102 protein-coding genes, 2 tRNA genes and 1 riboswitch (1 of these 105 running past the window's edge) are annotated in these 115,343 nt (G+C 59.1%); of the genes, 56 read left to right on the top strand and 48 right to left on the bottom strand.

Going from position 1 to position 115,343, the window contains the following annotated elements; genetic code table 11:
• The 5 genes from HUV26_RS08280 to HUV26_RS08260 all read left to right on the top strand — a co-directional run.
• On the top strand, window positions 1-435 hold the final stretch of the coding sequence (locus HUV26_RS08280) for a vWA domain-containing protein (RefSeq protein WP_174409651.1). 849 nt of this gene lie to the left of the window's left edge; 435 of the gene's 1,284 nt are visible here — the last part of the coding sequence; its start codon lies beyond the left edge, outside the window; the stop codon is at window positions 433-435.
• A 13-nt stretch (window positions 436-448) separates the two neighbouring features.
• Entirely contained in the window at window positions 449-979 is a 531-nt protein-coding gene (locus HUV26_RS08275) for a TadE/TadG family type IV pilus assembly protein (protein ID WP_243451321.1), read from the top strand.
• Between the two features lie 42 nt (window positions 980-1,021).
• Window positions 1,022-3,628: a PAS domain S-box protein gene (locus HUV26_RS08270; RefSeq protein WP_243451320.1), complete on the top strand. Its 2,607-nt coding sequence runs from the start codon at window positions 1,022-1,024 to the stop codon at window positions 3,626-3,628.
• Window positions 3,629-3,699: 71 nt separating this feature from the next.
• Entirely contained in the window at window positions 3,700-3,873 is a 174-nt protein-coding gene (locus tag HUV26_RS08265) for a DUF8462 domain-containing protein (RefSeq protein WP_174409650.1), read from the top strand.
• Window positions 3,874-4,059: 186 nt separating this feature from the next.
• Window positions 4,060-6,339, top strand: coding sequence for a methyl-accepting chemotaxis protein (locus tag HUV26_RS08260; RefSeq protein ID WP_174409649.1), 2,280 nt, complete (start codon window positions 4,060-4,062; stop codon window positions 6,337-6,339).
• Between the two features lie 137 nt (window positions 6,340-6,476).
• Here the strand turns inward: HUV26_RS08260 and HUV26_RS08255 are convergent, their stop codons facing one another.
• From HUV26_RS08255 to HUV26_RS08240, 4 genes are all read right to left on the bottom strand, one after another.
• Window positions 6,477-7,430, bottom strand: coding sequence for an ABC transporter substrate-binding protein (locus tag HUV26_RS08255; RefSeq protein WP_174409648.1), 954 nt, complete (start codon window positions 7,428-7,430; stop codon window positions 6,477-6,479).
• A gap of 221 nt (window positions 7,431-7,651) precedes the next feature.
• Window positions 7,652-8,854, bottom strand: coding sequence for a lipid A deacylase LpxR family protein (locus HUV26_RS08250; protein ID WP_243451319.1), 1,203 nt, complete (start codon window positions 8,852-8,854; stop codon window positions 7,652-7,654).
• A 3-nt stretch (window positions 8,855-8,857) separates the two neighbouring features.
• Complete coding sequence (locus tag HUV26_RS08245; RefSeq protein ID WP_174409647.1) at window positions 8,858-9,586, bottom strand: TIGR04282 family arsenosugar biosynthesis glycosyltransferase; 729 nt, start codon at window positions 9,584-9,586, stop codon at window positions 8,858-8,860.
• 2 nt (window positions 9,587-9,588) lie between these two features.
• Window positions 9,589-10,335: a TIGR04283 family arsenosugar biosynthesis glycosyltransferase gene (locus HUV26_RS08240; protein ID WP_174409646.1), complete on the bottom strand. Its 747-nt coding sequence runs from the start codon at window positions 10,333-10,335 to the stop codon at window positions 9,589-9,591.
• Between the two features lie 299 nt (window positions 10,336-10,634).
• On the opposite strand from HUV26_RS08240, the gene HUV26_RS08235 reads away from it, so the two are divergent.
• Complete coding sequence (locus tag HUV26_RS08235; RefSeq protein WP_174409645.1) at window positions 10,635-13,064, top strand: Lon protease family protein; 2,430 nt, start codon at window positions 10,635-10,637, stop codon at window positions 13,062-13,064.
• Window positions 13,065-13,198: 134 nt separating this feature from the next.
• On the opposite strand, the gene HUV26_RS08230 is transcribed toward HUV26_RS08235, so the two are convergent.
• Window positions 13,199-17,008 (bottom strand): DUF748 domain-containing protein, encoded by a 3,810-nt coding sequence (locus HUV26_RS08230; protein WP_174409644.1) that lies wholly within the window; start codon window positions 17,006-17,008, stop codon window positions 13,199-13,201.
• A gap of 444 nt (window positions 17,009-17,452) precedes the next feature.
• Between HUV26_RS08230 and HUV26_RS08225 the strand changes: the two genes are divergently transcribed.
• Window positions 17,453-18,058: a hypothetical protein gene (locus HUV26_RS08225; RefSeq protein WP_174409643.1), complete on the top strand. Its 606-nt coding sequence runs from the start codon at window positions 17,453-17,455 to the stop codon at window positions 18,056-18,058.
• Between the two features lie 118 nt (window positions 18,059-18,176).
• Here HUV26_RS08225 and epsC read toward each other — a convergent pair whose 3' ends face one another.
• From epsC to HUV26_RS08195, 6 genes are all read right to left on the bottom strand, one after another.
• Window positions 18,177-19,133: a serine O-acetyltransferase EpsC gene (gene epsC / locus HUV26_RS08220; RefSeq protein ID WP_174409642.1), complete on the bottom strand. Its 957-nt coding sequence runs from the start codon at window positions 19,131-19,133 to the stop codon at window positions 18,177-18,179.
• A 45-nt stretch (window positions 19,134-19,178) separates the two neighbouring features.
• A complete protein-coding gene (gene cysK, locus HUV26_RS08215; RefSeq protein WP_174409641.1) occupies window positions 19,179-20,117 on the bottom strand; it encodes a cysteine synthase A in 939 nt (312 codons plus the stop codon).
• Between the two features lie 222 nt (window positions 20,118-20,339).
• Window positions 20,340-21,533 (bottom strand): cysteine desulfurase NifS, encoded by a 1,194-nt coding sequence (nifS, locus tag HUV26_RS08210; RefSeq protein ID WP_174409640.1) that lies wholly within the window; start codon window positions 21,531-21,533, stop codon window positions 20,340-20,342.
• A complete protein-coding gene (gene nifU, locus HUV26_RS08205) occupies window positions 21,530-22,375 on the bottom strand; it encodes a Fe-S cluster assembly protein NifU (protein ID WP_174409639.1) in 846 nt (281 codons plus the stop codon). Before nifU ends, nifS begins: the two co-directional genes overlap by 4 nt.
• A 268-nt stretch (window positions 22,376-22,643) precedes the next feature.
• Entirely contained in the window at window positions 22,644-23,636 is a 993-nt protein-coding gene (locus HUV26_RS08200; RefSeq protein ID WP_174409638.1) for an HD-GYP domain-containing protein, read from the bottom strand.
• Between the two features lie 49 nt (window positions 23,637-23,685).
• On the bottom strand, window positions 23,686-24,681 hold the full coding sequence (locus tag HUV26_RS08195) for an HD-GYP domain-containing protein (protein ID WP_243451318.1): 996 nt from the start codon (window positions 24,679-24,681) through the stop codon (window positions 23,686-23,688).
• 1,121 nt (window positions 24,682-25,802) lie between these two features.
• On the opposite strand from HUV26_RS08195, the gene HUV26_RS08190 reads away from it, so the two are divergent.
• The 4 genes from HUV26_RS08190 to HUV26_RS08175 all read left to right on the top strand — a co-directional run bounded on the left by HUV26_RS08190 (window position 25,803) and on the right by HUV26_RS08175 (window position 30,302).
• Window positions 25,803-27,392 carry a methyl-accepting chemotaxis protein gene (locus HUV26_RS08190; RefSeq protein ID WP_174409637.1) on the top strand — a complete coding sequence of 530 codons (1,590 nt, stop codon included), beginning with the start codon at window positions 25,803-25,805 and terminating at the stop codon, window positions 27,390-27,392.
• A gap of 244 nt (window positions 27,393-27,636) precedes the next feature.
• Window positions 27,637-28,473, top strand: coding sequence for an amino acid ABC transporter permease (locus HUV26_RS08185; RefSeq protein WP_174409636.1), 837 nt, complete (start codon window positions 27,637-27,639; stop codon window positions 28,471-28,473).
• Between the two features lie 42 nt (window positions 28,474-28,515).
• On the top strand, window positions 28,516-29,349 hold the full coding sequence (locus HUV26_RS08180) for a transporter substrate-binding domain-containing protein (RefSeq protein ID WP_174409635.1): 834 nt from the start codon (window positions 28,516-28,518) through the stop codon (window positions 29,347-29,349).
• Between the two features lie 65 nt (window positions 29,350-29,414).
• Window positions 29,415-30,302 (top strand): amino acid ABC transporter permease, encoded by an 888-nt coding sequence (locus tag HUV26_RS08175; RefSeq protein ID WP_174409634.1) that lies wholly within the window; start codon window positions 29,415-29,417, stop codon window positions 30,300-30,302.
• A 155-nt stretch (window positions 30,303-30,457) separates the two neighbouring features.
• Here the strand turns inward: HUV26_RS08175 and HUV26_RS08170 are convergent, their stop codons facing one another.
• The 3 genes from HUV26_RS08170 to HUV26_RS08160 form a co-directional block, all read right to left on the bottom strand.
• The gene (locus HUV26_RS08170; RefSeq protein ID WP_174409633.1) at window positions 30,458-30,847 is read right to left on the bottom strand and encodes an Hpt domain-containing protein; all 390 of its coding nucleotides are present in this window, start codon (window positions 30,845-30,847) and stop codon (window positions 30,458-30,460) included.
• Between the two features lie 14 nt (window positions 30,848-30,861).
• Complete coding sequence (locus HUV26_RS08165) at window positions 30,862-31,806, bottom strand: chemotaxis protein (RefSeq protein ID WP_174409632.1); 945 nt, start codon at window positions 31,804-31,806, stop codon at window positions 30,862-30,864.
• A 426-nt stretch (window positions 31,807-32,232) separates the two neighbouring features.
• Window positions 32,233-33,270, bottom strand: a complete 1,038-nt coding sequence (locus tag HUV26_RS08160) for a lytic murein transglycosylase (protein ID WP_174409631.1) — start codon at window positions 33,268-33,270, stop codon at window positions 32,233-32,235.
• A 621-nt stretch (window positions 33,271-33,891) separates the two neighbouring features.
• On the opposite strand from HUV26_RS08160, the gene HUV26_RS08155 reads away from it, so the two are divergent.
• On the top strand, window positions 33,892-35,409 hold the full coding sequence (locus HUV26_RS08155) for a YihY/virulence factor BrkB family protein (RefSeq protein WP_174409630.1): 1,518 nt from the start codon (window positions 33,892-33,894) through the stop codon (window positions 35,407-35,409).
• A 203-nt stretch (window positions 35,410-35,612) separates the two neighbouring features.
• Here HUV26_RS08155 and HUV26_RS08150 read toward each other — a convergent pair whose 3' ends face one another.
• The 7 genes from HUV26_RS08150 to HUV26_RS08120 form a co-directional block, all read right to left on the bottom strand.
• Window positions 35,613-36,074, bottom strand: a complete 462-nt coding sequence (locus HUV26_RS08150; RefSeq protein ID WP_174409629.1) for a DinB family protein — start codon at window positions 36,072-36,074, stop codon at window positions 35,613-35,615.
• A 145-nt stretch (window positions 36,075-36,219) separates the two neighbouring features.
• On the bottom strand, window positions 36,220-37,452 hold the full coding sequence (locus HUV26_RS08145) for a glycosyltransferase family 4 protein (protein ID WP_174409628.1): 1,233 nt from the start codon (window positions 37,450-37,452) through the stop codon (window positions 36,220-36,222).
• A gap of 91 nt (window positions 37,453-37,543) precedes the next feature.
• Window positions 37,544-38,452: a glycosyltransferase gene (locus tag HUV26_RS08140; RefSeq protein ID WP_174409627.1), complete on the bottom strand. Its 909-nt coding sequence runs from the start codon at window positions 38,450-38,452 to the stop codon at window positions 37,544-37,546.
• 135 nt (window positions 38,453-38,587) lie between these two features.
• Window positions 38,588-39,781, bottom strand: a complete 1,194-nt coding sequence (tyrS, locus tag HUV26_RS08135) for a tyrosine--tRNA ligase (protein ID WP_174409626.1) — start codon at window positions 39,779-39,781, stop codon at window positions 38,588-38,590.
• A 165-nt stretch (window positions 39,782-39,946) separates the two neighbouring features.
• A complete protein-coding gene (locus HUV26_RS08130) occupies window positions 39,947-40,720 on the bottom strand; it encodes a TIGR00282 family metallophosphoesterase (RefSeq protein WP_174409625.1) in 774 nt (257 codons plus the stop codon).
• Between the two features lie 14 nt (window positions 40,721-40,734).
• Window positions 40,735-42,003, bottom strand: a complete 1,269-nt coding sequence (locus tag HUV26_RS08125; protein ID WP_174409624.1) for a molybdopterin molybdotransferase MoeA — start codon at window positions 42,001-42,003, stop codon at window positions 40,735-40,737.
• Window positions 42,004-42,030: 27 nt separating this feature from the next.
• Window positions 42,031-42,204 carry a hypothetical protein gene (locus HUV26_RS08120; RefSeq protein WP_174409623.1) on the bottom strand — a complete coding sequence of 58 codons (174 nt, stop codon included), beginning with the start codon at window positions 42,202-42,204 and terminating at the stop codon, window positions 42,031-42,033.
• Between the two features lie 138 nt (window positions 42,205-42,342).
• Between HUV26_RS08120 and HUV26_RS08115 the strand changes: the two genes are divergently transcribed.
• The 6 genes from HUV26_RS08115 to HUV26_RS08090 all read left to right on the top strand — a co-directional run bounded on the left by HUV26_RS08115 (window position 42,343) and on the right by HUV26_RS08090 (window position 50,100).
• Window positions 42,343-43,725 (top strand): sigma-54-dependent transcriptional regulator, encoded by a 1,383-nt coding sequence (locus tag HUV26_RS08115; RefSeq protein ID WP_174409622.1) that lies wholly within the window; start codon window positions 42,343-42,345, stop codon window positions 43,723-43,725.
• Window positions 43,726-44,648: 923 nt separating this feature from the next.
• Window positions 44,649-46,118 carry an aminopeptidase P family protein gene (locus HUV26_RS08110; protein ID WP_174409621.1) on the top strand — a complete coding sequence of 490 codons (1,470 nt, stop codon included), beginning with the start codon at window positions 44,649-44,651 and terminating at the stop codon, window positions 46,116-46,118.
• Window positions 46,119-46,432: 314 nt separating this feature from the next.
• Window positions 46,433-46,972: a bacterioferritin gene (locus tag HUV26_RS08105; RefSeq protein WP_174409620.1), complete on the top strand. Its 540-nt coding sequence runs from the start codon at window positions 46,433-46,435 to the stop codon at window positions 46,970-46,972.
• 211 nt (window positions 46,973-47,183) lie between these two features.
• Window positions 47,184-47,987, top strand: coding sequence for a DUF4198 domain-containing protein (locus HUV26_RS08100; protein WP_174409619.1), 804 nt, complete (start codon window positions 47,184-47,186; stop codon window positions 47,985-47,987).
• A gap of 453 nt (window positions 47,988-48,440) precedes the next feature.
• Window positions 48,441-48,836: a response regulator gene (locus HUV26_RS08095; protein WP_174409618.1), complete on the top strand. Its 396-nt coding sequence runs from the start codon at window positions 48,441-48,443 to the stop codon at window positions 48,834-48,836.
• Between the two features lie 172 nt (window positions 48,837-49,008).
• Entirely contained in the window at window positions 49,009-50,100 is a 1,092-nt protein-coding gene (locus HUV26_RS08090) for a Tim44 domain-containing protein (protein ID WP_174409617.1), read from the top strand.
• Between the two features lie 235 nt (window positions 50,101-50,335).
• Here HUV26_RS08090 and HUV26_RS08085 read toward each other — a convergent pair whose 3' ends face one another.
• Complete coding sequence (locus HUV26_RS08085; RefSeq protein WP_174409616.1) at window positions 50,336-51,007, bottom strand: response regulator; 672 nt, start codon at window positions 51,005-51,007, stop codon at window positions 50,336-50,338.
• Between the two features lie 271 nt (window positions 51,008-51,278).
• Here HUV26_RS08085 and HUV26_RS08080 point away from each other — a divergent pair, with 271 nt between their 5' ends.
• The 3 genes from HUV26_RS08080 to HUV26_RS08070 all read left to right on the top strand — a co-directional run bounded on the left by HUV26_RS08080 (window position 51,279) and on the right by HUV26_RS08070 (window position 54,164).
• Window positions 51,279-51,548 carry a phage regulatory CII family protein gene (locus HUV26_RS08080; protein WP_174409615.1) on the top strand — a complete coding sequence of 90 codons (270 nt, stop codon included), beginning with the start codon at window positions 51,279-51,281 and terminating at the stop codon, window positions 51,546-51,548.
• Between the two features lie 193 nt (window positions 51,549-51,741).
• Window positions 51,742-52,764 (top strand): PP2C family protein-serine/threonine phosphatase, encoded by a 1,023-nt coding sequence (locus HUV26_RS08075; RefSeq protein WP_174409614.1) that lies wholly within the window; start codon window positions 51,742-51,744, stop codon window positions 52,762-52,764.
• A 281-nt stretch (window positions 52,765-53,045) separates the two neighbouring features.
• Window positions 53,046-54,164 (top strand): pseudouridine synthase family protein, encoded by a 1,119-nt coding sequence (locus HUV26_RS08070; protein WP_174409613.1) that lies wholly within the window; start codon window positions 53,046-53,048, stop codon window positions 54,162-54,164.
• 69 nt (window positions 54,165-54,233) lie between these two features.
• Here the strand turns inward: HUV26_RS08070 and HUV26_RS08065 are convergent, their stop codons facing one another.
• From HUV26_RS08065 to HUV26_RS08050, 4 genes are all read right to left on the bottom strand, one after another.
• Window positions 54,234-55,055, bottom strand: a complete 822-nt coding sequence (locus HUV26_RS08065) for an RNA methyltransferase (protein WP_174409612.1) — start codon at window positions 55,053-55,055, stop codon at window positions 54,234-54,236.
• 92 nt (window positions 55,056-55,147) lie between these two features.
• On the bottom strand, window positions 55,148-55,657 hold the full coding sequence (locus tag HUV26_RS08060; RefSeq protein WP_243451317.1) for a DUF456 domain-containing protein: 510 nt from the start codon (window positions 55,655-55,657) through the stop codon (window positions 55,148-55,150).
• 60 nt (window positions 55,658-55,717) lie between these two features.
• Window positions 55,718-57,013, bottom strand: coding sequence for a phenylacetate--CoA ligase family protein (locus HUV26_RS08055; RefSeq protein WP_174409611.1), 1,296 nt, complete (start codon window positions 57,011-57,013; stop codon window positions 55,718-55,720).
• 104 nt (window positions 57,014-57,117) lie between these two features.
• The gene (locus HUV26_RS08050) at window positions 57,118-58,161 is read right to left on the bottom strand and encodes a DUF1786 domain-containing protein (protein WP_174409610.1); all 1,044 of its coding nucleotides are present in this window, start codon (window positions 58,159-58,161) and stop codon (window positions 57,118-57,120) included.
• A gap of 243 nt (window positions 58,162-58,404) precedes the next feature.
• Between HUV26_RS08050 and HUV26_RS08045 the strand changes: the two genes are divergently transcribed.
• Window positions 58,405-58,491: transfer RNA gene (locus HUV26_RS08045), tRNA-Leu, on the top strand.
• Between the two features lie 184 nt (window positions 58,492-58,675).
• On the opposite strand, the gene HUV26_RS08040 is transcribed toward HUV26_RS08045, so the two are convergent.
• The 10 genes from HUV26_RS08040 to HUV26_RS07995 all read right to left on the bottom strand — a co-directional run bounded on the left by HUV26_RS08040 (window position 58,676) and on the right by HUV26_RS07995 (window position 70,224).
• Window positions 58,676-60,298: a DUF4139 domain-containing protein gene (locus HUV26_RS08040; RefSeq protein ID WP_174409609.1), complete on the bottom strand. Its 1,623-nt coding sequence runs from the start codon at window positions 60,296-60,298 to the stop codon at window positions 58,676-58,678.
• A 178-nt stretch (window positions 60,299-60,476) separates the two neighbouring features.
• Entirely contained in the window at window positions 60,477-60,833 is a 357-nt protein-coding gene (locus HUV26_RS08035; RefSeq protein ID WP_174409608.1) for a cupin domain-containing protein, read from the bottom strand.
• A gap of 58 nt (window positions 60,834-60,891) precedes the next feature.
• Complete coding sequence (locus tag HUV26_RS08030) at window positions 60,892-63,318, bottom strand: penicillin-binding protein 1A (protein WP_174409607.1); 2,427 nt, start codon at window positions 63,316-63,318, stop codon at window positions 60,892-60,894.
• 347 nt (window positions 63,319-63,665) lie between these two features.
• Window positions 63,666-64,220, bottom strand: a complete 555-nt coding sequence (locus HUV26_RS08025; RefSeq protein ID WP_243451316.1) for a zinc/iron-chelating domain-containing protein — start codon at window positions 64,218-64,220, stop codon at window positions 63,666-63,668.
• A 1-nt stretch (window position 64,221) separates the two neighbouring features.
• On the bottom strand, window positions 64,222-65,826 hold the full coding sequence (locus tag HUV26_RS08020; protein WP_243451315.1) for a glycosyltransferase family 39 protein: 1,605 nt from the start codon (window positions 65,824-65,826) through the stop codon (window positions 64,222-64,224).
• Between the two features lie 251 nt (window positions 65,827-66,077).
• Window positions 66,078-66,650, bottom strand: coding sequence for a TetR/AcrR family transcriptional regulator (locus tag HUV26_RS08015; RefSeq protein ID WP_174409606.1), 573 nt, complete (start codon window positions 66,648-66,650; stop codon window positions 66,078-66,080).
• 168 nt (window positions 66,651-66,818) lie between these two features.
• Entirely contained in the window at window positions 66,819-68,018 is a 1,200-nt protein-coding gene (buk, locus tag HUV26_RS08010; RefSeq protein WP_174409605.1) for a butyrate kinase, read from the bottom strand.
• Window positions 68,015-69,037, bottom strand: coding sequence for a bifunctional enoyl-CoA hydratase/phosphate acetyltransferase (locus HUV26_RS08005; RefSeq protein WP_174409604.1), 1,023 nt, complete (start codon window positions 69,035-69,037; stop codon window positions 68,015-68,017). The genes buk and HUV26_RS08005 overlap by 4 nt, the downstream gene beginning before the upstream one ends.
• A gap of 13 nt (window positions 69,038-69,050) precedes the next feature.
• On the bottom strand, window positions 69,051-69,530 hold the full coding sequence (gene ilvN, locus HUV26_RS08000) for an acetolactate synthase small subunit (RefSeq protein ID WP_174409603.1): 480 nt from the start codon (window positions 69,528-69,530) through the stop codon (window positions 69,051-69,053).
• 337 nt (window positions 69,531-69,867) lie between these two features.
• Entirely contained in the window at window positions 69,868-70,224 is a 357-nt protein-coding gene (locus HUV26_RS07995; protein WP_174409602.1) for a hypothetical protein, read from the bottom strand.
• A 218-nt stretch (window positions 70,225-70,442) separates the two neighbouring features.
• On the opposite strand from HUV26_RS07995, the gene glmS reads away from it, so the two are divergent.
• From glmS to HUV26_RS07970, 5 genes are all read left to right on the top strand, one after another.
• Window positions 70,443-72,266 carry a glutamine--fructose-6-phosphate transaminase (isomerizing) gene (glmS, locus tag HUV26_RS07990; protein ID WP_174409601.1) on the top strand — a complete coding sequence of 608 codons (1,824 nt, stop codon included), beginning with the start codon at window positions 70,443-70,445 and terminating at the stop codon, window positions 72,264-72,266.
• Window positions 72,267-72,329: 63 nt separating this feature from the next.
• On the top strand, window positions 72,330-72,641 hold the full coding sequence (ppnP, locus tag HUV26_RS07985) for a pyrimidine/purine nucleoside phosphorylase (protein WP_174409600.1): 312 nt from the start codon (window positions 72,330-72,332) through the stop codon (window positions 72,639-72,641).
• Window positions 72,642-72,861: 220 nt separating this feature from the next.
• Window positions 72,862-73,113 carry an AbrB/MazE/SpoVT family DNA-binding domain-containing protein gene (locus tag HUV26_RS07980; protein ID WP_174409599.1) on the top strand — a complete coding sequence of 84 codons (252 nt, stop codon included), beginning with the start codon at window positions 72,862-72,864 and terminating at the stop codon, window positions 73,111-73,113.
• Window positions 73,107-73,445, top strand: coding sequence for a type II toxin-antitoxin system PemK/MazF family toxin (locus HUV26_RS07975; protein WP_174409598.1), 339 nt, complete (start codon window positions 73,107-73,109; stop codon window positions 73,443-73,445). Before HUV26_RS07980 ends, HUV26_RS07975 begins: the two co-directional genes overlap by 7 nt.
• 333 nt (window positions 73,446-73,778) lie before the next feature.
• Window positions 73,779-75,137, top strand: coding sequence for an MATE family efflux transporter (locus HUV26_RS07970; protein ID WP_174409597.1), 1,359 nt, complete (start codon window positions 73,779-73,781; stop codon window positions 75,135-75,137).
• Window positions 75,138-75,274: 137 nt separating this feature from the next.
• Here HUV26_RS07970 and HUV26_RS07965 read toward each other — a convergent pair whose 3' ends face one another.
• The 4 genes from HUV26_RS07965 to HUV26_RS07950 form a co-directional block, all read right to left on the bottom strand.
• Entirely contained in the window at window positions 75,275-76,564 is a 1,290-nt protein-coding gene (locus tag HUV26_RS07965) for an O-acetylhomoserine aminocarboxypropyltransferase/cysteine synthase family protein (RefSeq protein WP_174409596.1), read from the bottom strand.
• The gene (metW, locus tag HUV26_RS07960; protein WP_308483154.1) at window positions 76,561-77,223 is read right to left on the bottom strand and encodes a methionine biosynthesis protein MetW; all 663 of its coding nucleotides are present in this window, start codon (window positions 77,221-77,223) and stop codon (window positions 76,561-76,563) included. Before metW ends, HUV26_RS07965 begins: the two co-directional genes overlap by 4 nt.
• Window positions 77,216-78,373, bottom strand: a complete 1,158-nt coding sequence (metX, locus tag HUV26_RS07955; RefSeq protein WP_174409595.1) for a homoserine O-acetyltransferase MetX — start codon at window positions 78,371-78,373, stop codon at window positions 77,216-77,218. Before metX ends, metW begins: the two co-directional genes overlap by 8 nt.
• 362 nt (window positions 78,374-78,735) lie before the next feature.
• Complete coding sequence (locus tag HUV26_RS07950) at window positions 78,736-78,975, bottom strand: hypothetical protein (protein WP_174409594.1); 240 nt, start codon at window positions 78,973-78,975, stop codon at window positions 78,736-78,738.
• Window positions 78,976-78,983: 8 nt separating this feature from the next.
• Window positions 78,984-79,104, bottom strand: a riboswitch (SAM riboswitch).
• 218 nt (window positions 79,105-79,322) lie between these two features.
• Here HUV26_RS07950 and HUV26_RS07945 point away from each other — a divergent pair.
• The 22 genes from HUV26_RS07945 (at window position 79,323) to HUV26_RS07840 (ending at window position 99,713) form a co-directional block, all read left to right on the top strand.
• Window positions 79,323-80,504 carry a pyridoxal phosphate-dependent aminotransferase gene (locus HUV26_RS07945; protein ID WP_174409593.1) on the top strand — a complete coding sequence of 394 codons (1,182 nt, stop codon included), beginning with the start codon at window positions 79,323-79,325 and terminating at the stop codon, window positions 80,502-80,504.
• Between the two features lie 125 nt (window positions 80,505-80,629).
• Window positions 80,630-80,893, top strand: coding sequence for a BrnT family toxin (locus HUV26_RS07940; protein ID WP_174409592.1), 264 nt, complete (start codon window positions 80,630-80,632; stop codon window positions 80,891-80,893).
• Window positions 80,880-81,113 carry a type II toxin-antitoxin system BrnA family antitoxin gene (gene brnA, locus HUV26_RS07935; protein WP_174409591.1) on the top strand — a complete coding sequence of 78 codons (234 nt, stop codon included), beginning with the start codon at window positions 80,880-80,882 and terminating at the stop codon, window positions 81,111-81,113. The genes HUV26_RS07940 and brnA overlap by 14 nt, the downstream gene beginning before the upstream one ends.
• A gap of 271 nt (window positions 81,114-81,384) precedes the next feature.
• Entirely contained in the window at window positions 81,385-82,974 is a 1,590-nt protein-coding gene (gene ffh / locus HUV26_RS07930; protein ID WP_174409590.1) for a signal recognition particle protein, read from the top strand.
• A gap of 98 nt (window positions 82,975-83,072) precedes the next feature.
• Window positions 83,073-83,309 carry a 30S ribosomal protein S16 gene (rpsP, locus tag HUV26_RS07925; protein WP_174409589.1) on the top strand — a complete coding sequence of 79 codons (237 nt, stop codon included), beginning with the start codon at window positions 83,073-83,075 and terminating at the stop codon, window positions 83,307-83,309.
• Between the two features lie 77 nt (window positions 83,310-83,386).
• The gene (locus HUV26_RS07920) at window positions 83,387-83,620 is read left to right on the top strand and encodes a KH domain-containing protein (protein WP_174409588.1); all 234 of its coding nucleotides are present in this window, start codon (window positions 83,387-83,389) and stop codon (window positions 83,618-83,620) included.
• Between the two features lie 15 nt (window positions 83,621-83,635).
• Entirely contained in the window at window positions 83,636-84,166 is a 531-nt protein-coding gene (rimM, locus tag HUV26_RS07915; RefSeq protein ID WP_174409587.1) for a ribosome maturation factor RimM, read from the top strand.
• A 10-nt stretch (window positions 84,167-84,176) separates the two neighbouring features.
• Entirely contained in the window at window positions 84,177-85,454 is a 1,278-nt protein-coding gene (gene trmD, locus HUV26_RS07910; protein ID WP_174409586.1) for a tRNA (guanosine(37)-N1)-methyltransferase TrmD, read from the top strand.
• 82 nt (window positions 85,455-85,536) lie between these two features.
• Window positions 85,537-85,884, top strand: a complete 348-nt coding sequence (gene rplS / locus HUV26_RS07905; protein ID WP_174409585.1) for a 50S ribosomal protein L19 — start codon at window positions 85,537-85,539, stop codon at window positions 85,882-85,884.
• A 200-nt stretch (window positions 85,885-86,084) separates the two neighbouring features.
• Entirely contained in the window at window positions 86,085-86,867 is a 783-nt protein-coding gene (rnhB, locus tag HUV26_RS07900) for a ribonuclease HII (RefSeq protein WP_174409584.1), read from the top strand.
• Between the two features lie 135 nt (window positions 86,868-87,002).
• A complete protein-coding gene (locus HUV26_RS07895; protein WP_174409583.1) occupies window positions 87,003-87,407 on the top strand; it encodes a YraN family protein in 405 nt (134 codons plus the stop codon).
• A complete protein-coding gene (gene rsmI, locus HUV26_RS07890) occupies window positions 87,349-88,179 on the top strand; it encodes a 16S rRNA (cytidine(1402)-2'-O)-methyltransferase (protein WP_174409582.1) in 831 nt (276 codons plus the stop codon). Before HUV26_RS07895 ends, rsmI begins: the two co-directional genes overlap by 59 nt.
• A 91-nt stretch (window positions 88,180-88,270) precedes the next feature.
• The gene (locus HUV26_RS07885) at window positions 88,271-89,047 is read left to right on the top strand and encodes a PTS system mannose/fructose/sorbose family transporter subunit IID (RefSeq protein WP_174409581.1); all 777 of its coding nucleotides are present in this window, start codon (window positions 88,271-88,273) and stop codon (window positions 89,045-89,047) included.
• Between the two features lie 17 nt (window positions 89,048-89,064).
• Window positions 89,065-89,373: an HPr family phosphocarrier protein gene (locus HUV26_RS07880; protein WP_174410241.1), complete on the top strand. Its 309-nt coding sequence runs from the start codon at window positions 89,065-89,067 to the stop codon at window positions 89,371-89,373.
• A complete protein-coding gene (gene ptsP, locus HUV26_RS07875; RefSeq protein ID WP_174409580.1) occupies window positions 89,374-91,149 on the top strand; it encodes a phosphoenolpyruvate--protein phosphotransferase in 1,776 nt (591 codons plus the stop codon). It abuts the gene before it with no gap.
• An 8-nt stretch (window positions 91,150-91,157) separates the two neighbouring features.
• Window positions 91,158-91,625: an SsrA-binding protein SmpB gene (gene smpB / locus HUV26_RS07870; protein ID WP_174409579.1), complete on the top strand. Its 468-nt coding sequence runs from the start codon at window positions 91,158-91,160 to the stop codon at window positions 91,623-91,625.
• A 21-nt stretch (window positions 91,626-91,646) separates the two neighbouring features.
• Entirely contained in the window at window positions 91,647-93,047 is a 1,401-nt protein-coding gene (locus HUV26_RS07865; protein ID WP_174409578.1) for an FAD-binding oxidoreductase, read from the top strand.
• Window positions 93,048-93,177: 130 nt separating this feature from the next.
• The gene (locus HUV26_RS07860) at window positions 93,178-93,948 is read left to right on the top strand and encodes a lipid-binding SYLF domain-containing protein (protein ID WP_174409577.1); all 771 of its coding nucleotides are present in this window, start codon (window positions 93,178-93,180) and stop codon (window positions 93,946-93,948) included.
• A 3-nt stretch (window positions 93,949-93,951) separates the two neighbouring features.
• On the top strand, window positions 93,952-95,136 hold the full coding sequence (locus HUV26_RS07855) for a (Fe-S)-binding protein (RefSeq protein WP_174409576.1): 1,185 nt from the start codon (window positions 93,952-93,954) through the stop codon (window positions 95,134-95,136).
• Window positions 95,137-95,384: 248 nt separating this feature from the next.
• On the top strand, window positions 95,385-97,916 hold the full coding sequence (secA, locus tag HUV26_RS07850; RefSeq protein ID WP_174409575.1) for a preprotein translocase subunit SecA: 2,532 nt from the start codon (window positions 95,385-95,387) through the stop codon (window positions 97,914-97,916).
• 365 nt (window positions 97,917-98,281) lie between these two features.
• Entirely contained in the window at window positions 98,282-99,460 is a 1,179-nt protein-coding gene (gene argJ, locus HUV26_RS07845; RefSeq protein ID WP_174409574.1) for a bifunctional glutamate N-acetyltransferase/amino-acid acetyltransferase ArgJ, read from the top strand.
• Window positions 99,461-99,619: 159 nt separating this feature from the next.
• Window positions 99,620-99,713: transfer RNA gene (locus HUV26_RS07840), tRNA-Ser, on the top strand.
• A 74-nt stretch (window positions 99,714-99,787) separates the two neighbouring features.
• Here HUV26_RS07840 and HUV26_RS07835 read toward each other — a convergent pair.
• Both HUV26_RS07835 and HUV26_RS07830 read right to left on the bottom strand, forming a co-directional pair.
• Window positions 99,788-100,858 carry a tyrosine-type recombinase/integrase gene (locus tag HUV26_RS07835; protein ID WP_174409573.1) on the bottom strand — a complete coding sequence of 357 codons (1,071 nt, stop codon included), beginning with the start codon at window positions 100,856-100,858 and terminating at the stop codon, window positions 99,788-99,790.
• Between the two features lie 205 nt (window positions 100,859-101,063).
• Window positions 101,064-101,888: a hypothetical protein gene (locus HUV26_RS07830; RefSeq protein ID WP_174409572.1), complete on the bottom strand. Its 825-nt coding sequence runs from the start codon at window positions 101,886-101,888 to the stop codon at window positions 101,064-101,066.
• 269 nt (window positions 101,889-102,157) lie between these two features.
• On the opposite strand from HUV26_RS07830, the gene HUV26_RS07825 reads away from it, so the two are divergent.
• Window positions 102,158-102,613, top strand: coding sequence for a hypothetical protein (locus HUV26_RS07825; protein ID WP_174409571.1), 456 nt, complete (start codon window positions 102,158-102,160; stop codon window positions 102,611-102,613).
• 278 nt (window positions 102,614-102,891) lie between these two features.
• Here the strand turns inward: HUV26_RS07825 and HUV26_RS07820 are convergent, their stop codons facing one another.
• On the bottom strand, window positions 102,892-105,546 hold the full coding sequence (locus HUV26_RS07820) for a TrlF family AAA-like ATPase (RefSeq protein ID WP_174409570.1): 2,655 nt from the start codon (window positions 105,544-105,546) through the stop codon (window positions 102,892-102,894).
• A gap of 24 nt (window positions 105,547-105,570) precedes the next feature.
• The gene (locus HUV26_RS16930) at window positions 105,571-105,903 is read right to left on the bottom strand and encodes an IS66 family transposase (protein ID WP_274602459.1); all 333 of its coding nucleotides are present in this window, start codon (window positions 105,901-105,903) and stop codon (window positions 105,571-105,573) included.
• A gap of 426 nt (window positions 105,904-106,329) precedes the next feature.
• Between HUV26_RS16930 and HUV26_RS07810 the strand changes: the two genes are divergently transcribed.
• Window positions 106,330-107,517, top strand: a complete 1,188-nt coding sequence (locus HUV26_RS07810) for a DNA adenine methylase (protein WP_174409568.1) — start codon at window positions 106,330-106,332, stop codon at window positions 107,515-107,517.
• Between the two features lie 6 nt (window positions 107,518-107,523).
• Here the strand turns inward: HUV26_RS07810 and HUV26_RS07805 are convergent, their stop codons facing one another.
• Complete coding sequence (locus tag HUV26_RS07805; RefSeq protein WP_174409567.1) at window positions 107,524-108,087, bottom strand: BglII/BstYI family type II restriction endonuclease; 564 nt, start codon at window positions 108,085-108,087, stop codon at window positions 107,524-107,526.
• A 374-nt stretch (window positions 108,088-108,461) separates the two neighbouring features.
• Between HUV26_RS07805 and HUV26_RS07800 the strand changes: the two genes are divergently transcribed.
• The 5 genes from HUV26_RS07800 to HUV26_RS07780 all read left to right on the top strand — a co-directional run bounded on the left by HUV26_RS07800 (window position 108,462) and on the right by HUV26_RS07780 (window position 112,899).
• Complete coding sequence (locus HUV26_RS07800) at window positions 108,462-109,079, top strand: tyrosine-type recombinase/integrase (RefSeq protein WP_174409566.1); 618 nt, start codon at window positions 108,462-108,464, stop codon at window positions 109,077-109,079.
• A 14-nt stretch (window positions 109,080-109,093) separates the two neighbouring features.
• Window positions 109,094-109,468, top strand: a complete 375-nt coding sequence (locus HUV26_RS07795; protein ID WP_243451313.1) for a DUF2958 domain-containing protein — start codon at window positions 109,094-109,096, stop codon at window positions 109,466-109,468.
• Complete coding sequence (locus HUV26_RS07790) at window positions 109,465-109,686, top strand: hypothetical protein (protein WP_174409565.1); 222 nt, start codon at window positions 109,465-109,467, stop codon at window positions 109,684-109,686. The genes HUV26_RS07795 and HUV26_RS07790 overlap by 4 nt, the downstream gene beginning before the upstream one ends.
• Window positions 109,683-110,204: a hypothetical protein gene (locus HUV26_RS07785; RefSeq protein ID WP_174409564.1), complete on the top strand. Its 522-nt coding sequence runs from the start codon at window positions 109,683-109,685 to the stop codon at window positions 110,202-110,204. Before HUV26_RS07790 ends, HUV26_RS07785 begins: the two co-directional genes overlap by 4 nt.
• A 622-nt stretch (window positions 110,205-110,826) precedes the next feature.
• Complete coding sequence (locus HUV26_RS07780) at window positions 110,827-112,899, top strand: hypothetical protein (RefSeq protein ID WP_174409563.1); 2,073 nt, start codon at window positions 110,827-110,829, stop codon at window positions 112,897-112,899.
• Window positions 112,900-113,394: 495 nt separating this feature from the next.
• Here the strand turns inward: HUV26_RS07780 and HUV26_RS07775 are convergent, their stop codons facing one another.
• The 3 genes from HUV26_RS07775 to HUV26_RS07765 all read right to left on the bottom strand — a co-directional run bounded on the left by HUV26_RS07775 (window position 113,395) and on the right by HUV26_RS07765 (window position 115,288).
• Window positions 113,395-114,138 (bottom strand): DNA-methyltransferase, encoded by a 744-nt coding sequence (locus tag HUV26_RS07775; protein ID WP_243451312.1) that lies wholly within the window; start codon window positions 114,136-114,138, stop codon window positions 113,395-113,397.
• Window positions 114,068-114,292, bottom strand: a complete 225-nt coding sequence (locus HUV26_RS07770) for a Com family DNA-binding transcriptional regulator (protein WP_174409562.1) — start codon at window positions 114,290-114,292, stop codon at window positions 114,068-114,070. The genes HUV26_RS07775 and HUV26_RS07770 overlap by 71 nt, the downstream gene beginning before the upstream one ends.
• Window positions 114,293-114,526: 234 nt before the next feature.
• Window positions 114,527-115,288: a hypothetical protein gene (locus HUV26_RS07765; protein ID WP_174409561.1), complete on the bottom strand. Its 762-nt coding sequence runs from the start codon at window positions 115,286-115,288 to the stop codon at window positions 114,527-114,529.
• Between the last annotated feature and the right edge of the window lie 55 nt (window positions 115,289-115,343).

Below are 115,343 nucleotides of genomic sequence, written 5' to 3'. Positions count from 1 at the left end.
CGGCACATGCTCACCCCGCAGGCTCCGTACACAGAATCCTCTGCCGATAAAGATATGCGCAAGATTATGATCGTCCTTACCGACGGCGATACCGAAGACGGCAAATGCGGCGGCAACTTTGCGCTCAACTACACGCCCAACAACTACTGGACCAACGCCTACTACGGCATGCTGGACATGAATTCCCACTGCGAAAACGGCGGCAAGCTCAACCAGTACATGCTGGATGAAGCCAAGCTTGCCAAGGAAGCGGGCATAGAAATCTTCTCCATCCGCTTCGGCGACTCGGACGCCGTGGACGTGGGTCTTATGAAGGCCATCGCCTCCTCCACTCCGGGGACGGAAGACCATTACTTCGACGCCCCCTCCGCCTATGATATCGACGGCGTGTTCAAGAAAATCGGTCGTCAGCTCGGCTGGCGGCTCATAAACTGACAGGAGGTGCCCCATGCAACCCGTTGCCTCCATGCACTCTTTGCGTCCCGCCGTATACCGGAGCCTGTCCGCCCTCTCCCGGCGGGTCCTGCGCCTGCTGCCCGGCACACGCGGCATAAGCACGGCGGAATTCGCCCTTGCCCTGCCCATTCTTCTGATGCTGGCCTTCGGGCTGGTTGAGGTGGGCTACATGTACTTTGCCTCTGCCACCATGGACAAGGCGGCACAGGCCGGTGCCCGCGTGGCCGTTACCGGTGCCGGGTACGATGACGGTTCGCGCGAAAACCTTATCGAAAACAAGGTGCTCGCCACCATAGACGCCTTCACGGGCAAGGGGGCCGTGGGGCTGGAAATCTCCAGCTTCCCGCAGAGCAACCCTTCCGCCATGAGCGGCGGCGCGGGCGGTCCGTGCGATATCGTGCAGGTTGCCGTGCAATACACCTACCCCCCGCTCACGCCCGTGGTGGGCACGCTCATCGGCCCGTCCATCACCGTGCGCGGGGTGGACAGAATGGTCAACGAACCGTGGAAGGTCTGCGAATAGCCCGTTTCATCCAGCTTGTTTCCCGGAGCGCGAGTTGCTACTATGACATTCGTACCTGATGCCCCTCTCCTGCCCGCACATAAACCGGGCATGCGTCGCACATCGGCCCCGGCGGCGGATTCTCCGCTGCGGAACACGCATGGCGGCTCCGCCATCTTCCCGCCTCCGGGCGGAGCGGAGGCAGCCCTGCGGCTTCTGCTGTCCACCCTGCCGGATACGGACGAACGGCTCCGCATCCCCAAGGAACGCCTTATGGGCACGCGCTTCAGCCTGCTGGTGGTATCCGATTCGGAAGACCTTGCCCGCGCCCTCTCCTCCACGCTGTCCACGGCGGGGTACGATCCGGCCTACACGCTGGTGGACAACCCCATGGACCTGAGCATGGTGCTGGCCGAGGAGCCGTGGGATATTGTTGCAGCGGCGGCAGACTGCCCCGGCCTGCCGTGGGAAGACATCCTCGCCCTTGCCCGCTCCGTACGCGAGACCATGCCCGTGGTTCTGCTGCTGCCCGATGCCGCGCCCGAACTGGCGCGCGAGGCCGTAGCCGCAGGCGTGGACGATGTGCTGGTGCAGGACGACTGGCGCACGTCCGCCGCCTTTGTGCGCATCCTGCGCGAAGGGGTGCGCCGTAAGGAACTGTCCCGCCTGTGGGACAGGCTGCGTGGCGAGGAACGCAAATACAGGGGCATGATAGACAACTCCGTGCTCGGCATCTTCCAGTGCCGCCCGTGGGGCGAGATCATCAGCGCAAACCCGTCTTTCGCCCGCATCTTCGGTTTTCAGGATACGGCTCAGATGCTCCGCCACTACACCCGCAACAGCACGCGGCTCGATATCGTTCCCGAGCACAGGGAACATATGCTCACGACCATACGCACCGCAGGGCTGGTTTCCGGTTTTGAAACCCAGGCCTTCCGCAAGGATGGCTCCACCTTCTGGGTATCCGTGAGCGCGCGTCCCATTCTGGGCGAATCAGGCGAGGTTGCCGCCATAGAAGGCACGGTGGAAGACATTTCAGAGCGCAAGGGCATGGAAGCCCGCATTATCCGCGCCAAGCAGGAATGGGAAAAAACCTTCGACAACGTGCCGGACATCATCGCCATTCTGGACGGCGACCTCAATCTGCGCAGGGCCAACAGGGCCCTTTCCGACAGGCTTGGAGTGCACCCGCGCGACATTATCGGCCGCCACTGTGCAGATGTGCTGGGCCTTCCCAGACTCTCCCTGCTTCCTGAACTGGCGGCACGCTCGGCCCTTACTGCTCTCAGCGAGCAGAACGCCGCCCCCGCAGACGCGGAAGCAGAACCCGCCACACACCGCCAGTCGGAAGAAATCAGCATTCCCGCCCTAAACGGCACCTTTCTTGTCAGCCTCTCCCCCTTTTCCATGGATGATAATGCCACCCCCGGCAGCCAGAACGCCGACAGCGTGCACGGCTCGGCAGGCGGCACGGGCATAGTTCTGGTCGCCCACGAGATAACCCGCAGAAAGCAGTTGGAAGCGCAACTGCGTCAAGCCCACAAGATGGAAGCCATAGGCACCCTTGCAGGCGGCATCGCGCACGACTTCAACAACATTCTGGGCGTCATGATGGGCTATACGGAAATGAGTCTGGACGAGGCGGAAAGGGATACGCGCCTCTACCGCAGGCTGGGCGAGGTGCTCACCGCAGGCAGGCGCGCCCGCGACCTCGTGCACCAGATTCTCACCTTCAGCCGTCAGGAAGAACTGGACCTGCAACCGCTGCAGTTGGCCTCCATCGTCAAGGAAACAGTCAAACTCATGCGCGCCTCGCTGCCGTCGAACATCCGCATCCGGCTTGAGGTCCGTGACGAATCCTCCACCATTCAGGCGAATGTGAGCCAGATGCAGCAGGTGCTCATGAACCTGTGCACCAACGCGGCACATGCCATGCGCGACAAGGGCGGCGCCATGCTTGTCCATCTGGACCGCCGCCGCGTGGCGGACCCGGCGGCAGAGGGCTTCAGCACTCTTGCTCCCGGCGAATACGTCATGCTTTCCGTCACCGACTCCGGCTACGGCATCCGCCCGGAAATTATGGAGAACATCTTCGACCCCTTCTTCACCACCAAAAAACCGGACGAAGGCACGGGTATGGGCCTCGCCCTTGTGCACGGCATCGTCCAGGCACATAACGGCGGCATAACCGTACGCAGCAAACCGGAAGAGGGAACCCGGTTCGACATCCTCTTCCCCGTGGCGCAGGAAACACCGCAGCGGCGCGTGCATCCCGCCCCGGCTGCCATGCAGGGCATGGGAAAAGCACTCATCGTGGATGACGAAGCCCCCCTCGCCGAGGTCATGGGCGAAATGGTGGAACGCATGGGATATGAAGCCGTGGTCTTTTCAGACAGCGGCAACGCGCTGCAGCACTTCCTCGCTCAGCCCCACGCCTTCCACCTGCTTATCACAGACCAGACCATGCCCGGCCTCACGGGTGGCGAACTTGCCCGCATCGTGCTCAAACATCGCCCGGACATGCAGGTCATCCTGTGCACAGGATTCAGCGAGCAGCTTTCGCCGGAAGAAGCCAAGTCCATGGGTATCCGCCAGTACCTGCTCAAGCCCGTGCTGCGCGATGACCTTCGGGCCGCACTGCACGCCCTGAACGGTGCCGCCGCCACGTAACCTGCCGGTTTTCTGTTGACAGCCCCTCGTCTTATTAGTATGTATTCCTAATAACAAACAAGGAGGCACCCATGGAAGACAGAGTTCTCAAAGCCATGAAAGAAGCGGCAAAGCCCGTCCGGCCCGGAGACATAGCCACCGTCCTCGGCGTGGACAGCAAGGAAATCTCCAAGGCTATAAAAACCCTGAAAGATTCAGGAAAAATACATTCTCCCAAGCGTTGCTTCTACGCCGTTTCGGAATAGCTTTTCCGCTCCCTGCCCATAAAGGCCCGCCTGCGCGGGCCTTTATTATTTCTCCGGCCAGAACTTTACCGACATCCTCCCTAAAGCTCTGTCCATTTTTCCCGAAAGTGCTACCATAGCCAATAAAAGCCCGCACAAACGGTAACCAGACCCGAACCAAGCTCGAATCAAGCCGGAGGAAAGCCCATGAAACGATCCGTCATCATCCAACTGCTCCTCTTCGTCGTTCTCGGCCTCATGTTTCAAGGCGGCTTCTTTTATTCCTACGTCTCCTACGACCTGATGCAGTTTTCCAAAAAGCAGGCCGAGCAGACCAGGACAAACGTGTATGACGAACAGCAGTACTCCCTGCGCGACATGGTGCAGATGGCATACAGCATCGTTGGTGAATACCATGCACGCTCGCAGGATACGGAAAACCTCAAGGCACTCAAAGCCAAAGAACTCCGTGTGGTCATCGACGGGCTGGAAAGCCAGATCCGCGCCTACCTTGCCGCCAACGACTACATGCCCCGCGAAATGCGCGAAGAGGGCGTGAAGGAACTGGTCCGGACCATGCGCTTTTCAAACGGCAACTACGTGTGGATAAACGACATGCACCCCACCATGGTCATGCACCCCATATTCCCGGACCTTGACGGACAAGATCTTACCAACAACGCAGACCCCACCGGCAAGCGGCTGTTCATGGAAATGGTCCGCGTCTGCAAAGAAAACGGCGAGGGCATGGTCGACTATATGTGGGCCAAACCGGGGGAAAAGGACCCCAAACTCAAGGTGTCCTTCGTGCGCCTCATTCCCGAACTGGGCTGGATAATCGGCACCGGCGAATGGATTGAAGACATCACCGCCACGCTCAAGGCGGAAGCACTGGACCAGATAGCCAATATCCGCCTTTCGGACGGCAACTACTTCTGGATAAACGACCTTACGCCCGTCATGGTCATGCACCCCATCGCGAAGGACCTGATAGGCAAAAACCTTGCGGACAACACAGATACCAAGGGCAAAAAGCTCTTTGCAGAAATGGCGCAGGTCGCGCGCACACAGGGCGAGGGCACCGTGGACTACCACTGGTCCAAGCCGGGTCAGCAGGGCGACTTCCCCAAGCTTTCCTACGTCAAGCTGTTCGAGCCGTGGGGCTGGGTCATCGGCATGGGCGTGTACATGGATGAAGTGGACGCAAGCATACTGCGCCAGCAGCAGGCATTTTCCGATTCCATCTTCGGCGTCATGAACCGCACCCTGCTCATCGGCAGCGGTATCTTCCTTGTGGTCATCACGGCTCTGGTGCTGTTTATCCGCAACACCCTGCGCAGCCCCATGAACAGGCTCGTGGATTATGCGGACTCCGTGGCGGGCGGAAAGCTGAACGCAACAATCGAAGGCAAATTCAAGGGAGAAATCCTTAAGCTCAAAGACAGCATCCGTTCCATGGTAGAAAGCCTCAAAGCCAAGATGGCCGAAGCGGAACAAAAGAGCCGCGAGGCGGCAGAAGAAGCCGACAGGGCGCGCAAGGCCACGGCAGAAGCGGAAGAAGCCCGTAAAAAGGCAGAAACCGCCAAGGCGGAAGGCATGCTTTCCGCCGCCGAGATACTGAACGAGATCGTTTACTCCATTTCCGCCGCATCGGAACAACTTTCCGCACAGGCTGTGGAGATAAACCAGAGTTCCGACACCCAGCGGGGCCGCATAGCGGAAACAGCCACCTCCATGGAAGAAATGAACGCCACCATCCTTGAAGTGGCAGGCAGCTCCAGCAGCGCGGCAGAAAACGCAGACACTGCCCGCCAGTTCGCGGAACAGGGAGCGGAAACAGCGGGCAAGTCCGTGGCCGCCATTGAAAACGTGCAGCGGCTCGCCATGGCCCTTAAGGAAAACATGAAGGCACTGGATCAGCGGGCAGAATCCATCGGCCAGATCATGACCGTTATCACCGACATAGCCGACCAGACCAACCTGCTGGCTCTGAACGCCGCCATAGAAGCCGCCCGGGCGGGCGAGGCGGGACGCGGATTTGCCGTGGTGGCGGACGAGGTGCGCAAACTGGCGGAAAAGACCATGACTGCCACCAAGGAAGTCGGTCAGGCCATTCACGCCATCCAGCAGGCGGCCAGCGAAAACAACCGCAGCGTGGATAACGCAGCCTCGGCCATTGACGAGGCCACAAGCCTTGTGGTTGCCTCCGGCAAGGCCCTTGAGGAAATAGTGCGGCTCTCGGAATCCTCCGCAGACCAGATACGCGGCATCGCCACCGCAGCGGAGCAGCAGTCCGCCGCCAGCGAGGAAATAACGCAGACGCTGGAAGAGGTGAACACCCTTTCCGGGCACATCGCGGAAGGTATCCAGCAAAGCACGCTGGCCCAAAGCGAGCTTGCCTCGCAGTCTGCACGCCTGAAAGACCTCATAGACACCATCAAGCGTGAAAACCAGATGGAAGCGGCGGCAAAGAGCGGCAAACGCTGAGCATGTAGCCGCCCCTCTCAAAGTGCTCCAAACAAAACGGGCCGCCCGGCATCTGCCGGACGGCCCGTTTAATTATTCTATAGTAAGATTGCCAGAGTTCGCCCCTTCCCGGAACCCCCTCCACCCATCGCTTTGCTCTATTCCACCACTATGGCGTCCGCCACCATGGCTTCGGGAATGACAAAGCCCTGCCGTAGTGCCTCGGAGCGGCTGAACATGAATACCCCGCTCTCTGCGGTAACGGGAATCTGCACAGACCGCTCCCCTGCAAGAAACCGCAGCGCCAGTTCCCCTGCGGCACGTCCCTGATGTTCCCCCACATGCACCAGCCCTGCGGCGGCCTTGCCGGCACCGATGCTAAAATCCCACAACCCCATGGCCGGCACGCGCAGCTCCCGCATAGTCTTCGCAAGCACGGCATCCCCGTCTGCAGAGTTGCCCCCGGCATCTTTCAACCGCTGGTACAACCCTATGAACACTACATCATACCCGTTTTCCGCCGCACCACGCACAGCGTGCATCCAGTCTTCCTCGGTGGAAGCCAGCACCATATCGGCCCGTATTCCGGCCAGTTCCATGCTGTGCCCACGGCGGAACACGTCCTCCGCTATCAGGCTGGACGTGACGCTTCCGTCAAACAAAAAAAGCACCCGCCGCACGGAAGTCGGCAGAATGCTCTTTGCAACATGCAGCGATTGCAGCAGCAGCGGGCGTTCCATTATTCCGGCCACATGGGCGTGCCCATACAGCCCGTACTCGCGGGGGTTGGCGTTCAGCCCCAGATAAACCAGTGGAATGCCTCGCGGCACAAGGGTGGGGGCAAGCAGGCGGTTGGCGTTGTCATCGCCCAGAACCACAAGATCGGGGGCGTATTCCTCTACCATCCGCAAGGCTTCTGCGGCCTTCTCCGCGAACAGCTCCGGGGGAATACGCTTGGTGTCCATCTCAAAGGTGCGCAGTTCCTTTTCCGGCCCAAGCACGGAAAAAAGGCCACGTAAGTATCCGGCATCCCAGCCGAAACACGAAGAATAACTTTGCACCACAAGCACCTTTTCCGCCCATGCCTGCGTGGCAGGGAAGAAAATCAGCAATATCGCGCAAAAAAACCTTACAAATTTACGCAACTCTCCCTCCCGGAAAGAGATGCGCCATCATATCCGAGTCGTACCAAATGGCAATATCCGCAGCGTTAGAAATATTCCCGATCCGATAGAGCCAGACATAACCAAAAATAATACGGCAGAATAACAGAGGATATGAAGATATAATCGGCAGAGGAATGAAAAAGAAGCGTCACGCCCGCCTGAAAAGCCTAAAAGGAGTAGGAAACCTGCACAGACCCGAAGTGCTGCCCGCGCTCCTGCCCCACAAACTCCTCAGACCTGTACACATGGGTATACGCAATGCGCCATCCGTTGATCAAAAAGGCAATGCCGCCGCTCAGGTCGCCCACAAAGGGATGCTTTTCCACATGGTGGCTGTGCCGGAAGGTGTTGCCGTCCAGAAAAATATTGCGCGCAACAGCGCGCCCGGCCCCGCCCAGAAAGACATAGGCCCCCCAGTCTTGGTTCACGCGCGGGTCGTCATCGTTGGTGGGTGCCCCCACTCCTGCTCCCGTGCGGATTAGCGATGTGCCGAAGTCGGTCGGCAGGTTCCAGCCGTAGCGCAGCTCCACGCCTGTGTTGGCCAGAGTCATCACGTTGCCTGCCGTCACCCCTGCATGGGGCAGCACGTCCCACTCCCAGCCCCGGCTCCGCAACTCGTCATTGAGCCTCCATGTGCGCTCCCATGTCACCATCACGCCCGGCTCGTTGTGCAGCTGGTTGTCCCAGCCCTTGGCGGTCTTTATCTTGCGCAGGCTGTGCACCTCGTTCTGCGCTGTCTCGCCCAGTGCCCACGGCCCCACCATGCCAAGGGTAAATTCCAGCGTATCCAGCCTGTTTCCCTTTTTGGCATGCAGTCCCACGGCTCCGTACAAGAATCCGGCATAGGGCCTGTCATCCTCTTGCAGTCCCCGTGCCTGCGTGTCCGTGGGGGTGAATATGGCCTGCCCCATGCTCAGGCTCACGTTGTACAGGGCGTCCTTATCCCCGGCAAACGGCAGCGACATGATCACATCGTCCAGCGCGTCCGGCAGGTTTCCGGTTTCCGCCCAGTTCACCAGATCCGGCGATATGGCGGTCACGCGCACCGCGTTGGTATAGTACTGGTCAGTCCCGCCAAAAAGGTCGTTCTCAAAGTAGACGATAAGCGTCCCTGTCTCACGCGCCGAGAGGTGCACCACCTTTTCTTCAGCATCCGGGGTCGGCACAGCTGTATCCGCCGTTTCCGTATCCGCCGTCTCTGTATCCGCAGGGTCCGCATCGGCAGTTCGGGTAGCCGCAGAAAACGCGCCTTCCTCCGCATGGCCTGGCAGCGACCATACGCTCAGCAACAGCAGGACAAACAGAGCGGAAAGGGCCATCCGGCCCCGGAAGCGACTCAGCGCGGCGCATGGGCATAACGCGGTGTGCATGGTTCAGCGTCCCGGCATCTTGGGCAGGTCTATGTCATACTGGCGGATCAACGCATCGCGTTCGCGCAGCAGGGCATACGTGCCCGACTTGCGGAAGGAGCTGTTGCGGTTGGTCCGGTACAGGATGTTCAGGTCCCATATGGTGTCCACATCGTTCCAGTCGGGCAGGCGCAGCACATCCAGCCTGCGCTGCCTGAGCCGCTCCATGGTGGGCCGGAACACGTCCGCCTCGCCCCATACTATGCCCTGAAACACCTCCGGGAAAAACGTCTCCCTCCGGAAGCCTATAAGATAGTAACCGCCGTCATACGCAGGACCGATGGCTGCATCCTTCCTGTCCAGATCAAGCAACGTCTTGTGCACCAGTTCCGGCGGAAAATCGGGGATATCGCTGCCCATAAGCACCACACGGGCATAGCCGTCTGCAAAGGCGGCTTCCATGGCATCGCTCATGCGCTCTCCCAAATTGCTGCCCCGCTGGGGATAGTAGGCACGCCCCTCCCCAAGCCACTGCGCAAAGCGCGCCCGCATCTCGCCATCATCCGTATCCGGCTGCGGCAGGTAGCACACCCGCAGGTCAGAGGGCAGTGCATCCAGCCCGCGCAGCATGTCCTCGACAAACAGTCCATAGAGCTGCGCTGCGGCCTCCGGCCCTATGGCTTCCCCAAGGCGGGTCTTAACCTTGCCCGGCTGCGGATACTTGACGAAAAAGAGTATACAGGTATCGGTCATCATTACCTCTTGCTTGCGAGATACCACCGGGAAAGCGTCCGCGCCGGAACCCCCAGCGCATAGAGCAGCCGCAGACACACGTTACGCAGCGAACAATACACCGCTCCTTCCGCCCGCCAGCGCCGCGCGGATGTACTCACGGATAACGGCAGCAGGGCAATGGCATCTCCCCTGTTGCGGATGCGGCGCATCATGTCCACATCTTCCATGAGCGGCAGGGCGGAATAGCCGCCCAGCAGCCTGAAATACGCCGCCCGGAAAAACTGGACCTGATCACCATAGGGCGTCCGCGTCCATCGGTTACGCAGGTTCGCGGCCACCTGAACGGCATACAGGAAACCGCTCGCTCCTTCAATGCCAAGCCGGAACGCTCCCGCACCACCTTTGCCGGTGGCTTCAAGCTGCTGCAGCCCCTGCCGTACGGCGGCAAAGGCCCCGTGCGGCAGCCGCGTGTCCGCATGCAGAAACAGCAGAATCCGGCCCGATGCCGCATGGGCTCCTGCGTTCATCTGCGCTGCCCGCCCCTGCGCAGCGCGCACCCGCACCACTTCACCGTCCCGCAGGGCAGCCAGCGTATCCGCCTGCGGCGCGCCGTCGCAGACAACTATCTCCAACCGTTCGCCACAGGCTGCTGCACGCACATGGGCCACAAGCCCGTTTATACCTTCCGCCTCGTGCCACACCGGAATAATCACGGAAAATTCCGGGGCTTCTTCACTGCCGGGGCAGCATCCTTGTGCCGCGCTCATCCTATCCCCTTTCCGGCTGCATATCCCGCAGCCACCGCATACTGGTGCAGCCGCAACTTGGCCCTTACCGCCCCCTCCCCGCGTACCGGAACACGTGGAACATGCGGAACATGGAAAACACGCGGAACAGGGGCACAGCGTATACCATACGCCCAAGTCCCACGCCTGACAAACGGACAATGCGCCCACTCCCGCCATTTCCGGTGCGCCCGCGGCATGCCCGCATACCCCGCGTGACAAGCGGATGCCAAAACGCTATGCTGCGGATTCGCCATCATCATTTCCCATGCAGGAGCATCATGAGTACCGTTCGTCCCCTTCCCGCACAAAAACTGCGCACCACGCTGGACCCTTCCCGCCTTCCCTACGAAGACAGCAAAAGCATTCCCCGCAAGCCGCTCCGTCGCACGCCACAGCCCAGAGCCTTGCAGGCGCTGGAACTGGCCCTTTCCATTCATAACAACGGCTACAACGTGTACCTTGCGGGCGGTGCCACCCTTGGCCGCAATTTTATGCTGCAGGAATTTCTTCGCCCCCGTGCCGAAAAGATGCCCACGCCCCCGGACCTCATCTACGTAAACAACTTCGAAGACCCGGACAGCCCCGACCTCATCTCGCTGCCCGCCGGTCAGGGACGCAGGCTGAAGACCGAACTAGCGCAGGCTGTCACCAAGGTACGCAAGGAACTGCCCGTGCGGTTTGAAAACGACGCCTACCTGAAAAAACGCAGCCATATCATGGACCGCTTTCAGGACGAGCGCGACAGACTGTTCAAGGAAATGGATGACGTAGCCGTGAGCGAAGGGTTCAACATGGACCTTGACGATTCCGGTGCCATGACACTCTATCCGCTCATCGAAGGAAAACGGCTCTCTGAAGAGGAGTTCGAGCGTCTGGATACCGACCTGCGGCAGAACCTGAAGACCAAGGGCGACAAGCTCCTGCAGGTCATGTCTGCGCTCATGCGCAAAATGTCCACTGCGGAACAGGCCCTGCGCACGGACGAACGCTCGCTGGACCAGGACCTTGCGCGCGAGGTGCTGCAAGACATCCTGACCCCCGTGACCGACAAATTTCTCACCGCCTGCGAAAGCGAAGACCTTGCCGCCTTCTTCACGGCCATGCAGAACGACATTCTGGAGAATATCGAACAGTTCGCCCAGCGGGAAGCGGCTCCCGCAGCCCCGGCGGGCACGCCGGAAAGCATTTTCGCCTCCCTGCCTTCGGAAGACATAACCGCCCGGTACGAGATAAACCTTTTCGTGGACCACTCGGAAACCACAGGCGCGCCCATCGTGGTGGACGACCACCCCACCGTGTCCAACCTGCTGGGCTGCATAGAGCGCGAATCGGAAATGGGCGCCCTGGTCACGGACTACACGCTGGTCAAATCCGGCTCCATCCATCAGGCCAACGGCGGCTTTCTGGTCATGCACATAGAGGACCTGCTTTCCCAAACCGGCGCGTGGGAAGGGCTTATGCGCGCCCTACGCTCCGGCATCGCCCGCATAGAAGACGCGGGCGACGGGCAGGATACCACCAAGGCCAAGGGCATAGAGCCGGAACCGCTCATGCTGGACCTCAAGGTCATTCTCATCGGACCGGAAGACATCCACGAACACCTGCTGCAGAATGACGACCGCTTCCACAAGCTCTTCAAGATCAAGGCGCACATGAGCGAATCCATGCCGCGCAACGCGGAAGGGGTGCGCATATACCTGAACCGTCTGGCGGGCATTATCGACGACTGCGACCTTCTGCCCTTCGACCGCACCGGCCTTGCCAGCATGGTGGACTACGGCTCACGCCTCATCGAGGACCAGAGAAAACTCTCCCTGCGGTTCCCGCAGATACGGGAACTCATGCTGGAAGCCTCGGCATTTGCGCGCATGAAAAAACGCCTCGTGGTAGACGCGGAAACCGTGCACGATGCGCTGGTGGCCCGCTACTACCGCAACAATCTGTATGAAGAGATGTTCATGGAGGATTATGACCGCCAGCTCATCAAGGTGCAGACTTCCGGCGTTGCCGTGGGCCGGGTGAACGGCCTTGCTGTCAGCTTCTACGGCGATTTCGAATTCGGCCTGCCACACCAGATATCCTGCACCGTGGGTGTGGGACACGGCGGCATCATCGACCTCGAACGCGAAGCGGAGTTGGGCGGCCCCATCCATACCAAGGCCATGATGATTCTGAAAAGCTACCTTCTGGGCATGTTCGCCCAGAACAAGCCGCTGGTCATGACCGGCTCGCTCTATTTCGAACAGAGCTACGCGGGCATTGAGGGCGATTCCGCCTCCGGTGCGGAGCTCGCCGCGCTGCTTTCGGCCCTGTCCGCCGTGCCGCTGCGCCAGTCACTGGCCTTCACCGGCGCGGTTTCGCAGACCGGCCAGATCATGGCCGTGGGCGGCGTGACCCGCAAGATTGAAGGATTCTACGATATCTGCAACCGCCGCGGGCTCACGGGAGATCAGGGCGTGCTCATGCCCGCCGACAACGTGGACCAGCTCATGCTCAAAAAGGAAGTGGTGGCGGCGGTAGAGGCCGGAACCTTCGCCATATACCCCATCAGCCACATCACGGAAGCCATGGAACTGCTCACCGGTGTCACCGCCGGAAAACAGCGCAAGGACGGCACCTTCACGCGCGGCTCCATCTTCGACAAGGTGGACAGGCGACTCTCCGAACTGGGCAAGCTGGCCGAACGGGCCTACAAGTCCAAACGGTAGTCCTGCCCCGCAGAACAGCACATCCCCCCTGCGCCCATCGGCACAGGGGGGGATTTTTTTCAAGCTTCTTGCAACAGACATATTCGTGGCTGGCGTATTCGTAACAGGCGTTTCCGCTGTGCAAACAACACTCCTCAGCGCACGGTCAGTTCCGCACGATGCGCCGGAACACCGGCCTTTTCCGGGGCCTTCCTGCTTCCACCGGCCAGAGAAACGCGCGGCGCAAGCTCCGGGTTCAGACGCAGAATGGCTTCCTGCACAGCCTTGGCGCGGGCCGATGCCAGTTCTTCCAGATCGGCCGGGCTCACGGTGGTGCGGGAGCGCAAAAACGCCTCCATTTCCTCCACCGTGGCATCCTTGAAGCCGAACATCCCTCTGGGACGCGGGTCGTTTTCCGTTTCCGGTGCGTCCTTGTAGGCCTGTGTCAGATATTCCACGTACTCTTCCGGCGCAATCTGCACATCCTCCACGGCTATGGCTGTCCGTTGACGGCGGGAAAGGTCGTCATGCCGCGCCGCCTGCACCGCCCGCAGCAACCCGAGTTCCACCATGCCGCGCGCATCCGCCTGCGGGTCTGCGTATCCAATAATCTCCAGCCGGATGGCAGGCTTCTTGATCAGAAAATCCGCCACCGTCTGCAAGTTGGTCAACTGCTCCTCGTTCAGTCGGGCAGAACCGGGGTCGAACACGGAATACTGCGCATCTCCCCCGCCGTCTCCGCCTACCCCGCCCACAATGTTACCCAACAGGGCAAAGGGCGATGTCACCGCCCTGAAGATCAGGTTGACAAACGCCTTGAAGATGATGCCTCCGGTCAGAAACTGCGGGTCGTCCAGCCTGCCGGAAATGGGCAGGTCAATCTCCACATTTCCAGCAGAATCCCCCAGCAGGGCAAGGCCCAGCCGCACCGGAATATTGGGCGCGCCCGGGCTTCTGTCCCTCTCTCCCAGCCGCATCTGTTGCAAAAATATCTTGTTATGTGCCTTGAGCACCCAATCCTGCGTCATAAAGCTCACGTCCGCATACAGCCGCCCCCGTTCAATGGGATACCCCAGACTGCGCAGGGCGTAGGGAGACAGAGACACAAGGTCTATGCCGTTCAATTTGAGCGCAAGGTCGGAATAGATGGGCACAACCAGCGGATTGGCCACCCCTTTGAGCGACAGGGGCTGATTGTCCAGCTTGGCCGTCAGGTCAAAGGCGGGGCGGGCATCATCCGCCAGCGAAAGCCCGTCCAGACGCACGTTCAGCTCGGTCATGGCAGATGTAAAGGGTGGCGCGAGCGTTCGGTCGGTGAAGCGCAGGGCACCGTTGTTCACGCGCACCCTGTCTATGCCTATGGAGCGGAACAGCGGTGTCAGTCCCGCCTGTCCACTCCCCTGTCCGGCCTCCTGCGCCTGCTCCGCAGCAGCCACCTGCCCGGCCTGAACTGCTGCTTCCGGTGCCTGCGTCTTCGTATCGTTGCCGGAGCCGCCCGCCTGTTCCGCGCCGCCGGAAATCCGCAGCAGACGCAGAATATTCAGCACTCCGTCCTTGTCCATGCGGGCATCCACCTGCAGCCCGTTCAGGGCCACCTCCTCAATGCGCATGCTCGATTCCGCACTGGATGCGGCATACTTCTGCACCTCCAGCGACGTAAAGCTCGCCACGTGGGAAGAATCGGCGGAGTCGCGCAGCAGCAGCCCGTTCACCCGCGCATTTCCCTTGGAGGCAAACTGCAGCGGAGCCTCGGCCCCCGCCTGCGAGACGCGGTTTTCCAAATCGGCGTTTATCACGCCCCCTGCCAGCATAACGTCCGTATACGCCCCCACGTAGGGGTCCAGAATGGCCAGAGGCAGGTTTTCATGCCGCACCCGCACCTGAATATCCATAGGCTGCGGACGCACGGTTCCGTCCACCCGCATCATGCCCCGGTTCCCCCGCTCTGCCGAACCGCCACCCACGGCAGCGGAAAAAGAAAGCGGAAGCGGCTGCCCCAGATCGGTGGAAACACCCTCCACGGCAAGCGTCAGGTTATTGAAGAAAATTCGGCCCGGAGAAGGCAGAGTGCGGTCCACAAAAGCCAGACGCCCCTCTTCCACGACAAACCTGTCCACCCGCGCCTGCCATGCGGCTGCATCCTCACCGCTCCCTGAACCGGCCCCTGAATCGGCCCCGTTTGCAGATTTGCCACCGCCCCCCGCCGCAGCAGCATCCTGCCCGGCAAACATCTCCACCAAATCCAGCCCGGCAGGGTACAGAACAACCCGCACTTCAGGCTTGCCCAGCAGCACCTGCTCCACAGAGGCAGTGCGCTCCCGCAGATTCATCTGCCCGCCCGTCACGGCAAGTCGCTCAAGCGACACGGAGGGCGACTTATTCTCCTCCTTACGCAGGGCAAGGTTCTCCAGCGTTGCCGAAGCCTTGGATATCCGCACGTCCGGGGTGCTACCCGATGCCTGATCAATTTTCTGGCCTGCAGCCGGATTAGACGTCTGTTTTGATGTGAGACCGGCGTCATACACAGCATGCAGCGCAACTCCCGCCACGCCGGAATCCACCTTCAGCGGCAGCAATCCGGCCCAGTAGGGACCGTACGCGGCAAGGTCCACGCCGGAAACCGCCACATCCACATCCGCCCGCACAGGGTCCAGCGAAACAGACCCCTTCACCGTCACCCGTTCCTTATCGCCAATGGCAAGGTCCAGCCCCGCCGCTGCGCCCTTTCGGGTGGTCAGGTTGGTTGCGGTAAGCACAACAGGCTGCACCCGCTTAGAAAATCCCCCCGGCACCGCACGGTCCTGCCACTCCACTCGTCCGGCACGCACAGCCACCCGCTTTATATCTGCCTGCAGGGAAGGACCGGCCGATTTCACATCTCCCGCAGTACCGGAAGGCAGATAGCCCGCCCAGTCCAGCGTTCCCGCCGCATCCCTGCCCGCACGCACCACCGGCGATTCCAGCCGCACTTCGCGGACAGAGAGCAGCCCCTCATACAGGGAGAACGACTCCACATCCACAGAGAACAGCGAGAAACCCAGCACGGGCTGCTCCTTGCCCTTGGCCGTCACCTGCACATCTGCAAGCTTGACCATGCCGGAAACATCCATCTGCGTGTGTTCCTCATCCGGACGGCTGAACCGCATGGTCACCGCCGCCGTACAGGTGCCGGAAACCAGACGCAGCGGCGTCTTTACCGGCACATATTCCCAGTAACGCGCAAGATCCAGCGCCTCGGTCTCAAAAACAAATTCCGTCACCAGCGTTCTGTCAAAGGGCTTCGTCCTTCCCACCGCCGCCACGGGCTGCCCGTTCACCAACGCCTTCAGCGAAGGCTCCACATACTCCTCCGCGTCACCGCGCAGGCTGGAAGTAAACGGCACGCTGAAATCCAGTTCAGAAACCACATGCGTCACCTTGCGCGGCATATCGCGGAAGGTGACCGTGCCGTTCTGCACAGCCAGATTGTTCACACGGAACGGAAAAACGCCGCCGCTCTCCCTGGTCGCGTTCCCTTCGTGCGGGTTCTCCGTCTCCTGCGCCGGCGCAATAAGATCGGAGAAAGAAAACTCGTTCTCCCCGAGAAACGCCACGTCCACCTGCGGATTCACCAGCCGCAGATGGCTGAGCACCGGTGCCAGCTTAAAAAGCGAAAGGGCGTGCAAACGCATGTCCAGAAGGTCAAACGCCACCATGACCCCTTCGCCTTCCTTCTGCGCCACGGCAAGGTCTTCCACCTGCACCCGGTAGGTCAGCGGATTCACGCGCACCGCCCCTATGGATGTTTCGCGGTGCAGATGCTCCGTCAGAGCCTGAGTAAGCACAGATCGCAGCACAGGTCCTGCTGCAAGAAAACCCGCCGCCACATACACAAGGAACAGCGCAGCGCAGACGATGATGACCATGCGCGAACGCCTGCCCAGCCGTGCGCGCACCCACTCCCTGCATTGGTGAAACGTAACCATGCCAATCCCCTTGTCTGCGCCTCCGGCCCCTGCAAGGTGCCGCGGCGGCGGTCAGAATTCTGTAAAGAGGCCGACTGCCCCGTACAGACAGGCCGACATCATCCATAACTCTACATCATTCCGGGGATTATTGCCAGTATGGATAGACCGCTCTTTGCCTTCTGCTGCCTGCCGTTGCCCGCCGTCGCGCATCGTTGCGCCCTGCTTCCGGCTACGTCTGTGGCCCAAGACCTGCGCCTGCACGTATCATCAGCCCGTTCTCTCTCCCGGAACCCCGATGGACAGTACGTTCCGGTGCTGAATCCGTCATGACCCAGCATGGCCCGGCATGACCCGGCAGAGCCTGACATGACCCCACATGACCTGACGAGGCCCGGCATGGCCCGGAACATGCATACACTTCCCATACAGGAAGACACACGCACTTTTTTCCCGGAGCCAGCCATGCATACCATCATCACCAAAACCACCGCCCCCATGCACGTGGCCATCCACCACGAAGGGCCCCCGGAGCACCTGCGCGCCACGCTGGGCTGCCTGCCCACGGCAGGATATCCGCACGCGCTGTCTGTGGCAGACTATTCCGGCAATACCGCATACGCCCTGCATCTGCACGAACTGCATACAGCGGGCACCATCCATAATTTGCAGACCGCAGATACCCCGGTGGCTCCCGCCGCCGCGCTCATGGACCTGCTTGCGGCGGTAGAGGCCCCCTACTCGCTCATCCTTCCTTCCGGCATCGCCTTTGCGGAGCCGGGCTGGCTGCGACAGATGCTGGGCGATCTGCTCGCCTGCAACGCTCCCGCCATGGCAGGAATTCCCGATTACGCAGGCCGCCTCACCTCCTCCCCGGTGCCCGATCCCGGCACGCTGCATGCCATGCTGTGCCATCCGGACCACGCCCTCCTGCTCACGCACGGCGCGCTGGAAAGGCTTGATGTGTACACCCGGCGCGGGCTGGACGTTCTCCTGCCCCAAGGCCACCCGCACAGTGCGGATATTGCCGCGCGGGAAGTACGCATGCAGCGTATGCGGAGCATGCTGTAAGGGCATAGCCGTTCCCGCATCAATAACTACGCGTAATCGCGCTGCTCTTCTTTGCCAAAAAACGTCCCCCGCCCTTATGCAGGACGGGGGACTTTTCCATGTTCAGTTTACGGCACGTTCAGCGTCTGCCGTTGGCCACCATCTTGTCGCTGCTCTCGGCAACGGAAGAGCGGGCCTGCGCCAGCTTGGACCCGGCAGGCACATCATGGGTCACCCACACGTTGCCGCCTATGATGGTACCCGTGCCTATGGTAATGCGTCCCAGCACCGTGGCTCCCGCGTACACAGTCACGTTGTCCTCCAGAATGGGATGGCGCGGCGTGCCCTTGACCAGCTTTCCGTCGCCGTCCTTGGGGAAAGAAAGCGCGCCCAGCGTCACCCCCTGATACAGTCGGCAGCCTCTGCCGATGATGCAGGTTTCGCCCACCACCACACCGGTTCCGTGGTCAATGAAAAACTCTTCGCCTATCTGCGCACCGGGATGAATGTCTATGCCGGTCTTGGAATGGGCCATCTCGCTTATAATGCGCGGAATGATGGGCACATCCAGCCGGTACAGCTCATGGGCGATACGGTGATGAATCATGGCTGTGATGGAAGGATAGCAGAAAATAGTCTCGCCGGGACTTTTGGCAGCCGGGTCCCCTTCAAAGGCGGCACGCACGTCCGTGGCAAGAACACGGCGGATTTCCGGCAGCCGTTGCAGAAACCGCATGGCAGTCTCGTGCGAATAGCGCTCGCACGAGGTGCAGTCGTTGGCAAATTCCGCGCAGATAAAGCATCCGCCCCGGCGTATCTGCTCGGAAAGCAGCCGGTAAATGGAGTCCAGATTGGCGGAAAGATGGTAACGCATGGACTGCAGCACCACCCGCGCAGGCCCGTAATATCCGGGGAACAGAGCCGCCTTCAGGCGCTCCACAACTTCCGCGAGAGCCTCCGTGGAGGGCATGGGCGCACCGTGCAGAGACTGATGATACACAGCCTCATACGATTCCGGGGCGCACAGTTCATCCACTACCGCTTCCAGTTGGGGCATACCCTGCAATTCTTCCGGTGTGAACTGACTCTTCTTCATATACCTGTCCTTAAATAACGTCTCTGCGCGCCGTCCCCAAAAGCACTACGCAGTCTGCTGGGCATCTGCGAACAGCGCAGTGGAAAGATACCTTTCCCCTGTGTCGCAGACGATGAACACAATGCGCTTGCCCTTGTTTTCCGGCCTCTTGGCAACCTCAATGGCCGCATGGGCTATGGCTCCGGAGGATATGCCGCACAAAATGCCCTCTTCGCGCAGCAGACGGCGTGCCATGCTCAATGCCTGCTCGTTGGTCACGCGAAATACCTCGTCAATGACGCTTCTGTCCAGAACCTCCGGCACAAAGCCCGCGCCGATACCCTGTATGGCGTGCGGTCCAGCCTCTCCGCCGGAAAGCACCGGCGAGGCGTCAGGCTCCACAGCAATGCAGCGCAGGGCCGGATTCAGCTCCTTGAGCCGCGCCCCTGCTCCCGTGATGGTGCCGCCGGTCCCCACGCCGGAGACAAAAATATCCACCGCCCCGTCCGTATCCTGCCAAATCTCTTCCGCCGTGGTCAGCCGGTGAATTTCCGGGTTGGCCCTGTTGCAGAACTGCTGGGGCATGAAGGCTCCGGGCGTTTCCGCCACAATGCGCTCCGCCTCGGCAATGGCTCCCCGCATTCCCTTGGCTGCCGGGGTAAGCACAAGCTGCGCCCCGAACCCGCGCAGCAGCGCCTTGCGCTCATTGCTCATGGATTCAGGCATGGTCAGCACCAGCCGATAGCCCCGCACAGCGCAGGCAAACGCCAGCCCAAGTCCCGTATTGCCGCTGGTGGGTTCCACAATGAGCGTATCCTTGTGTATGCGCCCCTCGCGCTCACCCGCCAGCACCATGTTGTACCCTATGCGGTCCTTCACGGAACTGCAGGGATTAAAGTACTCCAGCTTGCCCACAAGTTCCGCGCCGCACCCTTCAGAAACGCGGTTCAGCCGCACCAGCGGGGTCCGTCCAATAAGATCGAGCATGGATTGTGCTATCTTCACCGTTGGCTCCTTTTCCTGTGGCGGACCGTGGTCCGCGATGGGGTTGTGCGTGGCTGTTCGCGGTGCCTGACACGCTGCGGACGCTGTCCGGGCGTACTGTATGCACGATACGGCGCGGGCATGTGGCGCGATACCGGCCACCGTAAGCTCTTTCCATGAAGAAGAAAAGGGGCCGGACACCTCTGTCCGACCCCTTCAAAATCCTTGTTCAGGCGGGCCTGTTCAGCAGCCGCAGGCAGGCTTTTCGCCCTTGGGTTCCTGCCCCTCGCGGAAGGGCGACATATCGCGCAGCCGCTTGATGATGGGCGGCAGTTCCCGCAGCACCAGAGCAACATCTTCGTCCGTGTTAAAACGGCTCAGGCTGAAGCGTATGGAGCCGTGCGCGTACGTAAAGGGCACGCCCATGGCACGCAGCACGTGCGAAGGTTCAAGACTGCCCGATGTGCAGGCGGAACCGGAACTGGCGCATATGCCGTGGCCGTCCATGAGCAGCAGAATGGCCTCCCCTTCCACGTACTTAAAGGCAACGGATGTCGTGTTGGGCAACCTGTTCTCTGTGTCGCCGTTCACCATGGAATCAGGAATGGCGGCAAGCAGCCCTGCCTCCAGCCTGTCGCGCAGGGCCTTCACGCGGGTGCGCTCCTCAGCCATATTCATGGCCGCCAATTCACACGCCTTGCCCAGCGCCACAATGGAGGCGGTGTTTTCCGTCCCGGCGCGGCGACCGCGTTCCTGATGCCCCCCCCGCAGGAAGGGACGGAACGGCGTGCCCTTGCGCACGTACAGCGCGCCCACGCCCTTGGGGGCATGCAGCTTGTGGCCGGAAAGCGCCAGAAAATCCACGGGCAATTCCGCCACATTCACAGGCACCTTGCCCACAGCCTGCACAGCGTCGGTGTGCAGTTGCACGCCGCGTTCCTTCACTATCCGGGCAATCTCTTCCATGGGGAACAGCACGCCCGTTTCGTTGTTGGCATACATCACGGAAACCAGCGCCGTATCCTTGCGGATGGCCTCACGCAACTCGTCAAGGTCCAGCCGCCCCTTGGCGTCCACACCCAGATAGGTGGCCTCGTAGCCCCGCTTTTCAAGATGCTGCACCAGATTAAGCACGCCGGGATGCTCCACACGGGTGGTAATGATGTGCTTCTTCTCCTTCTGGGAATGCAGGGCGGACCAAATGGCGGTGTTGTCGCTTTCTGTGCCGCAGGCGGTAAAGAGAATTTCTTCAGGCTGTGCGCCTATGGCAGCCGCCACCTGTTCCCTTGCCTGCACGATATGCCGCCCCACCTGTCCGCCGAACCGGTGCATGCTGGAAGGGTTGCCGTACAGGTCCGTCAGGAAGGGCATCATGGCTTCCAGAACTTCCGGGTCCACCTGCGTGGTGGCGTTGTTGTCCAGATATACGGTTCTCATGCGCCTGCCTCCACCACGGTTATTTCCGGCTCCACATGCTCGCGCAAGGTGCGCTCCACAAAGCCCTTCAGCGTCAGCTGGCTGGAAGGACACCGCGTACACATGCCGCGCAGCGCCACGGTAACGGTGTGCCCGTCAATATCCACAAGCTCAATGTCGCCCCCGTCCTTCTGCAAACTGGGGCGCACTTCTTCCTCAAGGGTCTTCACTACCAGTTGCATACGCTGCACATTGGTAAGCGGCTTGGGCTTGGCTTCGGGCACCTCGCAGGCAGCCACCTTGCCAAGCGCCTGATCCACCAGCCGCTGAATGTCGGGAATGCAGTCGCCGCAGCCACCGCCCGCCTTGGTGAAGTGGGTCACTTCCTCCACCGTGGTCAGGTTGTTCTCGCGTATGGCGCGCAAAATCTGTTCGTCCGTCACGCCAAAACATTTGCAGACCAGTTCGCCCTCGTGCTCGTGCTGCTCCACCACCTCGCCGCGCCAGCCTTTGATGGCGGCTTCCAGTGCCTCCTGTCCCATAACGGAGCAGTGCATCTTTTCCTTGGGCAGTCCGCCCAGAAACGCGGCGATATCCTTGTTGGTTATCTTCTCCGCCTCGGCAACCGTCTTGCCGATAAGCATCTCCGTCAGCGCGGAGGATGAGGCGATGGCGCTTGCACAGCCGAAGGTCTGAAACTTCGCTTCCACAATGCGTTCGTGCTCGTCTATCTTAAGGAACAGCTTGAGCGCGTCTCCGCACGCAAGGCTGCCCACTTCTCCCACGGCATCCGCGTCTGCAATTTCCCCCACGTTTCTGGGGTTCAGAAAATGTTCACGGACCTTGTCGGTGTATTCCCACATATGGTGACCCTCCGGTAGTGCTTGTAAGGCCCGGCGATCATACGCCGCCGCGCCGCGCGTCCAACACGCCGGAAGAAACCTTTTCTCCGGCGTGTTGCGGCGCACCTTTGGCATATAACACCGCAGACCCCACGGGGGAAGGGGCATCGCTCGTTTTTTTGGACTAATCCGGTCCGGATTGGCGTAACTGCATGAAAAAGCCTTCTTCAAGGCGTAAAAAAAGGGCCCTTTCGGCCCGCATTCACTGTCCTGTTTCCGGTTTCAGCACTCAGACCATGCCCGCGCCGCTCAAAATACGCACAAACCGGGCAAAAACGTCCAAATCCAGCCCATGCCCCATTTCATCCCGCATGATGCGCAGCACCTGAAACGCGTTGCGCGCACGGGCATAGGGCCGTTCGGAGCACAGGGCATCGTAGATATCCGCAATGGTCACGGCGCGCACGGGCAGAGGAATCTCCTCGCCTTTCAGCCCGCAGGGGTAGCCCGTGCCGTCCATCTTTTCGTGATGAAAAAGCACGCAGTTCAGCGCATCCTGCGAAAGAGGCATAAGGGTGCATGCCCCCGCCCCGAGCACGGGATGCTCGTTCACCACGCCGCGCTCCTCCCACGAAAGCGGACCGGGCTTGTTGAGAATACTCTCGTCGATGAAGGTCTTGCCTATGTCGTGCAGCATGGCTCCGAGGCCGAACTGCACCAGATTGCGGTCATCAAACCCATAGGTCTGCAAAATGACCTGCGAGTAGATGAACACATGCAGGGAGTGCGAAAAGGTGTGGTAGTCGTGGGCGATAAGCGAAGCCATGGTGCGGATGGAGTTTTCCAGTGTCAGAAAACTCACGCCCTTGGTCACAAATTCGAACACCCGGTTAAACTGCTCGCGCCGTATGGTGGGGGGCAGCTTGTTGGCAAAGATATCCTCCACCACTTCGAGGGAGGCTTCGTAGAAAATCTGCGCCCGCGTCGGCAGCGGAATGTTTTCGTCACCAAGCACGCGGCCCAGATTGTCCACCACGTGCTGGCGGTATTCGGGCCTTTCATGCTCCCGCACAAACACGCACTGCACGCCGGAAGCCATAAGCACCCGCTGGTGCCGCTCGTCAAATTCCTCACCCGCGTGCGTATACAGCACATACTCCCGCCCCTGCTTCAGATACAGGCTGAAGGCTCCGCGCATCCCCCGCAGCAGCATGGCCGGCGGCACGGCAAAGAATTCGTCGTCGCGGGTTTCCCGCGGCTGTACAAATGCAGCCTGCGTCATACCTGCCTGCCTTGGGAGCCGAAGCCCGCACCTGTCTGCTGCGCCGATCTCACAGACCCACCAGCCTTGCGCCGGAAAGCATCATGATGAACCGTTTGAACACTTCCATGTCCAGATCCTGTGCCATGGTGGCCCGCATAAGCTCCAGCACCTCAAAGGGACGCCGGGCATCTGCATACGGACGGTCTGAGGTCAGGGCATCGTATATATCGGCAATGGTCACCACACGCACGGGCAGCGGAATCTCCTCCGCCATGAGTCCGGCGGGATACCCGCTGCCGTTCATCTTTTCATGATGGAAAAGGATGATGTTCATGGCCTCCTGCGCAAGAGGCATGCGTGTGCACGAGGCAAGCCCCAGAGTGGGATGCTTGCTGATGATACGCCGCTCGTCCGGGTCCAGCTTGCCCGGCTTGTTCAGAATCAGCCGGGGAATGCGGGTCTTGCCCACATCATGCAGCATGGCCCCTATGCCGCAGCGCACCAGCATTTCCTCGTCAAGTCCATAGGTCTGCAGCAGGGTGGTGGTATAAACGAACACGTTCACGCAGTGCGTATAGGTCTTGTAGTCGTGGGCAATGAACTCGCCCACGGCTTTGAGCGAGTTTTCAAGGCACAGAAACCGCACGGCCTGATTCACAAAGCTGTGGATGCGGTCGTACTGTTCCTCGCCGACCTTGCCGGGAAGGCGGGACTCAAAAACATCCTCCAGTGCCTCGGCGGAAACCTTGTAAAACAGTCCTGCCCGCTCGCGCAGAGGAATGGAATCATCCAGCAGGATGTGCCCCAGATTCTCTTCCACATAACGGGTATACGACTCCTTGTGCTTCTGCCGGACAAATACCTCGCGTACGCCGTTCTCGTAGAGCACCCGCTTGTGCCGCTCGGTAAATACCTCTTCAGCACCCGTGTACAGGACGTATTCGCTGCCTTGGCGCAGGTAGACACTGAAAGACCCCATGACGGAGGGAAAAATCATGAGCGGGGAAACACTGAAAAAGCCACCTTCTCCCGAAGGGGCTGACATTTCTGCCGTACTGGCCATGGAACTCCTTGCAGATGGCGTAGATACGAAAGCCCCCGGAGCGGGTTCACCTCCCGGGCGGGAACAAGATGTTCCCCGCGGCACGGTCTCTCTGCCCCGAGCTTCCGCCATATTGCTCCTTTTCGCCGGAAACACCCCGCCCGATGCAGGCAATGTTCCATACCGGCTCGCGCCGGGATGCAGCTTCTACGCCAAAGGTTCCAACCTCTAAACGCCCACCCCCCTGAAGAAAGCATCTCCCGCACCCCGAACCGGAAACACCGTGCTTTTTCAAGCAGTAGCGCGCTTTCAAGATATTGTCTAGATACTGCGCAAACCAACGTATCTCTCATACCTCTTCGTCCAAAAACGTCCGCGCTCCACCGTGCCCTGCAATTAGGCCGCGCACCTCTCCGCACCGCGTATTCCGTGCCTCCGGCGGCAATGGTCATGTCACGCACAAGACGCTGAAACGTCACGCGGCCTCAGGAAAGGACTGTCCATTTTTGTGGAAACAGAGTACTATTTCCAGTAAATCAGACATAATTTTGCAACAAACCGGTACCCGGTATGCATATTGTGAGAAATCGAAAGCAGGAGTCGTTCTCCTGCAAGGCAACCATCATGCAGCGTCCTCCGGCCCGTAGCTGCCAAACCGCTGCCAAACCGCTGCTAAGGACGGCTGCTTTCCCCCAATACCGCGGCAGTACGAGACGCGGCCCCGGAGAACGGACACCCTCTCCCGGTATCGCCTGCTTCCTATGGAATCCTATGGAGCCCTGCGGCCCCCTTCCGACCCTTTCAGAAGGACCGTGCGGCAGATAGCGGGAGTATGGCCCGCAACTTGCTTATGCGCGTGGGGAGTCCGCTCCGGCGTAAGAGAGGACACGGATCATGTAACGCGGCCTGCCATTCCATTTCTGCAGTCATGCAGCATTTGGACAATGCAACGCATTAAAAAAATACAGACCTGCCATCTTCGAAACTGCCCCTGGGGAGGACACAGTTCGCGGCAGTGCAGCAGGTAACCTTTTTTCAACAGCCTGTTAAGCAAATGGGCGTTCGGACGATAGAGAGATGAGACGATCATGGTTGAAGGGGTGTAGCGTACCAACCGTGTCGTAACGTATAAGGAGTTGCTCATGCTGAAAGGGGTTTCCGTAAAAGCTCTCATTTTCACGCTGGTGGGTGTTGTGCTGGCAATGGTCTTCGGGGGGTTCGGTTGGTTATGGCTTTCCGCAACGGGTGATGTGGTGGCTGTTTCCACGGTTTCCGTTGTGGCGGGTTGCGCTGTTGCCGCGCTGCTCTTCCTTATTCTTCCACTTTCCGTCCTGCTTGTGCAGCGGATAACCGGCCCGCTCAGGGAAATCCGGCAGGGCGTGGAACGCGTTCTGGACGGCGATTACACCGTCTGTTTCGCCTGCGGCGGCTCGGATGAACTTGCCGAAATGCGCCTCGCCCTTGAGTCGCTCATCACGCGCCTCAAGCACAACCTCGGCTTCGCGCAGGGCGTACTCAAAGGCATAGACACCCCCTTCGTGGTGGTGGATACCAAAGAAAAACTCACCTACACCAACGCTTCGCTTATCAAAATTCTCCAGCACGACGGCAAGCCGGAGGATTACTACGGGCAGAACGTGGCCCACTTCTTTTACGGCGATGCCTCGCGCCGCACCGTGCTGCGCGACAGTCTGGAAAATCATACCGTCACCGCGCGAGAAGTAGAATTTACAGGCCGCAAGGGCGGCAAACGCACTCTGTTCATACACGCCTCGCCGTTGTTCGACCTGAACGGCGAACTCATGGGCGCGCTGTGTATTTATCAGGATCTCACAGAGCTGCGCACCCGCGAGGCAGAAATTCTGGCCAAGAACGAAGCCATTTCGCGGGCAGCACAGGAATCTGAGGGCGTATCCACGGATGTGGCCCGCCTTGCGCAGGAAATCTCCGCGCAGGTGGAGCACACAAGCAACGAGGTGGACCGCCAGACAGAGCGCGCCATAGACACAGCCACCGCCATGGAAGAAATGAATGCCGCCGTGTACGAGGTGGCGCGCAATGCCTCCACCGCCGCAGAACAGGCCACCGAGGCGCGCAGCAAGGCGCAGGAAGGCTCGTCCGTTGTGGCAGAGGCCATGAACGCTATCGCGGAGGTGGCCCGCCAGTCCGAAGCGCTGCGCACAAGCATGGGTGAACTGGGCACCAGGGCCGAGGGCATCGGGCAGGTCATGAACGTCATCACCGACATTGCGGACCAGACCAACCTTCTTGCCCTGAACGCGGCCATAGAAGCCGCCCGCGCAGGCGAGGCGGGCCGGGGCTTTGCCGTGGTCGCAGACGAGGTGCGCAAGCTGGCGGAAAAAACCATGACCGCCACCAAGGAAGTGGGCAGCGCCATTCAGGCCATTCAGGAAGGTACGCGCCAGAACACGCAGAGCGTGGATTCCGCCGTCAAAGCCGTGGAGCGCTCCCGCTCGCTCTCTGCCGCCTCGGGCGAAGCCCTCAAGGCCATCGTCCATCTGGTGAACGACACCTCCGATCAGGTGCAGGCAATCGCCACCGCAGCCGAACAGCAGTCCGCCACCAGCGAGCACATCAATCAGGCCGTGGATGAGGTGAAGAACATCTCACAGCAGGCGGCTGCGGAACTGAACGCCGCCACCATGGGCATACGCGAACTGGCCAAACGTTCCGCGCAGCTCAGGGAAATCATCGAACGCATAGAAAACTGAGAAAAGCCGCTCATCCCGGTTTAATCCATCACAAGGGCGCTCCAGTGCGGAGCGCCCTTGCTCCGTTGGGCCATCTGCACGAAACCGTTCCCCCCTCCGCGCCCGTGCCCTCGCCACACAGGCAGACCCGGCAGGCCGCCGACCGACGTAACAAGACGCATCTCACTCCCGTCTTTCTTTGTATCCTGCGGGCATGACGGAATAACCGCTTGGCGAACACCGGCAAAAGCTGTACATCCTTCAAATGGCCTCATTTTCGCGTACACGGCTGCGCAGGGCGCTCGCCCTTGCCAGCGCGGAGCACCGTTCGCCGGCATGGGATGTTTTTCAGTATCTGCTGGTGATGGCGGGCCTCGTCTGGTGCATGGCCGCCGGGGCTGAAGGGCTGGGTTACGACTGGCAATGGTACCGGGTTCCCCGCTACCTGTTCACCATACGCGAAGGCACCCTGCACTGGGGGCCGCTCATGGCAGGCCTACTCGTCACGTTGCATATAACCGCCTGCGCCATGGGCCTTGCCCTGCTGTTCGGCCTTGCCGCCATGCTGCTGACCCGCTCCCCCTCCATGGTTGGCCGCGCCGTGGCCGTCACCTACATACACGGCATCCGCAACACGCCGCTGCTCATACAATTATACGTGCTCTATTTCGTCTTTTCCCCGGTGCTGGGCATGGGCGCGTTCGCATCGGCCGTGCTCGCCCTGTCGCTGTTCGAAGGGGCCTACATGGCAGAAATATTCCGTGCAGGCATGCAGAGCGTACCCAAAGGACAATGGGAAGCCTCGTACAGTCTGGGCATGACCACCGCAGCCACCTACCGGAAGGTCATCCTGCCGCAGGCCGTGCGCAACGTGCTGCCGCCCCTGACCGGACAATCCATCTCATTGGTGAAGGATTCCGCCCTTGTGGCCACCATTTCGATCTTCGACATGACCATGCAGGGGCAGGCCATCATCGCGGAAACCTTTCTCACCTTTGAAATATGGTTCACCATTGCCGCCATCTATCTGGCAATCAATCTTGGCCTGTCTTTTACGGCGCGGGCCATGGAAAAACGGCTCAAGCCATCAGAAGCGATCTGAAAATCCGCTCTCCGGAACGGCAAACCCCAAAGGAGTAGGCCCATGCCTCTTAGAATCGCCTCCACCCTGTTATTTGCGGCCCTGCTGCTGGCCTGCCTCCTGCTTCCGCAGGCCCACGCCAAAGACGCCACCCACGCACTGCGCGATGCCAGCGTCATTTCCAAGGTGCTGGAACGCGGAACCCTGCGCGTGGGATTCTCCACCTTCGTGCCATGGGCCATGACGGACAAAACCGGCGAATACATCGGTTTTGAGGTGGATGTCATGACCCAGCTGGCACAGGATCTCGGCGTACGCATGGAGTTCGTTCCCACAAGCTGGTCGGGCATCATCCCCGCCCTGCTGTCTGACAAGTTCGATGTCATCATCGGCGGCATGAGCGTGACCACAGAGCGCAACATGAAGGTCAACTTCACCATCCCCTACGACACCACGGGCATGGCGCTGGTGGCCAGCAAAACCACGGCTGCCGGATTCGATTCGCTGGATGACTTCAACAGCCAGGACGTGATCATCGTGGCGCGCATAGGCTCCACCCCTGCCACCGCCGCCAAGCAGTTCTTCCCCAAGGCCACGCTGCGCCTCTTCGACAAGGAGACCCAGTGCATGCAGGAACTGCTCTCGGGCCGCGTTCATGCATTTGTGGCCAGCGCACCTCTGCCCGCGCACAGTGCGGCAGAGCACCCAGACAAACTGTTCATGCCCGTGCAGGGCACCTTCACTTCCGAACCCGTGGCCTTTGCCGTGCGCAAGGGCGACCCGGACACCCTGAACGTGCTGGATAACTGGATACGCCAAAAGGAAGCACAGGGCTGGCTGGCTGAACGCAAGCACTACTGGTTCGAAACCGTGGAATGGGCTGCGCGCCTCAAGTAGATTCATAACAATTCCCATGCGACGGCCGGAGAAGCCGGCCGCCGCCTCCCTGCCGGAAACAGAGTATGCCGAAGAAACGCTGCACCTTCTGCGCGCTGGACGCCATCCTGCTCTGCGCCCTTGCCACCGCTCTGGGCCTTTTCCTGTGGCGGGTGCACCTGCGTTTCGATTACGCATGGAACTGGGCCGCCGTTCCGCAGTTTCTGCTGCGGCACGACCCGGAAACAGGCTGGATGCCCAACGTGCTCCTTCGCGGATTGTTCACCACCATCCGCCTGAGCATCTGGAGTACGGCCCTTGCCTTGCTGGTGGGGATTCTGGCGGGTCTGGCGGGAGCAAGCCACAGCCTGTTCCTGCGCCTGCTGGCGCGCACCTATGTGGAAACCATGCGCAATCTGCCGCCGCTGGTGCTGGTGTTCATCTTCTATTTTTTTATTTACGCACTGCTTGCCCCGCTCACGGGACTGGAAGCGGCACTGCGCAACGCCAGCCAATGGCCCCCGTGGCTGGTGACGTTGCTGACCTTTCTGTGCGACGAACCTGCACGGCTGCCCGGATTTATCTCCGGCGTGATAACGCTGGCGGTGTACGAGGGTGCTTATATTGCAGAAATTGTGCGCGGCGGTATTGCCAGCGTGGACAGGGGACAGTGGGAGGCGGCAAGCTCGCTCGGACTGGGGCGTTTCAGCCAACTTCGGCTGGTTATTCTCCCGCAGGCACTTAAGGTCATCATCCCTCCCTTGGCGGGCCAGTTCATCTCCACCATCAAGGATTCCGCAATTGTTTCAGTTATTTCCATACCTGAGCTTACCTTTCAGGGGCTGGAACTGATGGCGGCCACAAACCTGACCTTTGAGGTGTGGATAACCATCACCTGCCTCTACCTTGCCCTCACGCTGGGCTGCGCCGTGCTGGCCCGGCGGCTGGAACGCCGCCTGCGCTGGCGGTTCTGAGCCTCCGGAACCTTTTCTGTGCCGCCTGAACCGGGCATGCCCTGCGCGCAGTTACGCACGCACAAGGCCGTGGAAGATCTGGACGATTTTGGACGATTTTGGAAGAAAGCGGAAGAGTGAGGCAAAATGCAGAAAGATGCGGCCAGCCCGACCGCTTAGCGCACGTAGCGTTCCAACGCGGCGAGCCTGCGTTGCACGGTTGATGCATCGGCATGGGTGCGCCTCTCACCCAGCAGATCGTGCACACTGTCAAAGGCTTCCAGCAGCGCGGTAATGAGAGGTGCATCGGGCGTGAGCTCGCCGTTGCGCACGCGTTGGAGAATATTCTCGGCCCTGTGGGCGATCATCTCTATATCCTTGAATTTAAGAAGCCCGGCCCCGGCCTTTATGGAGTGCGCAGCCCGGAATATGGCGTGCACGCGCTCGCCGTCCACCGCCCCGGGGCTTCTCTCCAGATCCAGCAGGCCGGTCTCGATATCCTCAAGGCGCTCGCGGGTTTCCTCCTCAAACGCCTCCAGCACTTCTTTGTCGTCCTCGTACGGCATGCGTCGCTCCGGTATCAGGCCTGTGCTTCCAGCAGTTGCAGGGCGCGCTGCGCCATAGTGTCGAGGTCGGGTTTGGATATCTGGTCATCCGCCCCCACGGAATCCCCCTTATGGCGCAACTCGTTGGTAATGAGCGATGAATAGAGAATGACGGGCAGCCTGCCCAGCACGGCGTCTTCCTTGATATTCTTGGTCAGGGTGAAGCCGTCCATCAGGGGCATCTCTATGTCGGAAATGACAATATCCACGTAATCGGAAAGAGGACGGCCCTCCTGCTCCATGCGGTTGCGGAAGGCGCGCAGCTGATTCAGCGCCTCCTGCCCGTTATTGACGAGCAGGGGGTCAAAGTTCGCCGCCTCCAGATTCTTGCGCAGCATCAGGCGTATGGTGGCGGAATCGTCCGCCACAAGGGCACGGTAGGTCCGGTTTGCACGCGGTCCTTCCTGCACAGCCTTCTCGAAGGTGGTGGGGTCCAGATCCGCCAGCACGTTCTCGAGATCCACCAGCTGAACAAAGTGGTCGCCAAGGTCCACCATGCCCACAATGCAGTTGGTGCCTATCTTCGAAATATACCCGCTGGGCGGCTGCACCTGCTGCCAGCCCACGCGGTGAATCTCCGTGACGCCGGAAACCAGAAAGCCCGTCACAGCGTTGCTGAACTCCGTGACCATGATCACATCGTACTCTGACCGCACCATGTCCATGCGCAGCCAGCGGCTGAGATCCAGCACCGGCACCATCATGTTACGGATGTCTATCATGCCCATGAAACAGGGATTGGAGGCCGACTCCGGCGCATTGAACGCAGGCGCTTCAATAACCTGCATCACCTTGGCGACATTCACCCCGAAGTAACATGGAACGACCGAACCATCGGGTAGCCGCTCCTCTATATAGAGTTCCAGCACTTCCAGTTCGTTGGTCCCGCTTTCCAGCAGGATATTGTGTTCCGGACTCATATTCGGCACGCTCCTTGTCTTACCGCCCGCTTCCCACTTTCCCGATCATGCCGTCATGGTAGCCCCGCAGGAAAAACAGACAATGATAGTTTTCCGCAGGATACGTCAAGGTTGTCATTCTTCGTACACTGCCTATCACGCCCTGCCCGGTGGTATTCCGGCTGCATACGGGCAGCATTGGGGCAGCATTGAGGCAGCATGCGGGCAGTATATTTGGCCCGTATTTGACCAATCCCTTGGCAGAGTCCCTTGGCAGAATTTCGGCCGTATTCCGGCCGTATTCCGACCGCATTCCGGTCGCTGGTACACCGCCTAGGCGCAATACGCTCCGGTGCTGCCGCGTCAGGAACGCCCTGCCGTCCTGTCGTCCATACCGTCAGGAGCAGCAAGCTTCAGGGATGCCTGCATCATTTGGGATGCCTGCATTCAGGGATTAGCTGCCTTCTGGCGCAGCGCGTCCGCCACGGCAAGAATGCTGTTCGCGTAGATATTGCTGTTGTTGTACCGCTTCAGCACGCTGTGCTGCCCTGCCCTGTCCATGCCCTTTTTCCAGCCGTGGCTCTTAAGAAAATGGGCCAGGCTGTGCACCGCATCGTGCAGGTTGAACAGGTCCACCCTGCCGTCGCCGTCGCCATCCACGCCGTAATGCGGAATATTGGACGGCATGAACTGGCATATGCCTATGGCTCCGTACACGGAACCCGGCATGGAAACAGGGTCAACCTCATTGTCCGCAGCATGGGAGAGCAACGCCTTAAGCTCGGCGTATGCCCACCGGCTCTTCTGCCCCATGCGCACCTCCAGCCACTGGCTGCGGTCCGGGGTCATGGTCAGCCCCTCCATTTCCGGAGCCAGCAGGACAAGGGAGTCGGTGGCGGCAAGGCTGGCAAGATTGCGCAGTGCCATTTCCTTGCCCAGATACGTGCCCAGCCGGGTTTCCACCAGCAGCAGCCCCACGGCCACTTCTTTGGGCACGCCGAACCGGGCTTCGGCACCGCGCAGCAGCGCATCGTGCTCCTGCATGAAATCCCGCGCCCGCTGCAATGTGGCTTCTTCCAGCACCCATTCGTACACGGCAGGGGCGGGGGCAGGTTCACCCGGCGGCAGGGGCGGGGGCGGATAAAACTTGCGGCGGAACAGCGCGCGCATCTTATGCCCCATGGCATGGGGAGAATAGGCGTGCCCCATGCGATAGAACAGGTCGTTCAGGCTGCCCCTGTCAAAACCGTCCGCCACCAGACGATCCACCAGCGGCTGCCACGAAAGCATGGCCGCAAGCCGCCGGGCAACGCCGTCTGTGTCGTCTCCGCTGGCAGGGTCCGCCCCGCTTCCGGGTTCCGTGAACACAATGCCCGCCGTGCTGGTTCCCGCCACCAGAAACCGGGGTCCGGACTGAAGCCCGGACTGAGGCCCTTTGTCACTGCCGGAATGACCCTGCGGGGCGGATATGGAAGAGACCGGCATACGAACGGTCGCCGCATCCGCGCCCTCTTCTGCAAGCCGTGACGCCACGGCAGCGACAGTAGCAGCATCATCAGCCTGCCCTTCCACCGGGGCGGAACCCGCCTCCGGCAAAACCGCAAGGCATGTATGCGGCAACAGAACGGCCAGAAGAATCACCGGAAACAGAACTGGAAACAGTAGGGTACGCGGCACCGGACAAGCAACCGGACGCGTCACCGGACGTGTCACCGGACGTGTTATCAGGCGCATCAGGCGCATCAGGCGCATCAGGTTCGTCAGGCTCGGCAGGCGAAATATTACAGGCACCATATCCCGAAGCAGCATCCCCAGCTCGGCTGAACGCGCAGTCCCAAGCTCCGCCAGCGTCTCAGCGAACGTCTTTGCAATCGGCTTCACAAAAACGTTTGCAGCTCTCTCTGCCAGAAGCATCTCGCAGACCGCAGGGCAGTCGCCCGGACCGCACATGCCCGGAAGACTCTGTTGCCCGCAGCGGTTTGCATCTTTGTAGTTTTTTGACATAGTGGCATTCTATCCCGTTTTGACGGCAGGCGGCAAGAGCATCCTCGCCCTCCCGATACCCGCCGCCCGTGCCTGAAGGTCCAACGTACAAACGGAGCACGCATGTCCAACACGCTATTCAAGGAACGGGCCGGAGAAATAGTCCGGTTTGTCACACGCGATATCTGGCTGGAAGACCCCGGCAAGTATGACAGAAAGCGGCGCAGTCTCGCCGGGCTGCTCAAATGGCTGTATCTTGTGGTGCACGGCTTTGTGAAAGACCAGTGCCTGCTGCGGGCATCTGCCCTAACCTACACCACGGTGCTTTCCATTGTACCTTTTCTCGCCGTAGCGTTCTCCATTTCCAAGGGCATGGGCCTGCAAAACACGGAAGGCCTGCGCACCCTGCTGCTCAACATTGCTGCTGGCAACGAGCAGACCGTGGACCACATTCTCACCTACGTGAACAACACCAATGTGGGCACCCTGGGCTCCATAGGCATGGCCGCGCTGCTGCTCACGGTGGGGTCGGTCATGGCAACCATAGAGCGGGCCTTCAACGCCGTGTGGGGCGTGACCAAGGGCCGCAGCCTGTGGCGCAAGTTCACGGATTTCTTTTCCGTGGCCCTTATCTGCCCGCTCATTCTGGGGGTGGCCTTCAGCGTGAGCGTTTCCATGCAGAATGATGCCGTGCTGCAAAAGCTGCTTACCTACAGCACCTTCAACTTCGCCTATCTGTCGCTGCTCAAGCTTATTCCTTTTCTGATGGTGGCGGTCACGCTGCTCTTTCTGTACATCTTCATTCCCAACACCCGCGTGCGCCTGTCCGCCGCGCTGGTGGGCGCACTCATAGCCGCTGTTCTGTGGAAGTCCGTGGAAGGGCTGTATGTCACCTATCAGGTAGGCGCGGCCCGCTACAACGCCATATACGGCGGCTTTGCGCAGGTGCCGTTGTTTCTGGTCTGGGTATACATCTGCTGGGTCATTGTGCTTTTGGGGGTGGAGATAAGCTTTGCCCTGCAAAACGTGCGCACCTTTGAAAACGAGATACGGGCAGATACCGCCACCCGTGAAGAACGCGACAAGCTGGCCGCCCTTTCCATGCTGCTGCTCACCCGCAGTTTTGATGCGGGCAAAGGCGGTGTGGCGCTGGCAGCCCTGTCTGAGGCGTTGCGCGCCCCCGTACGGCTCATCCAGAACGTGATGGACATTATGCAGCAGGCAGGGCTGGCGGTGCAGACCTGTGAAGATTCCCCGGTGTATACGCTGGCCCGTCCGCCGGAATCGATACGCTTCACGGACATCATCTTTGCTCTGGCATCGCACCGCACCCAGCGGGGCAAGCAGCCCATGACGGCGCGTTTCGGCTTCATCAACCGCACGTTCCGCGCCCTCTACGCCGGAGCGGTGAACAGTGAAGCCAACATGACCCTGAGGGAGTATTGCGCCACGGTGGCGCCGCAGGGATTCGGCATTACAGACTCCGCCATGTCGTCAGCTGACGGACAGGGGGATGCGGATAGCGCGGCCCCCGGCCTTAGCGCATCGCAGGCGGCGGGTGGCGCGGCAGCCGGTGTGGTGGGCGGTGCGGCAGGAGCATCTGCCGTGGCTGACATGGTGGAAACTGTCACGTCCGGCTGAACAGAAGGGAGAAGAAAGAGGAAGGAGGCGGTGCAGGAGAGAGGATGCGGGACCGCACCGGAAAGCACCCCGGGCACGCAACACAGGCCAAGCCCGCCGCGTAAGCCACAGGCACCTACGGCCCATAGGCTTGCATCTGCCATGCCGGGCATCGGACCCGGTTCAGGAGTGTATGATCCCGTATGTCTGCCATGCCCGCAGGGTTATTCCTCCGGGCAAATCTCCCGCAGCCGCCGGGCGTAATGCTCCACATGCAGCATGAGGTGGTCGTAGTAATCCGCGACCAGAAACTCCAGAGTCAACGGGCCGGACTCCCTGTGCCACGCGTTGGTCCGGGCATGGTCCGGCGTGGTGGCTGCCAGATGCAGCAGCATGGCGTTATACGAGGCCCACAGCGCCTTCAGCAGACTGAAATCACATTCATCATATTGCTGTGCGGCAACCCACGGTTCGGCCTCATATCCGGGGAAACCGTGCAGATCGCCGAAACGCAGCCGCGCAAACCGCTGATGGTTGTTGGATGCGGAGTCGATGAGATGGCCTGCTATCTCGGCCAGAGTCCATGCGTCCGGGGCAATCCGCACATGGGCCGCCGCCTGCGGGGTTGCGTCCAGCAACGACTGCATGGCGTCCACGGCCTCGCGGGCTTTTTGCAGATCAATCATTCGTTCCTCCATCGGGCATGCCTGTGTTGTTCCGTTTTCCGGCAGCGGGGGCATGGGGAAAAACCATGTGCCCAGCCTGTACAGAAAGACCTGATGTCCGGAGAAATGACTGCCTGCACCGACAGCCTGCACCGGATCACATCCTTCACGGCTTGAGCAGGTCCATCTCATGCAGGATAGCCGCGTTGACCTTGTGCACGTCGAAACGCTCCTCTGCATACCGGCGCGACTCCCGGCCCATGCGTTCCATCAGCTCCGGCTGGCGGATGAAGCGCAGCATCGCTTCGGCAAGCGCGGGCACATTGCGCACGGGCACCATGAACCCGTTGTCTCCCGTGCGCACCGACACGGTATCCGGCTGTACGCCCGGCGCGGTGTTTGGCGCAGTGTTTAGCGCAGTATCCGGCTCAGTGTTTGGCACAGTGTCTGGCTTTCCAGCCACGTTGCGCAGCGTTTCGCGGCAGCCCGCCGCATCCGTTGTTACCACGGCGCGGCCCATGCTCATGGCTTCCAGCGTGGTACGGGGCACCCCTTCATGGTACGAAGGCAACACATAGGCCGCGCAGCCCGCAATGGCGGGGCGCACGTCTGCCATGGAACCGGGAATATCCATCCACGCCTTCCATGCCTGCACTTCTTCTGCGCTCACGCTGTCCACGCCGCTTTCAAACGGCCCGACCAGCCGGAACACTGCCTGCGGATGCCGCTCTCTGACCAGCCGCGCCGCCTGCGCGAATTCGGCAACACCTTTTTCGCGCAGCAGCCGGGCGATACACAGAAACACAGGGGCCTGCGCATGGTCCGGGGGCAGAGGAGCAGAGGCGTAATGGGCAAGATCAATGCCTGTGCCGTTCAGCAGGCAAGTGCGGCGGGCAGGGGAAATGATGCGCCATGAACGGAAAAAGCGCCGGTTGTCTTCATTAAGAAAAAAGACTGACCGGCATACGCTGAGCCCCGCCGCGTACAACACCCCCGCCACCACGGCCAGCAGGGTGCGCCGCATTCCGGTGCCGTTAAAGGCGTAGCCCAGCCCTTCTACCATGGCGTATATGCGGCGCACTCCGGCAATGCGGGCCGCAAGCGAGCCGTAGATAACGGGCTTGATCGTATAGGAGAGCATGACATCAGGCCCGATGCGGCGCACGGCACGCACCAGCCCGGCAAGGGCGGCAAGGTCGCGCAGCGGATTCAATCCCTTGCGGCTCAGGGGAACGGACACGGTTTCCACCCCCATGGCCCGCAGAGTCTGCACGGTGTGCGCATCCGGGTCCGGCGCGGCGGCAATGACGGTATGTCCCTCTGCCACCATGGCCCGCAGCAGGGGGCCGCGAAAATTCACCAGCGAAGGGGCATAGCTGCCCAGTACGAGTATGCGCATGGCCTCTGTTCTTCCGGTTCCACCCATTCTGCCGCCCTTGTGGCAGCCACTGCACCTGCACTGCACCTGCCCTTGCCTTGGCCCTTGGCCCTTAGCCCTTCAGCCTGCCCAGCACCTTGTCTGCCGCATAACGCAGTGCGGCGTACACCCGGCGGTTGAAAAGCACCCTGTGCGGCTGCGTGAGCAGGGTGCGGCCAAGCCCCTTCAACGCCTCACGCCTCTCGCCCAGCATATAGTGCATGTAGTGGTGGCGCAGCATGGCGAGCACGCGGGTATTGGCATCTACGCCGCGCATGTCGTAAATGCGCAGCGAAAGCGCAAGCCCGTCGCGCAGGCGCCGCTCCCGCCGTTCGGGGTTGCGGGTTTCCTGCCCCGGATGAATGCGCAGCTTCAGGAGCACGTCCGGCAGGTTTGCCAGCCGGTAGCGTTCTGCCAGCGCTATCCACAGGGCAAGGTCCTGCGCGTAGCTGATGGTGCCGTCGTACCCGCCCACCTGCCGCACGGCGGCAAGGCGGAACATGACGGAAGGATGCACCAGCGGATTGGTGACGGGCATAAAGCCCACAATATCTTCGTGTACAAGGGGGAAATCCGTTGCATGCAGCGGAGTTCCGGCCTGATCGATGAACCGCGCCTGCGCACCCACAAGGGCTATTTCCGGATGCGCTTCCAGAAACGCCACCTGCCGCGCAAACCGCTCAGGCAGGCACACATCGTCCGCATCCAGCCGGGCCACGTATTCCGACTCCGCCCGGGCGAGCCCCAGATTCAGCGCCCCGGTCTGGCCCATATCCTGCGGCAGAGCTACCAGCTCTATGCGCTCGTCCTTGAAGGAGGCGATGGTCTCCCGCGTTCCGTCCGTGGAGGCATTATCAATGATCAGAAAACGGAAGTCGCCATAGGTCTGGTCCAGCACCGACTGCACTGTCTCCCGTACGAACGGCTCACCGTTCCGTACAGACATGAGCACGGTGAGTGCGGGTTTTCTTGTCTCGTTCATAGGCCGTCGCTTCGTGACACTGCTCGTGATGTCGCTTTGTGACACCGCCGACAGGTCACTTCATAAAAAAAACATGCAAAACACCGTGCGGCAAACATGATAAAGGCCGCCCATGCGGCCTTATCCTGCTTCCCTCTACCGCACGATGACCTTGAGGAACCGTTTCTTGCCCAGCTTGACCACATAGTCCCCTGCGGCAAGCGGGGTATCTGCGTCGTCGCTTTTCTCGCCGTCCACGCTCAGCGCGCCCTGCTTGACCAGCCGGCGGGCCTCGCCGCGCGACTTGCTCAGTCCTGCGTCCGTCAGAAACACAGCGGGGGCGGACGATTCGCCCTGCGCGCAGGTGAAGGTTTCCATGTCGTCCGGCACGCCGCCCTTGGCAAACACGGCATTAAAGCCCTGCAGGGCCTCCTGCGCGCTCTCTTCACCATGGTACTGCCCCACGATATCTGCCGCCAGCTGTTCCTTGGCGGCCTTGGGGTGCAGGGTGCCTTCTTCCACGCCCTTCTTCAGCGCGGCAATCTCTTCAAGGCTTTTGCGCGAGACAAGCTCGTAGTAGCGCCACATCAGTTCATCGGAAACGGACATAACCTTGCCGAACATGTCGGCGGGCGCATCGGTAATGCCGATGTAGTTTCCGTAGGACTTGGACATCTTCTTCACGCCGTCCAGCCCTTCAAGGATGGGCATGGTCATGATGCACTGCGGCTCCTGCCCTTCCTGCGCCTGCAGATGGCGGCCCATGAGCAGGTTGAACTTCTGGTCGGTGCCGCCCAGCTCTATGTCTGCCTTAAGGGCGACAGAGTCGTACCCCTGCACGAGGGGATAGAGAAATTCGTGCACGGAAATGGGCGTATTGCTCCGGTAGCGCTTTTCGAAATCGTCGCGTTCCAGCATGCGCGCCACGGTGTAGCGCGAGGCAAGGCGGATGAAGTCTGCCGCGCCGAAGGCGTCCATCCATTCGGAGTTGAAGCGCACCTCGGTCTTTGCCGGGTCCAGAATCCGGAACACCTGTTCCTTGTAGGTCTCGGCATTGCGCAGCACGTCTTCGCGGGTCAGGGGCGGGCGGGTCTCGGACCGGCCGGAAGGGTCTCCGATCATGCCCGTAAAGTCACCGATGAGAAAAATGACCGTGTGCCCCAGTTCCTGAAAATGCCGGAGCTTGTGAATGGCGACACAGTGGCCCAGATGCAGGTCGGGCGCCGTGGGGTCGAAGCCCATCTTCACCCGCAGGGGTTTGCCGCGCTGCAGTTTCTTGCGCAGTTCCTCCGCATTGATGAGTTCAGCGCAGCCGCGCTGGATGATCTCTAGCTGCTTGTCGATGTCCATGCTTCTCTCGTTCGCTGTTAGGATATATGTGTAGGAGCGGTCTTGCAGAGAACGCCCGTTCTGTCAATCACGGCTGGCCGCCGCCCTGCGCATGGGCAGAAGAAAAACCTGCCATGCCCGCAGGATACGTTATGCCCACAGGATACGTTATGCTCACAGGATACGTTATTCCCGCACCAGCTCCACATGCGTGGCGCGCCCGGTGTGGGCATCTGCCTCCACCAGCACGCCGTTTACCCCGGCATTGCCCTTGGCAAGCGCGAAGCGGTGCGGCATGCGGGTGAGAAAACGACGGATGATTATGTCTTTGTCCATGCCAAGGCATGAATCTTCCACACCGCACATGCCGGCGTCTGTAAGGTAAGCCGTGCCGCCGGGCAGCAGTGCGGGGTCGGCTGTCTGCACGTGGGTATGCGTGCCCACCATGGCGGTGACCCTGCCGTCCAGATACCAGCCAAGCGCCTTCTTCTCGCTGGTGGCTTCTGCATGAAAATCGACAAACCGCAGCACCACGTCTTCCGGCAGGGTGGCAAGCAGCGCGTCTGCCGCGCGAAAAGGACAGTCCACCTCTTCCATGAAGGTACGCCCCTGCAGATTCAGCACAGCCACCCGCACGCCCGAAGAAAGGGTGTGCACCACCATGCCCCTGCCGGGAGCACCGGGCGGGAAATTGGCGGGACGGACAATGCGCTGTTCGCGCTCCAGTCCCGCGTAGATATCGCGGTGCTTCCAGATATGGTTGCCGGTGGTGATAACATCCACCCCCATGCCCAGAAGCTCCTGCATGACCTCTGCGGTCAGCCCCACGCCGCCTGAGGCGTTTTCGCCATTGGCAATGACCATGTCTGCGCCATGCCGTGCGCGCAATGCGGGCAGCCTGTGCCGCAGCGCCAGCCTGCCGGGCTTGCCCATTACATCACCGAAAAAAAGAATACGCATAGTACCTCGCCGCCTCAGAACAGGAGCACATCGACATCCGTTCCCTCATACACTCCTTCGCTGTGAGAGGGAATGCGGATGACGCCGTGGGACAGGATGAGGGTTTTCAGCAGGCCGGATTTGCCCTGCACAGGCTCGGCAACCGGCAGGCAGGCAGGATCTTTCTGCCCTGCGCCCTCTCCGGATGCGGCGCGCAGGTGCACGCGCACGTAATCTTCCCGCCCCGGCTTGGAGGCGATATTGCGCCCCAGCCTTGCCCTGCGCGCGGGCCACAGAGACTGGTCGAAGGCTGCTGTCTCTCCCGCCAGATACCGCAGGAAGGGCGCGCCCAGCACAAACATGACCACCTGCGCGGAAGCGACCTGCCCCGGCAGGCCCCACACGGCCTTGTTGCCCTGCCGCCCCAGTATGAGCGGTTTTCCGGGGCTTATGGCAACGCCGTGGTTCACGATCTTCAATCCTTCCAGCCGCTGCATGGCCGCGACGGTGAGGTCGCTGGTTCCCACGGAACTGCCGCCGGAGAGCAGCACCACGTCGTTCGCTTCCAGCGCGCCCCGCAGGGCGGCCTCCAGACTGTCCACATCATCCTCCACCAGTCCGTACAGGGTGGGCACGGCCCCGGCGCGCCGCACGCAGCAGCCAAGGGTAGTGGAGTTTACATCGCGCACCTGCCCCACGCGCGGCGTGTGCGACACGGGAACAAGTTCATCTCCTGTGGAAAGGATGCCCACGCGCGGACGGGCGTGCACCTGCACACGCTCCATGCCCAGTGCGGCGAGCAGGCCCGCCTCCTGCGGACGGATAAGGGTGCCCGCGGCAAGGGCCACCTTACCCAACGAGGCGTCTTCGCCCCGCAGCATCACGTTGTCATGCGGGGCCAGAGACTTGCGCATCTCTATCGTTCCCGCGCCCAGCGGCTCGGTATGCTCCACCATGATCACGGCATCTGCCCCTTCCGGCAGAATACCGCCGGTGACAATGGACGCGCACTCTCCCGGGCTGATGGAGAATCCGGCAGGGGTTTCTATGCGCACGGCACCCACGCTTTCAAGATACGCGGGGTTGCTCTCGGACGCGCCAAAAACATCGCGGGCGCGCAGGGCATAGCCGTCCATGCAGGACCGGTGCGCCAGCGGCAGGTCTTCCGGGGCGATGACATCTTCCGCCAGCACGCGCCCGTCTATGTCCGTTCCCTGCGCCGTTTCCACGGGCAGGGGAGAAAAGTCGCGCAGGCGATCGATAAACTCGGCCACGCTCAGCACATTGAAGAATCCGTTTTTCATGCCATACCGCTTTCGTCTGTTCCTGCTTTATCCGGTGGTCGCCGCCACCTCTCCAAGCCCGGCAGATTTGCCGCATCCGGGGCGCAGGTGCGTTATTTCCACGCGCAGCACGTGCCGCGTGATCTGTTCCTCAGTGTCAAATCGTCCGGCAACCTTGCTCAATCCGGCGGGAGAATGCAAGGCGCAACCCTTTGGCAGCATGGAAAAAGCGCCACGGACAGTGACGTTCGTTCTGGAGAATTGCCTGTTCTGTGCCGCGAGCCGCGCAGGGCAACGATTACAGCAGGCAAACCGCAGAGCGCATTGACAGGCAGCCGCAACAGCCCGTAGTCTTTGCCCATGCAGCCCAACAAGGACAATGCCGCACGGAGCGATGTGCTCGTGGTGGACAAGGACAAGGATTCCCTTGCGGGTCTGCCCGCCGTGCTGCGGGAGGCCGGCCTGCAGGTTACGCATGTGAAAAGCCACGATGAAACCCGCGCCACGCTCTCGCAGATGGACTTTTCTGTTGTGGTCGCCGCGCTGGAAGAACACCATGCGCAGAAACAGACCCTGCTCAAAGTCATAAAGAGCAACACGCCGGAAACCGAGGTGGTGCTTGTCTCGCGCAGCGCCACCGTGGACGCCGCCGTGCGCGCCATGCAGATGGGGGCCTTTCATTACCTGCCTTTGCCTGAGAATCCGGCGGACCTTGTCATTGTCATCCAGAAGGCACTGGAAAAGAGCCTGCTGCAACAGGAACTGCTGGAGCTGCGCCATGTTCTGCGCGGGCAGCAGGCCATGCCCATGCTCATAGGAAAGAGCACCAAGATGCAGGCGCTGAAGCGCGAGATTGCCCGCGTGGCTCCGCTGGACTGCACGGTGCTCATACAGGGCGAAACAGGCACCGGCAAGGAAATGGTCGCCAAGATGCTGCACCGGCTCAGCCTGCGGTCCGGCAAGCGTTTTCTGGCGGTAAACGCCGGGGCGTTTAACGCGGAGCTGCTGGCCAACGAACTGTTCGGGCATGAACAGGGGGCGTATACCGGAGCGCAGCGCACCAAGGCGGGCGTGTTTGAGGCCACCCATCAGGGCACGCTGCTGCTGGATGAAATAGGCGAAATGCCGCTGGGAATGCAGGTGCAGTTGCTGCGCGTGCTGCAGGAACGCACGGTGGTGCGCGTGGGCGGCACGGAGGAGATTCCTGTGGACGTAAGGCTGCTGGCGGCCACGCACCGTGACATTGAACGCGAGGTGGAACGGGGACGCTTCCGGCAGGACCTGTTTTACAGGCTTAACGTCTTTACCCTGCATCTGCCCGCCCTGCGCGAGCGGGTGGATGATATTCCCCTCTTCTGCCACTATTTTCTGGAAAAATTTGCCACGTCCTTCAAAAAAGACATCACGGGCATGGAAGACGAGGTGCTGGGCGCACTGATGGCACACCCCTTTCCCGGCAACGTCCGCGAACTGGAAAACCTGATCGAGCGCGCCGTGGTATTGTGCGACGGCCCCACCATTCAGTTGCGCCATCTGCCGCAGGAATTTCACAACGCCCCCGTTATGTCTCCCCATGCCGCCCAGACCGATGAAGGTCTGCTTCCGCTCGCGGAGGTGGAGCGCCGCCACATCCTTGCCGTGCTCACAAGCGTGCAGGACAACAAGGGGCAGGCAGCGCGGATTTTGGGCATAGACCGCGCCACCCTTTGGCGCAAGCTGCAACGCTACGGACTGGAAGCGTAGCCCCGCCTTTTGCGGGTGCAGCCCGTCCCGCTGTTTCCCCCCTTTCTGTCTCCCGCCTTCCCTGCCGTTTTCGTCTCTCTTCTGATGTTTTTTGCGTGACAAGAGACCTTCCTTGCCATCCTATTATATAAGCAGCCCAAAAAACGTTGCACAATGCAATGCGTTGCATTGTGCAACAAGCCGGGAAATCCAGCAATACTGCGGCTCGCAAATGATTTTCGTTATCATGCTGTTGCTTTTTGCAACACGCCGTATTGTCTACTTTTTTGATCAACATTTTTTCTCTTTATAAACAGCACGTTGCGTAGACATACTGTTTTGGCACGACTCTTGGATATACCCAAGCGCAACCAGACAGGACAAAGGTAGCACCTGACGGAATGTCCGAACCTCCTTGGGACAGTCCGTTGGTCACAGCAAGACGGCAACCTTGCTGCGACCCGACACCGAGAGGTGTCAGAGAACTCCTCCATACTCCTTCGTCGTGTCGGCCGGGAACTTTCAGCCAGTCTCCATACACGCTTGGCTATGAAAAAACCCCACACAGCACCACCCGTTCCCGGTTGCACACGCAAAAAGGCCGTATCTGATTACGATACGGCCTTTTTTAGTTGCGTGTAGGACCTTGCCGCCCAAAGCTTTTGGCCGACTGCCTGAAGGCGACAGCCTGCACAGACAGTGGACGCCTGACAAATTGCGCCAACAGATTGCGCAGACTAACTGCGCAGGCAAATTGCGCAGACAGATTGCACAGACAGATTGCACAGACAAATTCACCGACAGATTGCGCCGACAGAGTATGCTAAACGACGTATGCCAGACGGAGCATGCCAGACGGCTTACGGTCATTGCCATGCGTTGCGGCAACGCGCACTTCGTGCCATACTTCTGCGCGTTCACCATCCGCAACCGAGGAGCCGCCCATGTTTTCCGCCGAAACTTATGCCGCCCGCCGCAAAACCCTGCTTGAGCATCTTGCAGCCGCAGGGGCAACTGGCATCGTCTTTCTGCCCGGTAACGTACATTCTGCCCGCAACTATGAGGACAACACCTACCCCTTCCGGCAGGATTCAACCTTTCTCTATTATTTCGGGCACAACCATGCGGGGCTGAACGGAACACTGGATGTGGACTCCGGCGAATCCCGCCTGTGGGGAGATGACCCTTCCATGGAAGGCATCATCTGGTCCGGCCCGCTCCCCGGCCTTGCGGAACGCGCCGCGCGCTGCGGATGCGCCCCCGGCGGTTCCAACGATTCCCTTGTCTCCCTGCTGCATGCCGCAGGCCGCAAGGGGAGGACCATTCACCATCTGCCGCCCTACCGCATGGACAGCGTGCAGTGGCTTGCCCACTGCCTTGCCACCCGCGTGTGCGCCGGGCCTGATGCTTTGGAGCAGCATGCTTGCGGTGCAGAAGCGTTTGATTCCCTTACCCGCTCCATGCGCCAGCAGGCATCGCTGCCGCTCATCCGCGCCGTGGTGGCGCAACGCTCTGTAAAGAGCATTGAAGAGGTGGCGGAAATTGAAAAAGCGCTGGGCATATCCTACGCCATGTACACCAAGGCCATGGAACTGGCCCGGCCCGGACTGGGCGAACGGTGCATTGCGGCGGCCATGAACGCCACCGTGGCGCTGGCGGGCACGCACAACAGCTTTACCACCATCTGCACCATTCGCGGTGAAGTGCTGCACAACCACGATTACAGCCACACCATGCATCAGGGCGACCTGCTGCTCATAGACTCCGGCGCGGAATCCGACATGGGCTACGCCTCTGACATTACCCGCACCCTGCCCGTGGGGGGACTTTTTTCCGCACGGCAGAGGGATATCTACACGCTGGTGCTCAGGGCGCAGCAAAAGGCCATAGACATGGCCGCGCCGGGTGTGCCCTTTCTGCACTGCCATCTTGCGGCAGCCGCCTGCATTGCCGAGGGCTTACAGAGCATGGGCCTGCTGCGCGGCAGCGTGGACGACATTGTTTCCTGCGGAGCGCACGCCCTGTTCTTTCCGCACGGGTTGGGGCACATGCTGGGGCTGGATGTGCACGACATGGAGCATCTGGGCGAAGACCATGTGGGGTATGATGAAACAGTTTCCCGCTCCACGAAATTCGGGCTGCGCGGACTGCGCTTTGCCCGTGCGCCGTTGCCGGGGTTCACGCTCACCGTTGAGCCGGGCTGCTACTTCATTCCCGCCCTCATGGACAAGTGGAAGGCGGAAGGAATATGCAAAGATTTTATCAACTTTGATGCGCTGGAGCATTTCCGCGACTTCGGCGGCATACGCATTGAGGACGACATTCTCATCACCGATTCCGGTTGCCGGGTATTGGGCAGACCCATTCCCAAAACCCCGGAAGGGATCGAAGCGCGGATGCACGCCAGAGCGTAAACGCCGTTGTCCTCAGGCGCGGATGCACGCCGGAGCAGGAGCGCCGTTATCCAGTCGGTTGCGCATGTACGGCCTTTTTTCTCTGCACTTTGTGTGGTCATACCAATGCTTTTTCCGGCGAACCGTGCTATGCCTTTTTCACCTTTGCATAACCATTACTCCTGTGCGGGTGCGCGAGGGCTCTTGAGCAGCCTTCCCCCACGTGCCGCGCAGCCGCCTAAAGACAGGCGACAGGTGAGCATGTGAACAGGTGAGAAGAGGCGCACAGGCAAAAAAGCAAGCAGGTAAACAGGCAACCAAGCAAGGAGCAGACCATGTCCGACAAAGAAAGCCGCAGAAAAAACGTCATCGAAGTACTGAACAAGGCCCGCGCCATGGAGCTGCAGGCCATTCACCAGTACATGAACCAGCACTATAATCTGGACGACAAAGACTACGGCGAGCTGGCCGCCAAAATGAAACTTATTGCCATTGATGAGATGCGCCACGCGGAAGCCTTTGCCGAGCGTGTGAAGGAACTGGGCGGCGAACCCACCACAGAACCCGCCGCACGCCCCGAAAAGGGCCAGAAAGTGGAAGCCATGTTCCCCTTTGACGCGGAACTGGAAGACGACACCATAGACATATACAACCAGTTCCTGCTGGTCTGTCGGGAAAACGGCGACAGCGTGAGCATGAAGATATTCGAGCAGATCATCGAAGATGAGCAGGCGCACTTCAACTACTTTGACGCCATTGCCAACCACATTGAAGACCTGGGGGCAACCTACCTTGCCCGTATGGCAGGCACTTCTTCCGCCACGGGCCTGCAGCCGCAGGGCTTTGTCATTACCGGCAAGGGCGGAGGCGCATAGCCTCATCAGGCACACACCGTCTCTACCCACCGACGCCAAACGCAAACGCCGCCCCGCATCACGCGGGGCGGCGTTCTTTATTGTGCCACACCACGCACCACACGCCGCCAATCATGTTTTCTGCGTGACACCATTTTTAATTTCATGTAATTAGCGTTGTACATTTTTTGCGAATCTCACGTTCCTCATCCGCCTAACAAAAGGAGAAGCCATGTTTTCTGCCACCCGTGCCAATGCCCGAAAACTTCTGTCCGCATGCGTAGTTGCCGCCGCAATACTTGCCCTGCAAATTTCTGCTGCCAACGCCCACTTCGGCATGATCATTCCGGACGCCAATGTCGCCACGGAAGACGCAAAAAGCACCGCGCTTACCCTCTCTTTTTCGCACCCCTTCGAAATGAAGGGCATGGACCTTGAAAAACCCAAGGCGTTTTCCGTTATCGCGGACGGCAAGAGCACCGATCTGATGGGCACCCTCGCCCCTGCCACTGTCATGGACAGCAAGGCATGGAAGACGACCTATACGTTCGCCCGCCCCGGCGTATACACCTTTGCCATGGAACCGACCCCCTACTGGGAACCGGAAGAAGACTGCTTTATCATCCACTACACCAAGACCATGGTCGCCGCTTTTGGCGAAGAGTCCGGGTGGGATGAGCCTGCCGGTATTGCAACCGAAATAGTGCCCCTTACCCGCCCCTTCGGTAACTACGCCGGTAACAGCTTCACCGGACAGGTGCTGCTGAACGGCAAGCCCGTTCCCGGTGCTGAGGTGGAAGTGGAATTTTACAACAGAGACAACCAGTTCGCCGCACCTACCGACTACCACATCACGCAGGTGGTAAAGGCAGACGATAACGGCGTGTTCACCTTTGCCTGCCCCCTTGCCGGCTGGTGGGGCTTTGCCGCGCTGAACACGGCGGACTATCAGCTCAAGGCACCGGACGGAACCATGAAGGACGTGGAGCTTGGCGCGGTTCTCTGGCTCTATTTTGATGGATGGAAGAAACAGTAGGCTCATCCCCCTACCGAATCTGCCACACTTTCTGCGCGCCCCGCCATGTCAGCACCCGACATGGCGGGGCGTCTCGCATTCATTCTTCCCGCCTGTCCGGGCTTTTTCGCCCACCTTACAATCATTCTTCCCGCGCACCCATGGGAAATTTCCCCCGGAACCGATGAAGCACCGAAGACGCTATTGCATCCCGCAGCGCAACCGCACGCAAGGCTCTGGCACAGAAGGCACTGGCACAGGCAGCTCTTGCGCATAAGGCAGACTGCAGCAGCACGCCTTTAATTTCTCTGTGCAGCAGCGCAGGATAACGGAGCATTGCGCCAAGCTTACAATTATCATAGCCATGCCCCTACGCAATGGTGTGTGTTTACTGCAAGCTTGCGGAATTTGCTTGAAAAAATCCTCCGACATGGTAGGATTATGCAAACTATACCTTCCGGAGAGGAGCAACTCATGCGCTTTCTTATTGTTGAGGATGATTTCACCAGCAGAAAATTCATGCAGAGCATTCTTGCCCCTTACGGGGAATGCGACATCGCGGTAAACGGAAGGGAGGCCGTGGAGGCATTCGAGGCATCGCTTCTGGGAGCGGGCTACGACCTCATCTGTCTGGATATTATGATGCCGGAAATGGACGGGCAGGAAGCCCTTAAGCGTATACGTGAGATTGAAAGAAACCGTGGCGTGCGCTCCTCGGACGAGGTCAAGGTTGTTATGACCACCGCGCTGGACGACCCCAAGAGCGTGGTGGAGGCCTATTATAAGGGCGGGGCCACCTCGTATGTGCCCAAACCCATAGACAGGCAGTTGTTCATTCAGTTGCTCAAGAACCTGAACATTCTCAAATGACCACCGGGGGGGGTACTCCTCACGGCAACCGAGTGGAACCGGGCGGGACCGGGCGAAGCCGTGTGTAACCGGGCGGAACTGGGCGGAACTGGGCGGCAACTGCGGAAAAGGGCACACGCGTGTGGGCTGCCACGTGCAGTTACCCGTACACGGGCTTGACTCTGTGCCGCATATGCGTGCACAAAAGGACATGCAGTCTATAACCAGCCCTTTTCGTACCGGCTCTGGCCGCTGCCCGCTGTGCCTTGTGGCGGCGGGCATCATCGTACTATGCCTCGCCTCTGCCCAAGCCTTTGCCTATGATGTTCGCTCCGGTCACGTGGGCACGGAGGCAGGCGCACACTCGGCCGCAGAAAGTGCCGGCACGCCGGCGAGTATGGCGAGTATGGACGGCCGCTCAGACTCTGAAGGCGGCACGGCCCCCCGGCGCGGCCTTGTGGACGGTCTGCTCTCCGGCACGCTCATCGGCTCCCTGCTCACGGGTTCGCCGTTTACAGGCGTAGGGGTGGCAGATATTCTGCTCATCGTGCTGCTGTTTGTGCTGGGGCGTCGTTTTCTGCGCATACGCACCCTGCCGCGCGACAATGAACAGCCGCGGGCAAAGGGCAGGCCGGACAACGTTACCCCCTTTCCCCGCCAGTCGGAAGACAGCCCCCGCGACAGGCACACGCCCGTTTCGCCGGACATTCCTGAAGACGAGCCCAATCCGCACCTGCACGCCCGTGCGGCAGACATGTGGGCGCACCTGAAAGGGAACGATGAACAGGGGCGCACGCAGCAGGCCCCCAGAAAGCGGTCCGAAGGAATGCTGGACGCTCCCCCCGCGCAAAAGGAAGACCGCCCTCTCACCGCTCGCGATGCCTACCGCTCTCCATCAGAGGCTAACCTGCCGCCGGACTTTGACGCGGCTGACTTTCTTAAAGGGGCAAAAATGGTTTTTGCCCGCCTGCAGCATAGCTGGGATGCCCGTGACATGGACGATATCGCCCAGTTCACCACCCCGGAAGTGCACGAAGAAATCCGCATACAGGCGGAACAGGACCCGGCTCCTTCAAGCTCGGAACTGCTGCTGGTCAATGCGCGGCTTATGGAAGTGAAGCAGGACGAGAACGGTCTGCTGGCAACGGTCTTCTTCGATGTGCTGATGCGGGAAAACGTGGACGGAGCGAGCACGGAGCAGGTGCGGGAGATATGGCACTTCCTGAAAAGCGCAGAGTACGACGGCATGTGGCGTCTGGACGGCATTGAGCAGGTGTCATCCTAACTGGCCGTAATGCCCCCCGGATGCCCCCCAGATGCCCCCCGGAGCCGGGGCACAGCATGGCTTCAGCCCGCCACGCCTGCAACCTGACATGTCTGCATGCGGCATACCTTCATACGGCAAGCTTCTTGCGGCCAAAGGCATGGCCAATGCCGGGATTCTGATGCCGGAGCAAGGGTCCTGCGCAGACATGCGCAACGGCAGCCTGCGTTACGCAGGTGCCGTTTAAGACATTCCGCTATCCCACCGCGTGACGTTTAATCTCCATGCCGCGCTCAAGCGCAAGGGCGCGCAATTCCGCTGCGGAATGCAGCCCCAGCTTCTGCATGAGGTTGGAACGGTGCTTTTCCACGGTCTTTACGCTCACCACAAGCATATCCGCTATTTCGCGGTTCTTATATCCTTCAGAAATAAGCTGAAATATCTCCTGCTCCCGGGCGGTGAGCTGCGACCATTCGTTCACGGATTCCGACGAGGCTCCTCCGACCAGATAGCCGCGCACCACGTCTGCCGCAATGCCCGGAGAAAGGTAGGCTTTTCCCCCCAGCACACTTTGTATGGCCAGTGAAAATTCCTCATTGGTGGCGTCTTTGAGCATGTATCCGTCCGCCCCGGCGGAAAGGGCGGAATAGACATATTCGTTGGCACCATGCACGGTCAGCACCAGCACCCGAACATGGGGATTACGCCGTTTGATGGCCTTGGTCGCCTTTAATCCGTCCATGCGCGGCATGGACAGGTCCATGATGACCATGTCCGGCTTGCACCGCTCACAGATATCCACAGCCATCTGCCCGTCACTTGCCTCTCCCACCACCTGCACATTCGGCAACGACTGCAACAGGGATTTCAATCCTTCGCGCAGCAGGGTGTGGTCCTCGGCTATGACAATGGAATACTTTTCGGCCATCTGTTCCTTCCGCATGCGGCAGCTACAACACTGCGCCACTGCATTGCTTTTCCGGTTCCTCCGGGCAAATCCCGGTGGCTACATACTGTATGCAGAGTCCTGAAAAAACCCTACCACAGAAATACGGTGTGTCTCAATCCAAAAATACAGTCTGCCCCTGATTTACGATTCTGCCCCCTTTATGGTCTATTCTGGTCCAAGCTGGAAAGGCTCTCTTTCCGACCACAAGGGTGTGAAGAGTGCAACCTGTATCGTGAATGGAGGTGGAGACATGAGAGAAACCGTTACGCGCGTCACTCAGAACATGGTCCTTGGTGCCCGTCAGTCCAAATGGGTCGCTGAACAGATAGGCAAGCCCTACCCGACCATGATGCGGGAACTGAACCCTTATGATCAATCCGCCAAACTCGGTGCCGACACGCTGCTTGAAATAATGCGCGTGACCAAGGACATATCTGCCCTTGAGTTCATGGCGCGCGAGTTGGGCTACAACCTTACCCCTTCGGATTCCCGCAGGGCATCCGGCCGGGGGGATGATTAGCCGACCAGAGTGCGGGCGCACACCCCCTTTGCGCAGAAATGTTCGGCGCAACCCTGCCCTGCCGGAGCGTAGTGCCGCCCCGGAAGCGTGCCGCACGCTCCGGTGGCGGCATTGTTTCGCAGGGCTGGTTCCCTGCCGCGCAAGCCGCAGCCTCGGCGTTGCGCCTCCCGTCCGTCACCACAGGGGAACGCACATGAAGTCTTTATTGCAATCCCGCTCACCGGCACCGGGGCGCGCCCCGGGCAGCCAACAGGGCGAATCCACCCGCGCCGCGTCACCGCCCGATGCTTCAGGCGGCGCAGCAAGCGGAAGGCACGCACGCCATGCAACGCACAATGCAGGATGCGGATGCCCCGTTACGCCCGATGCACCACACGCGCCGCACCTGCTTTCCGCCGTTGCGGGGGAACGTACCGTGCCACCCTCGCTGCACGCCCAACGGTATGCGGAAGGGCTGGTACGCCTGCACCGGCTGGAGAGGCAGCGGGCAGATGACCTGGATTCCGGTGCCCGCATGCAGGAACGCTTCCTTACCTCCGCCCACGCGGTGGAAGCCATGCTCGGCCCGCACGGCTATGAGGCCGCCATTCTTCACCATACTCCGCACCCTGTCCGCAGCGACTTTCTGTGCTCCAGAACAGAAGAAGACGGCGCAGTCTCGCTGCTGCTGGCGGATACGGCAGGCCACGGCCTTTCTGCCGCCCTGCTTTCCATACGCATTGCCGCCCTTATGCAGACGGTGCCGTCTGTGGGCTCTCCCGGCGACTTCCTTGAACTTGTGCATGATGACATCAGCGGACTCACCTCTTCCGGCAGGTTTGTCACCGCCGCCTGTGCCGGGCTGCGGCAGGGCAGCGCAACCTTTGCCAACGCGGGGCTGCCCCTGCCCGTGCACATCCGGGACGGCGCCGTGCACGAGATAAACACTTCGGGCATTCCGCTGGGGCTGCCCCTCGGAGCAGGGCACTACCGGGAGGCAACAGTGGATATGGAACCGGGCGACAGGCTTGTTCTTTATACAGACGGCGTAACGGAGGCAGAAAACCCCGCCGGGGACAAACTGCCCCATGCCCTGTGGATGGACTGGATGCAACGGTTCGCAGCCGGGGATGTGCAGCACATGCTGCACCACGTTATGGATGCCCTGCGGCGGTTCATGGGCAGCACCCCCGCCCGCACCGACCTGTCCATTATCATTCTGGAACGCCGGTTCTGAAGGTGCTGGACGCTCTGCAACACTGCGCCTTCTTGATTGTCTGGGCAAAATAGCGCACATTCCCGACCGGGGATGTGCTGAAGCAATTCCCCTGCCCCGGCAGCACCCCGCAGGCGACAGCCTGCTTCCTTTTATCACCTGACGCACCGATCTTGCCGGACGTTCTGATCTTGATCTTACCGGACGCGCTGATCTTACCGGATGCGCTGCTCTTACCGGATGCGCTGCCCTTACCGAACGCGCTGATCTTACCGGACGGCCAAACACATTGGACCCACGCCATGCCCACCGACACGCCCCCCGACCATTGCCCCCCGCCGGACGCCCTTGCCAGCGCAACGGTTCCGCCGTCCATGCACGGGCAGCGGCTGGATGCCGCGCTAGTTCTCCTGCTGCCCCACACGGGCGTACGCCACAGGCGCAGGCTGTTTGAGACGCATACCGTGCTGGTGAACGGAAAACCCGGCTCCAAAGGAAGAACCGTGCAGGCAGGCGATGTGCTCTCGCTCTCTCCCCGGAAGGAGCAGATGCGCTGCGCCCCCTCTTCCTCTTTCACAGGCGGAGGGGACGAGAGGGACGGGCGAGACGTCCTTATGGCCGATTCGGTGCAGCAGAAGGTACGTATTGTGCGGGAACACGCGGGATATGCCGCCGTGTTCAAACCGGGCTGCATGCACAGTGCGCGCATTGCGGGCAGTGCCCCGGACGTGCCCGCAGCGTTCCAAGCCGCGCCGTCGCTTGAAGACCTGCTGCCGCAGCTTTTTCCTGACAAAGGCGCAGAGAACACCCCCATGCTGGTGAACCGTCTGGATTATCTCACATCCGGCATGGTGATCGTGGCCTTTGGCAACGAACGGCTGGAGACGTTCCGCCGCATGGAGAATGAGGGATTGGTGGAAAAACTCTATCTTGCGGTGGTGCACGGCACTGTTTCCGCCCCGTTGCACCTTGCACAGGGGCTGGATATGGCCCGCCGCAGGCAGACCCGCGTGCTGGAGCAGGAATCTGATGACCCGCTGCGCCATACCGGCGTGCTGCCCGTGCGCCCTGTTACGCCGCTCTCTCAGGTACAGCCGGAAGCAGCGTGCCCGCAGGACGGACGAGTGAACACGCCCGCCGACTGCACGCTGGTACTGGCTTCCATCCGCAAGGGCGCGCGGCATCAGATACGGGCACACCTTGCTCATGCGGGTTTTCCCATTGTGGGCGACCCGCTGTACGGCGTGCCCGCTCCGCAACCCGGCCATTGCACCCGGAACGGGACTGCGGACGGAGAACAGACCCCGTCCCACTCCTCCATCCTCTACCTGCACCATCACCACATAGAGTTCGGAGAATTCTGCGCCACCTGCCCGCCTCCCTGGGACGAATGGGCGGAGTGGGAGCCTGCGGAACGGTAAAAATGTCCGGCCTGTTTGCAACAGTTTCCGGCTACTGCCGCCTCCCCCTGACAGGCGCGGGCAAACGGCCTAATCCCCGCCCGCCTTGCCCGAAGGAGCACCGGCAGTGTTCTGCCTCTGGCCGTGTGCGGCGGAGTCTTTTTCCGTTACGGGCAAACCGGCCTTGTCCGCCAGCCAGCCTATCTGGCGGCACACGCCCATAAGCATGGCGAACTCGTGCCGCCGCAGGGCCATTTTCTGCAAAAAGCGGCGTACCGGCAGCATGAAGTAGTCCGGGTTGTCCTTGCGCAAAAAGTCTATGCGCATCAGCGTGTCGCGCAGGGTGCGGATTACGGTCTCCTGCTCGGCATGGGTACACAGGGGTGAAGGGGCACCGCTTGTACCGGGAACCAGAGGGGTGCGCACGCCATGCTTGAAGCATTCGTACAGCACAATGAGCACGGCCTGCGCCAGATTCAGGGAACTGGCCTCCGGATTCACGGGGATGGTCAGCAACTGCGTGCATATCTCCGTTTCCTCATTGGTCAGGCCCTTGTCTTCCGGGCCGAACACCACCGCCACGCGCGCGCCCTCTCCTATCTGTCCGGTGATGAGCGGAGCCGCCTTTTCCGGCGAAAGGATTTCGCGCCGCCAGCCGCCCGTGCGTGCCGTAGTGCCGTATACATGATGGAAACCGGAAAGCGCGGTGGCAAGGTCATCCTCCACACGGATGGAGCGGGCCAGTTCAGCCCCCTTGGGGGTTGCCAGCGCGAGGATTCTTTCATCGTCCCACCGCTCGGGGCGCACCACTACCAGTTCGCGCACTCCCATGTTCACGCAGGCGCGCACCGCCATGCCGATATTTTCCGGGAAACGGGGTTTTACCAGCACTACGGCAAGATCATTCAACATTGTCCCTACTGCCCTGTTGGATGTTGGAAGAGAAGAAGAGTAAAAAAGGCCCCGCAGGGCCGGAAAAACGCATCGGGTGCCACTGCCTGGATTCAGGCCCAGATATGTGATGCGCCGAGCACCAGCAGGCACACCCCTATGCCGAACTTGACCCCCATGCCCAGAAACTTGCCGAAGAACGCGCCCTTGGCAGACTGCACCGCCACATCAAAGGGCCTGCCCTGCGCAATCTCCACGATCAGGCAGCCGCCAAAGGCTCCGAGCAGTGCTCCGCCCAGCGCACCCAGCCCGAAAAAAAACGGCGCCCCCATGATTGCTCCGGCGATGGCTCCCACTATGCCGCCCACGTTCCCTTTGCCGGTACTTCCGTAGCGTTTGGCACCCAGCATCTGCACGCCGAACTCAAGCAGTTCACCCAGCAGCGCAAGCCCGCCCGCGATGATGAAGAAGGTGCTGTCCATGCCTGTAGCCTGCGCGGGATACATGAACCGCCACAGGGCCAATATGCCCAGCACCACCCAGTTTGCGGGCAGGGAAAAGAGGTGCAGACCCAAAGAAAGGGCCATCACCATGATGAATACGGACCCGATAAGCAGTTCCACACACGCCCCTGCATGGTTGTTGAAAAACAGTACGCACCGGCGGGTGCCTTACAAGCGGCATCAGGACTCGCGGCTGTCCACCACGCGCTGCGCCTTGCCTTCAGCCTTGGGCAGGCCGTTATTCTGCACAAGGTCCACGCGGGGCGTAATGAGCACCTCGTCACGCAGCTTGTTGGTGATGCGCTTCTGCAAGTCGCGCAGCACGCGCATGTCTTCCACGAAATGCTCTTCCTTTATCTCCACCTTCACGCGGATCTGATCCAGATAATTCTCGCGCTCCAGCACGATCTGATAATTCTCGCCCACTTCGGGGAAGCTCATGAGAATCTGCTCCACCTGCATGGGGTAGATGTTCACACCCTTGATGATAAGCATGTCGTCCGCACGGCCCAGAATGCGGTCTATACGGCGGTGGTGTCTGCCGCAGGCGCATTCGCCGGGGATGAACCGGGTAAGGTCCTTGGTGCGATAGCGCAGAATGGGCATTCCCTGACGGCACAGCGTGGTCATGACCAGTTCGCCCACCTCGCCCTCTGCCACAGGCTCCAGCGTGTCCGGGTCCACAATTTCCGCGATGAAGGCGTCTTCCCACACATGCATGCCTGCCTGCTGCACGCACTCAAAGGCCACGCCCGGCCCGTTCATCTCTGACAGGCCGTAAGAGTTGTACGCCTTTACGTCCAGCAGTTCCTCAATGCGCTTGCGGGTTTCCTCTGTGTGCGGTTCCGCGCCGATAAGGGCGATGCGCAGGGCCAGATTCTTCGCATCCTCGCCGCTGTCGCGGAGTGCCGCGCCGAAATAAAGCGCGTAGGAGGGAATGATGTGCGCCACCGTGGTGCGGAAGTCGCGCATTATCTTGAGCTGCCGGGTGGTGTTGCCCGGTCCTGCGGGAATGGTCAGGCACCCCAGCCGCTCCGCTCCGTAATGCAGGCCCAAGCCGCCCGTGAACAGGCCGTAGCCCGTGATATTCTGAAAAACATCCTCCCGCCGCACGCCCACCATGTGCATACAGCGGGCCATAAGGTCCGCCCACAGATTCAGGTCGTTCTGCGTGTAATGGATAACCGTGGGCGACCCGGTGGTGCCGCTGGAGGCATGCATGCGCACCATTTCGCATTGGGGCAGCGTGTTCAGCCCGTCGGGATACTGGGAGCGCAGGTCGTCTTTGGTGGTACAGGGAATACGCCGCACATCGTCCAGCGATTTCAGCGTTTCCGGCGCAATGCCTGCCTCCTTGAGGCGCTTTGCGTAAAAGGGCGAGCGCATGGCCTGTCCCACCACATTGCGCAGGCGCACCAACTGCGCGCGCTCAATCTCTTCACGACTCCAGAACTCTGCCCTGTCAAAACATTCCATGGAAAATCCTCTTGTTGCGCTATAAAGATGCAAAGAAAGAAAGTTTCTCCCGCGCGCCCCGCAATGTCAATCAATGCACAGCTACAGCCGATTACGGCCAGCCCTTATGAACGCTCTGCCCCGCCGCAGCCCTTGAGCAACCCGAAGCAGCCCGCCAGCATCATATCGCCGCCCGGAGCGATGAACTGTCCCTGCCCGCGCAGCATCTCGCGGCGGGGTCCGAGAATATAGGCAGGCCGGAACCCTTCTGCCTCTTCCGGCAGGGGCAGGTACATACAGCCATGCCCGCCGGATTCGCGCACCATGTCATCGGTGAGCCACCCCCGGCGGAATTCGGTGAGGTCTTCCGCGAGCTTCTCTGGCGAGAGCATGCCCGTATGGTGTTCATACACGCCCAGCACGCGCTCCTTGTACACCAAAAACGCCACCAGATGGCTGTTGCCCGCGTTCACCACCAGCACTCCTTCGCGATAGCTCCGGGCTACAATGTCCGGCATAAACAGCGCGCCGAGCAGCGCGGCAGCGGCAGAATCCGCCACTGGTCCGCCGCCTGTCGCTTTCTGGATGGCGGCAAGGCGCGTCATGGGTTCCGGAGCCACCTCGTAAACCAACGCGGCGGGATCGCCTTCGTACCTGGTGAGCAGGTCGCGCCACAACATGAACCGCCCCACCCGGTTGCCGCCGGAGAGGATATCCGGGTGGTAGCCGTGGTCCTGTGCCGCCGCGACCACCTGATCCGGATAGGCAAGCCCGCACATGCCCAGAAAGGCACTCCACCAGCCTGCGTCATAATCCGCCAGCGCAACGGGGGAATATCCGCCCGGGCACCTTTCCTCTATGGTGAATCCCCACCGGCGAACGGTATCGGGATTATCATGCAGCGCAAAAGCCGCCTCCGGGTGCACCGCCACCTGCAATCCCGCCTCCAGGTGCTTCTTCAGCGCGCCGAAAAAACCACCGCCCATGTTGCTGCCGTGCAGGTACACCGATGCCCCCTGCCGCGTCAGGGCTTCCACCCGTTGCGCCACCAGCCGCGCAGGGGCCGGCAGGACGAACTTGGGGCAGTTTTCCAGTTCCCTTCCGGGCGTGTAGTACAGAACATCCTGAGTGCCGCTGCCGATATCCAGCAGCAATATGGAACGGGGCATGGGGGTAATCCTCGTCATGGGCTGAAGCATGGTATGAAGCTCGCAAGGCTGATTCGCCATAGATTGTTTGTCGCGGAATTGTTACCGCGATCATGCCGTTTTGCAAAGCCCAAACAGCGTATGCACCACACACGGCCCTGTCGCAAAATGCCGCTTATCCAAAAAACTTCTTGCCAACGCCCCGCCCTTTTGCATATATATCGCCTCCGCGCTGACACGGAAAAAGTCAGCAGCATGGACCTTGCCGGGGTGGTGGAATTGGTAGACACGCTATCTTGAGGGGGTAGTGGGAGAAATCCCGTAAGGGTTCGAGTCCCTTCTTCGGCACCATGGAAAGATAAAAGGATTACAGCAACTGGCTGTAATCCTTTTTTTCGTTCCGCAGAGACAACAAAAGAGAACGACTGGTTCTTTTGAAATTGAAAGAAACGTCAACGTGCACAGAGACATGGACCACTTGTGCAGGAGATCCTTGAGTCAAAGCTCAACTCGTCCGCATGACGGGCGCAGGAGGCTAACGCCCCCTGCCGAAGTCCACATCCATATCCTTGGGGGCGGAAACCGTGACCGTGTGGGTGATGACCTGCTGCCCCCGCGGTGCCAGTTCCAGCTCCCATACGAAGGTGCGGTCCTCTGTTTTGCGCGGGGCAGGCTGCGAGGCCGTTTCCACACGGATATCCGTATGGCCGGGCTGCGGCTCCGGCTCCTCCACCACAAGGGCTACAGGGTGCGGGCGGTTGTTTTGCAGGGTGATATCCCAAGCCCATACCATGCTCTGCCTGCGGCCGATCACGCCCTTTTCGCCCCCCTGCTTGTCCAGCAGGCGCATGGTTGCCGTCACCAGCGGGTCTGCGCCGAAATACAGATCGGTCTCGCTGCCGGAAAGCCCGAATCCCCGCTTGCCCACCAGTGCCCCGTCCACAAGGAACATGGCCGTTCCGTGCGGCATTTCACGCGGTTCGGCAAGCGCCACCCGCGCCGTCAGATACGCCTTGTCATCGCTGGCGGGCCGCGCGGTATACACAAACGGCGTGGTCCACCATTCGGCCACCACAGGCAGCAGCATGCGCCTGCCCGCAGGCACCGTTCGCTCGCCCAGATCCCAGACGGCGTAGGTGCCCCGCTGCACCTGCACGGGGGCGGCATCCATTGCCTTCATCATGGGCGCGGCGCGCATGCCTGCACCTTCCATGGCGGCTTCTGCGCGGAGCAGCACCGGCTGCTGCTGCCCGATCAGCCACTCATGCAGATAGGGAGGATCCAAGGTGACAAAGCGTTCCATGGTGGCGAGGGCAATGCGGGCATTTTGCCAGTCCATGCCGGACGACTGCTCTATCTCCGCCTCAAAATTCATTGCCACCCTGCCCTCTCCGGGGCGGGCGTCGAAGCGGTACAAAGGCGTCCATCCGCTCCCGGCCAGCACGTAGCTATACCGCATGCCCACCGTTGCCGGAGCATCTGCAAGCACCGCCTGCACGGTCCATGTCTGCGCCTCGCCGCCTCTGGCACGCTCCAACTGCTCCTCAACACGCTTTACCGCCGCGTCCAGTTCCTGCTGCCTGCGACCGATGTCATACCGTGCGGCATGCAGGGAAGCCAGATGCCGCGCCATGGCCGCGTCCACCCTTTCCAGTTCCACCGCCGTCACTTCCGCCATGCCGGAATCTGACCACAGGGCAATACGCGCCTCGGTTGCCTGCAACTCACCCGTTACCAAGGCCCGTTCACGCGACAGGCGGTCCAGCTCGGCACGCAGGGCCACCACGGGCTCCTGCTCCTCTGCAGTTACCCGCTCCCAGCGAACGTCCGCAAGGGTGCCCTTATCCGGCACAAGACGCAGAGTTGCCGGGTCCGCCTGTGCGGGCAGGCTGATGACCACCCCCCGCTGTCCGTCAGAAAGGGGCCGCTGTTCCAGCGTCTGCACGCATTCCAGCAATGCCCTGTCGGGAAAGAGCGTGACGGCGGCAGGCGAAACAGGTGCAGAGCCGGATGTGCTGGCAACCGCATACGCAGGAAGCACCGCCGAGCACAGCACCGCCATAAGAGGCAACGCGCTCACAGCCGGGTATGATAGAAAAAAGGCGCGACCCGCTGCAACAGCACGACGGAACACGCGCAGGCATGAACTATGGAACATGGCAAACTCCTTGTATTCGGGAAAAAGAAACCGATTCCGCTCTGCAAAACCTTTCCGCCGCTGACCTGTGCAGCCTTACCGTTCAGACTCCTGCTCAGCCCCCGTTCAGGTTCACTGTTCAGGCTCCGCACCCGCAGGCAGACCGACGGATATATTCAGGGTTTGCAGAAAGAACGTATCACACAAGCTCGGTGTCGTCATGCGTATAGGCGGGAGAACAGCAGCACAGCACCACAAGAGGGGTATCGCCTGTGTTTATCAGGCAGTGCGGCACACCCGGTGCAATGCACACCGTGTCGCCTGCCGCAACCGGAAAGGTCCGGGGGCCCAGCGTCATCTCACCGTTGCCCGAGGTGAAGTGGTATATCTCCTCGGTGCGCCCGTGCACATGGGCAAGGGTGCGCCCCCCGGCGGGCACCTGCGCCTCTGCCAGCGATTGATGCGCATTGCCGTGCACTGCCGGGTGCATCAATTCCCGGATAACGGAACCGTCTTTGGTCACATAGGAAGGAACGGAAGCATAGCGCGTTTTCATGCCGCCTCGCAGAAAGCCCCCTGCGGTCCGTCGGACCGAGGGGGCTTGAAGGTTTGCATCAGAACATCTGTTTAAGCAGGTCTTCGCCGCTCTTTACGTCATCCTGCTCGCCCCGCCGGACGGGTTCGCCGGAAACAACAGAGGGCTGGCTGCCCTGCTTGAAGGGCAGAAAATAGGACTCCGAAGAGCCGGGACCGGCAATCTGCCCGGTTTTTCCGTCAATCTGCACCTGCACAATACCGGGCGGCACGGGAAAATCCATAGGCGGATACGTTTCTTCCACCGCCATGCGATAATCGCGCACAATGGGGGATGCGGCACGCGCGCCCGTTTCCCATTTACCCATGGGGGCCACCTGATCAAACCCCACGTAGGCGACCGTGACCAGATAAGGCGTAAAGCCCACAAACCATGCGTCCTGCTCATCGTTGGTGGTGCCGGTCTTGCCCGCTATGGGCCTGTTAAGCACCTTGAGCCGCTGCCCCGTTCCATCGCTGACCACCTCTTTCAGAATGCTGGACATGATGTAGGCGGTCTGCGGGCTCATGGCCTCATGCGGCTCGGACTGGAAGGTGGCTATGGAATCGCCCCATGCATCCTGAATGGACCTGATCATGCGGTGGTTTATCCATGTGCCGCCACGCGCGAACGACGTATAGGCTTCCGTCAGGTTGATGGGAGAAACAGCGGTTGCTCCCAGGCTTACCGAAAGGTTGTGAGGAAACGGCCCTTCCAGCCCCATGGCCTTGGCCCGCTCCGCAATGGCGGGAATGCCTATCTTCTGCGCCACGCGGATGGTGCACAGGTTGCGCGACTTGACCAGCGCGGTGCGGAACAGCGTGGGCCCGTAGAACACACCTTCAAAGTTCTCCGGACGCCATATCTGGGAAGTGGCGGCGTCCATGTACACGATGGGCGCATCCAGCAGCATGGAGGCGGCGGTGTAGCCGTTGTCCAGCGCAGTGGCATACACCACGGGCTTAAAGGCGGAACCGGGCTGCCGCTTGGCCTGCGTGGCGCGGTTGAACTGGCTGTCCGCAAAGGAATAGCCGCCCACAAGCGCCACCACATCGCCGTTTTCCGGCTCTATGGAAACCAGTGCGCCCTGCACCGCAGGGTACTGTTCCAGCGCCATGGGAAGAACATCCCCTTCTCCCAATGCCAGCGGGTTCCACCCGGACTTGGAGTCTTTGGGAACCGCCACGGATGCCCAGACCACATCACCCGCATTCAGCACCTGCCGCGCGTCCTTGATGGAGGGCACCTGATCGGTCGCCAGCTTCAGGTTATGCGGCCGGCACCAGCCCATGGTGGAAACCGGGATATATCCCTTGTAGCCGCCGATACGCACATTGGCCCCGGCAGCATCCACTGCGGTGACAAGCACTCTGTGCCACCGCCCGTCGGCCAGCGTTTCCGGTGCTACGCCGTTCTGTTCCAGATACGCCGCAAACTCTTCCTTGGGCACGGTGCGCAGCGGACCATCCCAGCCCCGTCTCTTGGAAGAATCCTCCAGCCCCTTGCGCAGAGCCTGCTCGGCGGCTGCCTGATGCTGCAGGTCCACGGCGGTATGAATATGCAGGCCGGATTCGTACACGGCATCCTCGCCGTAGCGGGGAAGGGTTATGCCCAGCTTCTGCATATTCTCTTCGCTGAGAAAATCGATGAGCCTGCGGCGCACTTCTTCAAGATACCATGAGCCCACGGTCCAGCTGGGATCATCCATGCTTTTGAACGCCAGTTCCTGCGCCAAAGCCTCGTCATGCTCCGCCTGCGTAATCCACTGCAGGCTCAGCATGCGTCCCAGCACATAGGTCTGCCGTGCCTTGGCAAATTCGAACTGGCGCAACGGGTTGTACTTGGAAGGCGACTGGGTAAGCCCCGCCATCATGGCGGATTCTGCAAGGGTTAACTCGCTGGAATGTTTTCCGAAGTACGTTCTCGCCGCAGCTTCCACGCCATACGCGCCCGCCCCCAGATATATCTGGTTCAGGTAGATGGTGAGGATCTCATCCTTGCTCAGGTAGCGTTCCAGCCGGTAGGCAAGGATGGCTTCCTTGATCTTGCGCTCGTACTTCTTTTCCGAGGTCAGCAGCAGTTGCTTGATGATCTGCTGCGTGATGGTGGAGCCGCCCTGCCGGATGCTTCCGGCCTGCATGTTGCGCACGAAGGCGCGGGCAATGGCCCGGAAGTCAATGCCGTCATGCCTGTAGAAGCTGTCGTCTTCTGCCGCCAGAAAACTCATGGGCAGGTAAGAGGCCATGTCGTTCAGAGAGACGAGAAACCGCTTTTCGCGGTAGAAATACCCCAGCACCGCGCCATCTCGCGCATATACGGTGGTCACCAGCGGGGGGCGGTAGTCCGCAATCTTGGTAAATCCGGGAAGGTCCTTGGAGGCCCACCAGTATATGCCGGAAAGTCCCAGCGCGCCCAAGGCAACGCACAGCATCATCATAATGATGCCATACAGGAAAAACTTCTTCATATTCCACTCTCTGCAGAGTAATCGTCTGTTTTCGCCCGCTGCACAATGCCGTTTTCGCGGGAATTTGTACCATCAATGCACACGCATAGCCCTTTACGGCTGCGGGAGCATGAGCATGTTCACGGCTTCGATGTTTCACGGCGGCGCAGGGGATACGCTTCCCACTGCCTGACCGGACATTTGCCGTGCAAGGTTCTATGCAGTCCTTTCGTTGCCCCTAGTAGTCCCTGAGCGCGAACAAGGCAACAGGAATCGAACACCTCTATCCGGCCACGTTTCCCGGCACGATGCTGTCGCGACCGGCACCGGGCGGACATAACGAAGCAGGGGGGATAGTGCCATTCGCCTTACTTTCCGCAATCTCCCTCGTCCGGTTCCAGCCCCCATGCCAGCAACAGCCTGCCGAAGATATGGCGCACTTCTTTTGCCGACACGCCGAGCAGGGCAAGAGATTCCGGCACGGTGGCGGTTTCCCGGCACACCAGACACCCCGATGCGGTGAACATGGTCAGCATTTCTCCGCGTACCCAGAAGGGAAACAGCAGGCAGAACCACGGGCGCACCTCGCGGGGCAGGCGGCACCCGGCTGAAGTAAGAAACACGCACTGCCCCCGTGCATCGGAAGCCAGCCGCAGATGGGTTCCCTGAGGCGGGAAGAGTTCCTCCACCCGCTTTTCCCGCAGGGGAAACAGACGGCGCATGGTATCCAGAAACGGACGGGTGTTGCGCTGCTCGGCAAATCCACCCTCTTCCCGGCAGTAGTCCACTATCCGCGACCATTCGGAGCGGGAGAGCGGAAAGCAGAACTCCTCGTTTCCCGGCTCCACATAACAGCAGGTGGGCCCCTGCGTGGCGCAGCGGGCGCAGACGTGGGGGTCGCCTCCGGTGTGCGGCTGGCTCACATCAATACACTCCGAAGCTCTGGCGCGGCCAGTGCCCGTTAAAATTACGCAGGGTCACTATGTAGAAGGTACGCCCCTTCCTGCCCCTGTGCGTTGTCTCATACCTGATATACGAGGATTCCTCAAACATCGCCGCAAGGCCGGGCGGCACGGGCGGATTCTCCTTGCCCACGTACACGGCGTCCCAGCCCACCTTGTCCTGCGGTCCGGGCCACAGGTCGTACTGACTCATGCGGCGGCCGAAATCCACGCAATACGTATATGGCTTCCCCGGCGCGTAATACGCCAGAGAGGCCGTTACATCGTAGGCACTGGAAAAAAAGAACACCTTGTCCGGGTCCGGCAGGCTGCGCTGCACCTCGCCCAGCTTGTTGCCCAGATCGTGCCAGCCCATGAGCCGCACCGCCGGGTTAAGCTTTTCCGGCAGAGGCAGATAGGTAAGACCATGCACCAGCAGAAAAACGGCCATGCCAAGCCCCACCCAGACCGGACGCCACGCAAACCGCCTGCCCCGCGCCGTAACCGCCGCACGCCGGACCATGAGCGTTCCCCTGTCTACCGCCATGGCGGCAAGGATAATTCCCGCCACATAGCTCATGGCCGACCAGTTGGGGTAGATGCGGGTATGGAAGCTCCAGACAATGAAAAACAGCCACAGCATCCAGAACCCGGCCGCCAGCAGCAGGCTGCGACGCACATGAGCCAGATCTTCGCGCACGGCCACAGGAGCCGAACCGCTCCGCCAGAAGGAAAGCGCGCGCCACGCCCCGGCCAGCATGAAGACAAACCACCACGGCGTGATAAGCCCCACCTGCGCCCCGAAATATTCCGGGAACCTGTCGAACCGGATAAGCGGCTTCGGTTTGGAAGAGGTTACCCCCGCCAGTGTTCCCACATGTTTGAAGCCCACCCAGTCATGCTGCATGTTCCAGATGAGAATGGGCACAAATCCTGCGGCGGCTCCCACAGCCATGGCCGTAAGCGCACGCAGGGCAAACCGCCGCGAGAGCATGCGGTGTCTGTACAGGCCCGCCATATACAGCACGGCCACGCCGAACATGGCCAGCATCATATATTTGGCCAGCAATCCCAGTGCCATGGAAACAGCCAGCAGCACATACGGCAGGGGCGCATCTTCACGCTCGCCCGCCCAGTAGAGCGAAAACAGCGCAACGGCCCAGCACAGCAGCAGGGGGCTGTCTGTGGTCATGAGTATGCCGGAAACCATGAACAGGGGCGTTGTGTTGGCGATAACCAGCGTCCAGAGCGCCACCGTGGGCATGCGCATGAGCCGCGCCACGCCGAAATAGAGCACCATCTGGGCAAGGCAGGAATGCAGCACCGCGCCGAAACGCACGCCGAGCCCTGTATCGCCGAACACGCCTGTCCACAGCTTGATAACCCACGCGATGAGCGGCCCCTTGGAGTAGTATGAAAGCTGCAACCTGCGGGTCCAGTCCCAGTACTGGGCCTCGTCCTGCACGAGGTCGAGCTGTTCGCTGGCCACAAACCACAGGCGCACGGCGGTGGTGAGAAATATGATGGCGGCGGCGACCAGTGCGGGTCTGCGCTGCCAGAGGGGAGCCTGTTGCAAAAAACACCTCACGGAGCATTTCCGGGGCCGGACCCCGATTTCTGAAACGAGTGCAGCTTAGCTTCTGCGCACGGCGGTGTCCAGAACGGCGGGATGCCGGAATATACCCCACGCAAACGCCGCGCCCCGTACAAAAACCCTCGCCCAAACAAAGCGCCCCCGCATGACAACGGGGGCGCAAAACAGTAACAAAAACGCCGGTACCATAGAATACTGACCGTGTGAACGGAAACAGGCATGTGCCCGCTCCACCCGGACATGCCCTAAAAACTCTTAATGGCCCGCTGACAGAACGCCACGGTATCCTTGGACATGTTTTCCACGCCCGGAGCGTCCGGGCCGAACAGCCTGCGGCGGTTCACGCCCACAAGCAGGGTGGCGATGACCAGCGCCGTTTCCGGCACGGGCACATCTTCACGCACGGTGCCGTCCTGAATGCCCCGCTTGAGGCAGGCCACCACTGTTTCCGCAAGGAAATCGTAAAAATCCTGCATAGCCCTGCGGGCGCTTTCTATGGTGGTATAGGTGTTGAGAAGCACCTTGAACTCGGTGTTCCGGCCATCCACAAATCCGCACAGATCAAGGATGAGCGTCTCTATGAGACAATATCCGGACTTCTGCCGTTCTCTTATCTGGCTCAGCAGATCTCTGTAATCTGCCATGAAATTCTCGACAATCACGTCGAAAATCTGCTGTTTGGACTTGTAATGCCTGTATATCGCCGCATCCGTCACCATGGACGTTTTGGCTATCTGCGCGATGGTGGTTCCCTTGAACCCGTTCTCCGCGAAAAGTTGCTTGGAATTCTCCAATATCAGGTCTTTGGATGATGCCATGGATGCCTCGTTGTGGTAAAAACGTTGCGGCACAGCCGGTTGCGCGCCTCGTAACGGGCAACGTCATACGGCAGGCGGATATGGTTGCATCCGCACGCCGGGCAGCGCCAGCAGCATAGTGCACCTTCGGGCCGCAAAATGCAAACGCGCAGGTGCATACACGCAACACTACAACAAATCCTGCCCTGTTCCCGTGTATTCGCGGGGCACTTCCTCACCCCGCAGCACGCGCAGGGCTCCCGCCGCAAGTGCCTGCATTTCTTCCACGTCCGGCAGCACCACAAAGGGCGCGACAAACCCCGCCCGCCTGCGCAGCCGTTCCACCAGCCGCACGCTGCGGGCCATGCCGCCTGTTATGACAACAGCGTCCACGCCGCCCTGTCCCCGGCTGTTCTCCACCCCGTCGAGCAGGGCAGGGGCAAGCGAGACCAGTTCCTTGGCAATGGCATAGGCCATGGCCTCAAAAACCTCTGCCGCTGCGGTATCTCCGGCTTCCATGCGCCGCTCCACCTCGCGCAGGTCGTTGGTGCCCAGATGCGCCCACAGCCCGCCCTCTTTGAGAATCACGCGCCGCAACGCCTCGAAGGTATAGGTGCCTTCGTGCACCAGTTGCAGCACACCCAGCGCGGTGAGCCTGCCTGTTCTTTCCGGTGAAAAAGGCCCGTCGCCGTCCAGCGCGTTCACCACATCGCAGATGCGCCCGTGCCGGTGCGCGGCAACGGATATGCCGCCGCCCATGTGGCAGACCAGAAACTTGCCCGCCTCATAGGCAATGCCCAGCCGCCGGGCAGCGGTGCGCGCCGCCGCGCGCTGCGAAAGCGCATGAAAGACGCTGCGTCGGGGCAGTTCCGGCAGGCCCGATATGCGGGCCACGGGGTCCAGTTCATCGGTGACCACCGGGTCCACGATTATGGCCTCCACCCCGTGGAGCAGAGCAAATTCCCTTGCCAGCGGAGCGCCCAGATTGCACGGGTGCTCGCCGTGCCGCGCGCAGGCAAGGTCGTCCAGCATGGGCTGCGTGACCCGCCACGCACCGCCGCGCATGGGGGCCAGCAGTCCGCCGCGTCCCACCACGGCGGCAAGGGGCGCAGTGCCGTAGCCATGCGATTCCAGCGCATCCACGATGGCGGCACGGCGCAGGGGCAGTTGCTCCGCCACGCTTTCGTACCGGCGCAGCGTTGCCTTGTCGTGCTCCACCGTATGCGAAAAAAGTTCGGTCTCCGCATCGTACAGGGCAACCTTGGTGGAGGTGGAACCGGGGTTTATGGCCAGAATGTGCAGGCCCTGATTGCGGACTTGCTGAGCGGCACCGGCCTGTTGCGCCCGTTCGCCTGCATGGGGGGGGATGCTCTGGTGGGCAGGTGTCATGTTTCTCTCCCGCCGGAAGCAGTCTGGTCAGAAGCTGTTTGGCCGGAAGCTATCTGGCCGGAAACAGTCTGGCCGGAATCATTCTGGCCGGCACACACGCTGTTTCCCGCAGCAGCGGCCATGAGCGTGGCAAGGGCTATGGAAAAGAACTTGGTCCTGTCCGTATCTCCGCGCGAAGGCAGCACAATGGGCACACGGCTGCCCGCCACGATGCCCGCCATGTCCACGTTCATCATGGAGGTGAGCGCCTTGTACAGAATGTTACCGCTCTCTATGTCCGGGGCGACCAGAATATCCGCCCGCCCCGCCACGGGGTTGTCCACGCCCTTGCATTCCACCGCACGGGCGGAAACGGCAAGGTCCAGCGCAAACGGCCCGGCCACCTGCGCATCTCCGAACTCGCCCTGCTCACCCATGCGCGCGACCATCTGGGCATCCAGCGTGGCGGGCATGGCGGGGTAAATGACTTTTTCCGTGGCCGCGAGCATGGCCACGCGGGGGGCGGAAATGCCCAGCGCCCGCGCCACCGCCAGCGCGTTGCGCACGATATCGGCCTTACGTTGCAGGTTGGGGGAAATGTTGATGCCCGCATCGGTCAGAATCATCAGCCTGTCCTGTCCGGGGGCGCCAAACACGCCCACGTGCGAAAGCACCCCTGCGGGCGGCACGCCGGTTTCCTTGTTCAGCACGCCGCGCAGCAGCACATCGGTGCTCACCTTGCCTTTCATGATGGCTCCGGCATCGCCCGCGCGGTACAGGCGTATGCACTGCTCCACCGCTGCGGCAGGCTCCGGGGCGTGGTGGAATTCGAAGGGGGCAAGGTCCGCGCCCAGCCGTTCCGACACACGCGCCGTCTGCTCCCTGTCGCCCACGAAAATGGGCTCTGCCAGTCCCCGTTCATGAGCGGCAAGGCAAGCCTGAATGACAAAGTCCTCGGCGCAGGAGGCCACCGCCAGCCGCGGGACACCGGGCATGCCCAGCACCCGCTCCACCAGCCCTTCCAGAGTTCGTATGGTCATGCGCGCTCCGCCGTCACTCATCGCCACGCTTCAGGGCAACCACGCCTGTGCGGCACAGGCTGCGTATGCCGTGGGGCCGGAGCATCTTGATAAGCCCGTCCACCTTGTCTTCGTCGCCGGTTATCTCCACGCTGATGGTTTCCTGCCCCATGCCTACCACGTTGGCGCGAAAAACCTCAAATATCTGCATGACCTGCGCCATGCTTTCCCGCGTGAATCCCACCTTGATGAGGGCCATCTCCCTGTCCACAAACTCCTTGCGAGACAGGTCATCCAGTTCCGCTATGGAATCCAGCGTCTTCAGCTCTTCCAGCACGGCTCCTATCTGGTCGTCATGGTTCTCTACCGTTATGACGAGGCGGGAGACGTCAAACTCTTCCGTCTCGGCACAGGAAATGGACTTGAAGTTCACCCGGTGCCTGCGGAAAACATCCGTTACTTCGGCAACAGCGCCGAAACGATTCTTCACCAGCGCGGAGATGGTATGTTTCATATGGTCTGCACTCCTTGATATGCTCCGCGCACTATAGCCTGCTCCGCCCCGCTCCACAACAGCCCCCGGTAATGTCACGCCTGTGCGCAGGGGCAGCGCAATAACAGCGGCCCGCGCACACGGCAGCGGGCTTACTGCCGTGCGGCGGACCGCAGGGTGTGACCGGGCTGCGCGCAGGGGCAGCCCGCAGTGCAAAATTTTCCGTCAGAACAGCAGGGCAACCATGCCGTTTCCGGCGCTGAACAACTCCGGTACCTCCAAACCTAAAAACACAGCGCATTCCGTGCCGTACCGCGCCCCCTGTTCAGGGAGACGCGCGGGCGTGCCGCGGGCAGCATCAGATATCAAAACAGCCCCGCTCATCCATGACCGGGCAGACAAGGTCCACCCCGGAGCGCAGGTGCAGGTCCATGAGTGTTCTGAGCGACTGGGGCGTGTGGCGCGAAAGGCGCGCGGTAAATGCCCTGAGCAGCGCGGGAGAGGCGCGCCCCTGCAAATACAGCCGCCGCAGCCACTTCCACCTGTCACGGTAAGGGTAACAGCGGCTCACGCCTGCCTTGGCAATGGCCCTGTCCATGGCCTCCACGGCAAGGTCTCCCTGCCGCAGCACCATAAAGTCGCGGCCCCACGCCGTGAGCCCCTGCCGTGTCTGTTCTGTCTGGTGTTCCGGGTATTCCGGCACTCGGTATCCCATAGCCCACCTCCCTCGTCAAAAGAGGCTCTTCCACCTACTACGAAATATGAGGATTCGCACAGGCAAAGGCAATGATTCTTTGCGCCGCAGCGCGGAATATCATGTGCGCTACAACCCGTGCCAGCCTCACGCCTTCTTGCGCAGCACGGGTAAAACAGCTAGACAGTTTCTTTAGCCTATACGCACGGTGCCCCTGCGGCACCTTAAGGAGCATACATATGTGTGGCATCATTGGTTATACCGGCCACAGGCCCGCTGTTCCGCTCATAATAGAAGGGCTGCGCAGCCTTGAATACCGCGGATACGACTCCGCAGGCGTGGCCTTTATCCAGCACAAGGACCTTGTCACGGTCCGGGCGGAAGGCAAGCTTGCCAATCTGGAAAACAAGCTGATGGGCATGAACGTTTCCATTGCCACCTCCGGCATGGGGCACACCCGCTGGGCCACCCATGGTATCCCCGTGGAACGCAACGCGCACCCGCACATGTGCAGCGATGGTTCGCTGGCCATCATCCATAACGGCATCATTGAAAATTACCAGCCGCTCAAGAACGAACTGAAGGCGCTGGGCTACACCTTCTGCTCGGAAACAGACACCGAGGTGCTTGCCAACCTTATTGCGGAAGGACGCAAGCAGACAGGCGCGCTGGACAAGGGTATAAGCTGGGCGCTCCAAAGGGTGGAAGGAGCGTATGCCGTGGTGGTTTACGCACTGGACATGCCCGGTGTTATATTTGGCGCGCGCCTTTCCAGCCCGTTTGTGCTGGGGGTGGGACAGGGTGAAAACTTTGTGGCCTCGGACATTCCCGCCTTTTTGCCCTACACCCGCGATGCCGTGTTCCTTGAAAACGGCGAAATGGCCCGCATAGAGGCCAACAGCTGGCAGGTGCTGGACGTAAAGACGCTGGAACCCATTGAAAAACAGGTGCACCACATCCAGTGGGACGTGCAGGCCGCCCAGAAAGGGGGCTACAAGCACTTTATGCTCAAGGAGATTTTTGAGCAGCCCCGCGTTATCACCGACTGCATGACGGGCCGCGTGGACTGGCAGCGCAAGGAAGTTTCGCTGCCGGAACTGGATGCCCTGCCCGTGCCGCGCCGCCTGCATATTGTGGCCTGCGGCACCAGCTACCATGCGGGCATGTGGGGCCGCCATCTGCTGGAAAACTGGGCGCAGATTCCCGTGAATGTGGAAATTGCCTCGGAGTTCCGCTACCGCAATCCCATTCTTGACCCGGATGACGTTATTCTTGTCATCAGCCAGTCCGGCGAAACGGCAGATACGCTTGCCGGGCTGCGCATTGCGCGCGAGCGCGGCATACGGGTTATAGGCCTGTGCAACGTGGTGGGGTCTTCTATCGCGCGGGAATCCGATACGGTTATTTACACGCAGGCCGGGCCGGAAATTTCTGTAGCCTCCACCAAGGCCATGTGCTCGCAGATGACCGTGCTCACCCTCATGGCACTGGCATGGGGCAAGCGCAAGGGATGCCTTGCGGACGACATTCTCCAGAACGCCGTGACGGGCCTTTCCAAACTTCCCGGCCAGTTGGAAATGGAACTGCCCCGCATGCGCTCTGAGGCGCAGAGCATTGCCCGCCAGTACTCCTCTGCCCGCAGCTTCTTCTTCCTTGGTCGCGGACAGTGCTACCCGCTGGCGCTGGAAGGCGCGCTGAAGCTCAAGGAAATCTCTTACATCCATGCGGAAGGCTATGCCTCCGGCGAGATGAAGCACGGCCCCATTGCGCTTATAGACCCGGCCTTCCCCACCTTTGCGCTGGCGCTGAGCGACGGCCTGTATTCCAAGGTTAAATCCAATCTGGAAGAGGTGCAGGCACGCTCGGGCAAGATCATTGCCCTTGCCAACCCCGGACACGACCTGAATGTGGACCACACATGGATTATCCCGGAAGCATGGGGCCCGCTCGGCTCCTTCCTTGCCCTGCCCGCCTTGCAGCTCTTCAGTTATGAGGCGGCGGATTATCTGGGCAAGGACGTGGACCAGCCCCGCAACCTTGCAAAGAGCGTTACCGTGGAATAGCTGTGCCGGTGCCTGCGGCAGCCCTTTGCAACCGAACGTGAAACCATGCCCGTGGGAGGCTCCATGTCTCAATTTGCCGATGTGACTGTTCTTAAACAGGCGAACGTTTATTTTGAAGGCAAGGTTACAAGCCGCAAGATAGTGTTCCCGGACGGTTCTTTCAAAACGCTGGGAATTATGCTGCCCGGCGAGTACGAGTTTGGCACTGATGCGGCTGAGGTGATGGAGATAATGCAGGGCACGCTCAAGGTGCTGCTGCCCGGAGCCGAATGGCGCACCGTAACGGCGGGCGAGAGCTTTGACGTTCCCGCCGGAATACGGTTCAAGCTGGTGGTGGAAACCCTTGTGGACTACTGCTGCTCGTACATCCGCTGACAGGCTGTTCATTACGGGCAGGAGGGAAGGCGGAAGACGCCGCCTGCCGGAGCGGATGTTGCCGGTACGGCATGGTGCGCGGAGCGGCTGCCGGATAGCGCGGGAAGAATGGGAACGTGTTCAGGGATGAGGGGACCTTCATCTGCTTGACACGACAGATTCGTGTATATACATAGTATATACACGCGCTACACCTATTCCATGACCTGAGAGGGAACCCATGCACACAACTACCAAGCTTGCCAAATGGGGTAACAGCCTTGGCATTCGCATTCCCAAGCACCTCGCGACCGAGATAGGACTGGATGAGGGCGCCCTTATTGAAGTCTTTTCCCGCGAGAATGAGCTTGTGGTGCGTCGCCGGTCTCCTGCGAAGCGGTATGACCTTGGGGAGCTGCTTACGCAGATCACGCCGGAGAATCAACACTCGGCTGTTGATTGGGGGCCGGAAACAGGAGGCGAGGTTTGGTAACGCCTCTGGAGAAAGGGTCGCTTATCTGGGTTAACTTTGACCTGCAAGCAGGACACGAACAGGCAGGGCATCGCCCCGCGCTGGTGATAAGCGAAGCAGCCTACTTAGCGGCAACAGGCTTGGCACTTGTTGTGCCGGTGACGAGCCACAAAAAAAACTACCCCTTTGAAGTAACGCTCCCTGCCGGGTGTGCTATTTCGGGGGTAATTCTTTCTGATCAGGTTAAATGCCTTGACCTTAAGGCACGAATGTTCAAGCTGGCGGGCAAAGCCCCGCAAGATGTTGTTGACGACGTGCTTGCCAAGCTTGCGGCCTTGGTCGGGTGGACGTAACAGGGGAGTGAGGGATTGGTGACAATGGGCCGAACATGAAAACGGGGTCCTAAGCGGCCCCTATTGTTTTTGCTTTTGAACGTTACGCCACCAACCGGCATCGGTATTCATACATACCTGCAGCCACTTGACATATATGGCTGACGATTATACGCGCTTACCTACCTGCCCGCTGCACACTGCTGCCGCACATGCAGACCTTCATCAGGCACGCAAGCCTGCCAGACAAAACCAGATCAAAGCAACCGCGTTACCGCGCGCACCTCATAAACTTCCGCCGCTTTGATCATACCTTCTGCGCACATGTTCGCAAAACATGCGCTGTACCTTACCATGAAAAGCACACTGGACGACAGACATCTGCTGGAACAAGGCCCTGTAAGCAGGCTCTTTTGTAAATACGCGCTGCCAAGCGTGGTTACTGTTGTATTCTTCGGCATTCAGAATATTGTTGATGGCGTAATTGTGGGCAACCATATAGGCCCGGACGCCATGGGCGGCATAAACATTATTCTGCCGCTCTTCAACATTATGCTGGTGGTTGCACTTGTTGTGGGCGTTGGCAGCCAGACCCTTGTGAGTCTGGGGCTGGGTGAGCAGAATATTGCACGTTCTCAGGATGCCATGACCACCGGGTTCTGGACGCTGGTTCTGGTGGGCCTGCTGACAACGCTGCTCCTGATACTGCTTGCCGAACCGCTCACACGGCTGATGGGCGCGGACGAGCGGCTGCTGCCCCACGCACTGGGCTATCTTTACGGACTGGCGCCTTTTACGCTTCCGCTGATTTTGTGCTTCTATTCCGACATCATGCTGAAGGCACTGGGCTACCCCAAGGTTTCCATGTCCATCATGTCTTCTGCGGTTGTGCTGAACATACTGCTGAGCCTTATTTTTGTGATCGGCCTTGGGTGGGGCACGATGGGTGCCAGCATTGCCACGGGCATTGCCTTCAGCACCGGGTTTTTGGTTTCCGGCAGAATCACCTTTAACCGGAAGCAGCGCCTCTCCATGCTGAAGGGACGCTTCCGCCTGCCGCTGTTGCGCAATGCGCTTTACAACGGCTCTTCCGAAGGCATGTCGGATTTTGCGGCTTCTGTGAGCATTCTCATCATCAACCTGACGGTGGTACGGATGCTGGGGGCGGATGGCGTGGCGGCATTCACCGCCATAAACTACATCAACTTTACCGGCGTGCTGCTGTTTCTGGGGATTTCTGACGGGCTGATTCCTGTGCTGAGCTTCAACCACGGCGCACGGAACCACGCGCGGGTGAGGCAAATTTTCCGCTTTGCCGCAAAGGTGAACACCTGCATCGGCGTCTGCGTGTTCATTGTGCTGCAACTCTTCGGCGATGCTGTGCTTCTTCTGTTCTTCGACAGCCGCGAGTCCAGCGCGTTCGGCATTGCGGAGGCAGGCCTTTTTATCTACGCCTTCGCGTTCCTGATGAACGGCCTTAATGTGCTTATCACCGCCTATTTCACAGCACTGGGAGATGCCAGAAGCTCGATTATTGCCGCAACGCTGCGCGGTCTGGTGTTTGTGCTGGCAGGGGTTGCGGTTCTTCCGAAATTCTTCGGCATCTCAGGCGTTTGGATGGCTATTCCGCTGGCAGAACTGCTGGCACTGGGCGTGGCATCATTCCTTGTGGTACGGGCAAACCGCACGCTGCTGAAGCCTGCTGACGACTGATAAAACTCTCCCTGCGGCGGTTAACGCCCCCCCACCACTGCCGCACGGCCTATGCGCGAGGCACAGAAAGACAACGGCCCCCGGCGCATACGCACCGGGGGCCGATTCTTTTCCTGAATATCCTGCTTCTGGAACGGCTATGGCTCCAGCGCCTGCGCCATGTCGGCCAGAATATCATCTATATGCTCAATGCCCACTGACAGGCGGATGAGGTCGGGGGTTATGCCGCCCGCGCGCTGCTGCTCCTCCGTAAGCTGCGAATGGGTGGTGGAGGCGGGATGGATGGCAAGGCTCTTGGCATCGCCCACATTGGCAAGGTGCGAGACCAGCTTCAGGCTGTCTATGAACCGCGCCCCTGCCTGCACGCCGCCACGGATGCCGAACACCACCATGCCCCCGTAGCCGCAGCCGTTTCCGGCAAACTGCTCGCGCGCCGCCGCATGGCCGGGGTCATCCTCCAGTCCCGGATACCGCACCCACGCCACCTGCGGATGCGCCTGTAAAAACTTTGCCACCCGCAGGGCATTGGCCCCGTGCCGTTCCATACGCAGGCTCAGCGTTTCCAGCCCCTGCAGGAACAGCCAGCTGTTGTCCGGGCTTATGCAGCCGCCCAGATTGCGCAGCGGCACAAGCCGCAGCCGCAGGGCAAACGCCACCGGGTTAAGCGGGCCGAGGTCGTGCGCATAGCGCAACCCGTGGTATGAGGTGTCCGGCTCATTGAACAGGCTGAACTTGGGGTCGGTCCAGTCAAAGGTGCCGCCGTCCACAACCACGCCGCCCAGCCCCGTGCCATGCCCGCCGATCCACTTGGTAAGAGAATGCACCACCACATGCGCCCCGTGTTCCAGCGGGCGGAACAGGCACGGCGGGGTGAAGGTGGAATCTACCACCAGCGGCAGATGAAACTCCTGCGCCACCTTTGCCACATCGCGTATGCGCACCACATCCAGCGCAGGGTTGCCGATAACCTCTGTGAACAGCATGCGCGTTTTGGGCGTTATCTGCCTGCGGATGGAATCGGGATCGCTGAAATCCGCAAAGCGGGTGACGATTCCCTGACGCGGCAGGATGGCATCGAACATGGTGTAGGTTCCGCCATACAGGTTGGAGGCGGAAACAATCTCGTCTCCGGCACGGCAGATATTCAGCACGGTGTAGTGTACGGCGGTGGTGCCCGATGCCAGCGCCACCGCTGCCGCCCCGCCTTCCAGCGCGGCGAGCCGCTGTTCCAGCGCGTCCTGCGTGGGGTTCATCAGGCGGGTGTAGATGTTGCCAAGCTCCTTAAGGGCAAAGAGATTGGCGGCATGTTCCGTATTGCGGAACAGGTAGGCCGCAGTGCGGTGCACGGGAATGGCCCGGGCGTTTGTGCTGTCTGCCGTGAACCCTGCGTGCAGGGCCTTGGTTTCGAAACGATGGCCGGTTGTCATGACTGTATGCTCCTGTCGTTTGCGGTGTGGTTATGCGGACGTTCTATCATGAACACCCCGTACGATGCCCGGATATTCGGCAGCAGCGTTACATGCCGGGGAAACAGGGTTCCGCAGGGCATGGTCACTGCCGCCTCGCGCATGATGCGGAAGGGGATCTCGCGCGCATAATGCCGGAAATCTTCCAGCGTCAGCACGCGGATATTGGGGGTATCGTGCCATTCAAAAGGCAGCTCTTTAGTCTTGGGAGCCCTGCCGCCGAACATGGCCTGCCACCGCACCCGCCAGTAGCCGAAGTTGGGAAAACTGACGATGCCGTGCCTGCCCACGCGCAGCAGGTGCTCCAGCATACGCGAGGGACGGTGCACCTGTTGCAGGGTCTGGCTTACGATCACATAATCAAAGGCGTTGTCCGGATAGTGGGGCAGTTCCTCGTTCACGTTGCCCTGCACCACGCTCAGCCCCTGTGCTATGCACCGCACGGCGGCTGCCTCATCCAGTTCTATGCCGCTGCCGCGCACCCCTTTTTCGCGCACAAGGTAGCCCAGCAGCGAACCGTCGCCGCAGCCCACGTCCAGCACGCGGCTGCCCGGATCTATCCACGAGGCGATGACCTGCTGGTCAAAGCGCAGTGCCGTGTTGCCGTTGTTTTCAGACATGGCGCAAAAATCCTCCCAGTATGTCGCTGAACCGCTCGTTGGGCAGCAGAAACGCATCATGCCCCCATTTTTCCGTTATCTCGCAGAAGCTCACTTCCGCACCCGCCCCTTGCAGGTGCGCCACCAGTTCCCGCGACTGATAGGTGGGATACAGCCAGTCAGACGTGAACGAGACCACCAGAAACCGCGTATGGGTGCGGGCAAAGGCCTGCGCGGCATAGCCCTGCGGGTTGTCCAGTTCCATATCGAAGTAGTCCGCCGCCTTGGTCACGTACAGGAAGCAGTTTGCATCAAACCGCTGCACGAACTTGCGCCCCTGATGGTGCAGGTAGCTCTCTACCTGAAAATCCGTCTCGAAGTTGAAGGAAAGCCGTTCCCTGTCCTGCAGGTTGCGTCCGAACTTCACATGCATGGACTCGTCTGAAAGATAGGTGATGTGCCCTATCATACGCGCCACGGCCAGTCCCAGATCGGGGGCCGCGCCGCCGTAGTAGTCGCCGTGCTTCCAGTTGGGGTCGGAGATCACGGACTGCCGCGCCACCTCATTGAAGGCGATGGCCTGCGCCGAATGCCGCGTGGTGGTGGCAATGGGTACGGCGGCCTCCACCATATGCGGATACCGTGCAGCCCATTCCAGCACCTGCATGCCGCCCAGCGAACCGCCCAGCACGGCACGCAGCCGGGGAATGCCGAGATGGCTGACCAGCGCATGCTGCGCCGCCACCATGTCTGATATGGTCACCACGGGAAAATCCAGCCCGTAGGATCTGCCCGTGGCGGGGTTCACGCTTGCGGGTCCCGTGGAACCGTAACAGCTGCCCAGAATGTTGGAGCAGATGACAAAGAACCGGTCCGTGTCCACGGGCTTGCCCAGCCCCACGTATTCATCCCACCAGCCGGGGCGGTCTGCACCTGTTCCCGCGCTGTCCGTTGTGTGGTTGGCCGCGTGGGAATCGCCTGTGAGGGCATGGCAGATGAGCACGGCGTTGTCCCGCGCGGGCGAAAGGGTGCCGAAGGTTTCATACGCCAGTTGCGCATGGTCCAGCACCGCGCCGCTGCGGAAGACCAGCGGTTCCGGCAGCACAAACAGCCTTGCGCCGTTGGCGGGCTCCGGCTGTGCGGGAATATCTGTATCTGTTTGTTGTATCATGATGTTCTCGTTATGCGGTTGTTCTTGTCCGCCTTGTGTATCCTTGGCTGGCCGTGGCTGCCGTGGCAGGCCGAGGTTGGTCATACGGCCATATATACGGCGTTTTGGCTGCCAGCATCTGGCCCAGGAGTATCGGTACCGGGAACCGGAGAAGACCGGATGCCGCCGGATAAAACCCGATACGCCGTGCCAGCCCGGTCTGGACCAATCAAGACCGGACAGGAATACGGACAGCCTACACCATTTCTCCCGGCATGGGGAGATATGGGCGTCATTCCGTAGAAGCGTATTTGTTTGCGCAGGGAGAGAGCAACGCGCCGGGGCTTCCGGCAGGAAGGGCGCGTTATGCGGGCACGGGGCCCTTAGGGCATTCGCCGCCCGAAGGGAGATTCTTCGCCACGTCCGCCACCTTCATGGCGGGAAGGCGCACTGCGGCGCGGCACGCGCACGGGAACAGGCTGGGCCTGCGGACGGGAGGCGGCAGCGGCTATTCCCAGCACGGCGGCAGCAAGGCCGAGCACGGCAGCCACCAGTGAAGAGGCCAGCACATGCGGCAGGGAAGCGTCTGCAAGGGGGAGAATTGAGGCTGTGAGAGGGGTCATGGCGTATTTCCTCATCGGTCCCGGAACCGGGCTGGCAGTAGCACCTTGGGCCGGCACCGCACATGCGGGCGGGCTGTCAGGTTGCTAGGCGGTCAACGAGCCAGGTCTCTCGCGCCTTCTTAATGATTTTCATTCTTGATAATCTATCCGTCCGTTCACGTCAAGCACGGGTATTGCCGTCATCGGGGCAATTACACCGCCTGAGGCGCACCGCATATCCTTGTGCGGAGCATCTGGACATTGCGCACGGCTTGCCCTATCCAAACATATACATAACGCATCCATGCGGCGTGCAACGGCCTGCACCGCCTCCCCAGCAACCAAGAAGACCGTTTCAGAGGTATTCCATGACGCTTCTTTCCCAGCAGATTTCCGGGTTCATCGAAAATTCCTCGTGGATCCGCAAAATGTTCGAAGCCGGCATCGCCATGAAAAAGCAGTACGGCGCAGACGCGGTGTGCGACTTCAGCCTTGGCAACCCGGACGTGCCCGCGCCTGCTCAGGTGGGCGACATACTGCATGAACTGGCGGATTCCGCGCAAGAGCCCTTCGCCTTCGGCTACATGCCCAACGGCGGGTTTCCGTGGGCGCGCCAGATAATCGCTGATCTGGTGGCAAAGGAACAGGGCGTGGACGTTTCCGCAGATGACTGCCTCATCTCCTGCGGTGCCGCCGGTGCCATGAATGCCTTTTTCCGCGCCGTGACCGAACCGGGTGACGAGGTGGTGGGCGTGGCTCCCTATTTTGTGGAGTACGGGTTCTATACCTCCAACCATCAGGTTTCGTTCAAGGCGGCCATGTCCAAGCCGGACACCTTTGAACTGGACGTGGACGCCATTGCTGCCGCCATGACGCCCAAGACCCGCGCGGTTATCATCAACTCGCCCAACAATCCCACGGGCACCGTATACGGCAGGCAGGAAATAGAAGCCCTTGCCGCCCTTCTGGACGCCAAGAGCCGCGAATACGGCCGCCCCGTTTTCCTTGTCTCCGACGAACCATACCGCTTTCTCGCCTTTGACGGCGTGGAGGTGCCGAGCGTTCTGCCGCTGTATGACTACGCCGTGGTGCTCTCTTCCTTTTCCAAAAACCTTTCGCTGGCGGGCGAACGGGTGGGCTATGTGTGCCTCTCTCCCCGTATGCCGGACCGGGGCAGGCTCATGGCGGGCCTTATGCTCACTAACCGCATCCTCGGCTTTGTAAACCCGCCGGTCATCGGCCAGCACCTGCTCAAAGCGGCACTGCACGCGCAGGTGGACGCGGGTATTTATGAAAAACGCCGCAATGTCATGGCCCGTGTGCTGCGCGATGCGGGATACGATTTCCTCATGCCCAAGGGGGCCTTCTACTTCTTCCCCAAGGCCCCCGGCGGCGACGATGTGGCCTTCTGCCAGCGCCTTATGGAAGAAAAGATTCTGGCCGTTCCCGGCAGCGGATTCGGCGGCCCCGGCCACTTCCGTCTTACCTTCTGCGTGGGCGAGGACGTGATAGAACGCGCGGCGGAAGGGTTCCGCAGGGCCCGGGGATAACCCGCCCGCTCCAAACGCCTTTTCTGCGGCTGCGTACCATCATGAGCAAAGCATGGTATGCAGCCGCATATTTTTTAGCGGTATATGCCCCTTGACTCTTTGCGCTGTTTATATACCATAATTATATGCTTTTTGAATACGACGAGCAGAAAAGCCGGATAAACGCGCACAAGCACGGCATCGATTTTGAAGCCGCGCAGGCGCTGTGGGATGACCCCGACCTGCTGGAAATCCCCGCCCACACCGATGACGAGCCGCGATGCCTTGTCATCGGCCGCATGGACGGGAAGCACTGGTCCGCCGTCATCACCAGACGGGGCAGGGCAACCCGCATCATTTCTGTTCGCCGTGCCCGGTTGCAGGAGGTAATGTGGTATGAAAGCGCATGAATTTGACAACGCCTTTGAAGAGGGCGCGGATATCTCCGCACACCTTGATCTGGACAGGGCAAGCCGCCCCAATCGTGAGATACGCAGGGTGAACGTGGATTTCCCCGCATGGATGGTGGAAGAACTGGATCGCGAGGCGCAGCGTCTGGGCATTACCCGGCAGGCAATCATCAAGGTTTGGATAGCCCGCCAGCTTGACGAACACCGGGCCTGCGGGTAGCGGTTCTGCGCGGCGCCCTTCTGCCGTGAGGACGCCCAGAACACCCCGCCCTTACCCCTGCTCCTGAGCACATTTGTGTCGGTTCGCGTCGCTCCGCTTTGGCACGTGCACCCGAAAACGCCTTGGCGCTGCAACCCGCCTGCCCGCTGCCGCGCGTGCATTTTCCCCCAACAACGCCTCCCTTTCCCCTTGACAAACAGAAACGGACCCTTGACTTTCACGCCGGACTCTATTACCGAACCTGCTCTTATGTCTTTTACGCGGAGCACTGATGTTTGAAACTCTCTCCGACAGACTGAACTCTGTCTTCAAGAAGTTCAGCGGTCAGAAGACCCTGAACGAGGAAAACGTGCAGGAGGGCCTGCGCGAGGTTCGCCTTGCCCTGCTGGAAGCGGACGTCAACTTCAAGGTGGTGAAGCAATTCACTGACCGTGTCCGCGAACGTTGTCTCGGTCAGGAAGTGCTCAAGGGTGTTAACCCCGCGCAGCAGGTCATCAAGATTGTCCATGACGAGCTTGTGGACCTTCTGGGCGGCGGCACCACGGGGCTGGACCTGCGCGGCAAGCAGCCCTATGTGATTATGATGGTGGGCCTGCAGGGCTCCGGTAAGACCACGTCTTCCGCCAAGCTTGCCAACTACCTGCGCAAGCAGAAGATGAAGCCCTACCTTGTGCCCGCAGACGTCTACCGCCCCGCCGCCATTGACCAGCTGCACACGCTGGCCAAACAGCTGGGCATTCCGGCCTTTGCCTCCACCACGCAGATGAACCCGGTGGACATAGCCACAGCCGCCTATGCAGATGCCCGCGAGCAGCAGTGCAACGTGGTGATACTGGATACAGCGGGCCGCCTGCATGTGGACGAACAGCTCATGAACGAGCTGGTGGCCATGAAATCTGCCCTTAACCCGCAGGAAATCCTGTTCGTGGCAGATGCCATGACTGGTCAGGACGCGGTGACAGTGGCGGAAGCCTTTAACGCCAAGCTCGGCCTCACGGGTGCCGTGCTGACCAAGATGGACGGCGATGCCCGCGGCGGCGCAGCCCTTTCCATCAAGACCGTTACCGGCACTTCAGTGAAGTTTGTCGGGATGGGCGAAAAAATTTCGGATCTTGAAGTCTTCCACCCGGACCGCATCGCCGGGCGTATCCTCGGCATGGGCGACGTGCTCACCCTTGTGGAAAAAGCGCAGGCTGAGGTCACGCAGGAAGAAGCCGAAGCCATGGCCCAAAAGATGCAAAAGGCCGAATTCGACTTCGACGACTTCCGAACCCAGATGCGCCGCATGCGCAAGCTAGGCTCTCTGGAAGGCATTCTCAAGCTTATCCCCGGCATGGGCAAGCTGCGCGACAAGCTCGGCGACCTGCACGTGCCGGATAAGGAAATGAACCGCATTGAGTCCATAATAAACTCGATGACGGATCAGGAACGACGCAATCCGGACCTCATCAACCCCAGCCGCAAGAAGCGCATCGCGGGCGGCTGTGGCATGCAGGTTCAGGACGTTGACAACCTCATCAAAAGCTTCGCGCAGATGCGCATGATGATGAAGCAGATGATGGGGGGCGGAAAGAAAGGCAAAAAAGGCAAAATGCCTGCCATGCCCAACATGCCCAATATTCCGGGCATGAGCGGCAAACCCGGTCTGCCCGGTGCCTCCGGCATGGGTGGAATGGGAGGCATGGGCGGCATGTCCAACCTTGATGCCCTGCAAGCCATGCAGGGAATGCCCGGTATGGGCTACCCCGGCATGGGCGCAGATTCTGCCGCCCCGGCAATGTCCAAGGACGATCTGAAGAAAAAACGCGATGCGCGCAAGAAAGAAAAAATGAAAAAGAAGCAGGGGCGCAAAAAGAAATAGCCCCGGCATGAACAACACCCGGAAAGCGCGAGCTTTCTTTCCGCTTGCGCTTTGCGGAGAAAACCATATTATTACATCATATAATGGGAGTAACCGAGATGGCCGTAAAACTCAGACTGACCCGTATGGGCAACAAGAAGCGTGCATTCTACCGTGTCGTGGCGATGAACAATCAGTCCCGTCGCGATGGACGTCCCCTTGAATACCTGGGCTTCTACAACCCCATGGTCGAGCCTGCCGAGATCAAGATTGACATGGACAAAATTCAGAAGTGGCTGGACGAAGGCGCGGAACCTACCGACACCGTTCGTGCCCTGCTCAAGCAAGCCAAGTAAGCCTTCTGTTCATGACAACCTGCCTGGGCAGCTCACCTGTTGCTGACATCCTGCTGAACAACGACTGGAGGTGAGCCGTGTTGAAGGATCTGGTTGAGTACATCGCGAAATCGCTTGTGGACAACCCCGACGCAGTCTCCGTGGCTGAGGTTGAGGGAGAGCAGACCTCTGTTCTTGAACTCAAGGTAGCCAAGGAAGACCTTGGCAAGGTTATCGGCAAGCAGGGGCGCACAGCCCGCGCGATGCGCACCATCCTCGGTGCCGCCTCCACCAAAGCCAAAAAGCGCTCTGTTCTGGAAATTCTGGAGTAGCGCTTTGCAGGGCGGATGACTGAAAGTCGACTTATACAGATTGGCCTGATTGTCAAACCACATGGTATACGGGGGGAAGTCTGCGTTGAATACTACGCAGACTCCCCTTTACTTCTCAAAGATGCCGTGTGGCTGCAGAAAGGAAAGGCAAAACCCGCCCGACACGGGGTGGTCTCTTCGCGCACCCATCAGGGGCGCGAACTGTTGTTGCTGGAAGGCTGCCGCGACCGGAACTGTGCGGAAGCCCTGCGCAACGTGCAGGTTCTCATACCTGAAGACACCCTGCCGGAACCGGACGACCACGAGGTGTATCTCTACCAGCTGGAAGGGCTGGCGGTGCGCCTTGCAGACGGAAACTTGCTGGGACACATAGAGGATTTCCAGTTTATTGCTGATTCCGAGGTGTGGGTTATCCGCACGCCGGAAGGCAAGGAAGTGCTCTTTCCCGCCACGGAAGAATTTGTGGCGGAAATAGATGTGGAAGGCGGCTTCGTCACCATTGCCCCGCCTGAAGGGCTGCTGGAACTTTACCTCGGCGGCGAGTAGCCGGTCACACATGCAATTCACCATTGTCTCGCTCTTTCCGGAGTTCTTCGACTCCGCCCTCTCCTGCGGGCTCATGGCAAAAGGCTGTGCTGCCGGACTTGTTTCCGTGGATTTTCGCAATCCCCGGCACTTTACCGCAGACCGGCACAGCACGGTGGATGACCGTCCCTACGGCGGCGGACCCGGCATGGTCATGATGCCGGAACCTCTGGCCCGCGCCCTGCGCAGCGTGGAGAGCCCCGGACGTATTCTGATGATGGCCCCCAAAGGGCGCCCCTTCACCCAGTCCTTTGCACGGGAACTGGCGCAGGAGAAGAATGTTACCATCATCTGCGGGCGGTACGAGGGCTTTGACGCACGGCTGGAAAGCCTCTTCCCCATAGAGCCTGTTTCTGTGGGCGACTACGTGCTTAACGGCGGGGAGACAGCAGCCCTGTGTGTCATGGAGGCGGCGGCCCGACTTGTTCCGGGGTTCATGGGACACGAGGATTCCGGCGAAGAGGAAAGCTTTTCCGCAGGTCTGCTGGAATACCCCCACTACACCCGCCCCGATGTTTTTGAGGGTCTGGAGGTGCCGGACGTGCTCAAATCCGGCGACCACGGGCGCGTGGCAGCATGGCGGCGCGAGAAGTCGCTCATCACCACCCTGCACAGCAGGCCTGATATTTTGCACGAAGCGGCTCTTAATTCCAATGACCTGGAAATATTGAAGAAAGAACGCCGCAGACGCATCGGAAAAAACCTCTTTTGCGCTCTTGTTCACTATCCTGTTGTAAACAAAGAGAAAAAATCTGTCGCTGTTTCTTTGACAAACCTCGATATCCACGATATAGGCCGCTGTTCATGCACCTATGGTCTGGGAGGGTACTACATTACCACTCCCATTGAAGACCAGCAGCGCATGCTGGCCGAGCTGCTGAACCACTGGGTAACCGGCCCGGGGACCGCAGCCAACCCCGACAGGGGCGAGGCCTTGCAGATTATTCGCGGAGTCCGTCTTATTGAGGACGCCGTGAAGGATATTTCGGAACGTACCGGGCAAAACCCGTTGCTGGTGGCGACGAGCGCCAGAGGGGCGGGCAACATGCATGTGGGCGATGTGCGCACCCTGCTGGCCGACCGCCCGGTGCTGCTCCTGTTCGGTACGGCCCACGGTCTCGCCCCGCAGGTTCTGGAGCAATGCGACGGAATACTGCGACCCGTGCGATACCTTGATGGCTATAACCACCTTTCCGTACGGACAGCGGCAGCCATCATCATTGATCGGATATTGGGCGATGCCTTGTAGGGAACCGCTCCGGAACAGAACAATCGAACGCAAACCCCACGGAACCCGTGTTGCGAAAAATCAGGCCAAAGGGGATTATACCATGAATGCTATTCAGAAGATTGAACGTGAACAGATGCGCATTGACCTGCCGAAGTTCAACTCCGGCGACACCATAAAGGTTCACCTGCGCATCATCGAAGGCGAGAAGGAACGCATCCAGATTTTCCAGGGTGCAGTTATCCGCATCAGCAACGGCACCACCGATGCCACCTTCACCGTACGCAAGACCTCCGACGGCGTGGGCGTTGAGCGCGTGTTCCCCATGCACTCCCCCTCCATCGAGCGTATTGAGGTAGTGCAGGAAGGCCGCGTACGCCGCAGCCGTCTCTACTACCTGCGCAACCTTAAGGGTAAGGCTGCCCGCATCAAGCCCAAGAACCGCTGGTAAGCAGCGTTCCGGCTGTTGTTCCGAGCTTAAACGAGCTTGCAAAAGGGGCTGGCGCGCTGCCAGCCCCTTTTTTGCGTGTCTGCACAGGCGCACTGCCATGTCGCTTGCGGCCTTGCCATTCCTGCGCAACACTGGCTACAATCGGCCCAGCCCGCATGCCCCCAAGACAAACCAACCGGAACGCTCACAAGCAGGCCCGCATGGCTCCGAGAAAACGCCCCACCGCCCTTTCCCTCTCTCTGCTGGAAGGTCATGACGATATTCCGTGGCAGGGCTGGCCCACTCCCTTTGCAGGCGTGGACGAGGCCGGACGCGGCTGCCTTGCCGGACCTGTTGTGGCCGGTGCGTGCATTCTGCCCCCCGACCACACCCTTGAGGGACTGACCGATTCCAAAAAGCTCACAGAGGCACGGCGCGAAGCCCTTTATCCCCTCATCCGGCAGCAGGCCTTGGCATGGGGTCTGGGCATTGCGTGGCCTGCCGAAATAGACCGGGTGAACATTCTGCAAGCCACGTTTCTCGCCATGCATCGCGCCATATGCGCCCTGCGCGTGCCTCCGGCCTTTCTGGCCGTGGACGGCAACCACGCCATTCCCGACCACCTTGCCTGCAGTTTTCGCTTCCGGGGGGATTCCGGCCAGCAGCAGACCGCGCAACTAGCTGTGCAAAAGGCCGTACCGCAGGCGGCAATTATTAAAGGCGACCTGCGCGTTCCGGCCATATCCGCCGCCTCCATAATTGCCAAAACCTTCCGCGACAGGCTCATGCACAGTCTGGACCGCCGCTACCCCGCATACGGCTTTGCCGGGCATAAAGGCTACGGCACACAGGACCACATTGCCACCATAGTGCAGCACGGCCCGTGCCGCATGCACCGGCTTACCTTTGCCAAGGTGCGCCCGGAACCCTCCGGTACGCAGATATCGCAAGGCATGCTGGCCGACTGCTGGCAGGCAGCATCGCCGCAGGCGGTTACGAAATGACGGGAAGCACGGCGCGATAATGGCCTGTCTTCGCTGCCTAGGGTCACGGATGGTGCCATATAAACAGGCCTTTCATTTTTTGCGACAATACGGCAACATGTTTACCCTTATGGGCTTTTTCAGGGCAACACCTCTATGACAGCGCGCCACCTTGTTACCGGCACGGACGGAGAAGACGCCGCTGCCCGCCATCTGGCCTCGCGCGGTTACCGCATTGTGCACCGCAACTGGAGGCACGGCAGGCTGGAGCTGGATATTATCTGCCGCAAAGAAGCCACCATCGTGTTTGTGGAAGTGAAAACCCGGTCACGCGGCGCGCTGCAAAGCCCCGCAGAGGCACTCACCCCGGCCAAGCGGCGCACCCTGGTCCTTGCGGCGCAGCATTTTCTTACCGCGTCCGGCCTGTGGAACAGCCCAAGCCGTTTTGATCTTGTCGCCGTTGTCCGCGATGGCGATGCATACCTTGTGGAGCATACAGAGAATGCCTTTGACCTCTCCGAGCCTGTGGGTGGTGGCAACACCGCTTGGCAACCCTGGTGATCTTTCTCCCCGCGCTTGCGAAGTGCTGCAGGCGGCGGATATTGTGCTGGCGGAAGATACTCGCCGCGCCGGCATTCTGTTCAAGCAGACCGGCGTTGCCGTGCGCAAGCTGGCCAGCTTTCACGACCATAACGAGGAAGCCAAGGCCCGGTCCTTTGTGGATGCCATGAAGGAAGGTACCGTTCTGGCGTTGGTTTCTGATGCGGGCATGCCCCTTTTTTCCGACCCCGGCTACCGGCTGGTGCGCCTTGCCCGGCAGGAAGGGCTGAGCGTTTCCGTAGTGCCCGGACCAAGTGCCCCGCTCACCGCGCTGGCTGCCAGCGGCATAGCCCCGCAGCCGTTCACTTTTCTGGGTTTTCCGCCCCGCAAACGCAACGATCAGGAACGGTTTTTCGCGGAATTTCGCACCGTGCGCACCACTCTGGTCTTTTTTGAACGCAAGAACCGTCTGGCAGAAACGCTTGCCGCCGCCCACGCCGTTCTGGGGCCGCGCGAATTGTGCGTGGCGCGGGAATTGACCAAGACCCACGAGGAGTTTATTCTTACGCGTTTGGAGAACCACGCGGATGTGCCGCAGGACTTGCTGGGTGAAATAACCGTGGTCATCGGCCCGCCGGAACAGGTAGAACGACCCGGAGAAGAAGACGTGCTCACCCTTGTGGAAGAGGAATCCGCCTCTGGCGGCAAGCCCCGCGACATAGCCCGCAGGGTGCGGGAACGGGCACCCGGCTGGAGCGTGGACGAAATTTACGGACTTATGCGGCGCGGATAACACGCCGCCGCGCCTGCCCGAATGCGCCGGAACAGCGCCTGCTCAGCTTAGACGGCACATGACAGCGCACACCTTACGAAACGGAAACGGCATGCCGAACGGACGCACACTGCTTCGCTGCTTCTTGCGCACCTACCTTGTAGGCTCGGCCTTCAACACACGGGGATTACAGAACGTGGGCATAGCCTACGCCATGGAGCCGGGACTGGCTGCCATCTACCCGGACATGAAGGCACGCCGCGAAGCACGCAGGCGCTACATCCGGCACTATAACACGCATCCGTTCTGGACGCCGCTGCTGGTGGGCACCTTCCTGTCGCTGGAAACCATGATCGCGCGGGGCAAGGCACCGGCCAGCATGCTGGGCACGCTCAAGGACACCACCACCTACACCCTCTCCGCCATAGGCGATTCTGTGTTCGGCGGCAGTTTTCTGGTCTTCTGGTCGCTTTCCACCATAAGCCTGCTCATGGCGGGCATGGACAAAGCGGCGTTTTTCTGGACTCTGTCGCTGTTCGTGCTGCTGCACGCCTTTAAGCTGTTTACCTTTATTGCAGGGGTGCGCGGGGGGCTGAAGGTGCTGAACATGCTCCGGAGATGGAATCTCATAAACTGGGGAGAACGCCTCAAGCTCGCCAACGCGGCGGTGCTTGTTCTGGTACTGTATCTTGCCTGGCCCGGCCAGCATCCGCAACACCTGTGGGGATTCACAGGCGAGGCGGTATGGGGGGCGGCCGGTTTCGGGCTGTGTTTCATGGGTTGGCTCATAGGACGGTTTCACCTGTCCAGAATTATACTACTCTTTCTCCTCTCACTTGTGGCAATAGCTTTGCCCATGCTGAAGGGAGTATCCGTTCCGGCATGGTAGCCGGGGCACAGAAAGGAATGCACACGGTGCAGCAGACCATTCAGGAACACGAAGACTGCCTTTTTGCCCGCATCTGCGTGAACAACGAGCTGGGGCTTCATGCCCGTCCGGCGGCGCGCATTGCGCAGGAGGCACAGAAATTCCGCTGCGAGTTGCGGCTGGAGGTAAAGGGGCAGGAGGTGGACGCCAAGTCCATACTGGATATCCTGTCCCTTGCCGCCGCGCGGGGCAGCGAAATTACGCTCAAAAGCCGGGGCAGCGATGCCCGCGCCGCCCTTGAGCACATGATGCAGGTCTTTTCCTGCGCATTGGATGAGGACGCATAAGTGGCACGCGATGTAGTTTACGGAATTGCTGTTTCCGCAGGCATATCCATCGGCAAGGCGTTTTTCATAAACCGCACCAGCCGCAGGCATATCCCGCGCGAGACCATTCCCGCCAGCAGGGCAGAGCAGGAGATAGACCGCCTTACCGCCGCCTCTGACATGGTGCGCGACGAATTTGAAGCCGCCCGCGCAAAGGTTCCCGTGGAACTGCGTGAGCACGGTGCCATTATAGACTCGCACCTTATGATCTGCCAGGACCCCAAGCTTATGCTTGCGGCTGCAACGCGCATCCGTGAGCGCCTTATCACGGCGGAATGGGCCCTTGAGCAGTCGGTGGAAACCATCGCCGCGGCCTTCAGCGCCATTGACGACCCTTACATCCGCGAGCGCATTCAGGACGTGCGCGTGGTGGCAGACCGCATCATGCAGCGCCTGCTCGGCGGCTACTCTTCCACCCGCGCCCTTGCCGAGCGCATGGTGCTTATGGCGCACGACCTGACCCCGGCGGACGCCATTGAGCTGGAACTGGACAAAATCATGTCCTTTGCCACCTCGGAGGGCGGCAAAACATCGCACACCGGCATCCTTGCCCGCTCCCTGCAAATTCCCGCCATTGTAGGCGTGGAGGGGCTGGAAGAAAGCGCGCGCGATGGCGAACTGGTTATCATAGACGCCCTGCGCGGCCGTATTCTCATAGACCCTTCGGAAGAGGAACTGGCCACCTATTCCGACCTTAAATACCAGTTTGAGAACTACCAGAAGTCCATCATCCGCCAGTGCAAACTCCCCGGCGAAACCGTGGACGGTTTCCGGCTGGAGATACAGGCCAACATAGAACTGGCGGAAGAACTCCAGAGCGTGCTGGACAACGGCGGCGAGGGTGTGGGGCTGTATCGCACGGAATACGCCTTTCTCAACCGCAAGCAGCCGCCCACGGAAGAAGACCTGTACCGGGAATACGCTACCCTTGCCGAGCGGCTCGCCCCGGCCAAGGTCACGCTGCGCACGTTGGATGTGGGCGCAGACAAGATGATGAATTCGCAGGAGAAACTGGATGAGCCCAACCCGGCCCTCGGGCTGCGCGGCATCCGCTACTGCCTGAAGCATCAGGACGTGTTCCGCATGCAGTTGCGCGCCATTCTGCGCGCCAGCGTGCACGGCAACGTGGCAGTCATGTTCCCCATGATTTCCGGACTCAAGGAAGTGCGCCAGGCGCGCTACCAGCTTAACCTTGTCCGGCAGGAGCTGGACGAGCAGGGCATTCCGTACAACCCCGATATGCCCGTGGGCATTATGATAGAGCTGCCCAGCGCCGTGATGATAGCGGAAACGCTGGCGCAGGAAGTGGATTTTTTCTCCATAGGCACCAACGACCTCATTCAGTACTCGCTGGGCATAGACCGCGCCAACAAGCATGTCTCCTACCTCTACCAGCCGCTGCACCCGGCCATAGTGCGGTCCATCAAATATGTGGTGGACGCCGCCCACCGGGGCGGCATAGAAGTGAGCGTGTGCGGCGAAGTGGCCTCAGACCCCTACTGCATCCCCATTCTCATGGGCATGCAGATAGACGGGGTTTCCATTGCGCCGCAGGCCATTCCCGGTATTAAACGCATCATCCGGCAGGTGAACATGGAAGAGTGCAAGCAACTGCTGCGCGATGTCCTCAGCCATGCCACCGTCTCCAAAATCAACCGCAAGGTGCGTCAGACCATTTTCAAGCGCTTCCCCGAAGAGCTTACCTTCTTCGCATCCCTGCTCGACCAGGACGACTAGCAAAGACCATGAGCAAGAAAGCAAAACAGAGCAGCGGCCATATTGCCCAGAACAAAAAGGCCCGCCGGTATTATGAATTTGTGGAAAATCTTGAAGCGGGCATAGAACTGCGCGGCACGGAAGTGAAATCCCTGCGCGCGGGGCTGGTATCCTTCCGCGACAGCTACGTGCAGTTCAAGAACGGCGAGGCGTGGCTCGTGGGCCTGCATATTGCCCCGTACGAGAATGCGGGCTACGCCCAGCACGACCCGGACCGCGACCGCAAACTGCTGCTGCACGCCCGCCAGATAGCCGCATGGGCGATAAAGGTGGAGCAGCGAGGGTTTTCCGTAATTCCCGTGGCACTCTATTTCAAGGACTCCCGCGTAAAGGTTGATATAGCCCTCGGACGCGGCAAGAAACTGCATGACCAGCGCGAGACCATCAAGGCACGCGACATCCAGCGCGATGTTGCCCGCCAGTTGGCCAGCCTGTAACCTCCGGCAGCCCGCAAGCACATGACGCACCCATCACTCCTTCCGCAGCACAGGCAGTTCCTCGCGGAGCTTTTTCCCGGCACCGACTGCCTGACAACGCCGGAGGAGATGCTGGTCTTTGAGTCAGACGCCAGCCGCCTTGCAGGCATACCCCTTGCGGTGGTGCGCCCCCGCAACGAGGAACAGATAACGGAACTGCTGCGCTGGGCCCACACGGAACGTATGCCGCTGTATCCCCGCGCACGCGCCACCAACGTGGTGGGCCTGTGCGTGCCGGACAGGCCGGGGGTGGTGGTTTCCACCCTGTGCATGAACCGTGTTCTGGAAATCCATGCCGACGACTTTGTGGCCGTGGTGCAGCCCGGCGTTGTGACGGGCGACCTGCAAAAACAGGTGGAGGCCCAAGGTCTGTTCTACCCGCCGGACCCGGCCAGCCTTGGCATATCCACCATAGGCGGCAATGTGGCCACCTGTGCGGGCGGTATGCGCGCCGTGAAATACGGCGTTACCCGCGAATGGGTTCTGGGCTGCCGCGTTGTGCTGCCCGGCGGCAAGGCCATCACCTGCGGCGGCAGAAACCACAAGAACGTGGTGGGGCTGGACCTCACCCGCCTTATGGTGGGCAGCGAAGGCACGCTGGGCATCATGACGGACATTACCCTCAAACTCATGCCCCTGCCGGAGGCAACGGCTTCGCTCATGGCGGGGTTTTCCTCCCTGGAGCAGGCCATGGCGGCGGTGCGCCGGGTGTTCCGGGCGGGCATACTGCCTGCGGCGCTGGAGTTCATGGGGCAGGAAGTGCTGGACTGCCTCGCGCAGCTGGGCACCGTGCCGTGGCCGCAGGACGGCACCGTGCAGGCGGTGCTTCTTTTCCGGCTGGACGGCAGCCGGGCTGCCCTTGCCGCAGACCTGCAACGCCTGCGCGCAGCACTGGACGACACCGCCCAGAACCGTCCGGCATGGCAGGAGCAGGGGCTTGGGGCACAAGAGGAAGAACCCCTGTGGGAAATCCGCCGCCTCATCAACCCTGCCTCGTTCCGCGTGGCCCCCAACAAAATTTCCGATGACGTTACCGTGCCGCGCGGCAGCCTGCTGCCCGCCCTGACGGGCATACGGGCCATTTCCGGGCACTGCGGCCTGACCATTCTCACCTTCGGGCACGTGGGAGACGGCAACATCCATGTGAACATCATGCACGATGCCGCACGCGGAGACGAAAAGCAGCGGGCCGGACAGGCCAAGCTGGCCGTCATGGAGCTTATCCTCTCGCTGGGCGGCACGCTTTCCGGTGAACACGGTATAGGCCTGACCAAGGCCCCCTACGTGCACCGGCAACTGGGCGAGGAGGAACGCCGCCTGATGCGCGACATCAAGTCCGCCTTCGACCCCCACGGCATCCTCAACCCCGGCAAGGCATTCTGAACGGCTGCCGCGCACGTTGCCGTGCCGGACAAAACACGCTATCGTGCAACAAATTTTGTCCGCAGCCATCATTACCGCAATTACGGCAGCATTCATTGCAGCCAGCCCAAAACATTCCCGGAGCACGCCCATGTCCCCCGCAGCACGCACCATACCCGCCGCACGAATCGCCGCCCTTCTCCCGACGGTACTGCTTTTGGCGGTTCTTCTTTTGGCGGTTCTGCTGAACGGCTGCGGACGCGGGCAGCATTCCGGCAAGGCATTCTCTGTGCCTTCTGCTGAACAGCAACTTGTGGAAGGTGCCGCAGATGCACTGGACCGGCTTGCCGCAGAACCAGGAGTGCCTCCTTTCACGCACCATCTTGCCTCCGCCAGAGGCATCATTATCTTTCCCGCCCTGTACAAGGGCAGCTACATCTTCGGATTGCAGGGCGGACACGGGGTCCTGCTGGCACGCACCGACGACGGCGGATGGTCTCCGCCCTCATTTGTGACTCTCACCGACCTGAGCTTCGGCTTTCAGGCAGGCGGGCAGGTAACCACCGCCGCCCTGCTGCTCATGGATGAAGACTATCTGGACAAGGCCCTGCGGGACAACCTTACCCTCAGCGCGGATATTTCCGCTGCCGCAGGTCCGGCGGGCCATTCGGCGCAGCTGGACTACGCCACCCATACGCGCGGTATCATTCATGTGGCCCACACGCAGGGGGTGGCTTTCAGCATGGCGCTGGAAAGCGGCGGCATACTCGTCAACCATGAACGCAACCGCAACTATTACGGCATGGGAACCACTCCTGCCGAAATACTTGCAGGCAGGGTGGATACCCCGGGAACGCAGGTTTTGCGAAGCCGGCTGAACCGCCACACGGAACACCCCGCGCAGAAAACGGATACGCAATAGACCATGAACCCATGCACCGCCAATCCGCCCGCACGGGAATGCATCCTGTGCGGGCGTTGCCTTTCGGTTTGTCCCGTGCTGCTCGGCACCGGACGCGAGGAACTGTCGCCCAAGGCGAAACAGCACATGCTCGGCACACTGGCCCGGTCGCCGGAACGCCTGAATGTGGTGGACTGCCGCGTGCTCGCGGACAAGTGCCTTTCCTGCGGGCGGTGCGCCGCCGCGTGCCCGCAGGGGCTTTCTGTGCCGGAAAAACTGGCGCAGCTTCGCGCAGCGCATCCCGGCTGGCAGCAGTGGATATGGAAGCAGTGGATTGAGCGCGGCGCCGCCCTGTGGCCCGCCCTTGCCACCTTTGGCAAAGTGGCGCCCAAGGATCTGGGACCGCAAACCTTTTCGCGCTTCATGGATTCCATCCGCGCCATGGCCCCTGCCAACGACATAGCCCCGTGGCTGCATGTGGACAGCTACGACAGGGGCGCGGGCGAAGGCAAAACCATACTGCTTTTTGCCGGGTGCACGGCACGCCGCATACAGAAGGCGTGGCATGCCAAGGCCCTGACCATACTCAAGAAACTGGGGTTTTCTGTCCTTTCGGAAAACGCCATGACCTGCTGCGGACTCTCGCTGGATCACGCGGGCATTCCCCACGCCGCGCACACTGCACGCCAGCGCAACGTGGATGCGTGGCGCAATGCGGGACGCCCGCGCATGACCACCTTCTGCGCCACCTGCCACCATGGGTTGACCGCCTATGCGCAGTGCACGGACATCAACTGGCAGGAAGGCGAAGCGCAAGCCTTCGCCGAATCGCTCGTTCCCCTTTCCACCCTGTGGGGCAACTCCGTATTCCGTACAGGCGAAAACGCCCCGGCACGGGTGCGCTACCACCAGCCCTGCCACTGGGGCGGCACAGACCCGGACAGGCACTGGCTTGCCCGCGTGCTGCAGGCACGTTTTTCCGCTCCCGGCGGCGTGCAGTGCTGCGGCATGGGCGGTATTCTGCAACTGGGCGACCAGCCCCTTTCGCGCACCGTGGCAGAACGCTGCTGGCAGGCACTGGCACCGGATGAGCAGACGCAGGTGGTTACCGGATGCAGCGGCTGCACCCTGCAACTGCGCAGTTCCCGGCCCGCTCTGGGCGCGTTGCCCGTGCCCGTGGGTCACTGGCTGGACTGCCTTGAACCCTAGCGGACAAAAGGGACGGGAGAGTTGGACACGGGGCACGGGCCACTGGCCTTTGTCGGCGTGCCTGAAAAACTGCCGGGGGTCACGCCTCTTGCCAATCGCCGTTGCGTAGTTAGTAGTTTTCCGGTACGAACAATCGGATTCGTCAGGCACCGCGAAGACGGTTTCGCCCCGCCGCAGACGACAGCTCAACCCATCCGTCCATCCCTCCGGCACCCCCGGAGCCAGCATACGCCTTTTCGGGAGATAGAATGCTCGGCCTCATCGTAAAAAAAGTCTTCGGCTCCAAAAACGAACGCTTCCTCAAGCAGCTCCGCCCTACCATCGCCGCCATAAACAGCCTTGAATCCGAACTGCTTCAGCAGCCGGACACCTATTTCCCCACCCGCATCGCGGAATTGCGGCAGGAAGTGGAAAACGGAGCCTCTCTGGACTCCGTGCTGCCGGAAACATTCGCCCTCGTGCGCGAGGCAGGACGCCGCGTCTTCAGCATGCGCCACTATGACGTGCAGCTTGTGGGCGGCTGCGTGCTGCACAAGGGCATGATTGCGGAAATGAAGACCGGGGAAGGTAAAACGCTTGTGGCAACCCTGCCCGTGGTGCTCAACGCACTTACCGGCAAGGGAGTGCATGTCATCACGGTGAACGACTACCTTGCCCAGCGTGACGCGGAATGGATGGGCAGGCTTTACGGATTTTTGGGCCTTACCACGGGCGTTATCGTACACGGGCTCACGGACGAGGAGCGCAAGGCTGCCTACGGTGCCGACATTACCTACGGCACCAACAACGAGTTCGGCTTCGACTACCTGCGCGACAACATGAAGTTCTACAAGGAACAGCTGGTACAGCGCGCGCCCAACTTTGCCATAGTGGACGAAGTGGACTCCATCCTCATCGACGAGGCGCGTACCCCGCTCATCATTTCCGGCGCATCGGAAGACTCCACCGCCCTCTATGCACAGGTGAACAACATCATCCCCTCGCTCAAGGCCGAACAGCACTTCACGCTGGATGAAAAGGCCCGTGCCGCCTCGCTCACCGACGAGGGGGTGGCCCGCTGCGAAGCCCTGCTCAAGCTGGACAACCTGTACGATCCGCAGAATATTTCCTACCAGCACCACATTCTGCAGGCGCTTAAGGCGCACCATATCTTCCGTAACGATGTGGACTACATCGTCAAGGACGGTCAGGTGGTTATCGTGGACGAGTTCACGGGACGCCTCATGCCGGGACGCCGCTTCTCTGACGGCCTTCATCAGGCACTGGAAGCCAAGGAAGGCGTGAAGGTGGAGTCGGAAAACCAGACGCTGGCCTCCATTACCTTCCAGAACTACTTCCGCATGTACGACAAGCTTTCGGGCATGACCGGCACCGCAGATACGGAAGCCGTGGAATTCGGGCAGATATACGGGCTGGAGGTCATCTCCATCCCCACCAACCAGCCCATGGTGCGCAAGGACTTTCCGGACAGCATCTACCGCACCCGCCCGGAAAAGTTCAACGCCATTGTGCAGGAGATAATAGAACTGCACAAGAAGGGCCAGCCCGTGCTGGTGGGCACCATCTCCATTGAGACCTCGGAACTCATCTCCGGCATGCTCAAAAAGGCCCGTGTTCCCCACAACGTGCTCAACGCCAAGCACCATGAACAGGAAGCGCAGATAGTGGCGGAAGCAGGCCAGAAGGGCCACGTTACCATTGCCACCAACATGGCCGGACGCGGTACGGACATTGTGCTGGGCGAAGGCGTGCGCGAACTGGGCGGTCTGCACATTCTGGGCACGGAACGCCACGAATCGCGGCGCATAGACAACCAGCTGCGCGGCCGCGCCGGACGCCAGGGCGACCCCGGCAGTTCCCGCTTCTTCCTCTCGCTGGAAGACGACCTGATGCGCCTGTTCGGGTCTGACCGTATTTCCGGCATTATGGAAAAGCTGGGCATGCAGGAAGGCGAACCCATCGTCAACAGCATGGTTTCCAAGGCCATAGAAAACGCGCAGAAGCGGGTGGAAGGACACAACTTTGAAATCCGCAAGACCCTGCTGGATTATGACAACGTTATGAACCAGCAGCGTGAGGTCATCTATTCCCTGCGCCGCGATTCCATGATGGAGCAGGATCTGGAACCCCTCGTACAGGAATTTCTGGACGACATCATTGACGACCTTTACACCGAGTGGGAAGCCAACAAGCACCCGGATTCCGAGTCGAAAAACGCCATGGCCGCCCAGCTTAACGAGCTGTTCAACCTTGCCGGGGTTATGGAAATGCCCCCGGTGCCGGACCGCGAAACCGTGCGCGGCGCAGTGGTTGCCAAGCTGGAAAAGCTTAAGACCGACGCACCGGAAATGTATGCCCACATCCTGCGCTACTTCCTGCTGGAAGAGCTGGACCGCTGCTGGAAGGAACACCTGCTGAACATGGACCACCTGCGCGACGGCATCGGGCTGCGTGGTTACGGTCAGCGCGACCCCAAGCAGGAGTACAAACGCGACGGATTTGCCCTTTTCCAGAGCATGCTCACCCGCATGCGCGAGAACATCTTCAAGGCGCTTACCCGCCTGCGTATCCAGCGGGCAGAGGAACGTGAGGAAGAGGAACGGCTGCGCGAAGAATTCCGCCACAAGGAAGCGCGCAAGAATGTTTCCTATTCCGGCTCCACCTCCAAGCAACCGGAAAAGGCTCTGCCCACCCGGCGTGAAGAACCTAAGGTGGGAAGGAACGATCCCTGCCCCTGCGGAAGCGGCAAGAAATACAAAAAGTGCTGTGGCGCGGCCTAGTTTTCGCCCAATTTTCGCCCGATTTCACCTGTTCTCGCCTGATTTCGCCTGATTTCGCCTGCCCCCATCCGGATATCAGCCTGCTGTCAGCCTGATGTAAGGATGGAATCAGGGTGGAAGAGGGCAGGTAGCTGCCTGACATACGGGAACTATCGGCAACGACTGGCTGCGACTGGCTGCATCAGGTAATATCAGGCAGTATCAGGCAATATCAGGCAGTGACTGGCACCAACAGGCAGCGACTGGCACGAACAGGCAGTATCAGCAAGTTTTCGACAAGTTTCAGGCATCTATTAGGCAAAGTTAGGCAAGTACTTGGCAGCCCCCTGACCGAACTGACAGAAGCACCCCATCCCGGAGCGTTAATGCACACCCCAAAAGGTTACCGTTTCGCCACCATTGAGGCGAACCTTAAATATTCGGGCCGCAGGGATCTTGCCCTGCTGGTGAGCGACCTGCCCGCAGCCGCAGCAGGCGTGTTCACCACAAACGTGTTTCAGGCCGCCCCCGTGGTGGTGGCCAAATCCATGCTGGAGGCGCGTCCCTTTGCCCGCGCCGTGCTCATCAACGCGGGCAATGCAAACGCCTGCACGGGTGAGCAGGGCATTGCCAACTGCCGCCACACGCTGGAGCTGGTGGGCGATGCCGCAGGGCTTATGCCGGAAGAGATTCTTCCCGCCTCCACAGGCGTTATAGGCATGCAGTTCAACATGGAGAAGTGGACCAGCGCAGCCGCCCCGCTTGCCGCCGCGCTGGGGAGCAACACGGCGGAAGACTTTGCCCGCACCATCATGACCACAGACGCCTTTCCCAAGCTGGTTTCCCGCACGGTGGAACTGGACGGCAAGCCCGTTTCGCTGCTTGCCGTGGCCAAGGGCGCGGGGATGATATGCCCCAACATGGCGACCATGCTTTCTGTGTTCATCACCGATGCGGCAGTGGACCCGGCTCTGTGGCAGGAGATGTTCCGCGCGGGGGTGGAAGAATCGTTCAACCGCGTTACCGTGGACGGCGACACCTCTACCAACGACACCGTATTCGGCCTTGCCAACGGAGCATCCGGCGTTACCGTTACCGGAGCCAACCGGGAACGGATGCAGCAGGCAGTTACAGCCGTTATGCGCGAGATTGCCTATATGCTGGTGCAGGATGGCGAAGGGGCCACCAAGGTTATCCACATTAACGTGACAGGGGCGGCCCATACGGCAGACGCAGAACGCGCCGCCCGCACCGTGGGGCATTCGCCGCTTGTTAAGACGGCCATGTACGGGCGTGATGCCAACTGGGGCCGCATAGTGGCCGCTCTGGGCCGCTCCGGTGCCGCCTTTCAGCCGGAAGACGTGGTGGTGACCATGTGCGGGGTGGAACTGTTCCGCAACGGGCAGCCCACGGATACGGATTTTGACACCCTGCTGGAACCGCTGCTCAAGGAACGGGATATTGTGCTGGATATTGAGCTTGGCCACGGCACGGGAAGCTACACCCTGCTGGCTTCTGACCTAACGCACGAGTATATCAACATCAACGCCGATTACCGGAGCTGATGCCGCACAGCGGCGGCTGCGGAAGAAGAGCGGGAAGCCGGCCACCGGAAACATCCGCCCCCCGCGCTGCCTTTTGAGGTTGACAGCCAGCACCGCGTCCGGTAAACACACTGTCTCGCATGTGTGGCCGCATGCGCCAGCCGCAAGGCTGAGGATTACGGTGAGGTGTCCGAGTCGGCCGAAGGAGCTCGCCTGCTAAGCGGGTATACGCCTTAAAAGCGTATCGAGGGTTCGAATCCCTCCCTCATCGCCATATTTCTTATAAAAGAAGGGGTTGCGTCAAACGATGCAACCCCTTCTTTTATGGTTTTCACCCATCTGTAAAAACTAGTCATACCGTCTGGTCATACTTTTTAGACGGGCTGGTGCCTGCGGCACAACTTCTTCATCTAATATTTCAGCAAGATGACTAATGCTCGATGACAAGCTTCGCAGGTAGATGTCAGTCGTGGTCGCCCGCTGATGACCAAGCAACAACTGAATATCCGTCAACGTCGCCTTGCCGCTATCCATCAAACGCTGTGACACATAATGACGCAGGCTATGGAACCCAAAGGGCTTTACGCCAACCTTTCGGCATAGCCGCTCCAGCATGTAGCGTAGCCGTGGTTGCAACTTGGTGAACTGACCTCCAGTCTCTGGATTGGTAAAGACAAATCGGCTCTGCCGATCACGCTCTTCCCAAAGCTGCTTGAATATGGGCAAACACTTCGGCGAAATGGGTAAAATGCGTGACTGCTTGGCACCTCCCTTACGCTTTCGGGTCCAAAGTGACAGCCTTTTGCGTTCTAAATTTACGTCTTCCCATGTGAGATTCATGATCTCCCCCAACCGTGCGCCGGTGGTTAGCAGAACATCAAGGAACTGCTGCTGCCACGGGGCCGCTGCCAAACGAACGGCAGCTACGTCCTCTGGCGGGGGGACATACTTAGCAACCTCCTCTTCCGGGTACATGGAAATATTCTTCCATGGATTATCTGGCTGTTCATCCTTGAACCAGTTCCAACACGCTTTCATGGTTCGCAGCCTCCTGTTTGCCGACTTGTTCCCCTTCTCCGCCTGCGTATGAGCAATGAACTTCTTTGCGAAGCTCACCGTAACCCCTTCGACAGCGATATCCCCACCAGTATAAGTCCCGAATTCAGTAAGATGGGCATACTTTTCGGCCACCGTTGTAGGCTGCATCCTCGCTTTGCAATCACACAAATACCTACGGGCAGCGTCGGAGTACATCAAACGCTTCGGAACTGGACATTGCGCTTTCAGCAGTTTCCTTTCCTGTACGATCCACTCCTCCCCTTCTCTTTTTGTTTTGACAACTTGGCTGTACTGCTTTCCTTTTAACTTGAAGTAGGCCTTGTAATTCCCGCCCTTCCCTTTGTATTCTCTGACTGCCATGATACACCTCGTTGTTATTTTTCTCTCTACAATACGCTATTACTTCATTCAAATCAAACCGAGCTGACTTTAGATTCCTATCTATCCAGCCATTTGGGGTGACAAAGTAATGCGGATACTCTCGCCAATTGTTTCTGACAGTGCCATTACTGAGCTTAAGATGCTCTGCCAGCTCGCTATACGTCAGGCACGAGGTGGACATAGCCTACCTCACATCTTGATATGACTGCTCAACGGCCAGAGCAATTGATTCTTCAATAATTTTTCTGGGAGTATATGCGAGAATTCCGGATGAGTTAAATACTCTTTTATGATAATTCATACTTTTGGAATTCTTTTTGTGATACACGATCAGCCTGTTCCTTACAAACTTCCACTGATCAACAGTCAGTACAACACCTTCTTTCTTAAGCAATGGCAGCTTTGCCCTATTGATTACACCAAAGGTACGGCATTTACCTGCATCACCTATCAGCTTTATCTCATTATTCCATTTCTCACGCTTTGTAATATAGCCAAAGTGCCTTGAAAAATCACATTTAACTATATGGACACTTTCAGAGCCCCAGCGGACCAACCTACCCCATAGCATGAACAGCGACTGATACAGCTCTCTTTTCCCAATCTTAGCCCTACACCTGCCCATCAAATGAAAATGATATCGCGCGGTGGGGGACCATTCCATTTTATACACGAACCAGCATGCCGGAAATTTCCGACGCACCCCGCGCGCGAAGTTGTCAAAAATCCGTTTAGCTTCGACCACGGATATCTCTGGCCATTCCGAACGATCAAATCCCAACGTTATGAACCAGTAGGGCTTCTCCGACAGAGCTGACAGCAACCTAATTAAAGCGACCTTCTGCCGACGAGCTCTTTTTGCCAGTCGTTCACTCTCAGTGATTTCCAGATCACCTTTCTTACTATTTTTCCCCTTCGCGCAGCCGTCCTCACGGCTCTTGCGAATCGCTACCTCACGCCAAGTGCAGCAATCACCATGAATCGTTACCTGCATGTACTTTTCAGTCATTGTCTTAACTCGCTACTTTGCCGAAGCTTCGTGACGTACACTTACTGTGGTGCACACTCGAACAAACGAGATCCCACTCCGGCGGTTCGCGGGTTAAAACGATTCCATTTTCGCCCACACGAAAAACTACATAATCACTCTTTAATTCAAGATGTTAAGACAACAAAGAACCACCTCCTCAAATTTTTTCTAGCTCGCACTTCACGCATTGTGTATCCATAGAAAACTCCATAGGAAAAACCTACCATCAATAAACCTTGGAAAAATCTATGTCAAAACCTATGAAAAAAGCTCCTGTCAGGGTCAAACGCAACTACGAGTTTTCGCAAAAGGCGATTGTCATATTGGATAAAATCAAGGCGATGCCCGACATCAAACTCAACGACTTCGTATCCGAGGCCGTCGTGCACTACGCGAAATACCTAGCTGAGAATGGCGGGATTGAGGGCATAGCAGCAGCCGAAGCGGAAGGCATGGAAAAACGACTGAGAAACCTCGAAAGACATGTCTACAGCATGCATTACGAGCACCTCAAAGACAGGATGGGAGAAAAAGGGGTCCAAGAAGCCCAAGGCTATCTCTTGAGCAAGGGACTGGTTGAAACTAGCAGCTTCGAGGGAGTGAGAAAGGAGATCAAGCGCAAACTGAGGGACAACTCACCGAGAACCCCTAGTGAATGCCGTGTGCTCATCCATATGGCATCAAAAAACGAGAAAAGCCGCTAACGGCTAGCGGCCCTCCTCACTGAAAAGGTGCATCCAACAAAGGCAAACGTCAGAAAGAAGTTTGAAAAGCCAGCCAATTACACTCCGGTACCAAACGCTATTGGGTCACTTGAAATAACTACCCCTGATAAAGGGACAAGAGGATGATTCCCCCATGAGCATCATTGCCCCTCTTCGCGTCACAGGCCCCTTCCTTGAATAACAGAAATGCATTCCGAGCTGTTCTTGTGAGCCCGAAAAGCAAGCCGCCTCGCAGCGCGAGGCGGTGAAGCAGGGCATCAGAACTCATACTTCTCTTTGCGCCGGATGAAGGCATCGCGGCCACCTTCCAGAATGCTGGCCACCTGATCTCGAATCACAGGAACGTCAATCGAGCCTTGTGCTTCCAGCCCGAGACACCCTTGGTTTTCAGCGGCCGTGAACACTCCAATCCACTCGGCATCCCCAAACACCGGGATGTTCGCGTTGTGTGTTGCGAACAAGAACTGCCGACTAGTTTTTGCCTCCCTCAACTCGGCGACGATCCGATCTGCAATGAAGGCGTTGTCTAGGTTGTCCTCCGGCTGATCCATCAGAAGGGGATCGACGTTCTCAAGCAGCAGCATGTGCAAGATTGCCGTGCACTGCTGGCCCGTGGAGAGCTTGTTGAGCGGACGGAATACCGGATCAGCTTGGCCGTGAGCGACGTTCAAAAAGATGTCCACACGATGCTCCAGCTCTAATGCCTCCAGCTCCATGAGTTGCGACGACTGGAGCTTGGTGAGTGCGTCGGCCACCATCTGTGTGAGACCCCAATCGAGTTGCACGTTGGCAGACCCTTTCTGAATCGACTGGGCCAGCGATAACGGGCTGATCGTCTCGGCGTCCTCAATGAACGCAAGCCGCTTTTCACCTACACCGTCCAGCTTACAACCAAGCAGGAACGTCAGCAATGGCGTGCGGTCAGCCTCCGGCACGATTTCCACCTTGAGCTTGCCTTCAAGCCGCCTGCTCAGCTTCTTCGCAGCCTTCTGCAACGCTTGTATGCGCTGCCCACGTAAATCGGATAACTCGGCCAACAAATTGCGCCGCTCCTGACGCAAAGTATCGCGCTGGGACTCATAGGTGGTCAATCGCGATTTCATCGGCTTGATACGCTCGCGCTCCCCCAGCAACTTCTGATAGGCAACGCCGACCTCCTGCCCGCTCTTTCCAGCAGTGGCGGGCAGCGTCCGCAGCGCCTTCTCCAACTCGGCCTCGTGCTCCTGAATCGCCTGCTGCCATGCCCCATGCTGGGTGGTGAACTGTCCTGCCTTGTCATCAAGCATGGCCTGCATGGCGGTCAGATGCTGGGAGAATCCCTGCTTGAGTCCATCCAGCGTAGAGCGCATAGCGAGCAACTGGGCAGCATCAGGTAACCCCTCAAGGGCCTCATCGTTGATGAAGTCGAGATCAGGCAAGCCATCACGCAGGTCTGAAAGCGCGTCGCGCAAGCTCTGCACGCCATCGGTCGCAGTCTTGGCAATTTCTCGCTCGCGCGCAAGCAATGAGGTCTTGGCCAGCTTCTCCTTGATCCCCAACTCATCAAAACCGCGAAGCTGTTCTTCCAGCTTGGGCAAGCGCCCAACCTGTACATTGAGATCGTCAAGGTCGTTCAGGGCCTTCGTGAGCTTCTGCTGGTTGTCCTTCAAGCGCTTATGCACGTCGGCGCTCTTCGCCTCGTACTCCCCGTATTGAGGAAGAAAGCGATCCAGCAACTGAACCCGGCTGGTTTCATCTTGGGCCAGCTCGTAAATCTCGTTCTGCCCGTAGATATCGATACCCGGCAGCAAGTCGCGCGGGAGCAGGGTAGAGACATTGCCATCCATGTCACGCATCATCGGCGGTTCGCCATGACGGCGCGAGATGGTGTACTGCTTGCCGTTCTGGGCAGAGGACACCACTGTCAGCTCGACCCGACCAGCCGAGCGACCAAGGTTCTCCTTGATGATCTCTTGGTAGAGCTTCTGAGCCTGTTTTCCTTTGGGCGGCAAGTCCAAGGCGAAACGCAGGCATTCAAGCAGGGTTGACTTACCCGTTCCACGGCCGCCGATCACCGTGTTGAGATGATCGGAAAAATTCACCCGGACGCCATCAAGGTAGCCACCGGCCACCGTCATGCGTAGCAGCTTGCCAATGGGGCTTTGGGCCTGCTGCGAGTTGAGCCGGATACGCGATCCCGGATCGAGGAAGGCGACCTTGAACGCAGCGAAAGTGGGCCGTGTCATCTTGATGAAGCACGTAGCGCTCGGCTGATCCAAGTCATCAGGTTTGGCTACATCCTGGGCATTGATCGCTGCCACAGGGCGCTCGCGCCAGTAGCTGTCGTCCTTGTTCAAGAACACCTTGCGATAGAAGTCCCCCTCGATGCCTGTCAAGCCGTCTATCGACCCCGGAATCTGGGCCGCGCGCAGCTTGGGATGCTTCCATACGTGGTTCAGACGGTTTTTCAGCAGCCCGCTGGCCAGTGTGCAATGTGCAGCGTAGATGAACCCGCCCAGTAGATCGACCTCTTGGATCAGCTCTTCCGAACTCAGCCGAGAAGGCCGGATGCCATCCGCTGGGTCATACAGCTTGAGGTTGCCAAGGTAGCGATCAAGCTGCTGCACCGTGGTATCCTCGGGGAAGAGACAGACGTAGTGCGTCTTGTCGTTCGAGGCAATCTCGAAGCCGGGAAACACCACGATCCCGTGCGGCTGTAACACCTGACGCAAAGCATCGACGCTGGCCACGCTGCCGTGGTCGGCTAAACCGACAACTTTGATATCCAGCTGAAGGCATTTTTGAAGCAGAGCTTGGTTGTAACCGCCCTCATCCAGCCCGTGATCGGCTCCTCTGTAGGTGCCGTTGTAGCCGACAGGATTGACCTGTAGCGCGCAGCGCCAAAATCTCGCGTAGGTGTATTGATCGCTCATATTCCTCCCTGATTTATACGCACGCTAAAGGACTGACGTTGGCCACCCATGCTTCGCGCATTGGCCGCGCTTAGTGGCCCTGGTTCGCCTCCGAAAATGATCCAGGATGCGGCAACCGTTCTGCCCGCTTCGTGAGAATTCGATAGTTTTGCGTTGCAGAGGTTGTGCAACCCGCAAAGCCCAGCCACACATGGTACTCCTGGAAACATCCAAGCCCAATCTGGCGAACATGCACTCTTGGCGATAAAACGGCAGCCCGTCCACAAACTTGGAAGCCAGGACATACCCGGCTGACGGCTTTGGATTTAAGATTTTGTATAAACTACTAAGCCGAGAACCAGTTGATTGCGAGTACATCACAGGGTCAACTTTTAATCACACCAAAACTAACTACTCCTGGACTGGGGGGGGCCGCCAACCAGCAGCCAGTCTAAATCCGAATGGAAACGCCACAGGCATCGCAAGCGGCAATCCAATACGAGCATGAAAGCACCCAGCAAGCAGAAATAGCGCACTTAGGCAAGCATTGCTGAAAAATTATATCCAGCGATACGACTGCATAACCTTGAGGCTATGGAGAGGGGCAGTTCCAAGGCACGCCTGTAAAAACCTATAATTTCTAATCATTTTTTATTTGCTTGATTTTTTCACCATCTACTTACATAATAGAATAAACAAGCGTGACGCCCTAATCGGTTTATTAGCCAGTTGCTCTGTTCGAGTTTCTGGCTTTTTTATGAAGAAGGTGTCTCTGTAAATCTATTGAAAGAATTCAGGACTACAATGTTACAACCTCAAAGCTACCCGCAGTATATTAAGTACATGGGGTCAAAAAGCAAACTAATCTCTTTTGTCATTGAAGCTATCAACACTGCATACGATGGTGGCGGAATTTGTGATCTGTTTGCAGGATCATGCAGTCTGTCCGGGGCTCTTCGTGGACAGGTAGATATATTGTCGAACGACATTCAGGCCTATTCTGGAGTCATTAGCCATGCATACTTAACCGCCTGGAAAGAGCCTGAAATTCCTCAAGGACATGAACTTGTCGAGCAAGCACAACTGCTGGTTGCAAATAACGCACAGCGCTATGGTATAAATTTTACGTACGACAAGGTCCGCTCAATCAAACAGTTCAACACGATCGAATCGCAGTCTCGAGATTTTATATCTAAACACTACGACTCTCCATATCATCTATTTACAAAATACTACTCTGGCACGTGGTGGAGCGCGGAACAGTGTTTGTGGATAGATGCATTAAAAGAAGTTGCAGACAGATATCAAAACAGCAGCTTTTATAACTTGATCTTATCATCTGTTATGTATGCTATGGCCTACTGCAGCCAAGGGACTGGCCATTATGCTCAATACCGCGATGCCAAGAGCAAGAGCTCGCTGGACGACATACTCACATATAGAAAACGGGAATTTTCATCGTATTTTTTGACAAAATACAATTCATCGATAACAACACTGCCTGACTCGCCCCCCATTTACAATCACGAAATTACTTCTCTTGATTATGTAGAAAGACTAAATACACTTCCAAAGTGCACCATTTACGCTGATCCACCCTACTGCTTTGTTCATTACAGCAGATTCTACCACGCAATCGAAACACTTGTCCTGTATGACTATCCAGAAATTCAACTACGTGGAGGGAAGTGCGTTAAGGGGAGATATCGCGTTGACAGGCACCAGTCTCCATTTTGTATAAAATCAAAAGTTAGAGATGCATTTAAACAACTCTTTGACGGTGTAAAACATTCAAACAGCAACTTAGTTTTAAGCTATAGCAATACTGGCATGATCGAACTTAAAGATTTAAGAGCATTAATGAAGAAGAGCATGGCCCAATACTCATTTTCCGAGCGAGTCATGGACCATGATCATATGACTATGGGAAGACAAGGCGATCGAACAAGAAAGGTAAAAGAATTACTCCTTATTGCAAAACGCTATGACTAGCTACACCTACAAATCATACTCGTAGCAACGAGAGGTAATACCAATCACCAGAACAGGACATCCACCAGCCCCACCACCTATAATCTTTGGTATCAACTTGGACATGTGAGTAGTAGAAGCACCATATGAAGCTCCCTTACCTAGGCCATTGAAAATCAACTGCAACTCGTCGGAGCGCGTGATTATTATCCCTACTGAAATTGCGTCCAAATCATATAGCAATCTAAAATTGTTCAAATCCCTATCAAAAAATGGGTCCTTATTGTTCCACTCAACCTCAATTGCCACCTTATTTTTATAGCAGTCAATTTTATGTGTTGGAGTTGAACGCACAACACCATCAATAATCTTACTTGTCTCAAACTGTTTCTCTATCCACAACATATTATACAGTGCGCCATCTAACTTTTCAGCAATTGGAGACTTCCTCCCTCCAGCTGCTACTATATCTGATGACAACAAACGAAATCCACTAAGAACATTGCACAGCTCAGAAAACTCTTGATAAAAGCTTCCATTCAATACTGAAAGTGCATTTTTATAATCAAATACCTCATACCTCGTAAGCATAGCATCCCTCTTCGTGTGGAGCCCTCCCTAGACTGGCATCTCTCAAATGCCAAAGGAGATTCCAACAAGTTAACTAATGAATTTCACTGAGTAACTCAGAGCGTAATATCAGGTTCAAAATACGTAGAGCGTTATGGCTTACTCTGTCAAGGTATTGTATTTCTAGCCCACCACCAGCGACAATGGCTAACCGCTAAAGGTCTCCCTCAGCCCAGCTTGTCCGTACATTTCTGCACATAACACAATAAGCAATGTCATCGGAATTGGACTACCCTGCCTAATTGCTGGATACTCCAACACAAGATGAAACAGCACGCTTCAACATATTGATTTAAATCATACTTCTGTTATAATGCTAAAAAGCGAGTACACACATGAACAAGTACCGAATCACTCGGGACATGTTCTTCTCCAAGGTGCAAGCTCGCAAGCTGTTGACGTGCTGTGAAGCACTAGCCAAGCTTGAGCGCGATAGCGGAATCACCACATGGCGAGTACGCCACATCCTCACACACATAGCTTTGCACAGCGGCTTGCGGGTCAGCGAGATAGCTAACTTGTGCCTTGGCGATGTCCTGCTTTCAACGCAGGAGAATGTCCTGATCGTACAACGCGGCAAGGGCGGCAAACGACGAGATGTCTATATCGACACAGGCCTAGCCAATCACATCAAGAAATTCATTAAGCACAAGAAGCAGTGGGGGCACGGCACCAGCGCCGGAGACCCATTACTCAGAGGCCGTGGCGGTACACCATATACCACCACGGCTCTTTACTTGGCATTCAAAGCCGTACTTCGGGAAGCGGGGCTTCCAAGCCGTTACAGCATCCATAGCTGCCGCCACACCTATGCAACCATGCTGCTGGCGAAGACGAACAACATCCGCTTCGTCCAAAAACAGCTGGGCCATGCTTCCATCAGCATGACCGCCCACTACGCTGACGTCCTACCCGAAGCGAACCAGCGTCTGGCAGAATCCCTGATCAAATAGCGCAACCATGAACCATGCTCCCCGTTTCGACGGGGTCTTTTCGCATGCCCAAATACAAGGAGGCCACTATGTGGAACGAACCGACACAGGCACAACTCGATGCCATCCCGCGACTGTATGAAACCGAGGGAATCGCCCTCACGGACAAGCCGATTTACCTGCACTTCTTCATCGGGCTGTGCAACTGGTACATCACGGAGTTCGATGGTGACGACACCTTTTTCGGCTTCGCCATTCTGAACGGTGACTACGAGATGGCCGAGTGGGGCTACATTTCCTTTTCCGAACTGAAGGAATTGCGAGTGTCATGGGTACACGTTGACCACGACACCTACTGGCATGTTCGCCGGGCCTGCGACGTGGAAGACATCATGAGGGGGATGCGATGAAAACACGGCATTTCGCAGATACCGTCGTGGCTTTGTTCGACCCGCAACTAGGCATAGAAGAGAAGGCGGCGCTACTCGCCGAATTGGAGGTTGTCAGCGCACAGCACCTTGATGAGGCGGGCGTACTCACACCATCGGAAGGCGCATGTATTGAGTTGGCGGATGGCAGCGTGTTTCACCTCACGCTATCGAAAGGCACTGACGAAGGGGCAGCATGAAGCCATACGCACAGGGCAAGTTCGACCAGCTATGTGGGGTGTATGCGCTGATCAACGCGCATCGCCTGATTTATCCAACCCTTTCCTCACGCACACATCGGAGCCTATTCGCTCAATGCCTCGAATGGTTACATGGGCACGACCAACTGCTGGGAGCAGCCAATGAAGGGCTACACGTCAACCAACTCCTGAGCATGAACAAGGCCGTGTTTGCCCCACGGTTTCCCGACATCACAGTGCGGCGACCCTTCTTGTTTAGGAAGGCTGTGCTATCGATGGCATGGAATGATGCCACCGCATTTCTTACGGAGGAGCAACGAGCAATCATTACTCTTTTCGGCACTGACAACTGGAGCCACTGGACGGTGATTCGATCCGTCACGCCACACAGCGTTTCGCTCTTCGACAGTATCGACTTCCACCGACTCACGAAGAAGGGATGCGTTTCACCCGACTTACCATCAGGACGGTACACGGTGTACCCGACTCATATGCTGTTTTTGGAAGGAGGGATATAATGCCACTTTTTGGGATTCGTGGATTTGCGCGTACTTCGTTCCCAGTTTGGCTGTTACATATTATATCAACCATAAATAAAAAACTACCAACCAATCAACACAAGCTAATTTCACCAACTCATTCTTGGCCTAATATCGGCACTATTCCCTATTTGCCCCAATCAACCTACGAAAGGCAGCCTACAATTAATTATGATAATATTTAAACTCAGACATAGGGAGAATACTGATTAGCAGCAGAGATATTGGCAATCGTATCGCTTACGGGAATACGGATTATAGGAAGGTGAGGTAATCCCCCCAAAAGGCCCGAATAGGTGGAGCCAAAAGGATATTTGATACCCTCCGAATACGCTGTGCAGAAACATCAACCTCTGGCAGCGGGTTAGCTGACAGCATCCTAGCCATAAAGAATGTTTGATTATAGACTTAGCTATTGATATTACCCAATTCAACACCACACGCCCTCCCCAACAAAGTGAAGAAGATCGACTCAAGCTACGAATGGCACCTTGGAAGGGTAAACGGCGCGCCATTACTTTATGCAAGCGGAATTGTTTATATTTCAGCCAACTGTATGATATCATTTTAAATCTGACATTTCATGTTAGGGAGCTTAAGAATGGAAGATCATCGTAGATTGGCAGCTCTAGCTGTATTCAGAGAGCTGTATGATAGCAATAACAAAGTGCATGAGATCCTGAGAAAATTCGTGATCGAGATCATTGCATCTCATAAGTCATACGAATTTTACCCGAATGAAATCAACTCATTAATGACTGAATATTATGGATTCAAACTTCCAGAAGCTGTTGTACGCACTGTTCTGCACTCTTTAACAAAGTCAACAGATTGGTGCGCTAAAGAAAATGGGAAATACATTATAAAAATGATGCCTGAGAGCTCTGAAGATCTTCAAAACAAATATAAAACTAGAATTTCAATACATGATAAAATATTCAAAGACTTAATAGCATACATATGCCGTAAAGAAAATAGACAGCTCAGCGAACTTGAAGAAATAAATGCTAGAAAATCTCTTTGCGCCTTTCTGCTAAATGAATCAAATGGCGAAACATACTCTCGCTATGTTAGTTCTTTCATATTAGAACGTGAGAGTGACGACTCTTTCCAGAACGATATTGAGGAAATTCGCGAGGGCGTTATCCTATACTCAGGAATTACCTACAACAACAAGCCAAGCGAAGTTGGAAGCTGGACGACGGAAATGATCCTTTTTTTGGATCAAGAAATTCTTTTCCACTGCTGCGGATTAAACGGAGAACTCTACAAAACATACTTTGATGAATTCCATCGATTTGTGAAAGAAATCAATACCAGTGGAAAAAAAAGAAAAATCTGGCTCTACTACTTTCAAGAAACGAAGGATGGAGTGGAAGGTTATTTCAGAAAGGCTGAGGATATCGTCAGAGGGAATTCAGAAATGTGGGTAGGAAGCCCTGCAATGCGCTGGATCATAGATGGCTGCAACACCCCCAGCGATGTGGCCACAAAGAAAATGAAATTTTATCGTGACCTTGAATATCATGGGATTGTTTTGGATAACAGCTTTGTCTTTGACCACTCAAAATACGAGCACAATATTCTCAATCACGAGATTCATGAATTTGTAGAAGCCAAATTTGGAGATAAGGGCTTAAACTCCCTAGCCCTTCTCAACAAAATTCATTGCCTGCGGGGAGAATCATCAACTAATAATTTTGATTATATAAAGTACCATTTTTTAACTGGCACAGCTCTAACCCATGAACTAGCTTGGGAACCTATAATCAAAGGAGAGGAGTCTGTCCCTCTGGCAACTTCCCTTGATTGGCTTACTAACAGAATGTGGTTCAAACTAAACAAAGGTTTTGGAGGTGAAGCCTTCCCTTCATCCGGCAGGGCCCTTTGCAAAGCAAGAGAGGTTTTATCTACTATTATAAATAGAAAAGTAAGTGATGACTACAACAAGACAGTTAAAGAGTTCAATGATAAAAGATTGTCTCGCGAAGATGTTCAAGGCATACTGATCAGCCTCATGGAGCAAACACGTCTTCCTGAAGAAATTAATTCACAAAATATCGAAGAGCATTTAAATTTTTGCAAATTAGACAAATTAGAAGAGTACAAAGCGATTCAAATCGAAGCTCAAAACAGGCAAAAGCAAATAGATCAAGAAAATATTAATCTTAATAAAGAAATTCTCAAAAAAAATGAAGAGAACAAAAAACTTTTACTCACCATACAACACGAGAGAAACGAGCGAAAACTAAGAGACACCACTGACAAAATAGAATTATTAAAAACAAACAAAAAAAACATTGACAGAAAGTTAATCACATATTTTAGACTAACTACAATTCTTTTTACACTTTTAATACTAGTAACAGGATTTCTGCTCGCAACGTTTCTCTCTTCAACTTGGAGCGTAGCCGAGCCATACATAGTGACGCTACAGATAGTTACACCAATACTAGCTGCGCTAATCATCCCATTACTAACGATAAAAGCTGCAAAAGAAAAAATACAGACAGCGATGAAGAATCGTCTTTATTTATCAGCAGAAATTGATGAGGAAAAAATAAAATCGCTCCAAGAAGAGTTGGCCAGACTCGAAGAAACACTTCACCAACCCCATGATTTGCTGGAGATAGAGAGCCAAGGCCAGGAATTCGCAAGCGCCAGATCAGCTTGAGGCCCCATACAGATATGTACGGCTATCATGGCGTGTGGCGGGGAGATTTTAGTCATACCGCTGGTCATACTTTGGGATGATTTTGAGTGCATTTGGGTGTATATGGTATGACCACGAGTGCAGCCAAACCACTAACATCCTTGAATCACAGATTTTATTAACCAGTCCGTATCGACTGCTAAGCGGGTATACGCCTTAAAAGCGTATCGAGGGTTCGAATCCCTCCCTCATCGCCATTTTTTGGGGTTTAGATGAAAATCTAAACCCCTTTTCTTTTGGTTGAAGCGCGACACCGAAAAGCGCGAAGAGAAGTGTTTTTTCAGGACACTCTTGCATTCCATGCCCCACTACACCCCCCTTGCTTTTTTCACAAAAACGAACCCCCTCCATTCCGGCGGGGCTGCTTGTAGCACGCAAATCAATTTTGCGCATCGCGCAACATAATTTTGTTACATAATCTTGCAGAAAAGCCCCGGCCGAAGCCGGGGTCTTTCATTACAGTTTCTCAACTCCTGAATCTGCCACCAGATTGAGCCGATCGCATGCGATCTGGAAGTAGTCCGGGGACAGTTCCATACCAATGAAGCTTCGGCCTGTCTGGAGGCATACCGCGCCGGTGGTGGCCGATCCCATGAAGGGGTCGAGCACGGTGCAGCCTTCAGGGGTTACGTCCAGCAGGTCGTGGATCAGCGGCAAGGGTTTCTCGGTCATGTGCATCCTGCGCTGGTGCGCGATGATAGAGTGCCGGTACACACCGGGCAGGCAGCGCCTGTGTGCAGCAGTGAGCTTGCCCTTGACCCCGAATACCACGTATTCGCACTGGCGGCGGAACTCGCCGAGAATGGGCCGGGCCGTGGGCTTATCCCACACCACGATTCCGCGCCATGTCCAGCCGCCGATTTGCATGGCGTCCGTCATGGCCGGTAGCTGCCGCCAGTCGGTAAACACCATGCAGGCAGCGCCATCCTTTGCCACCCGGTAGCATTCCGCGAGCCAGAGCGATGCCCACAGCGTGAACGATCGCTGGTCCCGGTTGTCTCCGTGGAACTCGGCATGGCGGCGCTGCGCGTGCGAGCTTTGGTACTTCTTGCCGGGTGCCTGCTGTCGCTGGCTGGCATGAACGCCGCCAGTGGAGTACGGCGGGTCGGTCAGGATCGCATCCACGGAATCATCCGGCATGGCCATCATGAGGCTCAGCTCCTCGCCTCTGTGCAGTCTCGCACGTCCTATCTCTATCACTTAGCATCTCCGAGCGGGCCGCTCGGGCCTCTCGGCAGGGACTCATGATCCGCATGTAGTTCATTGTGTGACAGCGTTTACACTTGATTTCCAGTTCAACTACTTCGCCCTTGGCGAGCAACCTATTGCATTGACCGCACCGTATTTCTTGCATTTCAACTTGCCGTGTCCGTTTTGCCCCGATACAACCCTTCCTGTCTGATCAGACACAGGAGCAGCGGGGTATCTCTTCGAATGGGTGCAACCATTCGCGGGGCCGTGGTGCGGTGGGTCAACACCGCGCCGGTGGAGGACCACATGTCCTCCGCCTGCTCCACCAGGATGATGCGGCCCGGAGTGATCCGGGCCGTTTCCTTTTGTCTCCCTATCGATTGTCAAAGACAAACGACTAATCAGGCAGCACGTATACAGGATCAATGGCTGCAATAGCCCCGGCATCATCCCCGGCAGCGGCCAGTTGGTCCTCGTAGAGTTGCTGTGTGCCCAGCACTGCCGCGCTCACCGCCTCATAGGTGGCCACGTTAGCCAGTACCCTGTCCCGCAGATCCAGCAGGCCAATACCGCGCGTTGCGGCAATGCCGCTGAGCAGCGGTGCGGCGGCGTCCGGGTCAGCGGACAACGCGCGGGCCTCCGCCTCCTGTTTTGACCAGCTGAGCTTTTCGTGCTCGGAGTAATTCGAGGTCAGGCCCGACATAAACGCATCGGCGCGGGACACTATCTCCCGCCGTTTGGCTGCGCCTGCGGCATCCACATCAACCAGCCACCCAGCACCGTCCCCCCATATTGCATACGGGCTATCCGGCGGCTCCTGTGTTGTGTAGCCGGGTGGCACGTCCGCACCAGCTGAAATATTCATCCGTTCGCGCGTTGCCGTGGACCACACCGGAGTTTTAGCGATGGGATTGGGGTAGCTGATCACCAGTACGCCATCCGCGTCCGTTTCCAGCGGAGCACCGTAGTCGTAGCTGTTGATATCAACGTCGGGACGCTCTACCCGCATCGGCTGCACGCCGATTGCCGCGAGCCTGATAACCCACGCTGCGGTTGTTTCGCCTGCCTGCTGCGCGAGGCTGGCGGCAGGATACGCAATACCGGCGTACACCACTGTACGTGCTACGCCGATGGAGCCGTCTTTGTATTTATATTGCATGGTTGCTCCTACAATATGGTGTGTTGAATAACAGAGCCATTCCCGCCATCGCCGC

The sequence above is a fragment of the Desulfovibrio psychrotolerans genome, from assembly GCF_013340305.1.
GTDB lineage: Bacteria > Desulfobacterota > Desulfovibrionia > Desulfovibrionales > Desulfovibrionaceae > Halodesulfovibrio > Halodesulfovibrio psychrotolerans.
Note: the sequence above shows the minus strand (reverse complement) of the source record. Positions and strands in the feature narration are given on the sequence as shown.

What these genes read in the sequence shown, in the direction of transcription:
- HUV26_RS08275 (WP_243451321.1), top strand. Translation starts at nt 449, where the DNA reads ATGCAACCCGTTGCCTCCATGCACTCTTTGCGTCCCGCCGTATACCGG.
- HUV26_RS08270 (WP_243451320.1), top strand. Translation starts at nt 1,022, where the DNA reads ATGACATTCGTACCTGATGCCCCTCTCCTGCCCGCACATAAACCGGGC.
- HUV26_RS08265 (WP_174409650.1), top strand. Translation starts at nt 3,700, where the DNA reads ATGGAAGACAGAGTTCTCAAAGCCATGAAAGAAGCGGCAAAGCCCGTC.
- HUV26_RS08260 (WP_174409649.1), top strand. Translation starts at nt 4,060, where the DNA reads ATGAAACGATCCGTCATCATCCAACTGCTCCTCTTCGTCGTTCTCGGC.
- HUV26_RS08250 (WP_243451319.1), bottom strand. Translation starts at nt 8,854, where the DNA reads ATGCACACCGCGTTATGCCCATGCGCCGCGCTGAGTCGCTTCCGGGGC.
- HUV26_RS08245 (WP_174409647.1), bottom strand. Translation starts at nt 9,586, where the DNA reads ATGACCGATACCTGTATACTCTTTTTCGTCAAGTATCCGCAGCCGGGC.
- HUV26_RS08240 (WP_174409646.1), bottom strand. Translation starts at nt 10,335, where the DNA reads ATGAGCGCGGCACAAGGATGCTGCCCCGGCAGTGAAGAAGCCCCGGAA.
- HUV26_RS08235 (WP_174409645.1), top strand. Translation starts at nt 10,635, where the DNA reads ATGAGTACCGTTCGTCCCCTTCCCGCACAAAAACTGCGCACCACGCTG.
- HUV26_RS08230 (WP_174409644.1), bottom strand. Translation starts at nt 17,008, where the DNA reads ATGGTTACGTTTCACCAATGCAGGGAGTGGGTGCGCGCACGGCTGGGC.
- HUV26_RS08225 (WP_174409643.1), top strand. Translation starts at nt 17,453, where the DNA reads ATGCATACCATCATCACCAAAACCACCGCCCCCATGCACGTGGCCATC.
- epsC (WP_174409642.1), bottom strand. Translation starts at nt 19,133, where the DNA reads ATGAAGAAGAGTCAGTTCACACCGGAAGAATTGCAGGGTATGCCCCAA.
- nifS (WP_174409640.1), bottom strand. Translation starts at nt 21,533, where the DNA reads ATGAGAACCGTATATCTGGACAACAACGCCACCACGCAGGTGGACCCG.
- nifU (WP_174409639.1), bottom strand. Translation starts at nt 22,375, where the DNA reads ATGTGGGAATACACCGACAAGGTCCGTGAACATTTTCTGAACCCCAGA.
- HUV26_RS08200 (WP_174409638.1), bottom strand. Translation starts at nt 23,636, where the DNA reads ATGACGCAGGCTGCATTTGTACAGCCGCGGGAAACCCGCGACGACGAA.
- HUV26_RS08195 (WP_243451318.1), bottom strand. Translation starts at nt 24,681, where the DNA reads ATGGCCAGTACGGCAGAAATGTCAGCCCCTTCGGGAGAAGGTGGCTTT.
- HUV26_RS08190 (WP_174409637.1), top strand. Translation starts at nt 25,803, where the DNA reads ATGCTGAAAGGGGTTTCCGTAAAAGCTCTCATTTTCACGCTGGTGGGT.
- HUV26_RS08185 (WP_174409636.1), top strand. Translation starts at nt 27,637, where the DNA reads ATGGCCTCATTTTCGCGTACACGGCTGCGCAGGGCGCTCGCCCTTGCC.
- HUV26_RS08180 (WP_174409635.1), top strand. Translation starts at nt 28,516, where the DNA reads ATGCCTCTTAGAATCGCCTCCACCCTGTTATTTGCGGCCCTGCTGCTG.
- HUV26_RS08175 (WP_174409634.1), top strand. Translation starts at nt 29,415, where the DNA reads ATGCCGAAGAAACGCTGCACCTTCTGCGCGCTGGACGCCATCCTGCTC.
- HUV26_RS08170 (WP_174409633.1), bottom strand. Translation starts at nt 30,847, where the DNA reads ATGCCGTACGAGGACGACAAAGAAGTGCTGGAGGCGTTTGAGGAGGAA.
- HUV26_RS08165 (WP_174409632.1), bottom strand. Translation starts at nt 31,806, where the DNA reads ATGAGTCCGGAACACAATATCCTGCTGGAAAGCGGGACCAACGAACTG.
- HUV26_RS08160 (WP_174409631.1), bottom strand. Translation starts at nt 33,270, where the DNA reads ATGCCGGTCTCTTCCATATCCGCCCCGCAGGGTCATTCCGGCAGTGAC.
- HUV26_RS08155 (WP_174409630.1), top strand. Translation starts at nt 33,892, where the DNA reads ATGTCCAACACGCTATTCAAGGAACGGGCCGGAGAAATAGTCCGGTTT.
- HUV26_RS08150 (WP_174409629.1), bottom strand. Translation starts at nt 36,074, where the DNA reads ATGATTGATCTGCAAAAAGCCCGCGAGGCCGTGGACGCCATGCAGTCG.
- HUV26_RS08145 (WP_174409628.1), bottom strand. Translation starts at nt 37,452, where the DNA reads ATGCGCATACTCGTACTGGGCAGCTATGCCCCTTCGCTGGTGAATTTT.
- HUV26_RS08140 (WP_174409627.1), bottom strand. Translation starts at nt 38,452, where the DNA reads ATGAACGAGACAAGAAAACCCGCACTCACCGTGCTCATGTCTGTACGG.
- tyrS (WP_174409626.1), bottom strand. Translation starts at nt 39,781, where the DNA reads ATGGACATCGACAAGCAGCTAGAGATCATCCAGCGCGGCTGCGCTGAA.
- HUV26_RS08130 (WP_174409625.1), bottom strand. Translation starts at nt 40,720, where the DNA reads ATGCGTATTCTTTTTTTCGGTGATGTAATGGGCAAGCCCGGCAGGCTG.
- HUV26_RS08125 (WP_174409624.1), bottom strand. Translation starts at nt 42,003, where the DNA reads ATGAAAAACGGATTCTTCAATGTGCTGAGCGTGGCCGAGTTTATCGAT.
- HUV26_RS08120 (WP_174409623.1), bottom strand. Translation starts at nt 42,204, where the DNA reads ATGCTGCCAAAGGGTTGCGCCTTGCATTCTCCCGCCGGATTGAGCAAG.
- HUV26_RS08115 (WP_174409622.1), top strand. Translation starts at nt 42,343, where the DNA reads ATGCAGCCCAACAAGGACAATGCCGCACGGAGCGATGTGCTCGTGGTG.
- HUV26_RS08110 (WP_174409621.1), top strand. Translation starts at nt 44,649, where the DNA reads ATGTTTTCCGCCGAAACTTATGCCGCCCGCCGCAAAACCCTGCTTGAG.
- HUV26_RS08105 (WP_174409620.1), top strand. Translation starts at nt 46,433, where the DNA reads ATGTCCGACAAAGAAAGCCGCAGAAAAAACGTCATCGAAGTACTGAAC.
- HUV26_RS08100 (WP_174409619.1), top strand. Translation starts at nt 47,184, where the DNA reads ATGTTTTCTGCCACCCGTGCCAATGCCCGAAAACTTCTGTCCGCATGC.
- HUV26_RS08095 (WP_174409618.1), top strand. Translation starts at nt 48,441, where the DNA reads ATGCGCTTTCTTATTGTTGAGGATGATTTCACCAGCAGAAAATTCATG.
- HUV26_RS08090 (WP_174409617.1), top strand. Translation starts at nt 49,009, where the DNA reads ATGCGTGCACAAAAGGACATGCAGTCTATAACCAGCCCTTTTCGTACC.
- HUV26_RS08085 (WP_174409616.1), bottom strand. Translation starts at nt 51,007, where the DNA reads ATGGCCGAAAAGTATTCCATTGTCATAGCCGAGGACCACACCCTGCTG.
- HUV26_RS08080 (WP_174409615.1), top strand. Translation starts at nt 51,279, where the DNA reads ATGAGAGAAACCGTTACGCGCGTCACTCAGAACATGGTCCTTGGTGCC.
- HUV26_RS08075 (WP_174409614.1), top strand. Translation starts at nt 51,742, where the DNA reads ATGAAGTCTTTATTGCAATCCCGCTCACCGGCACCGGGGCGCGCCCCG.
- HUV26_RS08070 (WP_174409613.1), top strand. Translation starts at nt 53,046, where the DNA reads ATGCCCACCGACACGCCCCCCGACCATTGCCCCCCGCCGGACGCCCTT.
- HUV26_RS08065 (WP_174409612.1), bottom strand. Translation starts at nt 55,055, where the DNA reads ATGTTGAATGATCTTGCCGTAGTGCTGGTAAAACCCCGTTTCCCGGAA.
- HUV26_RS08055 (WP_174409611.1), bottom strand. Translation starts at nt 57,013, where the DNA reads ATGGAATGTTTTGACAGGGCAGAGTTCTGGAGTCGTGAAGAGATTGAG.
- HUV26_RS08050 (WP_174409610.1), bottom strand. Translation starts at nt 58,161, where the DNA reads ATGCCCCGTTCCATATTGCTGCTGGATATCGGCAGCGGCACTCAGGAT.
- HUV26_RS08040 (WP_174409609.1), bottom strand. Translation starts at nt 60,298, where the DNA reads ATGTTCCATAGTTCATGCCTGCGCGTGTTCCGTCGTGCTGTTGCAGCG.
- HUV26_RS08035 (WP_174409608.1), bottom strand. Translation starts at nt 60,833, where the DNA reads ATGAAAACGCGCTATGCTTCCGTTCCTTCCTATGTGACCAAAGACGGT.
- HUV26_RS08030 (WP_174409607.1), bottom strand. Translation starts at nt 63,318, where the DNA reads ATGAAGAAGTTTTTCCTGTATGGCATCATTATGATGATGCTGTGCGTT.
- HUV26_RS08015 (WP_174409606.1), bottom strand. Translation starts at nt 66,650, where the DNA reads ATGGCATCATCCAAAGACCTGATATTGGAGAATTCCAAGCAACTTTTC.
- buk (WP_174409605.1), bottom strand. Translation starts at nt 68,018, where the DNA reads ATGACACCTGCCCACCAGAGCATCCCCCCCCATGCAGGCGAACGGGCG.
- HUV26_RS08005 (WP_174409604.1), bottom strand. Translation starts at nt 69,037, where the DNA reads ATGACCATACGAACTCTGGAAGGGCTGGTGGAGCGGGTGCTGGGCATG.
- ilvN (WP_174409603.1), bottom strand. Translation starts at nt 69,530, where the DNA reads ATGAAACATACCATCTCCGCGCTGGTGAAGAATCGTTTCGGCGCTGTT.
- HUV26_RS07995 (WP_174409602.1), bottom strand. Translation starts at nt 70,224, where the DNA reads ATGGGATACCGAGTGCCGGAATACCCGGAACACCAGACAGAACAGACA.
- glmS (WP_174409601.1), top strand. Translation starts at nt 70,443, where the DNA reads ATGTGTGGCATCATTGGTTATACCGGCCACAGGCCCGCTGTTCCGCTC.
- ppnP (WP_174409600.1), top strand. Translation starts at nt 72,330, where the DNA reads ATGTCTCAATTTGCCGATGTGACTGTTCTTAAACAGGCGAACGTTTAT.
- HUV26_RS07980 (WP_174409599.1), top strand. Translation starts at nt 72,862, where the DNA reads ATGCACACAACTACCAAGCTTGCCAAATGGGGTAACAGCCTTGGCATT.
- HUV26_RS07970 (WP_174409597.1), top strand. Translation starts at nt 73,779, where the DNA reads ATGAAAAGCACACTGGACGACAGACATCTGCTGGAACAAGGCCCTGTA.
- HUV26_RS07965 (WP_174409596.1), bottom strand. Translation starts at nt 76,564, where the DNA reads ATGACAACCGGCCATCGTTTCGAAACCAAGGCCCTGCACGCAGGGTTC.
- metW (WP_308483154.1), bottom strand. Translation starts at nt 77,223, where the DNA reads ATGTCTGAAAACAACGGCAACACGGCACTGCGCTTTGACCAGCAGGTC.
- metX (WP_174409595.1), bottom strand. Translation starts at nt 78,373, where the DNA reads ATGATACAACAAACAGATACAGATATTCCCGCACAGCCGGAGCCCGCC.
- HUV26_RS07950 (WP_174409594.1), bottom strand. Translation starts at nt 78,975, where the DNA reads ATGACCCCTCTCACAGCCTCAATTCTCCCCCTTGCAGACGCTTCCCTG.
- HUV26_RS07945 (WP_174409593.1), top strand. Translation starts at nt 79,323, where the DNA reads ATGACGCTTCTTTCCCAGCAGATTTCCGGGTTCATCGAAAATTCCTCG.
- HUV26_RS07940 (WP_174409592.1), top strand. Translation starts at nt 80,630, where the DNA reads ATGCTTTTTGAATACGACGAGCAGAAAAGCCGGATAAACGCGCACAAG.
- brnA (WP_174409591.1), top strand. Translation starts at nt 80,880, where the DNA reads ATGAAAGCGCATGAATTTGACAACGCCTTTGAAGAGGGCGCGGATATC.
- ffh (WP_174409590.1), top strand. Translation starts at nt 81,385, where the DNA reads ATGTTTGAAACTCTCTCCGACAGACTGAACTCTGTCTTCAAGAAGTTC.
- rpsP (WP_174409589.1), top strand. Translation starts at nt 83,073, where the DNA reads ATGGCCGTAAAACTCAGACTGACCCGTATGGGCAACAAGAAGCGTGCA.
- rimM (WP_174409587.1), top strand. Translation starts at nt 83,636, where the DNA reads ATGACTGAAAGTCGACTTATACAGATTGGCCTGATTGTCAAACCACAT.
- trmD (WP_174409586.1), top strand. Translation starts at nt 84,177, where the DNA reads ATGCAATTCACCATTGTCTCGCTCTTTCCGGAGTTCTTCGACTCCGCC.
- rplS (WP_174409585.1), top strand. Translation starts at nt 85,537, where the DNA reads ATGAATGCTATTCAGAAGATTGAACGTGAACAGATGCGCATTGACCTG.
- rnhB (WP_174409584.1), top strand. Translation starts at nt 86,085, where the DNA reads ATGGCTCCGAGAAAACGCCCCACCGCCCTTTCCCTCTCTCTGCTGGAA.
- HUV26_RS07895 (WP_174409583.1), top strand. Translation starts at nt 87,003, where the DNA reads ATGACAGCGCGCCACCTTGTTACCGGCACGGACGGAGAAGACGCCGCT.
- rsmI (WP_174409582.1), top strand. Translation starts at nt 87,349, where the DNA reads ATGCCTTTGACCTCTCCGAGCCTGTGGGTGGTGGCAACACCGCTTGGC.
- HUV26_RS07885 (WP_174409581.1), top strand. Translation starts at nt 88,271, where the DNA reads ATGCCGAACGGACGCACACTGCTTCGCTGCTTCTTGCGCACCTACCTT.
- HUV26_RS07880 (WP_174410241.1), top strand. Translation starts at nt 89,065, where the DNA reads ATGCACACGGTGCAGCAGACCATTCAGGAACACGAAGACTGCCTTTTT.
- smpB (WP_174409579.1), top strand. Translation starts at nt 91,158, where the DNA reads ATGAGCAAGAAAGCAAAACAGAGCAGCGGCCATATTGCCCAGAACAAA.
- HUV26_RS07865 (WP_174409578.1), top strand. Translation starts at nt 91,647, where the DNA reads ATGACGCACCCATCACTCCTTCCGCAGCACAGGCAGTTCCTCGCGGAG.
- HUV26_RS07860 (WP_174409577.1), top strand. Translation starts at nt 93,178, where the DNA reads ATGTCCCCCGCAGCACGCACCATACCCGCCGCACGAATCGCCGCCCTT.
- HUV26_RS07855 (WP_174409576.1), top strand. Translation starts at nt 93,952, where the DNA reads ATGAACCCATGCACCGCCAATCCGCCCGCACGGGAATGCATCCTGTGC.
- secA (WP_174409575.1), top strand. Translation starts at nt 95,385, where the DNA reads ATGCTCGGCCTCATCGTAAAAAAAGTCTTCGGCTCCAAAAACGAACGC.
- argJ (WP_174409574.1), top strand. Translation starts at nt 98,282, where the DNA reads ATGCACACCCCAAAAGGTTACCGTTTCGCCACCATTGAGGCGAACCTT.
- HUV26_RS07835 (WP_174409573.1), bottom strand. Translation starts at nt 100,858, where the DNA reads ATGGCAGTCAGAGAATACAAAGGGAAGGGCGGGAATTACAAGGCCTAC.
- HUV26_RS07830 (WP_174409572.1), bottom strand. Translation starts at nt 101,888, where the DNA reads ATGACTGAAAAGTACATGCAGGTAACGATTCATGGTGATTGCTGCACT.
- HUV26_RS07825 (WP_174409571.1), top strand. Translation starts at nt 102,158, where the DNA reads ATGTCAAAACCTATGAAAAAAGCTCCTGTCAGGGTCAAACGCAACTAC.
- HUV26_RS07820 (WP_174409570.1), bottom strand. Translation starts at nt 105,546, where the DNA reads ATGAGCGATCAATACACCTACGCGAGATTTTGGCGCTGCGCGCTACAG.
- HUV26_RS16930 (WP_274602459.1), bottom strand. Translation starts at nt 105,903, where the DNA reads ATGTACTCGCAATCAACTGGTTCTCGGCTTAGTAGTTTATACAAAATC.
- HUV26_RS07810 (WP_174409568.1), top strand. Translation starts at nt 106,330, where the DNA reads ATGTTACAACCTCAAAGCTACCCGCAGTATATTAAGTACATGGGGTCA.
- HUV26_RS07805 (WP_174409567.1), bottom strand. Translation starts at nt 108,087, where the DNA reads ATGCTTACGAGGTATGAGGTATTTGATTATAAAAATGCACTTTCAGTA.
- HUV26_RS07800 (WP_174409566.1), top strand. Translation starts at nt 108,462, where the DNA reads ATGAACAAGTACCGAATCACTCGGGACATGTTCTTCTCCAAGGTGCAA.
- HUV26_RS07795 (WP_243451313.1), top strand. Translation starts at nt 109,094, where the DNA reads ATGCTCCCCGTTTCGACGGGGTCTTTTCGCATGCCCAAATACAAGGAG.
- HUV26_RS07790 (WP_174409565.1), top strand. Translation starts at nt 109,465, where the DNA reads ATGAAAACACGGCATTTCGCAGATACCGTCGTGGCTTTGTTCGACCCG.
- HUV26_RS07785 (WP_174409564.1), top strand. Translation starts at nt 109,683, where the DNA reads ATGAAGCCATACGCACAGGGCAAGTTCGACCAGCTATGTGGGGTGTAT.
- HUV26_RS07780 (WP_174409563.1), top strand. Translation starts at nt 110,827, where the DNA reads ATGGAAGATCATCGTAGATTGGCAGCTCTAGCTGTATTCAGAGAGCTG.
- HUV26_RS07770 (WP_174409562.1), bottom strand. Translation starts at nt 114,292, where the DNA reads ATGCAAGAAATACGGTGCGGTCAATGCAATAGGTTGCTCGCCAAGGGC.
- HUV26_RS07765 (WP_174409561.1), bottom strand. Translation starts at nt 115,288, where the DNA reads ATGCAATATAAATACAAAGACGGCTCCATCGGCGTAGCACGTACAGTG.